The following is a 114,471-nucleotide window of genomic DNA, read 5'->3' as shown; positions in this document are numbered from 1 at the left end:
ACCAGGTGAGGTTGTGGTGCCAGTGCCAGTAGGATCAGTCGTTGTTGTGCCGCTGCCACCAGGTGTAGTTGTGGTGCCAGCGCTGCCAGGTGAAGTACCACCTGATTGAGCAGAAGCAGAGAATGCAAGGGGAAGCGTACCCAGGCTAAGGGTTACAGCACCGACCAAAGCGGCTTTAGTTAAGTCTGAAAGTTTCATGATTTCGATTCCTTGTTATGCGTTTATTCGTGTGGACGGTCGACTTATACGAGCGATCGCATTATGAGCAAAAAGCTCTGGAACGCACGATCGCTCAGCGAACTATCCTTTAAGAGAATAGTGTTGTGGAGTCGCGTCTACCTCTAGCAAAGTAGGCAGATTAAACAGGTTGAAGTGTAGACTTCTGAGCAAGGCAGACTGTAGTTAGAAACACCTATCATTTAATGTCCGACTACAAAAGCCATTGCAGCATCGCCTATTTAACTAGATGCAAAACGTTGCGGACGACGCTATAGCCAGCCCAGTCCCAAAGCAGGTAAGCAGTGAAGCCAATCATCGCCAACCGTCCATTCCATAGTTCTTGCTGTGCATTCCAGCCAAAGAACCAGGCGTTACGATCGACCCCGTTATATTCAGGCGACTCTAGGGGTAGAGTGCTGGGTTTGGTTGTATTAGGAGCTACCATTCTTTTTTCCTCAGTAAGTGGGCTTCAGTGATGAAATTCAGTTGTGGAAGTGGAATTGCGTGATGCAAGCGTTAGAAACGCAGTCAAACGAACTGGTGTTCAACTATGCGGTGGGTGTTCCTGCACTTTTGTTCATTGCCGCTGGCTTAACGAACCCAAAGTAAGCTGCTGCTGCCGCAGTCAGAGCATTCAACCAGACGTTGTTGCCATAGATCGGCATCGTGCCAAAGAGAGTATTTGCACCAGGGAAGAGACCCAAAAGCGCTTCTCCAAAATAAAGCACTGCAAAAATTTGGTTGAAAGTAATGGAGCCAACCAAGCTGGTAGAAGCAGCAATGCCCCAAAGACCAACCAAAATTCTGATAGCGTTATGGAGGTAGTTGGTGGGAAACAGCCCTAAGAGATAGCCGAAGCCCATTGTGGAGACCGCATCTTCAGGCACAGAAACAAAATTGGGTAGAAAGCCAATCACGCCCATGAGCAGAAACATAACGCCTAGGACGAGGGCAGTAGTACGGATTGGTCCTTCAGTAGAGGGGGTTTGCATAGCGTCTTTAACTCCTGACAGTAGTTCTTTCTAAGTATTGGCAAACGTTTAACCAGCAGCCATCAAGCCTGGATTGAAGGCATAGAACGAATGGTGCAGACGGGTTAAAGCGTTAATGGATTTCAATGGGCAAGCGATCGAGCGTTGTCTAAACATTCGCCTTGCTTCCATGCTCCTATTCAAGTGCAGGTTTAGTTTCTTAACGTCTTCCCTATAGTGAAGATCTGTTAAAAATAATTATGTCCTTGGTCGTAATTTGGTATAGAGCTTGGTGGTAAGCAAGATTACAACGCCCGCAGTAGTCAGATTGGTAATAACAGAGTACGAGGGCTTCAGCACAAGCGTTTAACCGAAGAAGGGAACGTTTCAATCCAACGTCCTTATGCTTGTAGCAACTGTAATACAAGCGATTGGTTACGGTTTAGGGCTGGAAACGCCTAGTTTGCTCTGCGACTGGATCAACCGTGACCAAGCTTGATGGCAACTGTGCTTCGTCTTACGCCATATTTAAGCTTAATCACTCTTCAAAACTATTAAGCTGTAAATACAGTGTATTTCTGTCAACACAACTGAGCTTTTCGTCGTTAGTCTTTTTAGCCTACAGAGCAATAATTTAAGAGGCAACGATCGTCATTAAATTCCTTTCCTACTATTTTTACTAAGAGATGTGCTTTTCGCTACTTTTACTCTTGATAAACGTTCTGTCGCAAAACAGATGAAAGCGGCAGACACCTTTTTACACACTAAAAGATTGCTTCCTGTATAAATGTTACACAGAGATTTTTTATAGCTACTAATTCCTGATCTCTCAGGTAAGGAGTACGTTTGGTAGAGTAATGAATAGAGAAAGCTGTTTTTTTGTAGATAAGTGAAAAAAATTCAGGGTAAAGCTGCTAAATTAAGCACGTTTTCTTTAACTGTCATTCAACTGCTAACTATTCGACTACATCAGGGAGACTTCCCTTCTTTATTAAGGGAGTGGAAGTAGAAACATGAGTGATGAAGGTATTTCTCTAAGCGATGTTTTGCTGACAGAGGCGTTGTCCTCACGATCGCCCCACGAACTAAACTTACAGGCTGAGATTCAAATACTGCGATCGCTGGGGCAACATCTTACACAGCCACCTCATATACTCCTGAATCACTTTGCTGAGATTGCAAAAGATCTGTGTCAAGCAGGAACAGCCGGAGTGAGCCTGCTAGAAGCAACCCTAGAGGGACAAGTTGTCCGCTGGGCTGCCCTTGCTGGAGCCTACGATCGGTTTGAAGGATCTACCTTTCCCCTTGATGACAGCACTTGCGGTATTTGTCTAGAGCTAAGGAGCGCCCAACTATTTTCCCATCCAGAACGCTATTTCACTGCCAGACAAGCGATTACACCGTGGGCAGTTGAAGAGTTAGTAGTGCCACTTCTACTAGAAGAGAAACCAGTTGGCACGATCTGGATTGTGACCCACGATGGGCAGCGACAGTTCGATCATGAAGATGCGCAGGTTTTAACCAATCTGGCGGCGTTTCTTGCCGTGGCGTTGTCCAGCGCTCAGACCCGACAAATTGCTGAAGAGCGACAAAGAGCTTTACATGAAAGTGAATCTCGGGTGCAAACGCTAGTTAGAAATATGCCTGGAATGGTGTATCGCTATCACGGTGATACTGGCATCTTTAGCTACATTAGTTCTGCATCCCGTGAGCTTTTTGAATTAGAGCCAGAAGTGATCCTTCAAGATGCAAACGCTCTTTGGTCATTGTTTCACCCAGACGATGCACTGACTTTACGAACTTCTATTACTAGCGCCGTTCAAAATTCATTACCCTGGCAGTGGGAAGGACGGGTGACAACGCCATCAGGTCAGTTGAAGTGGATTCAGGGTAGTTCTCGCCCAGAAAGCAGCAATGAGGGGCTAGTTTGGGATGGCTTTTTGATTGATATTAGCGATCGCAAACGGGGTGAAGCCCATCGTCAACAGTCAGAAAACGCGCTGCGTGAGCAAAAGGCGCGTCTGCGTTTGATCATTGAGAGTGCTAAAGACTATGCCATCTTTACTCTCGATCTCCAAGGAAACATAACCAGTTGGAACTCAGGCGCACAACGCATACTGGGCTACGAAGAAGCCGAGATTGTAGGACAAACTGGACGCATTATCTTTACGCCTGAAGATGCCGCGCTAGGAGAGCATGAAAGAGAACTGCATATTGCCCTGACTCAAGGGCGAAAAGAAAACGAGCGGTGGCATCTGCGACGCGATCGAAGCCGTTTTTGGGGTAGTGGGATTGTCATGCCCTTGAATGATGAAGACGGTGAAGTTCGAGGCTTCGTCAAAATTTTGCAGGACAAAACAACTCAGCGACAGGCGGCAGAAGACCTGCGCCGAAGTGAAGCTCGGCTCCAGCTTGCTCTTAGCGTTGGGCGCATGGGCAGTTGGGATTGGAATCTGCAAACCAACGTTGTTAGATGGTCAGAAGGGCACTTTACCCTACTAGGCTTACAGCCAGGTGAGGTTGAACCTAGCTACACCGCCTGGCAGAACAGTATTCACCCAGAGGACTTAGCGGTAACCGAAGCAGCCTTGCACCAGACATTGGAGGCAAAGGTAGAGTATCACCACCAGTACCGCTGTAGGTGGCGCGATGGCTCAGTGCACTGGCTAGAAGCGAGAGGGCAATATTCCTACGCTAGTGATGGGCAGCCGACTCGTATGATCGGCATCATTATCGACATTTCCGATCGCAAGCAGGTAGAGCACGAACGAGAGCAATTACTTGCCAATGAGCAGGCAGCACGGGAGGCAGCCGAAACCGCTAATCGGATTAAGGATGAGTTTTTGGCAGTGTTATCGCATGAGCTACGATCGCCCCTCAATCCCATCTTGGGCTGGGTTGGCTTACTTCGTAATGGTAGGCTCGACGCAGTGCAGTCGTCTCAGGCACTAGAAACGATCGAGCGTAACGCCAGATTACAGGTGCAGCTTATTGAAGATTTGTTAGACATCTCTCGAATTCTGCGCGGCAAACTCACCTTAAATCAGGTTCCCATCAATCTAATCACCACTATTGAAGCGGCTATGGAAACCGTGCGGCTGGCAGCAGAGGCTAAAGGCGTTGCCTTGAACTTTGTACTTGCGACTGAGAGCGAAAGGAACCATGAGTCGCAACCTGCTAGAGCGCAAACGTCTTTCTCTTCTCGCTCCTCTAACCGTCCGTCCATCAAGGTTTTAGGAGATTCTGTACGCCTTCAGCAAGTAATGTGGAATTTGCTGTCTAACGGCGTTAAGTTCACGCCTGAGGGCGGTCAAGTAGAAATCCGGTTGGAGCAAGTTGGGGGTCAGAAAGCAGAAGCGCTAAGCGGCGATCGCTCGTCTCAAGCATCACTCTCTTCTGCATACTCCCCCGCCTTTGCTCAAATCACTGTCAGCGATACTGGTAGGGGGATTCCAACCGCTTTCCTGCCGTATGTGTTTGAGTCGTTTCGGCAAGCCGACAGCACGACAACCCGTTCGTTTGGCGGGTTAGGGTTAGGGTTAGCGATCGTCCGTCAATTGGTCGAACTGCATGGCGGCTCAGTGTATGCAGATAGCTCCGGTGAAGAGCAGGGAGCCGTGTTTACTGTCAGGCTACCACTGCTAAGAGAGAATGACAGGACGAAAGTTGAAGACAATCCTGTGTGCTTTATGCCTCATGCCTCATGCCTGACCGGTATGCAAGTGCTGGTGGTTGACGATGAGCCAGACGCAAGAGACTTTATCACCTTCATGCTGGAGCAAAATGGTGCCATTGTGACCTCGGTGCCATCTGCAAGCGATGCACTGCAAGCGATCGCCCAAACAAAACCAGACGTGCTAATCAGCGATATCGGTATGCCTGAAATGGATGGTTACGACCTCATCAGGCAAATTCGGTCAATGGTGGAAGGCAAGCAAGTGCTGGCGATCGCGCTGACTGCCTACGCTGGAGAAGTCGATCGACAGCAGGCGATCGCGGCAGGGTTTCAGGAACACGTGACCAAGCCAGTCGAACCAGAAACCTTGATTCAGATTATTCAACAACAGTTAAATCAACCACTTGATGGCGACTAAAAAACACCCTTATACCACTTCTGCCAAGGAATGAGAACTAAATGCCCTAAACAGGACATAGACGATACAGAAGTTCCATCAACTGGTCACCATGTTCGAGGTAGGTGATGTATTCATAGGCACCAAGTTGAACATCTTGACCTTCCAGATCTTCCCCATACTTTTCTGCCAGCACCACAATAAAGGCATTGATAGAATGTTCTGCACTCTGCTGACGAATTGCTCGACCGCCATCAAGTAGCTGGTCGACCGACTGCCCTACCTGGTTAATCAAAATAAGCTCAATCTTTAGTGCCCCTTCTCTAACCCGCTCGATTGCATCTTTAACATCCAGTGACACGATGACACGGTAACCCCATCGCTGCACATTATGCACTAGGGCTGGTCGTACCTCGTCATCTGATTCAACAATCAGGATAACTGGAGGCTGTTGATCGGTACTCATCTTGTACTAGCTCATCCTAAAGAATCATCAGCCAAGGATCTATAGCAGTCGAAGAAAACTTTAGGACAGATATCCACCTTGAATCTCCTTTAAGCAAGGGTTTCCATTCATCATGTTGCTATAGAGCCTGCTCTCAATACGACTTTGTACTGTAGCAATTTAACACCAGATGTATGGACTCATATTCATATGTGCTTTCCCAAAGAGAAAAGGTTTGAGCTTTATTCTGGTTTAACTTTTACGATTAATCGATCGCTAGAGTAGAAGCAGCTAAAGAGCGTTTTACGAAGCTTACGCATCATCTACATTAAACACTGAGCGTCATTTGCATATATATATAAATAATTGGGGTATTGGGTAAGAAGGCTTTGAGCAGCAGGCAGCAGTCTTATCCTTATGCAGAAAGGCTTGGTATTTCCCCAAGTAAGCGATCGTATTCGTCTTTAACCATCCTGAAACACTCACAGGCAGAAGCTTCTAACCCTGGCAAATCAAGGATTTCAACAGTACCACGATGGTAACGAATAAGACCAGCCTCCTGAAATCTTTGGGCTGTTTGGGTAACACCTGCACGACGTACACCAATCATTTCTGCGATAAATTCCTGGGTTAGCCTGAGAGTAGGCTGTTCCATACGGTCTTGAACCTCTAGCAACCAACGTGCAAAACGTTGCTCCATACTGTGGAGAGTGTTACAGGCAGTTGTCTGCGAAATCTGGGCAATGAATGCTTGAGTATAGAGCAGCATTACATCGCGCATTTCCTTATTGGTATCAAATTCATCTAGCAGCACCTTTGCATCTAGTCTTAGAGCACTACCTGCAACCTGCACAATATAAGTAGTCTGCGTCGTCTCTCTACCACCCATAAAGGCATTGATGCCGAGTACTTCTCGCTTGCCGATAATACCCGTTTCAGCCGTATCCCCATTCAGCATACTCAGGGTGATCGAGAGCGCACAATCCAGAGGAAAATAAAGGTCAACGATCGGCGCACCCGGTTCGTGGATACGCTGCCCCCGTTCCAGACGCACCAGCTTCAAATGAGGATCAAGCTTCTCATATAGCGTACGGGGCAAGGCATTAAGTAAGTGGTTTTGAGGTGCCATATACAACCTTTCGATAAAGAGAGAAAATTACGGTAAGTTTTAGATAAGTAAGCTACAGCTTTGTGAATCAATCAAGATGTAGTTTACGCAAATAAAAGTGACTGCAATCCAAGAAATGACTATTAGTGCGGTCACTACATATAAATGGCTAAGTAGCTAGGTGCAACTGTCTATAGGACGCATCTCGATTTCGCGATCGACTGAGCGCTTATGCCGAGGTCTCAATGCTCCTAGTTCTGTGTGCCAATAGGTTGAGCGCAGCCGAAACTCAGTTTCTCAGGAATGCTTAATTTAGCCCTCCTACCTAAGTATATAAAAGCTACCCTTGTACCTCTCTTATTTTTAGCGCAGCGACATAGTAGCGTGAGAACAGCAACCAGAACTACGCACTATGACTTTTAAGGTTCAGAACTTAGATCGAGATTGAGCAATCGCCTGAAGTGAAGCGCTCGCTTTCAGAAACAGATCACTGAATCGGCTGAACCAGCAACATCGGTTCAGATCATGCAATAACAATTAAATTCTGAGTAATGAATCCTAAATAGCTGCGAAAATAGTATATGTGGGTGCCTAACAGGGCATCCTTAGCAGATGCAGTTTGGTTGAGTCCCTCATGAAAACCTTCGGTAAATGTCTCGAAGAACAATATCCGTGCGATCTGGCGAGCACAACCAGATTGCAGACCGATTTAGCGTATCCCCGCCCCCAACTTCAACGCTCTCAGTGGACTTCCCTTAACGGTACATGGAAGTTCACTTACGATGATGAAGGGCAGTATACGCGCCCCAGTAACATTCCGCTTTGGGATCAGTCTATAGAAGTTCCCTTCGCTCCCGAATCTATCCGTAGTGGTATTCACAACACTGGGTTTCATACTAATTGCTGGTATGAGCGCGAATTTGATGTAATGCCTGGGGACGATCGCGTTTTGCTGCACTTTGGTGCCGTCGATTACCGGGCGCGGGTTTGGGTCAATGGGCAGTTTATGGCTGACCACGAAGGCGGGCATACTCCTTTTTCAATGGATATTACGGCGGTTTTGCACCCAGAAGGACGCCAAACGGTGACGGTCTGGGCAGAAGACGACCCGCATGACCTGGCAAAACCCAGAGGCAAGCAAGACTGGCAGCGAGAACCGCATAGCATTTGGTATCCCCGCACCAGTGGCATTTGGCAAACAGTATGGCTAGAGCAAGTACCACAGACCTACATCGATCGCCTCAAGTGGACACCCCACTTTGACCGTTGGGAGATTGGCTTTGAGGCATTTGTGGCGGGCAAAACTCAGAAAGAAATGCAGCTAAAGGTGCGGCTAACCGTGGGCAACCAACTGCTGGTTAACGATACCTATGAAGTGCTAAACGGTGAAATTCATCGCCGCATTGCCTTGTCTGACCCAGGCATTGACGACTACCGCAACGAGTTGCTGTGGAGTCCAGAAAAGCCAACCCTTATTGATGCTGACATTCAGCTTTGGTGTCAGGGGCAGCTCGTTGACGTAGTGCAATCCTACACGGCAATGCGGACGGTTAGCATCCAGCGCGATCGCTTCATGCTGAACGGGCACCCATACTATCTACGTCTGGTGCTAGATCAGGGCTACTGGGAAGAGACGCTGATGACGGCTCCCTCAGATGAGGCACTGCGGCGTGATGTCGAGCTTGCCAAGCAGATGGGCTTTAATGGCGTGCGGAAGCACCAGAAGATTGAAGATCCTCGCTTTCTCTATTGGGCAGATGTGCTAGGGCTGATGGTTTGGGAAGAAATGCCCAGTGCCTATCGCTTTACGCCTAAAGCGGTCGAACGGCTGATGAAAGAATGGACAGAGACGATCGAGCGAGATGCCAGCCATCCTTGTATTGTTGTCTGGGTGCCGTTTAATGAATCCTGGGGTGTGCCCGATCTAACGGCAACTCCGGCACACCAACACTGTGTGCAGGCGCTCTACCATCTCACCAAAACGCTCGATCCCACTCGACCTGTCATTGGCAACGATGGTTGGGAAAGTACAGCTACCGATATCCTGGCAATTCACGACTACGACACCAAGCCGTTGCGCTTAGCTAAACGCTATGGTCCTGAAGTGAAGCTATCAGATTTGTTCGATCGCCAGCGTCCGGGTGGTCGCGTGCTCACGCTGGATGGCTACCCACATCAGGGGCAGCCGATTATGCTGACGGAGTTTGGTGGCATTGCCTTCACAAAGCCCGAAGAAAATCCTCACACTTGGGGTTACACTCGCTCCCACAATGCTCCGGAGCTGCAACTGCAATACACTGCGCTGTTACAAACGGTGAACAAAGTGGAAATGTTTAGTGGCTTCTGTTACACCCAGTTGACCGACACATTCCAGGAGGCAAATGGACTGCTTTATATCGATCGCACCCCTAAGTTTCCGTTAGAGGCGATCGCATCTGCCACTTTGGGAAGGGGCATTAACAACGAGGACGATACTATCCTTCTGGAATCTGTCAAAGTGGCATGGTCACAAATGGAAGATGTATTTTCAGACGCTCTTAAAGCCAGACGGACGCAACCTCATCCTGTACAGTCGCCAACCCATTGCGGCGGGGATTATTGCCCCTAGTCCAAGCAACGACCCCGTTCAAGCGAATCCTCACCTGCGCTGGCATCCCCTGCGCGGTGAGTGGGTTGCCTATGCTAGCCATCGACAGGGGCGGACGTTTATGCCGCCCCCTGAATATAATCCGCTGGCTCCAACTAAAGACCCTCAGTTCCCGACCGAACTGCCACAGGGAAACTATGACATTGCCGTTTTCCCTAATCGCTTTCCCTCGCTAACGCCCTCAGCAGCAGATGCGCCCTCAACCATTGTGGAGACGCTGCCTGCCAATGGCGCTTGTGAAGTCGTTGTGTTTACCCAAGACCCAGAGGCATCATTGAGTTCGTTGCCGCTAGATCATTTGGAACTACTGTTTCAAGTGTGGAGCGATCGTACTCGTGCCATTAGCGAGCACCCCCAAATTCAGTACGTCCTGCCGTTTGAAAACAAAGGCGTTGAAGTCGGTGTAACGCTACATCATCCTCACGGACAAATCTACGCTTATCCCTTTGTGCCACCAGTTCCGGCGCGGTTGGGCGAGTGCCAACTTGACTATTACCAGCAGCATCAACAGGGCTTATTGCAAGGCTTAATTCAAAACGAAATTTCTGATCAGCAACGGGTGCTGTATCAAGATGAGTGGGCGATCGCTTTCGTCCCCGTGTGCGCCCGTTATCCATACGAAGTCTGGATTGCGCCGATTAAACCCGTTGCTACGTTTATGGATTTGACCGCAGAGCAGCGATCGAGCCTTGCCAAAGCCCTCAAAACCGTGACGCTGAAATATGACGGCTTGTGGAATCGTCCCTTCCCTTATTTGATGGCATGGTTTCAGGCTCCACTCGATGGACAACCTCATCCCGAATGGCATCTACACGCGGAGTTTTACCCACCCTACCGCACGTCAGACAGACTCAAGTACCTGGCAGGAACAGAACTTGCTGCCGGAATGTTTGCGAATGATGCGTTGCCCGAGGCAAAAGCAAAAGAGCTACAAGCAGTAACTGTTGAGCTAGAACAGGTCGTGCCGGTTTGAAGGGGACGATCGCAAAAATATGCTCTCATCAGTTGTGTACCTGAGCACAATTCTATGTAACGCCGGATACCCATTTTGCTTGAGCAGAGTCAGCGTTAAGAATGAAGTGCAATGGCTAAAGGTGTTTTCTAATAAGGAAGTAACTCATACCAACTTCGGATGAAGCTACTTAGAATAAAAGCGGAGTGAAGCTGAATGGAACCCAGCAGAGCAAAGACTATTGTTGGTTTTCATGTGCTTAACCCAATTAATCAACAATTCTATGTCTCTTCAAAAAGAACTGGTATGTACTAGAACAAAAATGGAGCAACCCTTATGAGCAGTGGTCATGCCAGTCATAAAGGTGGTGGAATCAAACAAAGTCACGACAATGGACAACTTGATTCTGCTGCTACTACGCCAGTCGCCAATCCAGAAGATCTACTGGGCGAAGGGGAAGGCTATCCTTTCAACGCGCAGGGCACAGAGGTTAACCCTGCTGCTACAGAACGTCCTCAAGAATCCTCGGCAGAGTCTCAGCAGAGCGGGCAATCCAACGCGTGATTATGGGCGTAAACAGGTTGATTGGGTCTTCTTCATGCCGTCTGCTTTCACAATGTCAATAACAACATAAGACGGTAGTGAAGCAAGAAAGCAGTGAAGTAAGGAAATGATGGAAACAACCAACCCAGCAAGCGTCAGCAGCCAGGCTCAAGCACGGGAAAATCCTCTCAGTTACCGCCCCTTAATCCTAGCCGGACTTGTTCTGGGGCTAGGACAGGGCGGTTTTTTTGATGGCATTGTTTTTCATCAATTGCTGCAATGGCACCATATGTTTTCCAGCATTGAAACCGATATGACGATCGCTGGCATGGAACTAAACACCTTTGGCGATGGTTTATTCCACCTCTTTGATTGGTTGCTTACGTTGGTTGGCATTTTTCTACTTTGGCGTGCTGGACAGCAAGCAAAGGATGCCTGGTCGGGTCGGGTGTTTCTGGGAGCGTTACTGCTAGGTGCAGGGCTCTTTAACCTGGTTGAGGGCATTCTCGATCACCACCTTCTAGGCATTCATCACCTGAAACCAGGTGCCCATGAACTTTTATGGGATCTTGGCTTTCTTGGCTCTGGCGTTCTACTGATAAGCATTGGAGTACTCTTAATCCAGGCAACGATGAAAGAATCTGGTACTTTAACGCCATGAGCGCCAACACTATGAATGTATCTGAAGAAATCGCCCGCAAGCTAGAGTTAATGCGGGACGCACTGCACGAAACTGGAGCCGCTGGCATCCGTCTGCGTGGAACAGATTGGTTTGCTTGGGCAACGGCGGGTGGTTCTAATACAGTGCTACTGGCGGCAGAAACAGGAGTCGCTGAAGTGCTGGTGACGGACGAAGCTGCCTGGATACTCACTGATGAAATTGAAGCGCAACGGTTAAAAGATGAACAGGTTCCAGCGGATGCTGGCTATCAGTGTCACGTTAGCCCGTGGGCACAGAGTCGCGATCGCGAAGCCTTTGTGCGTGAGACTACCAGTAATGGCAAGGTTTTAAGCGATCGTCCCACTCAAGCAGAAGCAGCGTTACCTCGATCGTTGCTGCACCATAGGCGCATCATGTTACCCGGAGAACTGGAACGCTATCGGCAGGTCGGGCGACTTGCTAGCGAAGCAATGACAGAGGTGCTAACGCAGGCTCAGCCAACCTGGACAGAATATCAGCTTGCTGGAGCGGGGGCAGAAGCGCTATGGGCACGTGGTCTACACCCTGCCTTGACACTGGCAGCAGGCGATCAACGTTTACCGCTTTACCGCCATCCCTTACCCAGTGGAGAGACGATCGGACGGCAGGCAATGCTGGTCTTTTGCGCTCGCGGTAGCGGGTTGATCGTGAGCTTAACTCGCTTCGTTTGTTTTGGTGGCTTCACGGCAGAAGACAAGCAGTTGCATCGTACCATTGCGGAAATTGAGGCAGTGGCGCTCAAGCATTCTCAAGTAGAAGCGCCCTTAAATGAGGTGTATAACGCACTAGCGACAGCCTATGAACAGCAGGGCTACCCACACGCTATTCAAGAGCATCATCAGGGTGGTACAGCAGGCTATGGGGCACGCGAAATTGTGGCAACGCCGGAAACCAGCGATCGTCTGGCTGCAAACATGATCCTTGCCTGGAACCCCAGCATTCCGGGTGCAAAGATTGAAGATACATTTGTCTTAAATGCGGATCACAGCCTGGAGAATTTAAGTTTTGACACTCACTTTCCCCATGTTGAAATTGAAGGTTGGCTGCGTCCTGTACCCCTTGAACGATGATGGACTTTCAACAAATCTTTCAGACAAAACCTGATATTGAAGCAAGTGCGCCGGGTCGCGTGAATTTGTTAGGCGAACACACTGACTACAACGATGGTTTTGTGCTGCCAACGGCAATTCCACAACAAACAAACGTTTCAATTGGATACAGCCCCGACGATCACCATCATTTCTATTCTGCTGAATTAGAGGAACGGATTGATGTTGAGCCAACGGCAACAACCCTCGAAGGCTTTGCCAGCTATGTCAACGGCTGCATTCAAGTATTGAAACAAGCAGGCTATGAAAGCCCTCCTGTTAATGTTTTTGTCACCTCATCAGTGCCGATCGGTTCAGGCTTGTCTAGCAGCGCGGCATTAGAAGTGGCAACGCTGCGGGCGTTGCGATCGCTCCTCAAGCTTGACCTTGATGATGTACAGATTGCTCAATTGGGGCAACAGGCAGAAATTCAATATGCAGGCGTAAGCTGTGGCATTCTTGATCAAATGGCATCCAGCCTTGCCGATACAGAACATATGCTGTTTCTGGATACCCGCACACTTGATCGCCAAATTCTACCGTTTCCTGCTGGGGCAGAGATTGTAGTGATTGATAGTGGTGTAGCGCGATCGCTGGCGAGCAGCGGTTATAACCAACGTCGATCGGAGTGTGAAGCAGCCGCCCGTCAATTGGGCGTGAAGGCATTACGAGACATTAGCGATCCTCAGGCAGTAGAAGCCTTACCTGAACCTATCCGTAAACGTGCCCGTCATGTAGTCACTGAAGACAACCGGGTTTTGAAGGCTTTAGATGGTGTTTCGGCTCCAGTGTTTGGTGAATTAATGAATGCATCCCACGTTAGCCTGCGAGATGATTATGAAGTCTCTGTACCCGCGTTAGACACGCTAGTAGAGCTTTTGCAGGGCACTCCTGGCGTCTTTGGCGCACGTCTGACAGGAGCAGGCTTTGGAGGCGCATGTGTTGCATTAGTCACCCTGGGAGAGGCACACACAATCGCTCAAACGGTGCTCGATCGCTATAACGCCGCTGGGTACAACGGTCAAATTTTGGTTGACTGAGGGCTGTTTACCTTGGTTCGTGTATGGAACATCACAGGTAAACATCGCTGCATTCATTCCCAAGCCAGAGGCGATTGCACAAGTAAGTTTATATGCTGAAACCATAACAAGGTTTTAGTTTTGCAAAAGTGGTTCTGCTGAATTTAGGTAAGGGGGCAGATCATGCAACATGATTTGCAATCCTGAACCGTCTGTAAGGCTGCCTTAACTCTAGCCCCCTCCTAATGGAAAAGGGGGTAAGAAATGTTCTACCTTTCTCCTTAAAGAAAAAGGTATGGCTCAAAGGGTAGACCCTGCGGGAAGCAAGCTACGCGACAGGGATAAGGATGCACTAATTGCGTCTTTGCCATACAGGTAATTAGCCAGCTAACCAGTGATGCCCTAAAACCATTTTTTTAACAGCTATAAATGTGAGGGGTTATGAAACTTCAAATTGAATGCAACAACAGTCTGCTCCAGCAGCAAACTTGTTGGCTTTGTAAGCAATCGTTTGAGGTTGCACCCGCAAAAGTTATTGCTTGCGATGACCAAGGCAATTGCTATGGAGAGGTTTGTTCTCAGTGTTTAAGCAAAGGGTTTGACTGGCTGAGCGATCGCTTTGATCATCTAAACCGACCGAAAAAACCAGTCTTGCTACGGCGCTCTCAGAAAGTGGCTGTCCCTATTAGCGCTTAAGGCTGCAATTATCAGGCAAACAACGTATGAACAGTAATTTAGACGACCAACAGAGTAACGTCGCAATGGTTCACCAGTCATTAAATGAACTTCGTGAGCTATTTTCTACTTTAGAAGCACAGAGCAAGTTAGGGCTTTTAATTGAGCCACTAAAGCTGGAGCCAATCGACATGATCTGTTCAGCAGCTCAGTTGCCCTTTTTAGACGATGGCTACTTCCAAGCTGATGAGTTGAGTGGCTTTAGAGAAGTGTGATTAGTGAGTGCAGATTCAGTTAGATAAGGTTCGATTTTTCCATCATCTACTTTTAATAGGAGAACACGCATGGTTGCAACGTTAGACGATACAAAGCGAACAGCGATCGGTGAACGGCTAGCAGATTTGAAAGCGGTTCAAAATTTGATTATCGCCAATGATCAAAAGCTTCTGGCGGCTTGTCATGATGCCGATATTCGCGATCGTCTTCAGAATATGCTTCAGGATGACCAAAAGAACTTGGGCATTATTGAAACAGTGATTGTCCAGTATGGCATTCCATCCGAGCCAAGTGCCGCAACCAAAACCTTTACGCAGCAGTCTGAGCAGACGATGGCAGGCGATGAGTTTACGCTCTACCAAAAACTGCTCCACCACGAATTGATGAAGCATGGTCAAACCATGAGTGGCATCATGATCCATAAGGCTGCTCAGGTGGTAGGGGCTGATATTGAAGTAGCAATTACTCCTTTAAACACCGTTAACTTCGAGAGCCGTGCCCACCAAGAGCAGCTTAAAGGGATGCTGGAGCAGGTAGGCGTTCGGGAAATGACGGGCAAAGAGGCTAAACAAGGGTTGTGGGCACGCGTACAAGATGCAACTGCGGCTTTGTCGGGTATTGCTGGGAGCATACTTACCCAAAACTCTAATAAGGAGGATATGAACATCCAGACGTTGATTCGGCTGGATCACAACAAGACAAACACCATTTTCACTGAAATTGGAGCCACAAAAGATCCCCAAAAGCTGCAAGAGTATTTTGGGCAGCTCTACAAAGACCTTTTGACCCATGCACAAGCTGAAGAAGAAGTAGTTTACCCTAACGTGCGATCGTTCTACGGCGATGGCGACACGCAGGAACTATACGATGAACAGGCTGAAATGAAGCGTATGCTGGATGAAATCAAAGCGAGTGATCCTCATGCAGCCGACGAGTTCCGCTCAAAGATTAAAACGTTAATGGATGCTGTCGGTGATCATATTCGCCAAGAAGAAAGCACTCTGTTTGCTGCCATTGATAAAAATTGCAGTAGTGAACAAAAAGAACAAATGGCAACTGAATTTAAGGCTGCCAAGAGCAAAATTCAGCAGCAAATGGTAGCTATGTAATTGCTTTCAGCACATTACGTTCAGCAGATTTCTTGAATTAAAGAACTTGTGGGGTGTAGCATTGCTGCGCCCCTTTCTGCTGCGCCATGTATTGTATGTACATTGTGAAGTTAGTTTAAGCTCTCCCTTGAGAAATGCAGTGTCCCTGATCTTTTTATAGAGGGTGGATTAAAGCGCAACGAATATGTTAGTAGAAGGACTTGCTTAAGCACAAGTTGAGACTTCTACGAGCGTGCTTCGTTCGCCTCACAGAACTCAGTAAGGAAAACGTATGATTCAGCATTTTGCAACAACGCTGCTAGCAGCTTAATACCGGCCTGAAGTAATGCATTAGCTGCATTATCTGCCGTTGGTTCAAGTAGCTAGCAGCAATTAATTAGCACTGACATTTCTTGCAGGATTACTTTTTTTACTGCTTTGATTGCAGGTATTGCTATGGCATTTGCCTTCCAGTTTTTACTTGGCAACCGTTCGATCGCAGTTGGCATCTCTGTTGGCATCAATCTAACAGGTACGAATGACAAAAGTGGAGTATTCAAAGAACACAAATTTTTAGGAGCTTAATCATGAAAGCAGGACAATACTTTGCTTTGACTATTGGCATCATTTTCGTGTTGATCGGTGTGGCAGGATTTATTCCAGACTTGGTTAAACCTCCGATCGCTGACCCAGATGCAGTGAACCTTAGCTATGTAGAGGGGTACGGTTACTTGATGGGGCTATTCCCGATTAATGTGTTGCACAACATTGTTCACCTTACAGTGGGGCTGCTAGGTATTTTTGCTTCTCTTTCGTTGGGTAGTGCCCGCCTTTTTAGTGGAGTATTAGCGCTCTTCTACGGGCTGCTCACCATCTTAGGACTGTTTCCACCAACTCAGTCTATGTTAGGTTTAGTCCCTCTCTTTGGTAATGATCTCTGGCTACATGCAGGTACCGCTGCGATCGCAACTTACTTTGGCTTTCTCGCTAAACCCGACTTGCTGGAACTTCGCGAGCAGGGTCATGACGAGCAAGCTAACCCTTCGAGCTAAGGTAAAAGCTTAAGAGCGGCTGAAAGCAATGCTCCAATTCTATTGACTTAAAGAAATTGAGTTTCTTGAAGAATTGCTGGTGCGATCGCCATTCTGCTTTTGCAATTGGGGACAATAAGGAATGTATAGAGGGTTACGTTTTCTCTGCCAAAGAGATGAATTTAACCCTCGCACTCCCGATTGGAGCGGATAGTAAGTTGGTACAAAGTGTAGAGACTGTATTTACCGAGAGTGAGCTAGATCGGTTTGCAGAAGAGCTGAATCGAGATGGTATTTGTGTCATTCGTGGCTTATTCGATCGCGACCTGATTGATCGCTGGAAAGTTGCGTTTGACGCTTTGTTTCAAGAGCGGCAACAGCGACCTGGTGGTTTGGCTCCCCGTGGTCAGGCGCGTTGTTATGCAACATTGCCTTGGGTAGCACCGTTTGCGGACCCGGCTGTGTATTCCAATCCAATCATCCGGGGAGTACTCAATCGCGTCTTTTTTCAAGAGTACAAGCTGGTGCAGCTAGCGGCTGACATCCCCTTGCAAGGTTCACAGTATCAGGAGATTCATCGCGATTTCCGTCCACTGTTTTCCGATCAAATTGTGACCCCACTGTATGCGCTGGCAGTGAATTTTTCGCTAGTTGAAGTAACAGAGGCAAATGGTCCGTTTGAGATGGCGCGTGGTACTCATGTAATGTCGCGTGAGGAAGGCTTAGTTAAGATCCATGCCGGTGAAATTCCGATGGAACAATTTTATATGCAGCCAGGTGATGTCATGATTCGATCGCCCCTGGCACTGCATCGGGGTACGCCTAACTTAACGCCACAGCCCCGACCTATGATTGTGATGGGTTATGTCATGCACTGGCTTCATACTCAAAAAGTAGATCTCACACTGCCACGGGCTTATTACGAAAGCCTATCGCCAGAAATACAAGAGCTACTTCGATGCAGAGTTGTAGATCAGTTAGCAGACAGTGAAGTCGAAACTTATATCAACTTCGCGTATTAAGCAGATTCATGCAGCCACTAAGCATCTGAAAGGTGCTCTACAGTAGAACACCTTTCACAGATTTGTTTGGTAACGATAGAAATGTTGGCAAACCTGCTGTCACGATCGTTACACTATGACAGAGAGCACTAGCATACTTCACATCAGCCTCTACCCAGTGGTGAGAGAAGACAGGCTGAAGGGCTGAAGTTGTTATCTCAGGCATTAATCATACTTAGCGTTATGTAGCCTCGTACCATTTTTTTGAAAGCCTGAGTGAAGCTTAGGTTGAGTTTAATAAGACTCAAACAAGTTAAGGATGGTGTTGAATTTAACGCTATTCAACCTAACTTGTAATTAATATTCATAGCAGCCTTAAATCAGTTATGAGATTGAGAGGCTTCGTGAGAAGGGGTTCTAGTGGGATCCTTTCTCACAATCTAGATAGAAGCGCTATATGTCTCTTCAAAAAGAGCTGATCTACCCAGAAAAACTCGTCAATTAACTGCTTAGAAAGCATAAGCATTATGTTTGAAATTGGCGAGTATGTACTGCATCAAAAAACAGGAAACATTGGCAAAGTAATTGGCTATGGGCGCCGAATGCTAAACGATAGCTATGCAACGACCCTAAAAGTATTAGTAGATCATGCGCTTGCTTCTAACAAGCGAGGGGTTATCCAAGAAGATTTGCATTCAGCCTGGGTGAAGTGGTGAGGCTTTTATACTTTTACTCTTTAAAGTGAATAGGAAAGGCTGGTTCAGGTAGTCTTTTCTTAAATGTGCCGTTATACGTCATTATGAACACCTATACCAATCCGGTTTATCAAGACTATTTCGCTGACCCCTTTGTTTGGAAGCATCAGGGTGTCTACTATGCGATCGGCACTGGTCCCGCAGAAGCAGCAGGGCAGGTGGAGGAGAAGGCTCAGCAGCGGGTCTTTCCACTGCTTCAGTCTGATGATTTGGTGAACTGGCGCTCTGCCGGGAAAGCGTTGCTGCGACCCGATCCTACTTTGGGCAATAACTTCTGGGCACCCGAAGTTGCTTACTGTGATGGCACTTTTTACCTCTACTACTCCATTGGGCATGAGGATAAACACCATCAATTGCGAGTTGCCACCAGTACTGACCCATTGGGACCGTATGAGGATACAGGTGAGCCGTTACTAGACCCCAAAACCTGCCCGTTTGCGATCGATCCCAGTCCCTTTCAAGATAATGATGGGCAATGGTATCTCTTTTACGCCCAAGACTTTCTGGATACCGATGATGGTGTCCGGGCAGGCACGGCTCTGATGGTCGATCGCCTCACCACGATGACGAAGCTAGAGGGCAAAGCAAACATGGTTCTCCGCGCTCGTCACGATTGGCAGCGGTTTTTGGCAGATCGCCCTATGTATGATGGCATCTACGATTGGCATACGTTAGAAGGCCCTTGTGTTCGTAAACATGGTGATCGCTACTATTGCTTTTACAGTGGTGGACGGTGGGAAACTGCAAGCTATGGCGTTGATTATGGTGTTGCCGATCAGGTGATGGGTCCCTATACCGATGCTGGTAATGAAGCGGGTGCCCGGGTGCTGCGATCGGTGCCAGATTATGTGTTGGGTCCCGGTCATAACTCGATCGTGGCTAGTCCCGATGATCAAACCGAGTATCTGGTTTACCACGCTTGGGATACAGGAATGCAAGCCCGCCGCATGTGTATTGATCCGCTTTTTTGGACACCCGATGGTCCTCGTTCTAAGGGACCAACCTGGACACCACAAACTCTCTAAGCGACTGGATTAGCTGCCGCTACAAATTGCTTAGTATCTATTTTGACATTGGCATAAAAAAGGAAAGAGAAGAAGTGTAGCGATCGCAGTAAAGATTTGCTTGACAGGAAGCAACTTTCTCTATGCAAAGGATTAGCGCTTCTTCTCTTTGTTTGTTTCTGCCTATACTAACTTTTAGTTAATAGATTAATCGCTTGAGAGACTGTTAGCAAAGGATTTAAGCTGTTTCACAGTTTTATAGCTTCAAATCTAGACTGGAGCCAAAACCTATGCCCAGAGCCATTTTTGAGGTTTGGATATCAATTCAGCTGCTTTATCTCAAAATTATTTTCATTCGTCTCTCTGTTGCTGGATAAACCTGAGAATATTTAAGTGTTTTGCCTTATAAAAGGCAATTAATTTCTCTTCTTCTCATGCAACCGTAGACTGATTAATTCAAACTTTAAGGACGTTAAAACGGTTATTAGTTAGAGCCATTTCGTTGCCATTTTCTTTTTGCCAGTGCTCTCTGAGATAGTAATTCTAAAGAGCAGGTTTTGGCTTTTCAAAAAGTTGAATGAAAATTTGATTCAGGAGAATTAGAATGTTTTATCACGACAAGCGTTTGCAATATTACACAGCGCCCGAGCGACCTGATCCGCTTTACGCTAAAAAAGTTCAAGAACTGATTGGCGGCACCTTTGGCGAGATGACGGTAATGATGCAGTACCTCTTTCAGGGCTGGAATTGCCGGGGTCCGGCGAAGTATCGAGATATGCTGCTCGATATTGGGACTGAGGAAATTGGGCACATCGAGATGCTGGCAACCATGATTGCTCACTTGCTTGATGGTGCTCCCCTCAAAACCCAGGAGGAAGGTGCTAAAGATTCAGTTATCGGTGCTGTGATGGGTGGTTCAAATCCTCGGGATACGATCACCAATATCATCGCTAGTAGCATGAATCCACAGCATTCAATTGTGTCAGGTTTAGGGGCTACAGCATCTGACAGTGTTGGCTTCCCCTGGAACGGGCGATTCATTGTAGCAAGCGGTAATCTCTTAGCCGACTTCCGCTCTAACCTCCATGCAGAGTCGCAGGGTCGCTTGCAAGCAGTGCGTCTGTATGAAATGACAGATGATCCTGGGGTACGAGACACGCTTAGTTTCATGATTGCCCGCGACACCATGCACCAAAACCAATGGCTGGCTGCGATCGAAGATCTGGAATCTTCTGGGCTTGAAACAACGCCTGTTCCGAGTTCATTCCCTCAAGACTTAGAGAAGTCGCAGCATGCTTATCAGTTCTGGAATCACTCTAAGGGTGAAGAAAGCGCCGAAGGTCGCTGGGCAAAAGGACCTTCAATGGATGGCAAAGGAGAATTTGAATACGTTGCAAACCCCGAACCCTTAGGTGAAGCGCCTGTCCCTCCATTAGGTGAGCCAAGGCTGTACACCACAAATGAGGCATCTAAACCGCCTATGTCAATCAAGAAAGATAGTTAGATGCTAGTGCTTTAGAGAGGTTGTTTTTGTTTCAAGAGACAGTATGTGTAACGTCCTGCAATGTGCAACCTTTCTTAAGTATCTGCTTAGGCTACCTATCCTTCGGGAAGCAAGCTATAAGCCTAGCCCTCTCTTGGTGGACAAGTGAACTGGAATGGTCTCAAAGCCCTTCTCCTTGCGGAGGAGGGTTTACCGCTAGCAAGCTACTTGCAGGAAGCAAGCACCAGAGAGGAGAAGGGTAGGTTAGTCACACCTCGCATAACCTACTGTTGAGTAGGGTTAGCAACTAACAGGGAATCTTTTTTAGCTACAGCTATCCCATAGATTCTCCTTTCTTTTCTAATTGCAAGTAGTAAATCACCAGCAGCTTTTGTATCAAGAGATACTGGTTTCTTTAACACAAGCTCTGTCTTACATAAAGATTGCGATCGTCCAGTGACAGAGGTTTGTGAGAACAGCGAGATTTATATTTTAAGTTTATAAGCACCAAAGAGTAGTAAAACCCCTGCCGAACCCAAAGAAGCAATTCCGGCTACTTTTTTTAGGCAAGTAGAGCAACTCTTTACCTCGGCTCATATCCAAGCAGCAGGGCAGTTTAATCAGCAAGCGATAAAACTACAGGTGCATTCTGGAATGGAACTGGGAAATGAACATCTTTCTACTGCGGCTGCCATCCAAACGTTGCTGGATTAAGAAATGGTTTATGCAGTAGAACCAGCAAAAGTGCCTGCGGCAGAGCTATTAATAGCTGTGCTTTGTTATCGACAAGTGAAAAGTAAACAGGAGAAAAATGGTGAATACTCAGCAGAAACGTGCACTTGGAATCCTTTCGGGTCACGAAAATACAGAAGGATCGCTCAAGGCATTGCATAGCTCTGGCTTTCCAATGGACAAAATCTCTGTCGTTGGTCGAGACTTAAACCCAGAAGCTGAAACACCAGGTAATGTTGAGATCAGCAATCAAGTTGGCGATACCAAAGTTGATGCGACCCAAAGCGCTGTTAGCAATACTGCAACGATAAGTGCAACTGGCTTTACGATGTTAGGGCTAACAAGTTTGGCGTTACCTGGTCTTGGCGTTGTGCTTGCTGCGGGAAGCTTTGCAGCAGCATTAGCAGCAACGGTTGCCAGTACTGGGGTTGCAGCAGTAGCCGCAAATAACTTGGTTAAAGCATTATCTCAAATGGGTATTCCTGATGCTCAAGCTAGCTTATATAGCGATCGACTCCATCAAGGAAACTACCTTGTAATGATTGAAGGATCAGAGGAAGAAATTCATCAGGCTGAGTCCATTCTCCGCGATTACAAAGTCGCAGATTGGAACGTTTACTAGATCATTATGTTCACTATCAATTTCTTTCTTGACTAAAGGCTACCCTTTTGCTGATAGGGCTATACCACCACTTGAAAGACGTATTTCTGAATGCAGCGCAGATGTTGAAATGACAGGTGCTAGTAAAGCAAGCTAACTTCTGCAGCTAGCTCGACTGCAATAACTGGGGTTGCTGAAATGTGAGGAGACGATCGCTAAAAGGTTTGAAGCTTTTTTCAAAACTAGCGGGACGAACCCATTACGCAGCAACACCCAGTTTTTTAAAACCCTTACCAATAGAGCTTTTGAGCCTTTACCTCTAAAGAGATATAGTGAAAGCCGTATATATCATTGTATCGTTGAGTACACCTATTTTTTACAATTTCAGCAAAATAGCCTTACTTAGGAATGAGCTAAGTTCTTCTCGCAGGAGGGACTTAAACTGAGCCAAAACTGTTATTTTTTAAGCAGTCAATACTTCAGTGAAAAACAATCTAGCAATTTAGCGCTTCTGCAACATAAACGAAATCTCTGGTTTCAGTTTATTGAGCATGGAACTTAGATTGCGGGATCTACAGGTTAACTTTTAAACCTGGCTCCTGGTTGAAAACTGCATAACTTTTTTGAAAGGTTTAGTTTCTGTGTGAGTCTCATCCGCTCACTAAGTTCGTGATTTATGAGGTAATCAATGTCCACATATCCCGCTTCGGATCAGCGCTTTAAAGAAAAGGACGCATCAGAAAAGCAGTCTTCAGATGTTCCTTTTCAACCCAAACAAAACCTTATTTATCTGAAGTGGTCTGAAAAGACGGATTTAGAATCTTTAGAATCTAATACCAACGTATTTGATCTAGTTTGTTTCTCCCATCTACGATGGGACTTTGTGTATCAACGCCCCCAACATTTACTTAGCCGTTGTGCACAAGCTCGCAGAGTATTTGTTGTGGAGGAGCCGCTCGATAGCCCAGATGATTCTTACTATTTAGACATCAGCAGGCGTGAGTGTGGTGTTTGGGTTGTAGTGCCACACTTGCCTCAAGGTTTGAGTGAAGACCAGGCGATCGCACTGCAACGGCTATTAGTTGATGCCTTGATTGCAGAGGCTCAAATCCAAACCCCAATTCTCTGGTACTACAACCCAATGGCAGTGCCGTTCACTCATCACTTAGATGCTTCAGCCATTGTTTATGACTGCATGGATGAGTTATCTGCCTTTCAAGGAGCGCATCCAGAGTTGCAAACCCGCGAAGCGCATCTCTTTGAGCTAGCTAATTTAGTCTTTACAGGCGGGCTTAGCCTCTACGAAGCTAAACAGCATCAGCATTCCAGCGTTCATGCGTTTCCTAGCAGCATTGATGCAGCCCACTTTGCTCAGGCAAGGGCAATTGGTGAAGAGCCATCAGACCAAGCAGCGATTCCCCATCCCCGTTTAGGGTTTTATGGTGTGGTTGATGAACGGATGGATCTTGCTCTGCTAGAGGGTATTGCTCAAGCACGACCCGATTGGCACTTGGTCATCATTGGTCCCGTTGTCAAAATTGATCCGGCGCTGTTACCCAAACATCCCAATATTCATTATTTAGGCGGCAAATCTTATCAAGAATTACCTAGCTATTTGGCAGGGTGGGATGTAGCGCTGTTGCCCTTTGCCCGTAATGAATCAACCCGTTTTATTAGCCCAACTAAAACACCAGAATATCTTGCAGCCGGTAAACCCGTTGTCTCTACGTCTATCCGGGATGTAGTACGACCTTATGGAGACGAGGAACTGGTTTATATAGCTGATACCGTGCCAGAGTTTGTGACAGCGATCGAAAAAGCGTTAGCTCAAAGCCAAACCAATGATGATTGGTTAAACCGAGTGGATGCTTTCTTATCACAAATCTCTTGGGATTTGACCTGGCAAGCGATGAACGAGTTGATTGAAGCTGCAATCGTCACCTCCAAGCAAGGAAGAAAAAGCAGCGTACGGCAAGAAGAAACGTCTACGGCTACTGAACTTGTTTCATCACGCAAGTAGCCCACTGCGATCACTAACGTTAACCGATCGCCGATTTAAATTATTTACTACAAGGATATAGACCCATGTTCGACTATCTCATCGTCGGTGCAGGCTTTGCTGGCAGCATTTTAGCAGAGCGTCTGGCAAGCCAGAGCGACAAAAAAATCTTGATTGTCGATACTCGCAATCATATTGGTGGCAATGCATACGACCATTACAACGAAGACGGCATTTTGGTGCATAAGTATGGTCCCCATATTTTCCACACCAATTCGCGTGATGTGTTTGAATATCTCTCTCGCTTTACCGAATGGCGACAGTATGAACATCGGGTGCTTGCCAGTGTAGATGGTCAACTGGTGCCAATGCCGATTAATTTGGACACGATTAATAAGCTCTATGGCTTGAATCTGACCGCTTTTGAGCTGACAGAATTTTTTGCCTCTGTTGCTGAACCAAAAGAGCAGATTCGCACCTCTGAAGATGTAGTAGTTAACAAGGTGGGACGCGAACTCTATGAAAAGTTCTTCCGCAACTACACGATCAAACAGTGGGGTATTGATCCATCTGATCTGGATAAGTCGGTGACCGCTCGCGTGCCTACTCGCACCAACCGGGACGATCGCTATTTCACCGATACCTATCAAGCGATGCCGCTACACGGTTATACGCGAATGTTTGAGAAACTGTTAGCGCATCCCAATATTAAAATCATGCTCAACACGGATTACCGTGAGATTCAAGACGTCATTCCTTATAAGGAGATGATTTATACGGGACCTGTGGACGGCTATTTTGATTATCGGTATGGCAAACTACCCTATCGGTCGCTTGAGTTCAAACACGAGACGTTGAACGAACAAGTGCATCAGCCCCAAGCAGTGATCAACTATCCCAATGAACATCTCTATACTCGTGTCACAGAGTTTAAATATTTGACTGGGCAAGAGCATCAAAAGACCAGCCTTGTGTACGAATATCCTAGAGCAGAGGGCGACCCTTACTATCCCGTGCCTCGTCCTGAAAATGCTGAACTGTACAAGCAGTACAAAGCCTTGGCTGATGCCACACCCAACGTTCACTTTGTCGGACGGCTTGCCACTTATAAGTACTACAACATGGATCAAGTAGTGGCTCAGGCACTGTCTCTTTATGCTCAATTGGCTGAACGCCCAAGCTGGCATCCCGAAGAAGAGAGCGTACCTGCTAAGAAAGCGATCGCGCCTGATACTGCTAGCAATCGATCATTCCAGCCCTCTCCAAGCAAGCTACCGCTGACAAACTTTCCTACCTCTAGCTCAGGCAAGTCAGAAAAGTTGAATGGTAATGGCAAGGCGCTTTCACCCACTCAAAATGGTTCAGCCTGACCGCGATTGATCAGTTTTTAACAAGGATATAAGGACGCTATGAGTTCAAAACAAGTGCCGCCACTGGAACTGTGGGGCGGCATTGAATGTACTGTGAATCGCGTTGGTGAGCAGTACTTTGACCAACTCGATCGCAACGGACATAATACTCGGATTGAAGACCTCGATCAATTTTCAGCTCTGGGTATAACAACGATCCGCTATCCCATTTTGTGGGAGCGTATTGCCCCCAATGGGCTAGCGCAGGCAGATTGGAGTTGGGCAGATGAACGCCTGAGTTATCTAGATACGATCGGACTTCGCCCGATCGTCGGTTTAGTGCATCACGGTAGCGGTCCTCGTCACACGAGCTTGATTGATCCTGCTTTCCCAGAAAAGCTCGCTGAATATGCAGGTGCAGTCGCTCAACGTTATCCCTGGGTCAGCCATTACACCCCTGTCAACGAACCTTTGACAACAGCCCGGTTTAGCGGGCTGTATGGTCACTGGTATCCGCATGGTCAAGATGATGCCACGTTCGTGCGTACGCTGCTTAATCAGTGCCGTGCGACAGTGCTATCAATGCAAGCCATTCGGCAAATTAATCCTCAGGCTCAACTGGTGCAGACAGAGGATTTGGGTAAAACCTTTAGTACACCGTTGCTGGCATACCAGGCAGAATTTGAGAACGATCGCCATTGGCTTTCACTCGATTTACTGTGTGGTCATGTCGATCCCTCGCACCCTTTATGGCGTTATCTGCGTCAATCAGGGGCTGAGGAATCCGAGTTGCTGTGGTTTCAAGCCAATCCTTGCCCACCAGACATTGTTGGTATTAATCGCTATGTTTGTGGCGATCGGTTTATTGATGAGCGCATCGATCGCTATCCTGAGCGCACACGCGGCGGCAATGGGAAACACCAGTATGCTGATGTGGAAGCAGTCTGGGTCTGTGCCGATGGCATCTATGACCATGCCACGCTGCTAAAGGAAGCATGGGAACGTTACCAGCGTCCTCTTGCTATCACGGAGGCACATCTAGGCTGTACCCGTGAAGAACAGTTGCGCTGGCTCAAAGAAATTTGGCAGGTCGCTCAAGGCTTGCAAGCTGAGGGTGTAGCGATGCGAGCCGTAACGGTTTGGTCGCTGCTGGGGACGTATGACTGGAATAGTTTGGTGACTCGCGCCGACGATTTTTATGAGCCGGGTGTGTTTGATGTGCGGTCTCCCGTGCCGCGTTCCACTGCTATTGCCACGATGCTGAAATCCCTTGCTCAAGGGCAGGAATACACCCATCCATTGCTTGATCTGCCAGGGTGGTGGCAGCGATCGCAACGGCTCCTCTACCCACCTGTAAGTTATGCCAAGAACCTAGGGGGCTGGGCTGATACTGCTCCGGCAGAGACGCTTGCTACCCCCATGATGCGGCGCACAAAAGGTGCAAAGACCACGATCGCATCCACTCCGCCCCTGGTGATTACGGGTGCAACGGGCACTCTGGGTCAAGCCTTTGCTCGCATCTGCGAGATCCGTGGGATTCCCTACTACCTCCTGTCGCGTCAGGAGATGGATATCACGAAGCCAGCTACCGTTACCAGTGTCTTGGATGAGTTGCAGCCCTGGGCAGTTGTCAATGCCTCTGGCTATGTACGAGTGGATGATGCCGAGCGAGAACCTTATCTTTGCCGCCGCATCAATGCTGACGGAGCGGCTATTCTGGCGGATGCCTGCGCCCAACGCAGTCTTGGCTTAATCAACTTCTCGTCTGATTTAGTCTTTGATGGCGCTCATAAGCAACCGTATTTAGAAAGCGATGGAGTCTCACCGCTGAATGTGTATGGTCATAGCAAAGCAGCAGCAGAGCGGTGGGTGTTGCATCACCATCCCTGTGCGTTAGTCATTCGCACAAGCGCCTTTTTTGGTCCCTGGGATGAACATAATTTTCTAACGATCGCCCTTCGCACCCTAAGGGCAGGCAATGTGTTTATGGCAGCAGAAGATGCGATCGTGTCACCAACGTATGTGCCCGATCTAGTTAATGCCAGCCTCGATTTATTGATTGATGGTGAGTGCGGTCTGTGGCACCTGGCAAATCCTGGGGCAATTGCCTGGTCAGAGTTAGCCCGATGGACGGCACAGCTTGCCGGACTCGATGTCTCCTCAGTTCAATCCTGCTCTACCAAAACCCTTGCTCTTGCTGCACCTCGCCCAGCTTACAGCGTGCTGGGGAGCGAACGCGGCATCTTATTGCCTGATCTCAGTCAGGCGATCGAGCGTTACCTGGAAGAGTGCCACCAACTCTAGCAACGGTGAAACGTTATGCATATCCATCATCTCAATTGCGGCTGTATGTGTCCCCTTGGCGGAGCATTGTGGGATGGTTTTAGCCGTGGTTTAACAGCACAGCTTGTCTGCCACTGCCTGCTTATTGAAACCGAGCAAGGTCTTGTTCTGGTCGATACAGGCTTTGGGCAGCAAGATGTTCAAGCGCCTTATGCACGGCTCAGTCCATTTTTTGTTCACGTCAACAATGTTCAGTTCAATTACAAGAACACCGCGATTGAACAGGTTAAAAGCCTCGGCTTTGCTGCCAGCGATGTTCGCCATATTGTGTTAACGCATCTTGATTTTGACCATGCAGGTGGTCTAGAAGATTTCCCCAATGCAACAGTGCATGTGATGCAGGCTGAACGTGATGCTGCCCGCGAGCGACACGGGTTTATCAACCGTCGGCGCTATCGTCCCAAGCTATGGGATGAAGTCAAACAGTGGCGTTACTATGCTGCCGGAGGCGAACCCTGGTTTGGCTTTGAGGCAGTCCGCGACCTAGATGGGTTACCGCCAGAAATTCTCCTGATTCCCCTAACTGGTCACACCCGTGGTCATGCAGGCGTAGCGATCAACACTCCCGATGGATGGCTGCTCAACGCGGGTGATGCCTACTTTTATCGACATGAAATGGATGCGAATAACCGTCACTGCACGCCAGGATTACTTGCCTATCAGCGAGTTATGGAAGTAGACCGTCAAGCACGGCTCCATAATCAAGACCGACTGTATGAACTGGCGTGCGATCGCGCTAGCAATGTACGCCTCTTTTGTAGCCACGATGCGATCGAGTTCAAAACATTTTCTGAACAAGCGGCTCCAGCCTCTCAAGTCCAAGCTTAAAAGCCTTGCAATGTGTGAAAAGCCAGTGATTTATGACTTTTGCTTAGGCTTTTAATTCCTGATTAAACGTCTGGTGAAGTAGGAGCCTTTTTAGGCGATCAGCAGTTGGCAGAAAAGGATTCCGTCCAGCTACGATACCGACCCGATAGTCTTGCTTAATAACCCTGAAACCAACCTTCTAGATTAGGTCCATTTTTAATATCACCTTGGACGGGTGCAGCAAAAGAGCTTTTGAGCGCTCTGTATCACAGCGCGATCGCGTTAATGACAACATCACAAAATTTCCAAAATTTCGTTTAACAAGTTATCCATTGGTAAAAGATTATGACTATCGCAATTGTTGTACATGGTGGAGCAAAAACTGTCTCCCCAGATAAGGAGCAACCCAATAAAGAGGGGTGCTTAGCTGCTGTTCAAGCCGGTTGGCAAATTTTGGAACAGGGAGGCGATGCTAGAGCTGCGGTTGAAGCTGCCATTCGTGTGCTTGAATCTGACCAGACCTTTAATGCAGGATTCGGCTCGACCCTTAACAGTGAAGGGGAAGTTGAAGTTGATGCCGCAATGATGGAGAGCAAAACATTGCGGTGGGGAGCCGTGGCAGCGGTGCAGGGACTGCGTCATCCAATCTCCGCTGCCCGCAAAGTTATGGAAGAGAAACCACGACTACTAGTTGCACGTAGTGGAGAACGCTTTGCCCGTGAACATGGACTGGAGTTGTGCCCTAAAGAAGACCTCGTCAGCCAGGAACAACGACAAGAGTGGGAAGAAGAGGCAGAGGTGATCGATCGTCCCAATACAGTTGGCTGCGTGGCATTGGATGTCAATGGCATTCTGGTTGCTGGCACCTCAACAGGAGGCACAACGGGTCAACCTCAAGGTCGAGTGGGTGATACAGCATTAGTTGGCAGTGGCTTGTATGCCGATCACCGGGGGGCTTGCTCCACCACAGGCGACGGCGAATCGATTATCCCAGTAGTGCTGGCAAAGACAGCGGTTGACTTTTTATCGGGTGACGCTGCCAGTATGGACGGTGTTCTTGCGGTTCATCCTGAACAAGCTGCTGAGAAGGCAATTGAAGTACTAAAGCAGCGAGTTTCTGGAGAGGCGGGCTGTATTTTGCTCGATCAAAATGGGCGCATCGGCTGGGCATACAACTCTCAAGACATGGCAGTTGCTTACATGCATGACGAGTTGCAACAGCCTGCGGTCTTTATCTCTAAGGAGGATGAAGCACCTGTAAATATGTAGGTACGGCTTCAATCCATTTATTTTTGGTGGGGGCACTGCTTTGTCTAAGGAGATTTCCGAGAAGGAATGTACCGCTTGTAGCGGGCAGGTTTTGCCAGAATCTTTGCTAACAGCCGAGCACGTTGGTATCAAACCTACCCCTACGGGTATTTTGTTTGCTAGAAATCTCCTAAGCGTAGCCATGCTAGAGGCTCTCGCCCCTACAGATTAAGAGGTTTAGACCGACTCCCTCTTCATAAGCTACCAAGCAAGATCCTCCTAATTGGCTTCCACTTAATTTCCACTTGATTAAGGGGACTAGAGGGGGATTAACTAGAGGAATTTGTTAGCTAGCATTGTTTGGATTGGTATTACGGGTTATTTAAGGCTCGCTCCTTAACTAGAATTTCTCATGATTCCGCAACGCAACTTTCAATTCTTTCAGGGCAATTCGCTTTCAGATTTATTCGCGCAGGATATTGGCGATCGACGCTGTGCGCTGCTTTTGAATTATCCTGCAACTGCCAGTTGGGCAGCCTACCCCAATACCCAACAATACTTTCTGCAAGATGGCAGCGGCGAAGCAACAAAAGTGTCTTTTGATAAGATCTGCCAGAAAGAACCTTGGAAAAACCTGGCAGTGTTGGGTAATACGCTGGCAGGAGTGGTCATTACTCAGCCACCAAACCTGTTGCTACAATACTGGCGCGAACACTTTGGTCACGATACCCATTTAGAAAGAATGCATTGTGCTACCTATCTGGATGACCTGAACAAGAGCGATCGCGTTGAGCAAGTTGTTACTCTTTTTCCCTTCGATCACTTACTGCCCGAAAAGCATGCAGTACATCCAGATGTGCATTACCGCTTGCTAAGTAAAGCAACGCTTGCCGAATTGGGGGTGTCTTGTCCTAACTACAAAACGTATCAACTGGATCAGGTTAAACTCGATCAGATTCAGCTTCCCCAACAGTTTCCTTACTTAATCAAAACATCGCATGGTCTCTCTGGCGAAGGTACCTATATTATTCGCAATCAAAGCGATCTCAACTACTGTCAGGAAGAACTGAATAAATATCTCAAGATCAACCTGCTGAAAACCATAATTGTTTCAGAGTTTGTCAAAGATGAAACCCACAATTACTGTGTCCAGTTTTATGTCAACAAACGAGGAGATATTACTCTCATTGGCGTGACTCAGCAGCTTGTTAGCTCTGCTGGCAGCTATCTAGGTGGGTTAATTGATTACACGGACGATTTAAGCCCGTTCTCGGAAATGATTGCAGCGGTTGGTCAATACGCGCATCAACAAGGCTATTTCGGTGTCATTGGTTTTGATGTGCTGGAAGATAAAAACGGGCAATTTTACGCGATCGACGCCAATTTTCGTATTAATGGTTCAACACCTCTTTGCCTACAGCGCCACCAACTATTGAGCCAAAATAAGGCGATCGCAAAATACTCCAGCGATTACCGCATGAATGGCACCCTTGATTCTATTCTTGCTGCCCTCAAAACACACCTGGAGCGCAAAGACTTGTTGATCCTCTCGGCGTTAGAAAAAGTGAAATACGGCAAAATCTATACCGAAATCTACGGCATTGTTGCTGGAGAAACGCTGCAAGAAATGCAGCAGATTGAACAGACCTTGCACACCAAAGGTTTGCAGCTAACAAATTAAATCAGCTTGTCTTAGGATTAAATAAGTTCGGTCTTTGGTAGGGGCGGGTTTTGCTGTCAAATTATTGCAGGATGCAGTTTGGTCTGCTAAAACCGCCCGTACAGTTTGCGGCTTGATTAAATCCACGATCCTTAGGAAATTTCTAGCAAACAAAATACCCGTAGGGGTAGGTTTGATGCCAGCGTGATCAGCGATTAGCAAAGATTCTGACAAAACCCGCCCCCTACAAGCGGTACATTCTTTCTCAGCAATCTCCTTAAGGCCTACTAAATTTTTCTAGAAGTTGAAGCACATGGACTAGAAAGAAGTCTGTGGTCGTCTAACGGGTTCCCAAAGTGTTCACACCCCTGCACCCATGCGCTCAACGAATGCACCTTAGAGTACCCTGCCCCTTACCAACCACCAGGGATGCCACCGCCCCCTTGTTGAGCAAGGTACTGTTGATAACCGCTATTGTAGCCATTGGCATAAGCTCGTTGTTCTGCCGCCGTTACCAGACCCCGAAGGTTAATGCCTCTGTTAGCATCCTGGGAAGCGTTTAACCGAGCATCCGCATAACCGTCGTTATAGCCGTCTTGTCGTAGTTGAGCCAGCAAACCTGGAGAAACTGTTGGCGATGGGGAGGGGGAAGGAGATGGCTGTCGTTGATAGCCAGAGTTGTAGGCAGTGGTGTAAATCTGTCTCTCAGTGGGATTGGTTAACCCTAGAGCAGTAATCCCACTACCAGGATTGGCAGCAAAACCAGACTCAGCATCGTTTCTGCCATCTTGATAGCCCTGTCGCTGTAATTCGGCTCTTCGCTGAGGTAAAACAGTGCTGGTAGGGGAAGGGGAAACAGTGGTAGTGGGTGAGGGTGACGATTGCTGTCCTTTGCCATCAGCATAGCCACGGTTATAAGCGTCTGTATAAATTTTCTGTTCAGTGGGATCGGTAAGGTTCTGATTTGCAACACCGACGTTGGGGCTAGCTGGAAAACCGCCTGCTCCATCTTCGTAACCATCGTTGTAGCCCTGAGTCGCAATCTGGTTTTGGCGATCGGAGTTGTAACGCTGCACCGGGGGCGATGACCGAGCCGAGGGTGACGTGTTTAGAGGTGCAACTTGTTGTTTAGAGGTTTGGGTTGACGGGGCTGAGCGTGAGGGCAAGAGTGTGCCGCAACCAGTAACCAGAAGCAGTGCCAGCGTCAAGATGGATGCTTTCATCCCCGATCGCCCCTGCAAGAGAAAAAACAAGCGATGTAGCAACGTTTCTCCATGGAAAGAAGGGTCTAGATTATCCTTCGATCGCAGGTTACGGTCTTCAAGCAAGGGATGACGACCCATGAGCAGCACATTACAATAAATTCCTAATGCTTTAATATGCCATCAAGCCAGCCCCTTTTGAACGTGGCCAGGGGAACTCTACAAAAATCTGGCAGACGGCATAGACTAAGACGTTAGCCGATGCGTGCCATGAGCACGACGGACGATCGCGCCTCAACAGCATATTTTTTCCGCCGGACTTGTGGAGCGGTTGTTGGTTCTGTAATGTCTTTGGGTGACGGCAGCGCTGTGTCAATAATTCTGTACCACCGTTCGCCTTTACCTAATGGCGGCAACTCAAACGTAAGCGTGTCCCAATAGGCATTCAGCATGACATGAAAGTGCTCCGCCGCTTCTGGGTGGCGCAAGGTGAAGGCAAGACAGTGGGAATGTTCGCTCCAGTTCGGTTGACCAAGTTCAGTGCTATGCCAGACAACGTGCGGTTTTTGGCTAGCGTAGGAAACCTCTAAAAGCCGCTCGTGCCGAAAACTTTCGAGCGATTGCGTGAAACGAATCAGCGTTTGCACAAAGCGCAATAGCCCTGCTTCTCGTTTAACGCTGCTCCAGTCAAACCAGCTCAGTTCATTATCCTGGCAGTAAGCATTGTTGTTACCCTGCTGTGATCGCCGTACCTCGTCACCCATCCAGAGCATCGGCGTACCCTGCGAAAAGAAGAGAATGGTAAGGCAGTTTTTGATTTGCTTCAGGCGCAGTGCGTCGATCGCTGGATCATCTGTTGGACCTTCAACACCACAGTTCCAGCTATGGTTATCATTCGAGCCATCACGACTATCTTCCTTATTGGCAGCGTTGTGCTTTTCGTTGTACGACACCAGGTCATTCAGCGTAAAGCCATCATGACAGGTAACAAAGTTAATGCTGCGGCTCGGTTCGCGATCGGGATGGGGATAGATATCGGGGCTGCCTAGCAGTCGGTCTGCCAACGTAGAGACCATATTGCTGTCACCTTTAATAAAGCGCCGCACATCATCGCGAAAGGGTCCATTCCATTCGGCAAAGCGATCGCCAATAAACGACCCCACTTGATATAGTCCTGCGGCATCCCACGCTTCGGCAATAATTTTGGTGCCTGCCAGAATGGGATGCGATTCGATTGTCCACAGAATCGGCGGATCTTCGAGGGGCTGACCCGATCGACTGCGCGACAGCACGGATGCCAGATCAAAGCGAAAGCCATCAATGTGCATTTCTGCTACCCAGTACAGAAGGCTTTCCAAAATCATCCGTCCAACGATATCGTGGTTTGCCTTCAGCGTGTTGCCGCAACCGCTGTAGTTGCTGTAGTATTCCTGGTCTGGTTCCAGAATGTAGTACGCCGAGTTTTCCAAGCCTTTGAAGGAGAGCGTAGGTCCATCCTCATTGCCTTCTGCGGTGTGGTTAAACACTACGTCAAGAATGACCTCAATCCCTTCTCGGTGCAGTGCTTTCACCATGTCACGAAACTCGTCTACGGGTCCCATTGGGTCACGTCGAGAGCTATACCCCGTGTGTGGGGCAAAGAAGGCGATCGTGCTGTAGCCCCAATAGTTCGTCAATCCGGGCTGCACATCTTGTTCGTCAAACTGATGCACAGGCAGCAATTCCACTGCCGTTACCCCTAGTTGCTTCAGATAGGGAATTTTCTCAATCAGCCCAGCATACGTGCCGCGCTTTTCTGGTGCCACGCCTGAGTTAGGGTTGCGCGTAAACCCGCCCACGTGCATTTCGTAAATCACACTGTCTTCGTGAGGAATACTCAGTGGCGCGTCGCCTTCCCAATCGTAGGCACTGGGATCAACCACTACGCCTCGTAATGCCTGGGCGCAGTTGTCGCCAGGATGCATTGCGGCTTCGCGGCTGTAATGCTCCCAACCAACGACGGCTTTAGCGTAGGGGTCTAACAAGACTTTGTTGAAATCAAACCGATGTCCCAGTTCTGGAGCAAACGGACCGTCGGCACGGTAGGCGTAAATTTGCCCAGCACCAATCCCTGAAACAAAAACGTGCCAATAGTAAAAGGTTTTATTTTGCTTGCGATCGAGTTTAATCACGCGGGCAGGCAGGGGATCGTCAGCACGATCAAACAACAGCAATTCCAACGCCTTTGCACTTTTAGAAAAAATCGAAAAATTCACGCCATTTGGATAGACAGTCGCACCAATGGGAAAACTACGACCGGGCAAAACTTCAGACTGCATAACGTTGAGACGGTAGAAGAGGCTTAAGACGAAACAAACAGTCAGGTGAGCCTTTAGAAACCAGGAGCAGGGGCACACCAAGCACTCTACCCCTCTCCCTTCATGCCTCACCATCCAATTGGGCTAAATGCTAACCACTAACTACGTTGACTAGGCTCTCTGACAGGGAGCGGTTCTGGTTTCACCGCCACTGTTTGCGTTTGTCCATTACGGTTAACGGTGATTTGAAGTGTACCGCCGATCGTGGCTGCTTCTACCTGTTGCTGCACTTGCTGCGCCGTTTGAATGGGCGTGCCGTTGATACTGGCAACAACATCACCGGGGCGTATACCTCCACGCGCTGCGGGAGAATTGGAGGCTACACCAATAATCAACACACCCTGATCCTGATTAATCTTGAAGCCTGCATTGCTCTGATTAATCTCGTTACGAATTTCAGGGGTCAGCTCTGCCATCTTGACACCCAGGTAAGGATGCTCTGCCTTACCTGTAGTCACAATTTGCTGGGCAACCCGCGAAGCAGTCGCAATGGGAATCGCAAACCCCAACCCAGCCGCTCCCTGGATAATGGCAGAATTAATGCCAATCACTTCGCCTTCGCCATTAATCAGCGGTCCACCTGAGTTACCTGGATTGATAGCGGCATCGGTCTGAATGAAGTCTACTCGCTCTGCTGATACACCCACATCAGCCGCCGATCGCCCCGTCGCGCTAATGATGCCTTGTGTGACAGTGAAACTTAGACCAAGCGGATTGCCAATAGCGATCGCAGCTTGTCCCGGCAGCAAATTATCGGAATTGCCCATTTTAACGGTCGGTAGATTTTGGGCATCAATTTTGATCACTGCCACATCAGTAGTCGGATCAGCACCAACCACAGTGCCCTTAAACCGTCGTCCATCCTTAAGCACGACTGTCACACTATCAGCACCCTGTACGACATGGGCGTTAGTCAATACGCGCCCATCAGCCGTTGTGATAAAGCCAGAACCAGTACCTCGCTGCACCCGTTGCGCGGGTGGCACCTGAGCGCCAAAAAACCGCTCAAAGCCAGTATCACCAAACGATTGCCCCACCGTGCGAGTCGAATCAATGCGTACAACAGCCGGTCCAACCCTCTGCACGATTTGCGCCACATAATCCAGGCTTGTTAGCTTGGGCGGTGGCAACGGGGAAACAGCTATGGGGCTTTGCAATGGCGCAGCCGATTCTTGTGGAAGCGATCCGCCAATCTCGCCAATCTCACTACGAAGAACATTACAGCCAGCGCTACTGCCAAGCAGCAACAGCAACAGATAAAAGGATGGCTGTTGAAAGCGATGAAAGTATGGTGGCAGTATTTTCATGAAACCAATCTTATATAGCAACGATCTTACCCTTTAAGGTCGTCTGTGCGCGTGGATCATACTGCATCGCCCATACTGATGTCTCGCGAGATCGCCCTTGAAGCGAACCCACGATGATCGTTGTCATACGCCTCACCGCGATCGTCGTGTAGGGGCATGGAGAGGAATGTATATGTATGGGCGATACTGGATTCGAACCAGTGACCCCTTCCGTGTGAAGGAAGTGCGCTACCACTGTGCTAATCGCCCAAGGATTCTCAATCTATCATAGGCTGTGTAGGGCTACAACAAATCTTACTCATCTTGAGGACACTCGTTCCAGAGGCTAGTAGTCTGACGCAAGCTCAAGAAATTGCCGTTGCCTAAGATAAGGTGATCGAGCAAAGGAATACCTAGAAAATCGGCACCCGAAAGTAATTGGCGTGTGAGGACAATATCTTCGTTGCTGGGTTCCACGTTGCCAGAGGGATGATTATGCGCCACGATGACTCGTGTTGCGCCCTGTTTGAGAACAGCGCGAAAAATGTCGCGCGGGTGGGCAAGGGTTTCTGTGGCAGTGCCGATCGTGATGACCTGCGTTCCCAGTAAGCGATGTTTAACATCCAGCATTAAGATGGCAAAGCGTTCTTGAGGCTGCCACATGAGATCTTGGCTTAGGGCAGCAGCGGCAATGGAAGGATCATCGACGATCGTGTATTCGGCGGGACGTGATTGAAACACACGCTTGCCCAACTCGATTGCTGCCAGGATGGTCGCTGCCTTAGCTTCACCAACGCCTGAAATGGCAGTTAATTCTGGAATGCTGACCTCTCGTAAAGCACAGAGTGGGTCGTGCTGATGCTTGCCAACAAATTGCAGGATGTATTGTCCTAAGCCAACCGCAGAGAGTTTGCCGGGTCCCTGCCCCGTAGCAAGAAGAATAGCCAACAGTTCAGCCGTAGCAAGATGTTTTGCTCCGTAGGCAACCAGGCGTTCGCGTGGACGCTCGCTCGCAGGCATATCTGCGACCTTCAAACAGTAAGTCATGCACCCAGCATTCATTGCAAAGAGACGATTGTTTAGTTATGCCCACCCAACGGTCTGTATTTGACAAGGGCAGAGGAAAGAATAGTCATGAAAAAATCGCCTCAGAGGTTAAACTCTAAGGCGATCGCCGAATAATTCAGTTAATTAATCCGGTTAAGAAACTAAGTACAACACACTAAGCTTCGTAGGTCGGTGTGCCGCTAAACTTCAGCTTGGCAGGTTCAGGATTGCTGCCAATGTTGCGTGCATTGCTGTTAACCTGTGGGCGACCGGGGTTAACCTTCTCTGGGAAAACACCGTCTTTGGGATGCAGATACTCAAGGTCACCGTTGGGGTAAACCCGATAGATTTTGTAGTCTGAAATCTTAAACTTTGCGCGCAGTTGCTGACCGCCAAGAGCCATGCACTGCTCTTTGCGAGCCATATAAAGTAGGTTTTCACCTTGCTTCATTACGGCTGCACCGCCCGTTGGCATTTCAAAGACTTGCTCTTTAGGGCTTGTCCAGGTAATCGCGTATTTTTCTTCAACAAGGGCTTTTGTTAGCAGTCCGCCTGTGCTACCGCCAAAGATAGGGGCTTGTCCAGAAAGAGTTTCTGCCATTTGGATGTCTCTCTCGATATTTTACAAAATCGTATCACTGAGTTTGTCATGCTCTGAAACGTCTGGCGGTAACTGTAACAGTTGTTAGCATTTGGGGAGGAGTTGAGGTATCGCTGAAGCAAGGAATCGTTAGCCTCATTCTGTCAGTTACTTCTCACACGGGAGATTTTGCTTCTCCCCGTTTTAGTTTGAGTGCGCTTTTCGTCTGGTTCACTACGGACGATCGGAAGGGTGAAATGAAACTGGCTGCCCCGGTCTTTGCCTGCGGATTCTGCCCAGATGCGTCCGCCAAGCCCCGTTATGATTTGCCGACAGATAGCAAGCCCCAAGCCAGTGCCGCCTGTGGTACGACGTAAAGCGCCTTCTTCTTGATAGAAGCGATCGAACACAGTTTCGAGGCGGTTGGGTTCGATGCCACGTCCGGTATCAGCAACCGTCACTTCGAGCATTTGCCTGCCATTAGCATGGGCTTGAATCATAATGCGCCCCTGCGGTCCTGTGAATTTACAGGCGTTGTCTAGCAGTTTGGAGAAAACTTCGACCAGCCATTCGCCATCAGTTTTCAAAAGCGGAAGGTCGGGTGGCACCTGCGCGGTAATTTCAGGCAGATCGCTTTGGCGTTGACGAGTGCGGATGCTGCTTAGAGCAAGGTCTACACATTCTTGTAGCGGTAGGGCTTCGAGATGCCACTGCACGCGCCCGCTTTCAAGCTGCGACAAGGTAAGAAAGTCTTGCACTAGCTTTCGCATCCGTTCTGTATCAGTTAGGGCAGACTGAAGCATTACCTGGCGCAGTTCTGGAGGCATATCCGGTTCGGTAGAGAGGCTCTCCAGGCAAATCTGAATAGTGGATAGAGGGGTGCGAAGTTCGTGCCCAGTAATGGCAATGAGGTTGCTACGAGTCAGGTCGAGTGCTTCAAGCTGTTGGTTCAGGTCTTCCAGGTTCGCATACGCTTCTGCCTGAATGAGGGCAACGCCAATTTGAGCCGCGATCGCGTCTACTAACCCCAGTTCTGCGTCTGTCCATTCATGGAGTGTGCCACCACAGGTATGCAGTTCGACCATGCCCAGCAGTCGATTTTGATGCATTACGGGCACCATCAACCAGGATTCAATTGTCCAGCGCTGCACGACTGATTCAGACTGAGAGCCTGTAGCGAGCGATCGGGTTGGCAGCACGACACGCTCATCTTCTAAGACCCAGGGATTTGCCTGAGCATCGGCAACGTACACTCGCTCCTTTCGCTGTACGACTTCTTGAAACAAAGGATTATCTTGCAAAGCCCAGCGTTGACCCAAAAGTGAACCAGACGCTGCACCTAAGTACTCGTGCTGGATCACAACATGAGTATCAGTCTCTTTGCAGCGGTAGATGAGGCAGCGACAGATTCGCAAAGCCTGCCCTAGTTCTCGCACAGCGACAGTGAAAATTTCTTCGGGATCAAGTGATCGTCGGATGGCAGTAGTGATGGAATTAACTAGACGCTCTTTACGTTCTTTGGCAGCGATCGAGCGATAAGCCTTCAGTAGCTTGTACTGTCCGGCTTGCAGGTACGTGACCAGACGCTCGGCAAACGGTTCCGGATCGGCATCATTAGAACCAGTCTGTTGCTCAATCTGGAGCTGTGCTTTCGCCTGAGCAAGCTTTGCCCCTAATTCTGGGCGATAGGGCAATATCCGATCAAGTAGCAAATTTGCGGCGATACAAACGGTCTGGCGATCAAACGTCCAGATGCCTTCAAACCGTCTCGCTTGATCAGTGGCAACCGGCATCGTTGCATCGGCAGTGGCAACGGGAACCTGCTTTTCGCGACAAATTAGACAGGCAGCATAGCGAGGACCAACGACAACCAGATGCCATTCTTGCGCCAGGGCATCCGTAGGGACAAAGGCGATCGTTTCGTACTGGTCGGAACGGCTGGTAAAATCAGTTTCGGGTGCTGCCAGCACATAGACTTGCTCTGCCCGCTCTGAAATGCGTAAGTAGCGGTGCGCCTCTTGGCGGTAAAAGCGTTCGCGCTGGAAGCTAGCAATCACCAGTGAACAATCAACACCCGCCAGCACCTGATCTTCCATTGCATGAGAAAGGGCGGTCAGGGATGACTTGAAGTAAAGCTGGGGTCTGAGGTCAGGTAGGGCTTGCAGCAGATCTTCCAGGACGGAAGTAGGGTTGCTCATCGAGGTTAACTCTACTCGTTGATGCGGAGAACAGTCCCCAGCAATTGGAGGTCTTAACACTGATAGTACATTGCTTCAGGCTGACCAGGGTTGTTTCAACGCACCGATTGATCAGGTTTTAGCTAGATGCCTTTAGCTTATCAAGTAACTACGCTCACTATATCGTCTCATTACCTGCCAGCGATCGCCCAATTTTGACCAGATGGTTCCGTCTGTTTATCTCAGTTATTTCACAACCCTGTACTGGCTTTAATCGCCATAGGTCAAACCAGAAGCCTAAAACGCTATTCTAGCTAGGACGGAGAAAGGCTAAAACAGTGCGTCATCCTATTGATATTTTGATCTTGTCGAATGGACCGGGAGAGTTAGCAACCTGGGTCAAGCCGATGGTGCAGGCATTACGCCAGCAATTAGGTGACGATCGCGGCCAGGTCCGGCTTTCGGTTGTCCTCTCGCCCTGCGCGAATGCCAGTGGGCAAGAAGCCGCGATCGCCCGTCGCTATCCCGAAGTCGATCGGGTGCAGGAGGCAGAGCATTTCTTTCCTTTTCTGCTGTGGGGCAAAACGGCTGAAGCTTGGGACTGGCGCTCGCACGGTGTTGTCCTCTTTCTTGGCGGCGACCAGTTTTTTCCCGTTGTCATTAGCAGACGGCTGGGCTACCGTAGCGTTATTTATGCTGAGTGGGAAGCCCGCTGGTATCGCTGGATCGATCGTTTCGGTGTCATGCGCGAAGACATTCGCAGCCGCGTACCGCAGAAGTACGCCCATAAATTCACTGTGGTCGGTGATTTGATGGCAGAAGCGGGGCGATCAGAGGACGGGGAGAACAGAGCAGGAGAAGGTAGGGAGGCAGAGGAAGTGGGGGCGAAGAGCGAAGAGACTGCCTCACCCCACTGCCAAGCGGAAGCAAACTACATCCCTCATCCCTCCGCCTTGATCGGTCTTCTTCCTGGCTCCAAACCGACAAAGCTTGCGCTGGGAGTACCGCTTTGTCTGGCGGTTGCAGAACAGGTTGCTGCCGTTCGACCAGGTACGCGGTTTGTGATTCCCGTTGCGCCCAGCCTGACGCTAACCACTCTCGCAATGTATGCTAACTCTAAGGAGAATGCTGCAATCAATGAACTGGGCTGGGCTGCGGCTGAGTTAGTGTTGCCGACACTTCCTGACGAGCGTCCGTTTCTCAAAACTGCTGCTGGGCTGCGGGTCGAGCTATGGACAGAAGCTCCCGCTTATAAGTTGCTTTCGCAATGTAGCCTGTGCCTGACAACGGTCGGCGCAAACACCGCTGAATTAGGCGCGTTGGCAGTGCCAATGCTGGTGCTGATACCACTTCAGCAGATTGATCGCATTCGCACCTGGGACGGGATACCGGGTCTACTAGCAAACTTACCGGGCATAGGGGGACGAGTTGCTGCCATGATGACGCGTCTGGCGTTAAGACGGTTAGGGCGGTTGGCATGGCCTAACATTTGGGCAAACGCCGAAATTGTGCCAGAACTGGCTGGCGACTTACAAACAGACGCAATTACCGCGATCGTCCTGGACTTGCTTGATCACCCAGAAAAGCTGAAGGAGATGCAAACTAACCTCCGTCATGTTCGTGGTCAAGGAGGCGCAGCCGCAAAGTTGGCACGAGTCGTAGTAGAAACGTTAGCAAACGATGAGGCAATTGAAGCTTGACGCTTTTGGCTGGTGCTGTTTGAAGAAATCAAGCTTTACTTGAAACTTGAAAAACGTCTAAGCTTCGACTGCTCAAACCCCACTACTGCCGTACATACAACGTATAGTCTCGTCGTACGCCTGGTGTCCCAGAGCCAATCCAAACTTTGTACGTGCCCGCCTGCCAGTCAGTATCCGCAAGGCTGGCATCCTTCCCAGCTTTGGAATCATCACTGCAACGCACGCTCCCCTGCGGACCCTGAACGACCAGCGTAGTGTCGCTGCCGCCACTATTGACACGCAACCTCAAACTGGAGACGTTTTGTTGCAGAGTCAGAATGTGGTCTGGGGTTGGGTCGCCAAAGCCACGGCATCTGTTGTTGTTGCGATCGCGATTGCTAATAATTGCAGGCAGCGAAGTCGTTCCTCCCGTAGTACCCGTTAATGACCCTGACTGCTTCTCAGCGCTCAAGGTGAGACTGCCAAAATTGGCTTGTCCAAAGGCTGGTAATGCACTCAAAACTGCCAGTGAGACTAGCCAAACACTCCATTGCAAGCGACGTGCCATATCCTCTTCCCCTTTTCGTAATGGATGTTGTGTGTGACCTGATGCAGCACTTTCAATCTGCGATCGCTCATGCGACCCTATTACCATCATCGCTCGCGTATCGTGACGACGACGAATTGCTTTCACATCAGCATTCATGACAGCCGCCTCAACGCTGAGGTAAATGGTCGGCTCAATTAGATAGGGGGTTTAATCTAGACCAAAACTCACATTAGCTCAGACACGGCTGCTTGTTTCAATTGACTCTGCTTGGAGAGCGAAGTTCCCTCAGTTTTACATGGCGAGACTGGTAGCTAGTGCGGAATGAAAGTTTGCAGGAAGGAATGAGAGCAGGCGTTTTGGTAAAGGTATAGCAGTATAAATGCGATCGGCTTCATCCCGTCTTGTTGCATTTTTTAGAGTAGGCTCACTGGCGCTTCATCACTGCTTCAAAAGAAACGGAAAAGCCACAACATTACTTTAAGGTTTCCTCACTTTTATGGCTGTGTTGCGCTTGAAGGATGCCATAGAATGTAATTAACAAGCGTAAGCTGCTCTACTCTCAAAACGTCACGTTACCAGGTAATTAGTTGAAGGGTTGCTCCATTAAGGTCAACACCCCTATCTCTACCAGAGCGTGTTCAGCATCTATCATTGGTTCCGGCATACGCCACAAGCAATTACTTTGTGGCATAGGATTGAATTAAGAGAAAGGTCAATGATGGTAATGCCTGCGTTTTTTACGAGTGCGCCGTTGCTGGCTGCATTGATGCCAGTGCTTTCAGGGCTTCAGCAGTATGAGAGATGAAATCTTAGACCGACAGCCAGAACTCGTGGAGTATGTTGGCAGTCGTGATATTCTGACTCAACTGAACAGTGGTCAATTGTTAATGGTCAATAGCCGCAGACGTAACGGTTTGATCATTTACAAGCGGTTTCATGCTGAGTTTGCCGGACCGGGAGCAGCGATTGGCAGTTTCTTCGATATTGATTGCCAGCGTGCGGTTGCAGTCGGTGATCTCTCCCTTGTCTATCCAGAGACGCAGGAAGAACGTCAAAATGCTTATAAGATTCGACGGCAGTGGATTCGCTTAACTCAGCAATTGACTGATAACCCGGTGCCGTTGCAACGGGCGCAAATGATTTTGAACCAATTTGAGAACTACTTTGGTGCTGAGATGGTGGCGGAGTTGCCTGATGAGGCATTTGCCTTGCTAGTTGGTGTGCTGCCACAAACCATCAGGATGATGCGACGAAGCACTGACAATCTTGAGCTTAGAGTCAAGCTTTAACAAACATTGCTGCTTTTGATCTAAATATCAACTACAGTGAGCCGCTACCCAAGTAATAGAGCGAGCAGTCGAAGGTATCGTTTTTTTCGCTAACGCAAAATTAATTTTTCGGGCTAGTTAACTTGCAATTACAGTTAGCTAGCCCTTATTGCCCTTCTGTCTCAAGTAAAGCGATCGCTCATGCCTAGGCTGGATAAATTCGCAGACGGCGATTGGGTTCATCACCAAAACTGCGAGACTTCAGGTGGTAGTGTTCAACTAACTCATGCTGCATTTTGCGAACAATCGCAGAGCGGGGTAAAAGCTCCACAGGCTGCCCTTTAGGAATAACGATTTGTTCAACAGCAAGTCTTGCTTCTTCCAGTGCTTCGATTTCGTCGTCACTGCCACTGCTGGAGAATAGGCTAAGGTCTGCAATCTCAGGCGTACCAGAGTCATCAATATCCAGCATTCGTCGCAAACCGTGAGCAATTTGAGGAATGGTGCTGGCTTTGATGGTATGGATTGGCACCTGACGCGCCTTGGCAATATGACGCAGCTTGGAATGATTTTTGACATGCGATCGTAACGCCAAAACAGCATCTGCATGGTCAATATCTTTGGTCAATACCACAGGTAGACTCAGCGTACGAATTACCTGGTCAAGCTGATGGCGGCTGACTGCGTACGGGTAGACGTGCAGCATATCCTCACCATTCGGACCCACGCGCTGCCCCAGCCCTGTCTCACCAAAAGTTGCAGCAGCTTCGGTATCCAGCACCTCATGCAGAAAGGTAGCGTTGCTGCCAAAGTGATCTTGCAGCGATTCGTCCAGCATCTGTTCAAATTGCTGCTCATCTGGCGACAATTCTGACAGTGCCCTAGACGGCGGGCGCATCTGCCCAGACGATCGCCAGCCACGGCTTTGCACTCCACCCAGCCGCCCAGAGCTACTCATGAAAGCAGAGCGATCGCTAACATCACTTTGGCTACCCAGTGGATTAAGGGTAGTGCGAGCGGGTGTCAGACCACTACGGGTTGATCGCCGTCCCGGAGCATCTGACTCTGCACTCGACAGCTCATGGGTAATAATCACTTTTCCAGTTTCGCTTAGTGCACGTACCTGTGGATTAGGCTGGCGACCCCGCAGCAGGCTATCCACAGTTTCAGCTACCTGTTCATGCACAACCCAGCGCTGCCGCTCCAGCATTTCCACCGCGATGTCAAAGGTCGGTGGGGCTTTGCGCTCCAACACACTTTTTTGACTACCACGGCGGCGGGCTTCTTCATCACCTAACGTCACCGACTGGATGCCACCAACCAGATCTGAAAGCGTCGGGTTTTTGATCAAGTTCTCCAACCGATTACCGTGGGCAGTACCAACCAGTTGCACGCCACGTTCGGCAATCGTACGGGCTGCTAGTGCTTCCAACTCAGTACCGATTTCATCAATCACAATCACTTCCGGCATATGGTTTTCCACTGCCTCAATCATGACCTGATGTTGTAGTTCGGGACGCGCAACCTGCATCCGACGCGCTCGACCGATCGCAGGGTGGGGCACATCACCATCGCCAGCAATTTCGTTTGAGGTGTCAATAATGACAACGCGCTTCTCTAGATCATCTGCTAGTACACGGGCTATTTCTCTCAGCGCAGTAGTTTTACCCACACCTGGACGACCCAGCATGAGAATCGATCGCCCACTTTCAACCAGATCACGAATCATGCCGATCGTACCAAAGATGGCACGCCCTACCCGGCAAGTCAGACCAATAACTTCACCTCGACGGTTGCGAATAGCGCTAATGCGATGCAATGTTCGTTCGATACCTGCCCGATTATCGCCACCAAAGTCACCCACTTTAGTGATGCACTCATTCAGGTCTGCCTGCGAAACCAATGTTTCAGATAAGTATTCTGCTAGACCAGGAAAGCGTGCTTCTGGACGGCGACCAATATCTAAAACGACTTCAACTAACGTCTCTTTCTGAGGATGCTGCTCCAGGGAAAGGCGAATCGCATCGGGCAAGATTTCTAGCAGCTTTGTTAAGTCATCTGTAATTTGCATACCAACACGGTTAGAAGCATCGGCAGAAGCGGATGTATCGGCAACGTTGTGCTGGTCCAATGAAGGTAGTGACGGTTGTAGCTTACTACCAGAACCGTCAGAAGACCCATCAGAAGAATGAATGCCGTTAGGGTTTACCATTTGCTTACTAAAGGGAAAGAACAAGCGCAGCGGACAGAAGAGGTGGATAGTGGCTAACTCAAACGCGCTGTCAAAGGTTTAAGCGCATAAGCTGGCTGTCGTTAAAAGTTTTTAGTTGAGAGACAAGTGAGTGTGCCAATGTCACTGCCTGCCAGAGCAAAGCAGGCGCTTCCTCTAAATGCATCGGCAGTGTTCGTCCTTGATGCTTTATCAAAACGTTGTGGGACTCAGGAGAGTCTAACAACGGGGTGCCAACCATCGCAGCGCATTCTGAGTCATCCGCCTCTAGCCCGATCGCATCAAGCTGATTGAGGATCGGCGTGAGTAACGTACGAGCATAGCTACCATACGCAACTCCTGAAATATAGGAAGACCGCTGCCTGCTGGAGTGAGTCTCCAGTGGCTCCCTAGCAACAACTGCTGCCATTGCTGAAAGGCTCGGCGATGGTTGCAGCAATCCCAGCGCTTTAAGTTTCGGTACTGTATAGTGGTTAGTGCCCCCTGCTAACTGAATGGAACCTGGCAAGTTAGCCGCCAGAACTTTTTGACCCAGTTTGACTGCTGCCCTAGTAGTACCTATACCAATATCGCCACTCATGGGACGACCATCCAACTGCCAAACCAACGGGCAGGGTAGGGGCGAAATCAAGTTGTACAGTGCTCGTAAATAGTCAATTAGACCGTCACCATCAGGACAACTGATGGCAATCAGCTTTAGATCACTGACCCAAGGCACGATCGCCTCCCACAGCCGTCGAAACGCATCCAGCCGTCCGATTTGTGTATGAATCTCGATCGCATCTACACCTGCTTGCAAGACAAGCGGCACGATTACCGCTGGCGTAGAGCCATATGAATGCGTTGAAATATGCTGTATGGGGCAGACTGGCAAACAGCGGCCACACCCGTAGCAGCGATCGCTCACCACGCCAGCGATCGGTTCAAGCACAGCAACACTTCCCTCAAAAGTATTGCCTTGTGCAAGAATTTCGCCTAGTGGGCTAGCACCTGTTGGTGCAGTATGGAACACGATCGCTTGCGCTGGGCAGATCGACTCACAGGGTCGTTTGCAGTCTGGTGGACAGGTAGCAGCATCAAAGTCAGCCTTGCGAAAATGAGGATCTTCGCCGTCATTCAGGCTCACCATAAGCCAAGGCAAACTACGCATAGGGAAGCGCTTATCACCCTTAGTAGCGGCGAGGTCAGCAGCAAGCTTTAATGCCGTCTTTGCAGTCAAAATTACAGCCGGGTCAGCGGCGACATCAATACAATCCGCTCCGGCTAGCGTATACGCCAGTACCAGGCTTCGGATGGCTGGAAGGTGTTGAAAACTGGCTCCGCAAATGAGTTTAAACCAGTGTCCTTCTCTTAAAGATTGCAGAGGGTAGTACAGATCAGTCACCCCTACATCCTAGTACCCTGTACTAAAAAATACGAGGTATCTATAGAACTCTTTTCATCAACCGAGGTGATTCTACGCCGAAAGTAACGCCTTTGTCAGTGGTGCCCAACGGAATGCGCGATCACCGCCCAGTTCTACTACCACTTTCAAACGCGGTTCAACCTTAGGCAAGGCTACCAAGTATTCCAGCTCTTGGTTGGTCAAAATAGAACCCTCAATAATCCACAGCACTAAGCCTTTAGCAGTTGCTGGCAGTTGCTCAATTTGATAGCTGACGAGCGGTGGAACGTAGTGCGTTTCGCCAACCGCTGGACCTGTACTAGTAGTTTTCTTGCCCAAGTGCGGCGGACGCACACCATGTACGCTTGTTAGATAAGCAGCCAGATCGCCCAAGCCACGAGCTGTAATGCTAAGCGACACATAGCCTGTCGCCCGAATACGTCGTCGATATCGTCCCTCGAAGCCGCCTTCTAAAGGAACATACACACCTAAAGCGCCCTCTGTCTCTAAATCACGAATAAGCTGCTTGCCAGTTGTCAGTAGCGCCATCGATCTTCACTCCACCTAACTGATACGTGCTGAGACGTTGCCCTAACGTTATTTGATCGCCCAAGACCGTCCCTATCAAGAACTGTACCGGAACAGGAACTACTTTGAGCAAGCAAGATACTCACAATCTACAGCCTTAACTATAAAACTGAATGCCACTCTCGACTGCATACCAGTAAGAATATTGAAAAATGGCAGCACAGTTATATAGTTGTAAGGCTATTGGGTGTTACTGAGAGATTCAGTTGAGCGCGCTAGCGCGATCGCTGCCTCAGCAAAGAAGTTTCCAAGAGCACTAGACAATCAGGGAAGAATTGCCTTATAGTTGATAACTGCTGCCGAGTTATGCAAAAAGCATTCCAGGCTAGAGTCTGAAACTGCGATAAGCAGCACTTTAGCACTAACTGGAAAATGACTTCCGCCTTATAGGGATACTGAGTAGCTTGCTACGCAAGTCCTGGTGGAACTAGCTAATAAATGTAGCGCTTGTTAGATGTCATCAGCTTTATCGGCTGATGAAGCGATTGGTGAGGTTCGATTCATCCTGGTGCTATCCAGTCTTTTGGGTTGCATAGTTGATGACGTGACTGAGCTTTAAGAGCAGTTCAAACAAGGAAAGCAGCTTTGAGATTCTAAGCTGTAGAGCCTAAGTTTTAACGTGTAGAAATGGAGTCTAGTCACCGTGTCTGTTGGTATCCTTGGCACAAAACTCGGCATGACCCAAGTGTTTGACGAAGCAGGAAAAGCGATTCCTGTGACGGTCATTCAAGCGGGACCATGCACTATCACGCAAGTGAAAACAGTCCAAACAGATGGCTATTTTGCCGTTCAGGTTGGATACGGTGACGTGTCTCAAAAAGCGCTGACGAAGCCAGAGCTGGGGCATCTTGCAAAATCGGGTGCTTCTCCCGTACGACACCTTCATGAGTATCGTCTTAAGAGTGCAGGCGAATTTGAGTTGGGTCAGCAGTTAAAGGCAGATGCCTTTGAGGTTGGGCAAGTTGTTGATGTCATTGGCACCAGCATCGGTCGTGGGTTTGCAGGCTATCAGAAGCGTCACAACTTTAAGCGCGGACCAATGGCACACGGTTCTAAGAACCATCGTGCTCCAGGTTCTACCGGAGCCGGTACAACACCTGGTCGTGTCTATCCCGGTAAGCGGATGGCTGGACGATTGGGCGGTGGGCAAGTAACCGTTCGCAAGTTGACGGTGGTGCGGGTTGACGTTGAGCGCAATCTCCTGCTGATCAAAGGTGCGCTTCCTGGCAAGCCCGGTGCCTTGCTTAATATCGTCCCAGCGACGATCGTCGGTCGACAGTAGAGCGTTTCGGTTGGAATGCACCTCTACGCTGAATGAGAGACAAGGGTAAAACTATGGTTGATTGTGTCATTAAGAATTGGCAGGGCGAAGAAGCGGGTACTGCTTCTTTGGACTTGAAGGTAGCAGACGAAGCGAATGCTGCTCACGTTGTCCATCGTGCTCTGACCCGACAGTTGGCAAATGTACGTCAAGGTACTGCCTCCACAAAGACCCGTGCTGAAGTACGCGGGGGTGGACGCAAACCTTGGCGACAAAAAGGGACAGGGCGTGCTCGTGCAGGTTCTAACCGTTCACCGCTATGGCGGGGTGGTGGCGTTATCTTTGGTCCAAAACCAAGAGACTACACTCTTAAGATGAATCGCAAAGAGCGGCGTTTAGCGCTACGCACCGCGCTTCATAGCCGACTTGAAGATCTGGTAGTTGTACAAGATTTTGCTGATCAGTTGACTCGTCCCAAGACTAAAGAAGTGGTAAAGGCTTTAGCCGGTTGGGGCATCGAGCCTAGATCAAAAGTGCTGTTGATTGTTGGAGAGCGAGATGAAAACGTCTATCTATCTGCTCGCAATATTGACAATCTACGACTGATCTCAGCAGGAAACCTGAACGTGTTCGATCTGCTTGCAGCCGAGCGCATTGTGGCAACGGCATCAGCTCTTACGAAAATTCAGGAGGTTTATGGTGACTGAGTATAACGCTGGGGCACTAGCTGATTTAGTACGTCGTCCGATCGTGACTGAGAAAGCTACTCTTTTGCTAGAGAACAATCAGTACACGTTTGAGGTTGATCCAAGAGCGAAGAAGCCAGAAATTAAAGCGGCGATTGAGACGCTCTTTGAAGTCAAGGTGGTTAACGTCAGCACCCAGAATCCTCCCCGTAAAGCACGTCGTGTCGGTAAGTTCGCTGGGCATCGACCACAGTACAAACGAGCTGTTGTCACTTTGGCGGCTGGAGACTCTATCACACTCTTCCCAGAAGTTTGACCCATCGCAAAGGTTAGAGGCTCCGTCTCTAGCGGGCAACGTCTAACCTTCAACATTGCAAAAATCCCCAAGAGCTTAACGTTATGGGCATCCGTTTTTATCGACCGACTACTCCTGGTACACGCACCCGCTCAGTTTCTGCTTTTTCAGAAGTAACAAAGAGCGAACCAGAGAAGTCTCTAACGCACTCAAAGCACCGACCCAAGGGGCGTAACAATCGTGGGGTTATTACGTGCCGTCACCGTGGTGGTGGACATAAGCGTCTTTATCGCATCATTGATTTCAAGCGCGACAAGCACAATATTCCTGCCAAGGTTGTCGCGATCGAGTACGACCCCAACCGGAATGCACGAATTGCACTGCTCTTCTACCAGGATGGCGAGAAGCGATATATTATCCATCCAGCTAATCTAGCAGTTGGCACTATTATCCGCTCCGGTCCCGATTCTCCGTTTGAAATTGGCAATGCGTTGCCGCTTGGAAATGTTCCGCTTGGTACCACTGTCCATAATGTTGAGCTAGTACCTGGAAAAGGTGGACAGATTGTACGTGCTGCTGGTGCAGGCGCTCAGGTCGCAGCGAAAGAAGGAAACTTCGTCACACTGAAACTTCCGTCTGGAGAAGTACGTTTGATTCGTCGTGAGTGTTACGCCACGATCGGCTCGGTTGGCAATGGTGACATCCGCAACACCAGCTTCGGCAAGGCTGGTCGCAAGCGGTGGAAAGGTCGTCGCCCAGAAGTTCGAGGCAGTGTCATGAACCCAGTGGATCACCCCCATGGTGGTGGTGAAGGTCGAGCACCGATCGGTCGCTCGGGTCCTGTCACACCTTGGGGTAAACCAACATTGGGATACAAAACTCGCAAGAAGAAGAAACTCAGCAACGCCTTAATTGTGCGTCGTCGCCGGAAGTCTTCTAAGCGAGGCAGAGGCGGTCGGGATTCATAAATGATGGGTAAATGACGGAGGGGAGATAGACTATGGCTCGCTCACTAAAGAAAGGTCCGTTTGTTGCAGATCATCTGCTTAGTAAGATTGAAGCGCTGAATGTTAAGGGCGATAAGCAGGTAATTAAAACTTGGTCACGTGCGTCCACCATCCTGCCCCAGATGATTGGTCATACGATCGCAGTGCATAACGGTCGGCAACACGTTCCAGTTTATGTCACAGAACAAATGGTTGGGCACAAACTGGGGGAGTTTGCCCCTACCCGGACGTTTCGCAGTCACGCTGGTGGCGACAAGAAAGCACGTCGATAACGAATTGAGCGGATGCCGCTGACAGCTAAAGGAAAAATGTATGGCTATTGATACCACCACTGAAACTAAAGCGATCGCTCGGTACATTCGAATGTCACCGCACAAAGTTCGGCGAGTGCTTGACCAGATTCGGGGGCGCTCTTACCGAGAAGCGCTCATTATTCTAGAGTTCATGCCCTATCGTGCGTGTGAGCCTGTATTAAAAGTACTGCGCTCGGCTGCTGCCAACGCTGAACATAATGGGGGACTAAGCCGGGCTGAGTTACTGGTCAGCCAAGCCTTTGCTGATCAAGGACCATCTCTTAAGCGGTTCCGACCTAGAGCGCAAGGGCGAGCCTACCAAATTCGGAAGCCAACTTGCCATATCACGATCGCGGTAGCTCCTGGTGCCGCAGCCGAGTAGATAAACAAACTCCTACTCAACATTTGATAGGCGGTTACAACCGTCATTAAGATTTAACTGCTTACTAGAGGACGCATTCGTGGGACAAAAAATTCATCCAACCGGGTTCCGTCTCGGCATTACCCAAGAGCACCGCTCTCGCTGGTTCGGTGACCATAAGCGGTATCCTGAACTCCTGCAAGAGGACTATAAAATTCGGCGCTTCGTTGAGAAAAATCTCAGCAGCGCTGGGATTTCAGAGGTTCGGATTGAACGCAAAGCGGATCAGATTGATCTAGAAGTTCGCACTGCGCGACCGGGTGTGGTAGTTGGTCGTGGTGGCACTGGTATTGAGTCCTTACGAGTGAGCTTGCAAGCAGTGTTAGGCGGTGGTGATCGCCAGATTCGCATCAACGTTGTGGAAGTAGCAAGAGTTGATGCTGATGCTGCGCTTATTGGCGAGTATATTGCCCAGCAGCTTGAGCGACGGGTTTCCTTCCGCCGAGTCGTACGTCAAGCAATTCAGCGTGCCCAACGCGCTGGTATTGAAGGTATCAAGGTTCAGGTTAGTGGTCGGCTCAATGGGGCAGAAATCGCTCGCCCAGAGTGGACTCGCGAGGGTAGAGTTCCCTTGCATACCCTTAGAGCTGACATTGATTACGCCTACTGTACTGCCCAAACAATCTTTGGCACATTAGGCATTAAAGTCTGGATCTTTAAGGGCGAAATCATCCCAGGGCAAGAGCAGGAACCTGCTCCAACTAATAATCAACCTCGCCGCCGTCAGCAACGTCGCCGCCAACAGTTTGAAGATCGATCGAACGAAGGGTAAGGGATAAAGGGTGAAGGGATGATTCAATCTCTCTAGCTCCTGACTCCTAACTCCTGGCTCCTGAATTCTCAAGGTATGAGTCATGTTAAGTCCAAGAAGAACAAAATTTCGGAAACAGCAGCGCGGACGGATGAGCGGTCTGGCAACTCGTGGCAACGAACTTGACTTCGGTGAGTTTGGTTTGCAGGCGCAGGAGCCATCCTGGATTACGGCTCGACAAATTGAAGCTAGCCGTCGTGCGATGACTCGCTACATCCGTCGGGGTGGCAAGATCTGGATTCGGATTTTTCCCGATAAGCCTGTAACAATGCGTCCGGCTGAAACTCGGATGGGTTCTGGTAAGGGTGCCCCTGAGTTTTGGGTTGCTGTTGTTAAGCCTGGTCGGATTATGTTTGAGATCTCTGGCGTTACTGAAGAGATAGCAAGAGAAGCGATGCGCCTTGCCTCGTTCAAACTACCGATCAAAACCAAGTTTATTAGCCGCGCAGCGGAGGAGTCCTAAGCTATGCCTCTTCCTAAAATTGATGAAGTCCGTGATTTGAGTGATCAAGAGCTTGACGAACAAATTGTTGCCACAAAACGACAGCTCTTTGAATTGCGTTTTCAAAAAGGCACTCGTCAGCTGGATAAATCTCATCGCTTTAAGCACACCCGTCATCGTCTTGCCCAATTACTAACGATCGAACGAGAGCGGCAGTTAGCTTCAAAGGTCGAGGACTAAGGGCTAAGGAATAAAAGCAGTTAGGGATTGTTAAGTAACCCGCTGTTGCTTCGCTCCCCTCAGTCTTTATCCTCCACCTTTTATCCTTTATCCTTCCTTTTACCCGGACACCTTCCATGGCAGCAAAAGAAAGAGTTGGCTTAGTTGTCAGCGACAAAATGGAGAAAACGATCGTCGTAGCAGTAGAAAGCCGTTCTGCTCACCCTAAGTACGGCAAGATCGTAGCTCGCACCAAGCGTTACAAAGCGCATGACGAAGAAAACAAATGCAAAGTGGGCGATCGCGTTCGCATTCAAGAGACGAGACCGCTAAGTGCTACAAAGCGCTGGACCGTAACTGACATTCTTACCACAGCGGCTCAAGCATAGTCGGAGGAACCAATGATCCAACAAGAGTCTTACCTGAATGTTGCAGATAATAGCGGCGCTCGCAAGCTGATGTGTATTCGTGTCATCGGTGGCGGCAACCGCCGCTATGGTGGTGTGGGTGACATCATTATTGCAGTCGTTAAAGATGCCATTCCCAACATGGCAGTCAAGAAGTCTGATGTTGTGCGTGCCGTAATCGTCCGCACTCGCAAAAGTCTTCGTCGTGATAGTGGTATGAGTATTCGCTTTGATGATAATGCGGCTGTACTGATTAACAATGATGGTAACCCCAGAGGTACCCGTGTTTTTGGTCCGGTTGCCCGTGAACTACGCGACAAAAATTTTACTAAAATTGTCTCCCTCGCTCCGGAGGTTCTGTAATGACAAAGGTTAAACCAGCTCCAGTTCGACACAAGCTGCACGTCAAAAAAGGGGATACCGTTCAGGTTATCGCTGGTAGTGATAAAGGCAAAGTAGGTGAGGTACTGCAAACCCTGCCAAAAACAAACAAGGTTGTTGTCAAAGGCGTTAACATTCGCACCAAGCACGTTAAGCCTCAGCAAGAAGGCGAGACGGGGCAGATTGTAACCAACGAAGCGCCGATTCATAGCTCTAATGTAATGCTTTATTCTGAAAAGCAAAAAGTTGCGAGCCGTGTTTGCTACACCTTTGATGCAGAAGGTCGCAAAGTGAGAATGCTTAAAAAGACAGGTGAAACGCTGGATTAGCACAAAGTTCTTAGAACTTTTCGTTAAGTCAGTGTAGGGGGAATAACAAAGCCTCTCAGACTAGCGATTTCTACAGAAACTTCCATGCATAGCCAAGGCATTAGTTAACAACTACTTCCCTGACCAAGCCCAGGGGTGATTAAGGAACGAAGACAATGGCAGAACGACTCAAGACTTACTATCAAGAAAAAATTGTTCCTAAACTTATGGAGCAATTTAGCTACACCAATATCCATCAGGTGCCAAAAGTCATTAAGGTGACAGTGAACCGAGGGATGGGTGAAGCCGCTCAAAACGCAAAGGCATTAGAGGCTTCTCTGGCTGAGATTAGTCTTATTACTGGACAAAAGCCAGTTGTGACGCGCGCTAAAAAGGCGATCGCGGGCTTCAAGATTCGTCAAGGAATGCCTGTAGGTATTATGGTGACTCTGCGATCTGGGCGTATGTATGCGTTTCTTGATCGCCTCGTCAATCTTACGCTTCCACGCATCCGAGATTTTCGTGGGATCAGCCCCAAGAGCTTTGATGGGCGAGGAAACTACACATTGGGCTTGCGCGAACAGCTGATCTTCCCTGAAGTGGAATATGACAGCGTTGACCAGGTACGTGGTATGGACATCTCGATCATTACTACGGCACACACCGATGAGGAGGGTCGCGCCTTGCTGAAAGAACTGGGCATGCCCTTCCGGGATAACTAAGGCAGCTTTATCAAGGGAAAACTATGGCGGCACACGACACTATTTCAGATATGCTGACGCGCATTCGGAATGCCAACTTGGCGCGTCACCAAACAACCGAAGTTCCATCCACAAAGATGACCCGTAGTATCGCTAAGGTTCTGAAAGAAGAAGGCTTCATTGCCGACTTTGCAGAAGCTGGTGAGGGTATTAAGCGGAATTTGGTCATTGCGCTGAAATATAAGGGCAAAACGAAGCGACCCATTATTACAACACTGCGGCGCGTTAGCAAGCCCGGTTACCGCGTCTACTCAAATCGGCGAGAGCTTCCTCGTGTCTTAGGTGGCATTGGCGTTGCCATTATTTCCACTTCTAGTGGAATTATGACTGATCGTGAGGCACGGCGCACTGGGTTGGGTGGAGAAGTGCTGTGCTACATCTGGTAAGCCAGTTCTTAGTTTTTGGCAATTAGTTTTTAGATCACTTGTTTACGATCGCTAAGTAACCAGCAACTAATAACTAATAACTATTTATGTAGGAGTAGTCAGTTATGTCTCGCATTGGTAAACGCCCTATTGATATTCCTGGCAAGGTGACCATAACGATTGACGGGCAATTTGTTACGGTTAAAGGTCCAAAGGGTGAGTTATCTAGAGTCTTGCCTGGAGAAGTTGCCGTTGCTCAAGATGGAGAAACCTTGCTGGTCACTCGTCAGGATGAGTCTCGTGCTGCACGACAACGCCACGGGCTTTGTCGCACTTTGGTTGCAAACATGGTTGAAGGGGTTTCGCAAGGATTCCAGCGTCGGTTAGAAATCCAAGGTGTGGGCTACCGTGCTCAAATCCAGGGTCGAAATCTGATACTTAATGTGGGTTACAGCAAGCCAGTTGAGCTAGAGCCTCCAGAGGGGATTCAGGTTGCTGTCGAAAATAACACGAATGTCGTAGTTAGTGGTATCGACAAAGAAATTGTCGGCAACACAGCTGCTCGCATTCGTGCTGTTCGTCCGCCAGAACCTTACAAGGGTAAAGGGATTCGCTATGCCGGTGAAGCGGTCAGACGCAAAGTTGGTAAGGCAGGGAAGAAGTAAGCATGAAATTAACTCGTAAAGAATCAACACGTCGTCGTCATAGCCGGGTGCGTCGTCGCATCACTGGGACTTCAGAACGTCCTCGTTTAGCTGTGTTTCGCTCAAATCAGCATATCTACGCTCAGGTGATTGATGACGTCGCGCAGCATACTTTAGTAGCTGCCTCCACACTTGACCCTGATTTGAAAGTTTCTTTAAGTTCGGGATCAAATTGTGATGCGTCGATCGAAGTTGGTCGGCTAGTAGCAGAGCGCTTACTGGCAAAGGGTATTAAACAGGTTGTCTTTGATCGCGGTGGTAGCCTTTATCACGGTCGCGTGAAAGCATTGGCAGATGCCGCTCGTGAAGCTGGACTCGTTTTCTAATGGCTGTTAGCTGCTAGCGACTAGCTGTCAGCGCAAATGAACAAACACTAGCAACTAACAACTAGCAACTAACAACTTGGAGCAGATATGGCAAAGGGTCGTAAAAGTCCTAAAAGTAAGGAAAAAGAGACAGATTGGCAAGAGCGGGTAGTGCAAATCCGCCGAGTCACTAAAGTTGTGAAGGGCGGTAAAAAGCTCAGCTTTCGAGCGATCGTTGTCATTGGTAACGAGAAAGGTCAGGTTGGTGTTGGCGTTGGCAAAGCAAGTGATGTTATTGGGGCTGTCAAAAAAGGCGTTGCCGATGGTAAGAAGCATTTAGTTGATGTGCCGCTTACCAAGTCCAACTCGATTCCCCACCCTGCCAACGGTACTGGTGGAGGTGCCAAAATTATGATGCGTCCAGCAGCACCAGGGACTGGTGTTATCGCTGGGGGCGCTGTTCGTACTGTGCTAGAGCTTGCAGGTGTCCGTAACGTACTAGCGAAACAGCTTGGTTCTGGTAACCCGTTGAACAATGCTAGAGCAACAGTAAATGCGCTCGAAACGTTACGTACGTTTGCTGACGTTGCTGAAGAGCGTGGTATTCCAATCGAAAATCTCTACGCTTGAGCAGCGATTCGTTTTTAGTTGTTGGCTTTTAGTGGTCAAGGCTAAAACTAATCACTAACTACTGGCGACTAACAACAATCAACCAGGAAAAACTATGAGACTTGATGACGTTACGCCACAAGATGGCTCTAAAAAGCGCTCTCGGCGAGTGGGTCGCGGTATTGCGGCTGGTCAGGGGGCGAGCTGCGGTTTCGGAATGCGGGGGCAAAAATCACGCTCAGGTCGTCCGACCCGTCCTGGCTTTGAAGGTGGACAAATCCCTCTTTATCGTCGCTTGCCGAAGTTAAAGCGCTTTCCAATCATAAATCGTACAGACTACACCATTATTAATATTGGTGCCCTGTCTACACTGCCTGCCAATACAGATGTCACTCTCACATCGCTGCTTGAGGCTGGCATTGTCACTCATGATGATGGTCCGCTTAAACTGCTAGGTGATGGTGAGGTAACAGTACCCTTGACAGTTCGTGCTGCTGCTTTTAGTGTTTCTGCTCGCGCTAAGATTGAGGCAGCGGGCGGCACATGGGAACTGCTTGGTGCTGACTAAGCCGTGCCACGTTGTGTCTATATTCCCTTGCTGATGTTTTGGTCAACGGTACTAAGCTCAAGCAAGTGAATGAGAGGCAGCCGTGAAACCCCTTTCCCAAAGGACATAAACGTAGAGGAACTGCTTCATGGATAGTAGTCGAGATAGAACACCAAGTGCTCAAGAAACGTTTGCCCAGATGGCTCAGGCGGCGGGACTACGCGGTCGCATACTCCTTACCATCGGTATGCTCATCCTGATCCGGTTAGGTATGTTTTTACCTTTACCGGGAATTGATAGGGCTGCTTTTTCTCAAAGCATTCAAAATAGCCCATTAATTGGCTTCCTAGATGTGTTTTCTGGTGGCGGCATTGCTGCTTTGGGGATTTTTGCACTTGGCATTCTGCCTTACATTAATGCGTCTATTATTTTGCAGCTTTTAACCTCAGCGTTGCCAGCGCTCGAAAATTTGCAGAAAAATGAGGGTGAAGCAGGTCGCCGCAAGATTTCGCAGATTACACGCTATGTCTCACTAGGCTGGGCGATCGTTCAGAGTGCTGGTATTGCTGTTTGGGTTCGTCCTTATGCCGATAGCTGGGGACCGATTTTTGTTGTGCAGACAGTACTAGCACTGACGGCTGGCTCAATGTTTGTCATGTGGGTGGGTGAATTAATCACCGAGCGAGGAATTGGTAATGGCGCCTCATTGCTGATCTTTGTCAACATTGTTTCCAGTTTGCCACGCTCAGTGGGTCAAACATTAGAGCTAGCACAGAGCGGCGATCGCAATGTAGTGGGTGGCGTTATCATGCTGCTCGTCGTTTTCCTCGTCATGATTGTGGGTATTGTCTTCGTTCAAGAAGGTAGCCGTCGTATTCCCATCATCTCAGCACGTCGTCAGGTTGGGCGGCGAACCTATATGGAGCGCAACAGCTATTTGCCACTGCGGCTCAATCAAGGTGGGGTTATGCCCATCATTTTTGCCTCTGCTGTGCTGGTTCTTCCTGTGACGCTAGCTCAATTTACAAAGAACGATGTAGCGATCCAGATTGCTAACTACCTCAGCCCTAATGGAAGTATGCCGTGGGTTCATGCAGCCCTCTATCTGCTTTTGATTCTTTTCTTTAGCTACTTTTATGCTTCACTGGTCGTCAACCCTGTCGATATGTCCCAAAACTTGAAGAAGATGGGGGCTAGTATCCCAGGCATTCGCCCGGGCAAAGCAACTAGTGACTACATTGAGCGTGTTTTGAACCGCCTTACGTTTTTAGGTGCTATTTTCCTTGGCTTAGTGGCGATCGTACCAACAGCTGTAGAGGGAGCAACTAACGTGAGAACCTTTCAGGGCATTGGTGCAACCTCTCTACTTATCCTAGTAGGCGTGGCGATCGATACTGCAAAGCAAGTGCAGACTTACGTAATTTCCCAGCGCTATGAAGGAATGGTGAAGCAATAGTGGCTCGTCTCATTTTTCTCGGTGCTCCAGGGGCAGGTAAGGGAACGCAGGCGAAAGCTTTAGCAGCGTTTAGTCATATTCCACACATTTCTACTGGGGATATTTTGCGAACGGCAGTTGCTTCACAGACTCCACTAGGTTTAAAGGCACAGTCCTACATGGATCAGGGCAACCTTGTCCCTGATCCGCTTGTAATCGATCTAATCCGTGATCGATTAAGTCAGTCAGATGCTCATAACGGCTGGATTTTAGACGGTTTTCCTCGCAATGTTGTTCAGGCTGTGTTTCTGGATGAATTGCTGGTAGATATTTCCCATGCATACGACTACGCAATCAATCTGGATGTCCCAGACGATGTGCTTGTGCAGCGATTGCTTGGGCGTGGACGACAAGATGACACTGAAGAGGTTATTCGGCGACGCTTACAGGTCTATCACGACCAGACTGCTCCGTTGATTAACTTTTATCAGAGTCAAGATAAGTTTCTGTCCATTAACGGCAATATTCCTCCAGAGGCTGTAACTGAGGAACTTAGAGGGCTGGTTCAGAAAGCGGTGGTTGACTCTTAACGGGTACTTAAAAGGCAGCATCCTCTTTACGCAGTTGCTATGACACTGGTTACATCCTGCTTGCGCGTACGCTATCGCTACCATACTTAAAGTTAATGACTTAAACTCAAAGAAGAAACGTTATCCAAAAATGATAAGAAACCAAGTTTGATCATTACTTAGTAGAGGAGAGCACATTGTCAAAGCAAGATCTAATTGAAATGGAAGGCACGGTCACCGAATCGCTGCCTAACGCTATGTTCCGAGTCAACCTTGACAACGGGTTTAATGTCCTGGCTCATATTTCTGGCAAGATTCGCCGCAACTACATCAAAATCCTTCCGGGCGATCGAGTCAAGGTCGAGTTGACACCTTACGACCTAACCAAAGGTCGTATCACGTATCGCTTACGTAATAAAAAGTAGTTTGTTAATGGGTTGCGTTTTATGGCTGAAGGTACTAAAGATTCAGAATCCTAGAACAAATATTTGACAATTATCCTTTGGTTTTGGTACTATATAACGTTTGTAATACTGGCGAAAACGAGTCATGAAAGTCCGGGCATCTGTTCGTAAGATCTGTGAGAAATGCCGCGTTATTCGTCGTCGCGGCAGAGTGATGGTGATCTGTCCAAACCCGAAGCATAAGCAACGTCAAGGCTAAGGCATATACCAAGACAGGGATTGCCAGAGACGTTCTAGACGAATGTAGGAACTTAGCAGGCAAGAGTCGAAAGTTTAGTAGTAGAAGACTGGGAGAGAATAGCGTGGCACGGATCGCTGGAGTAGACTTACCTCGCGACAAGCGGATTGAGATTGGTCTCACATATATATACGGAATCGGGCTGACCCGTTCCCAAGACATTTTGAAAGCAACAGGTGTTAACCCAGATACTCGCGTCAAAGATCTGAGTGACGCTGATGTTTCTTTATTGCGTGAAGAAGTTGAAGAGAACTACCAAATTGAAGGTGATCTAAGACGCTTGGAGTCGATGAACATCAAGCGATTGATGGATATCGGCACCTATCGCGGTCGTCGTCATCGTCTTGGTCTTCCTGTTCGTGGTCAACGTACTCGTACAAATGCTCGTACCCGGCGAGGCGGTCGTCGCACAGTGGCTGGTAAGAAAAAGGCACCTAGTAAGAAATAGGTAAGTAGTAGTTGGCGCAAGCTTGTTGAAGTAATCGCTTCGCTTACTAGCAATAGGCTTGTGCTTTTAGTTGACGCTACAGCTACTTGTACATTTTTAGTCAAACACGTTACACACAAAATTAGAGAACTGACATGGCGCGACAACCAGCTCGAAAAACCGGAGCACGTAAGCAGAAGAAGAATGTACCGAGTGGCGTAGCTTACATTCAATCCACGTTTAACAACACGATCGTGACGATCTCAGATACCAACGGAGAGGTTATCTCCTGGGCGTCTGCTGGTTCTAGTGGCTTTAAGGGTGCAAAAAAAGGTACTCCCTTTGCTGCACAAACAGCGGCGGAAAGTGCCGCTCGGCGTGCTGCCGATCAAGGTATGCGTCAACTTGAAGTAATGGTTAGTGGTCCTGGCGCAGGTAGGGAGACAGCAATCCGTGCACTTCAAGGCTCTGGATTAGAGATTACCCTCATTCGAGATGTAACACCAATTCCACATAATGGTTGCCGCCCTCCAAAACGCCGCCGAGTCTAGATAGACTTGCTTTCGTCATGTTGGTTTAGATATGTGTGAGGTTGTGAGCTTAGAGCATTACTCTCCATAGCGACTTCGTTATTCACTATCACATTGTTCGTACGTTCAGAGTTGAGTCAGTAAGGCGTTTGCCTTTCACTAAGAAGCGGGGAGGTTGCTACATGGCACAGTTTCAGGTCGAATGCGTTGAATCCAAAACAGAACGGGATCAAAGCCAGAATAGCCGCTTTGTCATTGAGCCGTTGGAGCGCGGACAGGGTATCACGTTAGGCAATGCTCTCAGGCGTGTTTTGCTATCAAATCTAGAGGGCGCAGCTGTCACTGCTGTACGCATTGCCGGTGTAAATCACGAGTTTGCTACTATTCCGGGAGTGCGCGAAGACGTTCTCGATATTCTGCTGAACATGAAGAAGGTTGTGCTTAAGAGCCATTCTTCTCAGCCACAAATTGGGCGTTTGCTAGCGCAGGGTCCCGCAACTGTCACAGTAGATCAGTTTGACTTGCCGTCTGAAGTAGAACTCGTTGACCCGAATCAGTATGTCGCTACATTGTCGGCAGGTTCCACTCTAGAGATGGAGTTTCGGATCGAGCGAGGGAAGGGCTACCGTACGGTTGAAAGAGGTCGAGATGAGACAGCCGCTTTAGACTTTCTGCAAATTGATTCACTCTTTATGCCAGTTCGCAAAGTGAATTACATTGTCGAAGATGCAAGAGCTGGCGGTTTGATCGAGCGCGATCGCCTAATCATGGAAATTTGGACGAACGGTAGCCTGACACCACAGGAAGCGTTAAGCCAAGCAGCAAACATCTTGGTTGATTTGTTTAACCCTCTTAAAGAAATTACTTTTGAGCCATCAGACGAAGAAGATGGGGATGAAGAAAATCCGGCTAATCAAATCCCGATTGAAGAACTTCAGCTTTCGGTACGTGCTTATAACTGTCTGAAGCGCGCTCAGATTAACTCAGTGGCAGACTTACTGGACTACAGTCAAGAAGATCTGCTAGAAATCAAAAACTTTGGTCAGAAGTCTGCCGAAGAAGTAGTTGAAGCCTTACAGCAACGCCTAGGCATCACCCTACCGCAGGAAAAGTCTTCTAAATCTAGCTAGCAATTCAGATTTTGCTTGCTAACGACTACTTGTTACTGACAAGCAATAGATTAACAACTACTCAACTTAACGTGAAGTCTTATGCGTCACCGTTGTCGTGTTCCTCTACTTAGTAAACCTGCTGATCAACGTCGTGCTTTGCTACGCTCGTTGACGACAGAATTAATTCGCAATGGTCGCATTAAAACGACCAAAACCCGCGCTCGTGCTGTGCGTTCTGAGGCAGACCGTATGATTACGTTAGCTAAGGACGGTTCTCTGGCAGCACGTCGGCAAGCGATAGGTTACCTGTTTGATAAGCAGTTAGTCCATGCCTTGTTTGAGCAAGCAGCGTCTCGCTATGGCGATCGTCAAGGCGGCTACACTCGTATTATCCGTACTGTTCACCGTCGCGGCGATAATGCCGAGATGGCAATCATTGAGTTGACCTGATTTCATGCTGTCTTCTGCTTCTCCACTGACACAACGAGTTGCCCTGGTAATCCAATACCTGGGTACTCGTTTTCATGGATGGCAGCGGCAACCCAAGCATCGAACGGTGCAGGAAGAAATCGAAACAACCTTAGAAGCAGTACTGGGATTCCCTGTTCGCATTTATGCGGCTGGCAGAACTGATTCTGGCGTTCATGCTGCGGCACAGGTTGCCCATTTCGATGCACCTGCACATATTCCAGCTCACCGTTGGGCAGCTATTCTTAATGCTCGGCTGCCAGATGACATTTTAATTCGTGCCTCGGCGATCGTAGATTCTACTTGGCATGCCAGATTTTCAGCGATTTGGCGACGTTATCGCTACACGCTCTATACTGATCCTCGCCCTAACTTATTTGTTCGTCCTTTTGCGTGGCACTATTACTACGAACCGTTGGATGAGTCGCTCATTCGGGCTGCATTATTGCCACTTATTGGACGACATCATCTGGCAGCTTTTCATCGTGCTGGGTCAGATCGTCCTCATTCTTGGGTTGATGTTCAGGCAGCAGAGTGTAAGCGTGATGGGGCACTGGTTTATATTGAAGTGCAGGCAAGCGGCTTTCTCTACGGCATGATGCGTCTGTTAGTAGGAATGTTAGTACAGGTTGGGCGTGGCGTACGATCGCCTGGCAACTTTACTGAGGTCTGGAAACAGGAGCACCGAGACCAGGTAAAATATGCCGCGCCAGCACAAGGACTTTGCTTACTGCGGGTTGGCTATGCAGAGTTTCCCTTCCCCCCTGAGGTCTGGTATGACACTCAGCCAGCGCTATCTTTAGCGGCATTTCCTGAGCGATCGCTGGTCATCTAAGACCTTAACCTTGTCTACCGCCCGTAATGCCCATTCACATTTCAAGCACACGAGACTATTATGACTAAGACTTACCTTCCACCCATCGATTCCATTGAGCGCAACTGGTACATTGTTGACGCAGCGGATCAGCGACTTGGTCGCCTGGCTAGCGAAATTGCGACTGTATTACGCGGCAAAAACAAGCCAACATTTACGCCTCATATGGATACAGGCGATTTTGTCATTGTGATCAACGCTGAGAAAGTTGATGTGACTGGCAGAAAACGCAGCCAGAAACTGTATCGTCGTCACTCTGGTCGTCCTGGTGGGATGAAGACTGAAACCTTCGCCAAACTTCAAGCACGGATACCGGAGCGCATTATTGAGCAAGCCGTTAAAGGAATGCTGCCTAAGACTACTTTGGGACGGCAGCTTTTCACAAAGCTCAAAGTCTACGCAGGTGCCGACCATCCGCATCAGGCTCAAATGCCTCAAGTTCTAGCAATTCAGACTATTCCAGGAGAACAACACTAATGCAAGCTATTGACCAAGGACGAGTCGTTTATTTAGGAACGGGTCGCCGTAAAACAGCAGTAGCTCGGGTACGTTTAGTGCCTGGGACTGGTCAGTTAACTATCAATGGCAAGCCTGGTGATTTGTATCTCCAGTTCAATGCCGATTACTTAGCGGCTACCAAGGCACCCTTGGAAACGTTGGGGCTAGAAGGGGAATACGATATTTTGGTCAACGCTCATGGGGGCGGTTTGACAGGGCAAGCTGATGCAATGCGTCTGGGTGTTGCGAGAGCACTCTGTCAACTCGACCCAGACAATCGTAAGCCATTGAAAATTGAAGGCTATCTGACCCGTGATCCCCGTGCTAAAGAGCGCAAGAAGTATGGGTTACGCAAAGCGCGTAAAGCACCTCAATTCTCGAAGCGGTAGAAAACTGCTGGCATTCAGGTATCAACTACTGCTTTTAATAAGGTTAGAGGTTGAGCGCTAAGATTGATTAATGAGATGGAGACGTTGGAGAGTTAATAATGCCTAAGCCTGATATTCATCCCAAGTGGTATCCCGATGCAAAGGTTTTTTGCAATGGTGAAGTGGTTATGACCATTGGTTCCACCAAGCCTGAACTGCACGTTGATGTGTGGTCTGGCAATCACCCCTTCTACACGGGTACGCAAAAGATTATTGATACCGAAGGTCGGGTTGATCGCTTCTTACGTAAGTACGGCATGTTAGAGAGCGAAGAGGGAGCAGACGTACAGCCTCAGAAGAAGAAGAGACGGTAGAGCGGCTGGTTTTTAGATGAGACATACACGCTTGAGCGTTAAAACGTTCAGGCGTGTATCTGTGATCTCAAAATTTAAGTCGATATTTTACTCTATTGTTTTCGAGAGTTTTGTCCTATGGCTGAAGCATATCTACTAGATAAGCTGCGATCGGTTGAGCAAACATTTGATGAGTTGACTCGTCGCTTGGCAGACCCAGATGTAGCAAAAGATCCTGGTGAATTTCAGCGGGTGGCAAAGAGTCGCTCGTCACTCGAAGAAGTCGTCAATACGTTTGCTGATTGGAAAACAACTCAACAATCGCTTGCCGAAGCAAAGCAAATAGTGAAGGAGTCAGGTGGCGACTTAGAACTGCATGAAATGGCAGCCGCAGAAGCTGACGAACTTGAAGCCAAAACTGCTGAACTAGAAAAACGCCTGAAGATTTTGCTGCTGCCAAGCGATCCAAATGATGACAAGAACATCATGTTGGAAATTCGTGCTGGAACAGGTGGCGACGAGGCAAGTATCTGGGCGGGAGATCTGGTGCGGATGTATTCGCGCTATGCCGAAACTCAAAACTGGCGAGTGAAACTGGTTAGTGAGTCGTTGGCTGATATGGGGGGCTGCAAGGAAGCCATTCTAGAGATTCAGGGCGATCGTGTTTATAGCAAGCTTAAGTTTGAGGCAGGCGTTCATCGGGTGCAGCGCGTACCTCTGACAGAAGCCTCTGGTCGTGTGCATACGTCTACGGCAACGGTGGCAATTATGCCAGAGGTGGATGAGGTAGAGATTCACATCGACCCTAAAGACATTGAACTAACCACAGCGCGATCGGGCGGTGCTGGTGGACAAAACGTTAACAAGGTGGAGACTGCTGTTGACTTGATGCACAAGCCGACCGGGATTCGCATTTTTTGCACAGAAGAACGCTCGCAGCTCCAAAACCGCGAGCGAGCCATGCAAATTCTGCGGGCAAAACTCTACGAATTAAAACTGCGTGAACAGCAAGAAGCGGTAACATCCATGCGGCGATCGCAGGTGGGTACTGGTTCTCGTTCCGAAAAGATTCGCACCTACAACTACAAAGACAATCGCATCACCGATCACCGCTTGGGGCAAAACTTTTCGTTAGCACCCATTTTGCAAGGTGATATTGAGGAAGTGATTCAAACTTGCATTTCCCAGGATCAACAAGAGCGGCTGGAGGCTTTGGCTGCTGAAACAAACGGACAACCATCACTGGTTTAACTAGCAACGGGTTAATGCTTATGATCGCCGTACCAGTGAATCGCCTGATTGCACGTCAAACCAGTGGGTTTCGTTGGGTGGAATGGTGAAAGCGAGTTCTCGGTTAGACCAATGCTCTGGTGGCAGCAGCGTTCGCAGGATAATGGGATCACTCTGAGCGTTGGCTACTTTAATGCTGACCAGATTGTGCATCCCCAAGTTTTCGACGAGAAAGACTCCTCCTTTAACCGTGGCGGCAGCCTCGGTTTCAGCAAGCTGAAGGTGTTCCGGGCGAAGACCCAGCACGATCTGGGGTGGCACCGTTGGCAAATCGGGCAGTCGAATTTTAAAGTCTCCTAGCAAGGCGTAGTTGCCCTGGCAGGGAAGCGTAAGCAGGTTCATTTGCGGGCTGCCGACAAAACCAGCGACAAACTGATTGGCTGGACGATCGTAAATCCGCTCTGGTGCATCTAACTGTTGCAGATAGCCATTGTTAAGTACGGCAACCCGCGTTGAGAGCGTCATGGCTTCTGTTTGGTCATGGGTGACATAAACCACAGGCGCTTTCTGCACCGAGAAAATCTGCTTCAGGTCAGCGCGGACATGTTCTCGTAGCAAGGCATCCAGGTTGCTAAGGGGTTCATCTAGCAAAAAGACATCCGATCGCCGCACTAAAGCACGTCCCACAGCGACTCGTTGCCGTTGACCACCCGAAAGCTGCCCCGGTTTGCGCTGCATCAGGTCATCCAATCCCAGAATCCCAGATACTTCTGTAATCCGCTTTTCGATTTCATCCGTCGGCACTTTCTTGAGTTTCAACCCAGCACGAAGGTTTTCGCGCACGTTCAGATGCGGGTAAAGCGCGTAGCTCTGAAACACCATTGCGATGTTGCGATCGCCCGGTCGTTTAAAGGTGACATCGCGATCGCCAATCAGCACTTGTCCTCGCGTCGGCTGCTCTAGACCCGCAATCATGCGTAAGATCGTTGATTTGCCACAGCCGGAGGGTCCCAGTAGACTCAGTACCTCTCCGTCTTCAACAGCCAGACTAATGTCTTTAACTGGAATCACTTTAGGGGTGAATGTTTTATTGAGATTTTTAAGTTCGAGTCGAGACATGGGAGGGAAGTATAAAGGATAAAAAATGTAGCTTGCTTCTACGAAGTAGTAGGCTAAAAAGCTTTTAGCCTTTTACGGCCCCAGCGGTTAAGCCCTGCACAATCTGGCGTTGGAAGAAGAGGACGAGGATGACAAGGGGAATGGTGCCGATAACAGTCGCTGCTGCGATCGGGCCGTAAGGAATTTCAAAGACGGATGAGCCACCAATTTGGGCGGAGGCAACTGGAATGGTTTTCATGCTTTCTTCAGTGAGGAAGGTAAGAGCAAAAATGTATTCGTTCCAGGCAAAGATGAAGGTGAGAATGCCCGTTGTGACGAGGGCTGGCAAGGTCAGCGGCATGACGATTTGAATTAACATTTGCCAGATGGAATAGCCATCTACTTTGGCAGCGTCTTCTAGATCTTTGGGTAACTGCTCAAAAAAGCTCTGCATGACCAGAATGGTCAGAGGTAGGTTAATTGCTGTGTATGGAATGATTAGCGCCAGGTAGTTGTTACCTAGATGGAAAAACTGCACGATTTCGAGTAACCCTTGAAGCAGCAAAATGCCAGGAAACAGGGTGATGAGCAAAACGGCTGCTTGAACGACTTTTCTACCTAAAGGACGCAAACGGGCAAGTGCATAAGCGGCTGGAGAACCAATCGCCAAACACGCAATGGTCGAAATTAAAGACACGATCGCGCTGTTTAAGATGTAGCGCATAAACGGGCGACGGCTAAACAATTCAATGTAGTGATTGAGCGTCAGCCGAGTGGGGAAATAGACATTAGGCACTGCCGAAATATCTTCATTGACCTTAAAAGACGTTAGCACCTGCCAAAGCATAGGAGCCAAACAAAAGATGGCGATCGCAACCACTGCTAGCCAGAACAAGATTTTGCCTAGAGAAACTGACTGCCGTTTAGGAGGAGCGGGCGTATTGATTGATCGGTTGGAATCCAGTGCCGTTGCCATTTTTAAGAGTTGTTAGTGGTTAGTTTTTGGTTGTTAGACAAAGAGAGAGATGGTTGTAGTTATTAGTTGTTGGTTGTAAGACTGGAGAAAGCTAATAGTTTTAGTGGTTAAGCGGGAAAAAGTAGTTAGGTTTAATTTTTTAACTTCACATTCACTTCCTCTTGCTCTAACAACCAAAAACTAACAACCAAAAACTTTCTACGCCACCGTCCTCGATCGCGATCGTCGGATTAAGATACTGCCAATAATCACTGCAATTACAAGCAGCAAAAACGTGATGACGATGAGAGCGGATGCGTAACCAAAATCGAGATACCGCATCGCATTGGAGTAAATATAGAGCGATACTACTTCTGTTGAACCACCGGGACCGCCGCCCGTCATCACTTGAATGAGGTCGAAAATGCCAAACGCCTGGGCGAAACGAAACAGCATGGCGATGATAATTTGCGGCAACAGCAGCGGCACTGTAATCTGCCAAAAACTCTGCCACGGTGTTGCTCCCTCCAACGAGTAGGCTTCATACAAATCGCCGGGAATGGATTGTAGTCCCGCCAGCAGCAGCAGACTGATAAAGGGTGTTGTCTTCCAAACGTCTGCGAAGATGACGGCGATCGTCGCCGTGAGCGGCTCACCCAACCAGTTAATACCCGTGGTAATCAGCCCTAAATTCCGCAAAATGTCATTGGCAATGCCGTACTGATCGTTAAAAATCCACGTCCAGCCTAGACCAATGAGCGCTGTAGGCAACGCCCAGGGAATGATTGCTACTGTACGAAGAATGTTACGACCACGAAACGGCTGATTCAGCACCAGCGCAATGCCCATGCCTAAGATTAGTTCCAGCAGAACCGAGATGACGGTAAACCGTGTGGTCACGCCCAACGTTTGCCAAAAATGCCCATCGCCGATAATGCGTGCATAATTACTAAAACCCGCAAAGACTGGCTTTAGCTCGGTTCCCAAGTTTTGAGCAAACAGCCCCAACCAGATCGATCGCGCGATGGGGTAGGCAAACACTAACAAAAGCACCGCGATCGACGGCAGGAGTAAGTACAATCCCACCAACTGTTCTCGTGACCGAATTGTTTTGCCGTTTGTCGCTTGCATGAGGGAGGAAAAGGCTAAAGGATGAAAGGCGGAGAGAAGGCAGGGGGCAGAGGCGGCGGGGGAAGCAGGGGAAGAAACTTCAAACTAACAACTAACAACTAACAACTAACAACCTTTCTGGTATGCCCGTAGGGCTTTACAGCTAACAACTGTTTCAACTCTTTTTCCCAGCTTCTAACAAGCGTCGTGTTTCACCAGCGGCGGCTTTCATGGCTTGTTCTGGCGATTGTTGATTGGTCAGAGCGGCGCTGAGGTAGCGTTGGAGAATGTCGGATGCTTGCGCGTATTGGGCGATCGACGGACGCAGAACCGCTTGATCCACGACTTTGAGCAGTTGGGGATAGTGACTGTATTTAGCAACAATCTCTGGATCGTTAAACAGGACGCGGCGGCTAGGGACGTAGCCTGACTCTAGAATGTATGCTTTTTGAGGCGCTTGGCTGGTAAGAAATTTCACTGCCTTCAAAGCTTCTTTGGGATGTCGAGTGGTTTTGGCAATGCCAACCCCCCAGCCACCCAGGCAAGACCCGCCAACTGGTTGACCAGACGCTGGCACCATCGGCATAATACCTACCTTGCCTTTGATGCGCGAGTCCTCTTTGTTGACTAACTCCCACGCGTAGGGCCAGTTACGCAGAAAAACAGCATCGCCCGCTTGAAAGATCCGTCGCGTATCTTCTTCAACGTAGGTTGTCACACCAGGAGGTGAAACGCCTTGGGCGATCGTCTGCCGCAAAAATTCAGCCGCGCGTACAGCTTCGGGGCGATCAAGACCTACATCCAACGATTGCGGATCGATCCAGAAGCCACCATAGCCTTTCAGCACTTCCACAAACATAGTGATCAGCCCCTCATACTGGCGACCCTGCCAAAGGTAACCCCAACGGGCTGCTTTCTTATCTTGCAGCGTCTTCGAGATGCTCATGAGATCATCGAGCGTTTTGGGAGGCTGTAACCCGGCATTCTCAATCAGGTCTTTGCGGTAGTAGAGGACACCGGCATCCGATCGCACCGGCATGCGGTAAAGCCGCTTTTCGTAGCGTCCACTTTCTACAGCTTGCGGTGAGAAACCAGCGAGATCCTGTTGCGAAACTTGATCAGTCAGATCTAGCAACCAGCCTGCTGCTGCAAATTTAGGTGTCCAGACCACATCCATATTGATGAGATCGTAGGGAGAGTTGCCCAACAGAAACGAGGTGGTGTACAGATCTTCATTGATGTTCGCCGAGTTGGGACCTTCATCCAGTTGAATGCGAATGCCCGGATTCTCTGCTTCAAAGGCTTTAACCAACACTCTGTAGGGCGGAATGTCGGGAGCCAACATTAGCAGCCGCAGCGTGACTGGCTGCTGTGACAACACAACCGGAACGGCAACCAGCAAGGCACTCAGCACCGTTAAGGCAATCCAGCCACCGATGCGAAAGCGTCGCGATTGGTGCCAACGTTGAGTGAAAAACTGTCTGAGCGATCGTACAAGGTTCATTGGAAAAGCCCAAGCTAAGACTGTAATACCATCAAAATCGTTTCAGTTTTGCAGTTATTTAATCATTTAGGAGCTTGAACCCAGTTACAAAGTTTTTTTGCAAAAAGTTTTAACAAATACCCATCTTTGAATCTTAGGAACCCAGTAGTTAAACTATGCCTAGGCTCGAATTTATCAAGCGCTTAGTCTTAAAACTCACATCTTAATGAGCTTATGAAGTTCTTTGTCTCAGGTTACAAATGATCGCGGATTATAGGGTCTATCCAAAGAATTATTTAAGTGAGTACTTAAATAATTTTGTTAAAGATACCTGCAAATAGATTAAAGGATAGCTCTTGACGTATGTTTAGGCTTACCAAAAAACAAATTTTTTGCAGGTTTCGGCAATTACTTACTGATAGATAGCAGTGCCTGAATAAGCAAAGTATAAGCAATTTAGAAAGCATGCAGGCGCTAATAGATAACGTTTTCAAGTAAGAACCACTATATGTCATCCCCTGAAGCTATCGCGATCGTGTCCGTCGAAGAACCTTAACCTCAGGCTTATTTCAATAAAGTTACAAACCGTATTGAAATAAGCCTGAGAGCTGCAAATAAACCAAAGCTAATTGAAGCAACAAACGCTTTAGAAATAGAAAACAGTTCGCAACACGCCAATAAAGATATCGTCATTGCGAATGTCATGATTGGGTGCTGTTAGCCAGATTACACCGGGGGTGATGGCAATATTGTCGCTGATACGGAAGCGATAAAAGCCTTCCACATGAAGCGATGTATTGCGATCGACTTGTCCACCATTCACGTTATTAGTCAGGCTAGTTAACTTTGGCTCCATCCCCACCAAAATGCCGCCCAAGTCACCTTTTCTACCCAAATCTGGAAACGCAAGCCCAATCATCCAGTTCCAGACATCACCATCGCCCTTGCCAACGTAGCGCTGTTGAGAGTAACCGACCCAACCAGCGAGAGCTAAGTTGGGGCTAAAGTTGATGTTGCCTGACAAGCCAAAAGCGTTAGTGCTTACAGCGGTACCAAAGTTACTGTTTGCCAAATTACTACCAGTCGCGCCCAAGCTAGAGGAGATATCCGGTTGCACCTTGCTAGGGAACGGACTGTAGGCATTGACGTAGGTAAGCCCAATCCTGCTAGATGGACTTAAGTTAACAATAAGCTGTGCCAGGGCACCATATTGACCATTGAATAAGCCATTTGTAGCACTGGGATCGTTCGCATTCGGCACCAGATAGCCTAGATTTAATTCCAATGTGTCGTTAAAGAAGTGGCGGAAACCAAAGCCCGTACCGCCAGAGTAGTTGTAAATCGAGTTACGCAGCCCAAACAGCGAAACGGCACCCCCATCAAAGTAGGGATTCAACTGCTGTGAGGCATCGATATCAACAAAGCCATTACCTGCGCCTGCAAGGTAGATATTGGTGCGAGGACCGATCGGAAAGCGGTAGCGCAACAACCCAATGCCCACTGAGCCACGACTATCGCCGTCAAATTCGACCCGTCCTTCATTAGTACGCAAGGCACCGAGACCAATACCTGTAACTGTAGTGCCACCGAGAGGAGTAACATTGTTTGCTTGAAACCGAGTCGTGAGCTGATCCCTACCGCTAAAGCTCGTTTCTAGATTCAGCCGCACTCTGTAACCGAAAGTAGGAATGCGATCGGCTTCTGTGCCATCGGCACGATCGCCACCTAAAACACTGACGATGCCAAAGACGTTTTCACCCGTCAGCTTAGTAGTGGTAGAAAACTGCTGCCGTTCTAGTGTGGCAGTCTGCGCCTCTAGTGCCCCTACCTGCCCCCGAAGTGTGGCTAGTTCGGCAGCAAATTCTTCTTGCAAGCGTTGAAGCACTATTAAATCTTCTTCTTTCACCAGATCAGCAGTGCCAGCAGCAATCAATTCATTGATGCGATCCATGCAAGCATTTAATCCAGCAGCAAATTCGTAGCGAGTTAGCGCCCGGTTGCCACGAAACGTGCGATCCGGATAACCCACAATACAGCCGTAGCGCTCTACTAGCGACTGTAAGGCTTGAAAAGCCCATTCCGTTGGTTGAACATCCGACAATTGTGAAACCGAGGTCACTTGTAACATAGGTTCGTCATCGGTACTGTCTTGTATAGCAACGCTATTTGCCATTTGCTGACTTAACAGGCGAGGAGATGGGTCTGCTGCTTGACGATCCATCGTCCGAGTGGGAACCGCGATCGCCGACTGGAATCCAAAATGGGAAACTATTAAAACGGCTGAACTTAGTAATAAGTTATGAAGCAAATAATTCATTGTTTCAACTCCTCAAACAACAACTTTGATGCATGAATCAAAACTTCATGCACCACCTTTAAAGTCAGTAAATTATGTTGATTTAGCCCTTACTTCCATTAGCAAGGCAAAGCTTGCACTAAATGAAAGCATTTAGTAACGGGAACAGGCACAACAGCTTGCCTATTCAAAGATAGCGATCGCGGTAAAGTCCTTAAATTAACAATCTCCACGCAGACATGAAGCTATTCGAGCCAGAAATGCATGTCACAAAGAACAACCAATGCAGATTTGTTTCTTTACAATTCAAGCTTTGATTGCATCTGGATAAATCTGACTCAAACCTTGACAAATCAAGGTTTTTCGCGGGATTAACTCTAACTTACTGCGGTAGAAAGATAGCTCACATCTTTCTCGAGAAGGACATTAAAGTTTTAGTTAGAAAGCTTTACACGTTTAAACCGTTGATAGTAATACTGTAAATTGATTTAAGTCTCAGCGTATTAACTGAGATTGTATTTCCAAACACGTTGCTTAGATTTCAAGAGAAATTTTTAGAGGTAAATAGCAGTGAAGAGTGCTAACAAAAAACATAATTCTGTGTAAAAAGATGTTGTTTGAGGACACTGGTATCTTGACGATCGTTTCCAATGTGCAACAGCGATTCGCAGCGTTGAATTATTTCCGTTGTGCCTTTCAATCTGCCAGTTCCATACCTTTATTGATTTTGATGAGGCAGCAGAGCCATCAGGTGTAGCCAGCTGAGGCTCTCCAGCTACACTTTGGCTGAGACCACCACCATAATTGTCGAGCTAGTGCTAATTGAGTACCGCTATCTAAGCAAAGCCAGAAGCCTCACCGGGATACAAGTTTTAAGTTTGGCAGCCTGCTCCCTTGCTTCCCCAGCCTCCCTTGTTAAAAATGCCTTTATGACAGCGGAAAGAACACCCGGACATAAGTGGATAAAATGGCGTCGCCCAGGAACACCACGATCGCTGCACCCAGTGCTAGATAGGGACCAAAGGGTACGGCTTGGCGACGATCGATCCAACCTAGTGCGATCGCGCCCCCACCTGCGAAGGCACCGATCGCACAGGCAAGAAAGCCTGCCAGCAGGAGATATTTCCAACCTAACCATGCGCCCATCATGGCAGCGAGTTTGGCATCGCCCGCGCCCATGGCGGCTTGTCCTAAAGCGATGGAGCCAGCGATCGCAATTAGCTCTAGCAACCACAGACCAACAACAGCACCCAGAATGCCGTGCATTAGTTGTGTAAGGGCATCGGACAGACTGGCACTGATGGAAAAACCAAGGAGTGCTTGAAAGACTAACCCGAGCGCCAAGCCCGATTGTGTCAACGGGTTTGGCAGGGTCATTGTATCCAGGTCGATGAGCGACAGTGATAGCAGCCAGCTTAAAAATGCCCAGTAGCCGATCGTTTGCCACGACCAGCTAAACGTCCAGAAGGTAATGACAAACAAAAATCCCGCCATCCCCTCGACCAGAGGATAACGGGCAGAAATTGCATTTTTGCAGTGCCGACAGCGCCCCCTCAGCAACAGCCAGCCAAATACTGGAACATTCTCACGCTTGCCTAGCCGATGCAAACACTTAGGGCAGCGCGACGGCGGATAAGCTAGGGATATCCCCGCAGGCAACCGATACACCACTACATTCAAGAAGCTACCAACAGAGGCTCCCAGAATGAAAACGACGATCGTCGTAAACAAATCAAAGAAGAAATCCATGCAAAACAAGGGCTAGGGAACGCATCGCAACAAGCGACTTACAACACTTAAGTTACCCTGTTAGCACAGAAAAAGTGTGGTTGAGCCATACGAAGCAGCAACTCAAATCCCCGACTTCTAGCCCAGGTTGTCAGTGCCTCCACCAGTAAAGAAGTCAGGGATTTAGCACCACCTGATCGTCCCTCTTTAACCCGAATCCCGACTCCCTATTCCCCACTCCCCCTAATACATCTCCGACTCAATCTGACTAAACGGTACAAAGCATTCTTGAGGCAGCAAGACGGGCTTACCAGAAAAAATTAGCTTGCCCCGATGCGTAAAACGATTGATAGCAACCCCAAGTGGACGCTGAATCAAGCCGGGATGCACTTCGTAGTAGGTCGTGTAAATGAGCCGCGCTGACCGAATCAGAGCGGGGTCCAGTAACGCCGTAAAGTCCGAGTCATCCACCCTGCTTTGAGTCTGTCTTTGCGAAGCGTATACCACCGTTTTGCCCCTTTGTTTTTGCTGACTTTAGTATATCTGTACGTTCTCGACAAGGGTAGCGCTCAACACTTCGCTTGAAAGTGCGCTTGCTGGTCTGATGCCTGAAGCTGCCGAAACCTCGTAAAAGTATACTCAGGTTCAACGGTTTGGAGTTGCTCGCGCTAATTCTTGATAAAACTACATAAAAACAAAACTACATAGCATGAAGTGCCTGGATAAGCGCGTCGCCCATTGCCCGACAGCCAAGCAACGTCATACCGTCCGACATAATATCGCCTGTGCGCTTGCCCTGATCCAGTACTGTTAGCACTGCCTGCTCAAGGCGATCGGCGGCTGTCGGTTGATGCAAGCCATAGCGCAACATCATTGCTGCGCTCAAAATCTGTGCCAGCGGATTCGCCTTATCCTGCCCAGCAATATCGGGGGCAGAACCATGGACTGGCTCAAAGACACCAGGACCCGATGCACCTAAACTGGCAGACGGCAGCATCCCGATGCTGCCAGTCAGCATTGCCGCTGCGTCAGAGAGAATATCGCCAAAGAGATTGCTAGTGACGATCGTGTCGAACTGCTTGGGATAACGCACAAGTTGCATGGCGGCATTATCCACGTACATATGTGAAAGCTCGACATCAGGGTATTCTGCGGCAAGGGCAGTGATGCGATCGCGCCATAGTTGCGACACTTCCAGCACATTTGCCTTATCCACTGAGCAAAGCTTCTTACCGCGCTTCTGGGCTGTCTCAAAGCCAACGCGACCAATGCGATCGATTTCCGACTCGGTGTACGCCATCGTATTGACGCCGCGCTTCTCGCCGGTTTCGGTAGCAAAAATGCCTTTGGGTTGCCCAAAGTAAACGCCACCCGTTAGTTCCCGCACGACCAGGATATCCACCCCTTCTACGATTTCGCGCTTCAAGCTAGAGGCATCAACCAACTGAGGCAGAATTTTGGCAGGACGCAAATTGGCGAAGAGTCCTAACCCAGCACGTAACCCCAACAAACCTGTTTCAGGACGTAGATGACGGGGCAGTGAATCCCATTTATAGCCACCGATCGCCGCTAGCAAAACTGCGTCACTGCTTTTGCACAGCTCTAGTGTCTCGGCGGGAAGTGGTTCACCTTTGGCATCGATCGCCGCTCCACCCATCAGCGCTTCTTGAAAGGCAAACGTTAGGTCCAGTTGCTTACCAATCACCTGCAACACGTCAACGGCAACTGCCATAATTTCGGGACCAATGCCATCGCCAGAAAGAAGCGTGATGCGGTAATGCTGAGTCATAGTGCGCTGTGAATTCAAATGCTAGTTTTTGTTGCTGCCGCGTTGCCGTGCCGCAACAAAGCGGCTGCAACAGGCGTGTTACAGGGTCACTATCATACCGCGAGAGGGGCTACCAGAAGGCAGACATCTGGTGAGCGGGGGCTAAGTTTTAAGGGTTTTTGCCTGACTCTTGCTGATCGATTGCCCGTTCGGTACGAGCATTTGGATTCGTCTTGGGCTTCCAAACAGTGAATGAATTCGTCATCCAGTTGTCAAGCGCAACACGAGTGTTAAAGCTGGCGCTACGCATCGGTTGAGGCAGAAATTGATCACCAAAACCAATGAAGACGAGAGCCAAAATCAGAAAAAGGGGAATTGCCGCTTTAGAGTTAAACATGACTGGGATAGGCAAGCGCTTTGTGAAGTGAGTAAGGTCATTATTCCCATCGTGTGATGAGGCGATCACACCCTAAATGAAGCTGATGCATACAGGGCTGGCTTTGTTGCAAAGCAGAGGCGATTGCAAATTGCAAAGTAGATGCTGTTGCAAAGAAAACTGTTGTGAACCAGCGATCGTGCGAGGCGGAAACGTGAAGCGATTGACCAATTGCACCCAGCAGTAAACCTTACTGCTTTGCCAAGTCTATCGTTCATTCAGCAGAACTGACAGTATGATGGGGCGCAATGGTGGGCTGGATCTGCGGTGATCGTGCCTCAGCTTCCAGACTGACTCGGTTCCTTGTTGGCGGAGAGTGCGTTATGGCGTGTTATGCAGGATGGTTAGGACGATCGATCGGTGTTGCTCTCATGCTTTTAACACTGCAAGAGGGTGGAGGGCGATCGACCACGGCTGCAAAGGCAGCAGACGTATCTAACAGCGATACTGCGCTGTCACAGCCATCACCGCAAACCCTCGCGCAGACAACGGGTGATCCAAATGCTGCCCCCCTTTACCCCCCTGCTGCACCGCCGCCCACAGTAGCACCCTTACCCGAGCAGAGGCAGCAGCTAGAAGAGTCAATCAATGCTGATTACCGAGTCAGCGCTTTGCAGCCAGGTAGTAAAGGCGCACTGTGGGTTGGTTCGTGGCAGGGGTTAGCGCAGATTAATCCTGAAAGTGGCAAAGTTCGGGCAAAGATCAGCCTGCCGAATCGAACAGTCGGTGCTTTAGCGCTCGATCGCGTGGGCCGGCTCTGGGTTGGCACGTATGAGGGTTTAGCTCGAATTGATCCCCGTACGGGTGCAGTCACAGCACAAAATTTCGCGCTCCCGTCTAATCGTGTGCTGTCGTTACTGATTGATAAACGCGGCTATCTTTGGGTCGGCACTGATAACGGCTTGGCCCTGATCAGCCCTGATCAAGGCTTACTGATGACAACAGTAAAAGATTTGCCTGGAGTAAGCGCGAATGCTCTGAGTCTGGATATAGACGGCAACCTGTGGGTAGGGACATTAGATGGCTTAGTGCAGATCAATACCGCCAGCGCCGAAGTTATCAAGCGAGTCAGCAATCTACCCGGTACAACGGTGCAAACGCTGGCGCTTAGTAAATGGGGAACCCTCTGGATTGGTACACCTAACGGCTTACTAGAACTTGATAAAGCTGGGCAGCAAGTGCGATCGGTTACCCCGCTCCGTGGACGTAACGTCACAGCGCTTCAGTTCGATAAGGTCAATAGTTTGTGGGTTGGCACAACAACCGGGTTACTGCGAATTAACCCGTTTAACGGTGCATCTGCGGGCGCGATCGCAAGACTGCCGTCCAGCCGTATCCTTTCGCTTTCCCCCGATACTGGCAACAAGCTTTGGGTTGGCACCAGCGAAGGGCTTGCTTGGGTCAGCATGACAACGTTCCGCACGGGGGCACACAATACGTTCAGTCGAAGCGGGCAATGAAGATACGGGTATGGGTTGCAGGGTGTAGGGTGGAGGAAGACGAGATGTTGTACCTTGCTCCCTAGCAAAGAGAATGTGAGGACAACCAGTTAGCAGCAGGGCATTCAGTTACCTGTATCGCTCTTACTGCTTCCCTCCTCTGTAACCTCTTTCCTACACCTTCTCCATCGCCTCCCCATGCCAGTGACAACCCATCAACTGATCCAATGGAAACAGCAGGAACGCTCGATCGTGGCGTTGACCGCCTGGGATTATGCGATCGCTCATGTGTTAGACGCAGCAGGCGTTGATCTGATTTTGGTGGGCGATTCACTGGCAATGGTGGCATTAGGGTATGACACGACGTTACCAGTAACGTTGGATGAAATTCTCCATCATGCTAAAGCAGTACGGCGCGGCGTAAAACGGGCGCTGCTAGTAGCTGACTTACCCTTCATGAGCTATCAAGAAAGCGTGCAGCAGGCGCTACATTCAGCCGGACGTGCGTTGAAAGAGACGGGCGTGCAGGCAGTCAAGCTGGAAGGTGGCAACCCGGCGATCGTTGCAACAGTAGCTCAACTGGTGCAGGCTGGCATTCCCGTGATGGGTCATGTCGGGTTAACGCCGCAAGCAGTGCATCATCTGGGCTATCGACAGCAAGGGCAATCGCCTGAAACCGCAGACCATATTTTGGCAGAGGCGATCGCGCTAGAGCAGGCTGGAGCGTTTTCAATTATTTTGGAGCATATTCCCAGTGACCTTGCTCAACAAATCACGCAAAAACTGACGATCCCCACGATTGGCATTGGTGCAGGTCCACATTGCGATGGGCAAGTTTTAGTGACGGCTGATTTACTAGGTCTTTCGGTGCGTCAGCCACCCTTTGCTAAGTCCTACGTCAATCTGAGGGAAGTAATTACTCAGGCAGTACAAGACTATGACGCTGAAGTTCGAGAGGGAAAGTTTCCCGCGAAATAAGGGATAAAAATCTAGAGACTGTGTTCTACCGCAGCCCCAAGTCGAATTAGTCTAGGATAAACAGCGACAGAGAGAGGAAAGCGATCGTGACGCTTGCTAAAGTACGCCTGTGGACCGTCGATGAATATCACCACATGACTGCTGTTGGTGTCCTTGCCCCTGAAGAGCAGGTTGAATTGATTGAGGGACAAATTATCCCGATGGCAGCTAAAAATCCTCCTTATGCAGCAACTAACCTCTGTGCGGCTGATCACTTCAGACAAGTCCTCATAGGGCAAGCTTTGGTAAGGATTCAAGATCCCATTCGACTGAGTGAGTATTCTGAACCCGAACCAGATATTGCGATTGTCCGGCTAGATTCTCGAAAATATATTGATCACCACCCCGCTCCAACAGAAATCTTCTTGCTGATCGAAGTTGCAGACACAACGCTAGCATTTGATCGCGGACAGAAAGCGAACCTCTATGCGAAAGCGGGGATCGCCGATTACTGGATTCTGGACGTGAACGATCGTCAGGTCTATGTCTTGCGTGCACCAACGCCTGAAGGTTATCAGCAGGAAACGGTGTTTGGCTCGGATGCAGTACTGGCTCCACTTGCCTTTCCAGGGGTAGACGTTTCGCTCCAGCAGCTCTTTCCTTAGCGATCGCTTCTCTTAGCGATCGGTCTTCTTGTATGTGACAAACCCATCACAGCAAAACACATTATCAGCGTTTGAATCGGTTAGCCAGTCAGTAATAATCTGCGTCATGATGAAGAGACGAATGCTTTTAGAAGCCAGTGCCACGATCGTCGGCGTAACCTGGTTATCACACTATCTATCTGGACGCTATCTATTGGGGAAATCGCAGAGCATGACAGCTACAAATCACGACTTTGAAATTAAAAAAACAGATGACGAGTGGCGGGAAATCCTTACACCAGAGCAATTTCGAGTTTTGCGTCAGCACGGTACCGAACGCGCCCGCACCAGCCCCCTCGATAAACAATACGACAAAGGCACCTATGCTTGTGCAGGCTGTGGTTTGCCCCTATTTGTCTCAGACACAAAGTTCGATAGTGGTACGGGTTGGCCCAGTTTCTTTAAGCCGATTGATGGCGCGATCGAAACAACCGTTGATAAATCACTGTTTATGACCCGCGTTGAAACTCATTGCAGTCGCTGTGGTGGGCATTTGGGTCATGTGTTTAACGATGGACCGGCACCCACTGGTCAACGCTACTGCATGAATGGCGTTTCACTTAAATTCATTCCAGGCTAGCGTGCTATTAATTTTTGAGAAGTTAAAACCCCTCTCAAATAACTGCTTATACCTTTGATGCGCCCTACCGTTTGGCAGGGCGCATCAGTTTGTTTCAGTAAATATGTTGTCAATTCGCGAGCGCGTTTGGACACATCAGAAGCACAGAGGCTTGCCAAACTAGTGTACTCGTGCAGTCAGCATCTCTTTGAACTTAGCGCCTTTTGAGAGTAGGAAAAGGTACTGCGTTCGTCACTGAGATGCCGACCCAGCAAGCCCTTTCCAGCCGTGACCATCCTACCCCTTCAGAGTTATAGCAGTCGAAGAGAACGGCAGGATAGGCGTAAACCTTGAAACGACCTTTGAGCAAGGGCTTCTATTTATCCCTCATCCTTCATCCTTTTGCTATAAACCAAATCAAGTTGAGCCACAGTCCTCCTACCGTCCTCCTACACCTGTAGTGCCACCAGTACCTGTAGCGCCACCAGTAGGCGTAACAGATGGAGCCGTTGATGCTCCTGGTATTAATGCTCCTGGTGTAGTTGTTGGACGCGTATTAGTCGGTGTCGTGGTTGAGCCAGGTCGTAAGCTACCTGGAGTGACACCTGGCGTGTTTAACGTGCTGCCCGGTGCATTCAAGGTGCCATTGGTCGAATTGTTCGGTGTGATGATCACGGTTGAGGGCGTTGTTGCACCACCAGTTGCTGCACCGCCAGTTGAAAGACCAGAAGGAACTGTCCCTGCTGGCGTTGTTACAGACGTGCCATAAGATGGCGTTACAATCCCATAGGAGCCAGTTGGAGCCGTGACGTTACCACCCGATGTACCCGTGGGAGACACAGTTCCTGAGGGTGCAGAGATTATGCCATTGTTAGTGCCATTGATGCCGCCCGATGGAGAGGCATTGCGATCGGGAACTACGTCAGATGGCGTTCTTGTATTACCCGGAGGTACGGTAGGAGTTACTCCCGTTGTAGGAGCCGCTGGCGTGACTCCCGTTGTAGGGCTTGCTGGAGTTACGCCTGTTGTAGGGCTTGCTGGAGTGACTGCCGTCTGAGCCAACACTTGTGAAGCAGGCAGTGCAGCCAAAGAAACTGCACCCACTGCACCTGCTAGATAAATCAAAGACGTTAATCGTTGCATCTGGGTTAGTCCTGCGTATGCTCTACACCTTTTAGACTAAAAGCGATCGCATTTAAAACCACCCATCTTTGGTCGTACCAAACCTGTAATCGTGCTCTATCTATGCATAGATGTCCGTGAAGCAATGTAGTCCTCAAGCTGTATTGACTTTCTTACTGCTAGTACTAAAAGCGCCACGTTAGATAGAGGTTCTGCACTACGATTATGCGTATCGTCAAAGTTATGAAGCAATTGCAGCAGGAGAATCTTAATGGCTGATTCGTTCAAAAAAGGTGATCGAGTTGAATGGAAAAGCGCTCAGGGAACCGTTAAAGGAGTTGTGAAGCGCAAGCTAACAGAGCCAACGGACATTAAAGGGCATCATGTCGCTGCCTCAGATGACAACCCTGAATATCTAGTTGAGAGCGATCACACTGGAAAAGAAGCTGCCCATAAGCCCGAAGCGCTTAAGCTGATCGAATAACGCTGCTTTCGCTGCCATCAACGATTCCGTTCTCAGCATGAACTACAATTTATTATTGACGACAACTCTCAGGTGAAACTCTCTGACTGAGGTCTCAATGGAAATTGGAGCGCAGCTAAAACGGCAGCGAATTAAGCACATTGTTAGCAGTTACCAGCTAGATGGCGACGAAACAGAGGCGTTTGATCGCGCCTTAGAGCTGTTGCTTAATTACTATCCCCTACCTCTAATCGAGCTGGCTCTCGTCGAAACTTTAGTCGATAGCTGGCTCCAGATACCGCTACTACGCGGCTGCAAATTTCTTGACAAGGCGCATGAGCAGCTTCAAGCCTGGGAAAACCAGACCTTGCAACAAGACTCAGTGGCACCACCCTGCACTAGCGCCATCTCACCCGAGCAATTTCAGCAGATTACCGGGCTTGACCCTGCGCCTATCTATGGTGCTGACCAGCCAGTATCCCCGCCACCCATCCACTCCTGAGGCAGCAACTTTGGCGTGTATGTAGCGCCATGTGATAGAAGTCACTCAAAGCACTTAAATTGATCACCAAACGCAGCAAGATTTATCACATTTAACCCGCCTGTCTGTCACCAGAGCGCGAAGAAAAATGCTTGATACTAAGAACATCGCGTTCTGTAGAGCCATCATGGTTAAGATTCTTCCACTGCCCTGCGCTATTTCTGAACTGTTTGCCCAAGTCAGTGCCTCTGGCAAAATCACGATCGCTGATCGCTATGGCATTTTGGCAGTGTTGCTGTATGAACCTACCTGCGAAGAAGACCTCTACTGTATTGATCGCATCCTGTATGCCCTACGCAAAGGACGGGTGCAGTTGACTCATGAGCTTTCAGCCCTTCCCTAGGTGGTAGCCGTAGTAATGACTATGCAGAAAGTGCTTACCAGGGGAAACGATCCATAACGGTTGAGCGCTAGAGGTATAGCTTTTTGACGATCTTCTAACGATAATGAAATTGCTGCGAATCGCTTAGTAGCTAGCTACAATCCATCAGGGTGAATGTCACTCAGTGGCTAATAAGCAATGCAACGATGCTGATCATGTAGGGAGCAGACAAAATTTTCAGCACACAACAGCGCGAAGGGGTGCGATCGCGGTTTACTGGAAGAGTAACGACACCGCTTGCGCTCAGTTGTAGTCGACTCCCACTCATTCAACAGTTTGCAATGAAAGCAATTCCTTCAGTTCTTTTTGCCTCTCTTGCCGTCTTCGGTGTTACTACGTCTTCAGCCGTCAAACCTGATGACATGGCTAAACTAATTAACGATCGAGCCTGCGTAGGCTGTGATTTAGCGGGAGCCAATCTGTACAGCTACGACTTGCAGGGCGCAGATCTTAGCAATGCCAATCTTGCAGAAACCGCTTTCCAGGGTTCTAATTTGGGCTTCGCCACATTGACCAACGCTAATCTGGAGCAAGCAAACCTGGCATTGGTGAAGCTGAACGGGGCTGATTTAAGGGGAGCAAAGCTTGCTAAGGCAAGTTTGTACAGCGCTGATTTGGCAGGAGCCGATTTGACAGGAGCCGATCTGAGCAACGCTAACCTAGAAGGAGCTAATCTGCGTGGTGCGATTTTAGAAGGCGCAAATTTGCAAAAGGCAAACTTACTGCGGGCAAGAATGGCAGGAGCAACGTTGACAGATGCAAAATTTGACGGTGCCAGAATGCCCGATGGTCAGGAATTCAAAGTTGGTGGCAACGCAAGTACATTACAGCAGCCAGCGCAAAGACCGTTATCAAGGTAATTTCGGCGCGTTGAGCCTATGCTGTGGCACGTTGAGATGAATACTGTCAGTGCGATTTTAGCCATGCTCCTAAGCTAAAGCCTGGATGGGCTGGTTGTTGGAAAGCCCAAAAGCAGCATGGACAAGCCGCAACGCTGTCACGCCATCTTCTTTCGCCACGACACAGCTAATCTTAATTTCAGACGTGGCAATCATTTGAATATTAATCTGGTGCTGGGCTAACGCTTCAAACATCCGGGCGGCTGTCCCAGGATGATGCACCATACCAGAACCGACGACGCTGACCTTAGCAATTTCACGATCGACCACAATTTCACCGCAGCCCAATTGAGAAGCCGCTTTCTCCAATACGGTACACGCAGTCTCTGCATCCAACTTGCTAACCGTGAAAGCAATATCACGAGTCGTAATACCATTGATGACTCGACAGCGCTGCGATTGAATAATCATATCGACACTGACGTTTTGCTGTGCCAAAAGCTGAAACAGTTCGGCTGCCATGCCTGGACGATCGGGAATATGACGAATCGCCAAACGTGCTTGGTCAAGGTCAAGAGCAACGCCGCGAACTGGGGGAGTGGCAGTGACGGTAGTGCACTCTTCTACAGGCTGATAGCTGATAGCTGACTGCTGACTGCTAACAGATGATTGGCTCACGCTAAATGCCTCACAAAGTGCTGCGATCGCCCTATCACAGTCCACTTCATCCACAACGCAACTGACCTTCACTTCAGAAGTTGAAATCATGCGGATGTTTACGCCTGCACTTGCGAGAGTGGCAAACATTTGTGCCGCTACACCAGGACGACCAATCATGCCTGCGCCCGCGATCGAGACTTTGGCAATCTGCTGTTCGACTAACACTTCGGCATCACCATCCGGGTGCGTCACGCCTGCACTCAAAGCAGGAAGAATGGCATTGGCAACCGCTTCCGCTTGTTTCAGGGAGCTTTTGGTCACCGTAAAGGCAATGTCGTTGGTGTTGCTTTCGTGAATGGATTGGATGATCAAATCAACATCCAGGTTTTGGGCAGCAATGTTACCAAAGAGACGGGCAGCAACACCAGGACGATCGGGCACGCGCAACAGCGACACCTTTGCCTGATCGGTATCAAACTCGACACCATCAACGGGATGCACCAGTTCTAACCCTTCTAGCGATCGCGCCTGCGGGAGCGGAGACACAACCCAGGTGCCTGGTTCTGCCGTCCAGCTCGATCGCACAACGAGTGGCATGCCATAGTTACGGGCAATTTCGACGGCGCGCGGGTGTAGCACCTTTGCGCCCAGGCTAGCCAGCTCTAGCATTTCGTCGCACGTGATCTGTGCCATCAGTTGGGCATCGGGCACCAGACGCGGATCGGTGGTCAAGATACCTGGCACATCAGTATAAATTTCGCAGAAACTCGCGTGCAAAGCTGCTGCCAATGCCACCGCAGACGTATCGGAGCCGCCTCGTCCCAGCGTTGTGATTTCCAAATCGTCGCTATCAGAAACGCCTTGAAAGCCTGCAACAACGACAACCTTGCCTTCTTTAAGATGGCGTTCTAGCCGCTCGGTCTTAATTTGCAAAATGCGGGCACGGCTATGTTCTGCTTCGGTAACAATGCCAACCTGTGCGCCAGTCAGAGAAATTGCAGGCTGTCCCAGTGCTTGCAACGCCATGCTAAGAAGGGCGATCGACACCTGTTCGCCAGTCGATAGCAGCATATCCATTTCTCGCCGACTAGGGTTGGGGGCGATCTCGTTGGCAAGCTTCACCAAGCCATCTGTTGTCTTGCCCATCGCTGAGACAACCACCACAAGCGAATTTCCTGCCTTAACCGACTGTACAACCCGTTGAGCCACTGCCTGAATACGCTCGACAGATCCAACCGACGTGCCACCATACTTCTGAACAATTAATGCCATAACCTGATTCCACCTTGCCGCGAGAGGAGAGTCCCACAGCCCTTACATCGATCGCGCCAGCAATGAGAGCCTGATCAGAGTATATAGGTGAGGCGCGAGGAGTGAGGCGGAAAGGCTAAGGGATAAAGGATGAAGTATAAAAAATTAGCCTTTGTCTTCTGCCCTTTGTCTTCTGCCCTTTGTCTTCTGCCCTTTGTCTTCTGCCCTTTGCCTTCTGCCCTTTGCCTTTTACCTTTTACCTTCTGCCTGATACGCTGCTATTAGGTCTGTAGAAGGAATGCCATTGTGAACCAACCACGTGTGCTTTGCCTCGGTGAGGTGTTGTACGACTTTTTAGCAGACCAGCCAGGGCTGCCACTAGAAGCAGTGGAATCCTGGACGCCCTATCCTGGTGGCGCACCAGCTAACGTTGCTTGCGGTCTGGCGAAGCTGGGTACACCCACTGGGTTCATCGGCTGTGTTGGGCAAGATGACTTGGGTACCGCGTTGGTAGAACTGATGCAAACGATCGGTGTCGATGGCACCGGCATCCAGCGGCATCCCACAGCACCCACTCGCGCTGTCTATGTGGTGCGATCGCTCACAGGTGATCGGACGTTTGCAGGCTTTGGCAAGTACGATACAGCCGCGTTTGCCGATACCCATCTTCAAGCTGACCAGCTACCGATCGCTCAGTTTGAAACAGCAGATTTTCTCGTCTTAGGCACGTTAGAGCTAGCCTATCCTGACAGTCGAGCGGCGATCGAGCGCGCCTTACAATTTGCCAACCAGCACTTTGTCAAAATTTTGGTCGATGTCAACTGGCGACCCGTCTTCTGGAGCGATGAAGCCACAGCTCTGCCGCTTATTCACGAGCTAATCCGCCAAGCCGATTTTCTCAAGCTTTCTGAAGAAGAAGCGCTCTGGCTTTACGAGACGGATGATCCCGGTGTGATTGCTCATCGCCTCGGCAGCGTTGAAGGCGTTCTGGTAACCGCAGGCGAAAAGGGCTGTGCTTACTGTTTAGGTGGCAACGAGGGTAGAATCCCTGCCTTTGACATTGAAGTAGAAGATACGACTGGCGCGGGTGATAGCTTTGTTGCAGGGCTATTACATCAACTCTGTCAGCACGATCTTCAAACCCTAGCTGATCCCACTGTGGTGAAACGCATTGTCAGCTATGCCAGCGCGATGGGTGCCCTAACGACTACCCGACCGGGCGCGATCGCTGCTCAACCCACCGCCGCCGAAATCGAAGCGTTTCTTTATCTACAACAGCAACCGGGTTAGAAGGTAAAAGGCAAAAGGTAAAAGGCAAAAGGTAAAAGGCAAAAGAGGTAAGCTGTTACGCAGTTAAATTTTTAGGGCGATCTAAGCCAGAGAAGTGTTTCAGCTTCCTAAATACCCAGTTTGAATGATGAACAGCTCAGTCCTATTCGTCACCTATTTTCTTTGCTTTTTTCAAAGACCTTTATCGTAAAAGATCAGGATTCGTTTTTACTTTTACCTTTTGCCTTTTACCTTTCTTCCTATGCCAGCCGAAATTGAGCGCAAATTCCTCGTTAAGGGCGACGCATGGCGATCGCTGGCAACAGGCGTTGCCTACCGTCAAGGCTATATTGCCTCAACTGCAGAACGTACGGTGCGGGTACGAGTCGTCGGAGAGCAAGGTTACTTAACGATCAAAGGGGCAACAATCGGCATCTCACGTGCAGAGTTTGAGTATCCGATCCCATTAGACGATGCACTCGAACTACTAAAGACGCTGTGCGATCCACCGTTGATCCAAAAGCAACGGTACAAAATTGAGTATGCAGGCTTGCTTTGGGAAGTGGATGAATTTGAAGGCGACAATCAAGGGCTGATTATTGCAGAGGTAGAACTGACAGACGCAAAGCAGACGATCGCGCTGCCGGATTGGATCGATTGCGAAGTCTCCGACGATCCTCGCTACTTCAATGCCAACCTAGCAAAGCATCCGTTTAGCCTGTGGAAGGAGTTTTGAGCCTTTCTCCCCCTGTTCCTTCTGCCTCCTGCCTTCTGCCTCTTTCAAACCTTTAGTGCCTTCCTAATTTCTGCCACGATCGCAGCTGGAGATTGGTCAATGTCAATCACAAGTGCATCGTCAGGTTCTTCCAGCGTATCGAACTGACTTTGCAGCAGGTCTGCTTTCATGTAATGCCCCTGCCGCTGCTGCAAGCGCTGTTGCACCAATGCAAAGGAACCTTTGAGGTAGACCTGCTTTATTGGCGCTGCCTGACAAAGACGTTGGCGATACTCGGCCTTAAGCGCCGAACACGCAAGAATGGTGTGGATGCCTGCTTTTTGCCACTCTGCGATCGCCTGCTGCATTGCCAACAACCACGGCAGTCGATCGGCATCGCTTAACGGCATACCATGACGCATCTTTGCGATATTGGCGGCTGGATGAAAACTGTCAGCATCTTGGAACTGCCAGTGCAAAGTAGCGGCTAGCAATGCACCGATCGTCGTTTTACCAGAACCAGACACGCCCATGACCAGAATAATCATTGCTGGAGCAATATTACACCAAGAACCATTATTCCATGTATGATAAGAACGGTATTCCTAGTTGCTTAGTGTAGATTTGCGACTGTGACTATGCTAGTCTTTGCAAATCTCGTTCACACCTACCTAAATTTTAGCTGCACGGCTGCTGCTTACCCCTCATGACTGCAACGTCTTCGTATCACACTCCAAACTGGCGCAAGTGGCTCGGCATAGTTGGACGACTTCCTTGGATCTGGATTCTGCCAACAGCCTATCTTTTCTTCATGCTGTTTCTGCCGACGATCGCCCTTTTTATCAAGGCGGGCACTGAAGGACCAGAACGCTTTTGGAACATTGCCACCAGTGATATCGCCCTGGATGCTTATAGGGTAACTTTTGGCATCGCGCTGATCACAGCGTTCATCAATGGAGTCTTTGGGCTGCTGATCGCCTGGGTGCTAGTGCGCTATCAGTTTCCTTTCAAGCGCATCATTGATGCAGCAGTTGACCTACCGTTTGCCCTGCCAACATCAGTAGCAGGTGTAACCTTAGCAACGGTATACAGCGAAAACGGCTGGATTGGTTCCTTGTTCGCACCATTAGGCATCAAACTAGCCTTTACCCAATGGGGCGTAGCGCTTGCTATGTTGCTCATTTCCCTGCCCTTCGTTGTACGGACGGTGCAGCCAGTCCTCACCGATTTAGAGAAAGAAGTTGAAGAAGCTGCCTGGTGTTTAGGGGCAAGTAAATTTCAAACCTTTTGGCGAGTCATCCTGCCAAGCATCCTGCCTGCAACGTTAACTGGGATCGCACTCGGCTTTTCGCGCGCGGTTGGGGAGTATGGCTCAGTTGTGGTTGTCTCATCCAACACACCCTATAAAGACTTGATCGCGCCTGTGTTAATCTTTCAGCGATTAGAGCAGTATGACTATTCGGGTGCTACCGTCATTGGCGCTGTGCTGTTAAGCCTTTCACTGTTATTGCTCGTTCTAATTAATCTTTTGCAAGCATGGGGGCGTAGATATGGCTAGTCTTGGACCATCACTAGGAGCTACGTCGACATCGACGCCAGTTGAGATCAAGAAGCGTGACTGGACGAAAATTGGGTTAATTACAGTCGTGGTACTGTACCTCGCTCTCATTCTTTTCATTCCTGCGCTGAATGTGTTTGTGCAAGCCTTTAGCAGAGGTGTTGGACCCTTCCTTAAGAATCTGACTGAGCCAACATTTTTGAATGCAGTCAAGCTGACATTTATCATTGCCGCGATCGCAGTGCCAGTTAACACAGTCTTTGGGCTATGTGTTGCCTGGGTCATTGCCCGCAAGCGTTTTCCGGGTCGTGCCCTTGTTATCAGCATTCTCGACGTGCCCTTCTCTGTTTCTCCAGTGGTCGCTGGGTTAATGATCGTGCTGCTTTATGGGCGCAACGGTTGGTTCGGTCCCTTGTTAGAAGCTAATAACATTAGGATCATCTTCGCACTACCGGGCATGATCCTTGCTACTGCATTCGTCACCTTGCCCTTTGTGGCACGTGAAGTCATTCCAGTACTTGAAGAACTCGGGAGTGATCAAGAAGAAGCAGCTAAGACTCTCGGTGCTAATAGCTGGCAGATTTTTTGGCGTGTCATTCTACCAAGCATTCGCTGGGGCTTACTATACGGCGTGCTGCTCACTAACGCTAGAGCAATGGGCGAATTTGGTGCCGTCTCGGTTGTCTCTGGCAACATTGGTAGCAAGACCCAAACCCTACCATTGTTTGTAGAAGAGGCATACAAGCAATACCAGACCGAATCCTCTTATTCTGCGGCTGTTTTACTAGCATTGTTAGCGGTTGTTACCCTCGTCTTAAAAGAAATTTTAGAACGCAAAACGCGCATTGAAGACGTCGATAAGGAGGCTTAAATGGCTAACGGCAGTCTCTCTGAAGAGTCACTGGCAACACCACAACAGACTGTTGCCTCAGTTGGTGGTGACGAGGATGACCCTCGTCCAACGCATACCCGCATTCGACTTCGGATTCCCAAAAACTATCATGATGAGCCTGTCATTTCGCGGTTGATCTCTCACTATGGGCTGACCGTCAATATTACGGCAGCATTGCTAGGAGCAAATGCCAGAGATGATGGTTGGTTTGATCTAGATCTTCATGGTACAAATCAGCAAATTCGCAGTGCCCTTCTCTACTTCAACGAGCTTGACTTAGAAACGTGGCACGACGACACCGAAGACCAAAGCGATGGTTGGTAGTTGATTTAAGGTTGCAATCTCAGCAGAGGTTGAATGATCAGCTCAGTACTTCCAGGGCACTCATTACTTCTAAGTTGATGTGCTCAGTAGCAAAAAGCCTAAGCAGTTTCTGTATGGCTTACACTCTGTTACCGCTTCAACCTGTCAAGCCGTAGGACAGTTTAAAGAATGTCCAATACTGAGATGCAAGAGTGCTTAGTTTTACACTTTAATAACAGAAGACATTGAAGCATGATGCCTCTACTAAGGCATTGGCAGCATTTTATACGAGTCGAATTTAACATTATTAGTGGATTCAATTGCTAAGGGCGACGAGTTCGCCTTAACAGCCTTTGATGTCTCCCCCAGCTTTCTGCAACTGGTATCAGAATGGGTTATCTACTTAGCACGACAATCGAGGTATGCGCAGCACAATGAAGCTTACACTTGACACGACACAAGCGAATGCTAGTCAAATGAAGCGGCTTAAAACGTTAATGGCGCTGCTAAAGAAAGCACAAGCCTTTCAAAACACGACTGTTCGAGTTGTTCATCATTACACGCGGCAAGAATGGGAGCGTGATTTTACGTTTGAATCACTCGACGGTAGTAAGCAATGTTACCTGCGCGGTCATGGAGGCATGATCCAACAGGGCGACTATATGGTGGTACAAAGTGGCTCTGACATCGTTCGTTATCAGATAGATGAGATTGACTATGACACTCATGCATCCAATGGTTGGTTAGCGCTCTTGCATCCTTGCTACCAGCAGGTCGCTGATTACCGCTTTCGGATGCAATCCGCTGACCTATCCTTCACTACCTCAGTCTAGTAGGGGCAAACGTTCACTGAAAATTGTGATCTTCATCGGTTCAGAACCTAGCGTTCACGTTGCGGTGGCATTTTAATGAAAAAGGGGCGTCTAGGCGCCCCTTTTTCATTCGTATCCATCCATTAATGGCTTATGCCATGCTGTTTTCGATCGCCCAACGAGCCAGTTCAGTACGGTTGTGCAACCCCGTTTTACCAAGCATATTGCTGACGTGGCTTTCAATTGTGCGCTGGCTAACGTTTAGCTCATCAGCAATTTCACGATTTGCCATCCCTCGCGCCACAAACTGCACTACCCGAAGTTCTGTAGGAGTCAGCTCAACATCAAACGGCACCTGAATTTTTGGTCCGCTATCGTTCCCTTTACCGGGGCGATCGGCAATGCGTGCAGCCTGCTTGAGAGACGATTCCACCTGGGCAACCAGTTCTTCAGGTTCAAACGGTTTGACCATGTAAACATCTGCTCCCGTATTAAGCCCTTTGACCCGATCCTGGCTCTGACCTTTTGCAGACAGAAACAGCACGGGAACCCAACTGGTACGGGGATCTTCTCGAACGTGTTTGACGAGTGAATAACCATCCATCTCAGGCATCATCACGTCGCAGATGATCATGTCTGGGATTTCGCGCTCTAGTACTTCTAGCGCTTCACGCCCATTCTCGGCAGTGACGACTTCATAGCCCCGAAACTCCAGGTAGTCCTTGACGAGCAGGATTAGATTAGGGTCATCGTCAATCAGCAGCAGTCGCCTATGATTGCCCACGCTGGTTTCCTTCATGCTGTGCTACTCACTATTCCTGGGTCACTATCGTTGCTATTGACAAGCTTTACAGACTATACAGACAGATTCCCTGAACATGCTACAAAATGTTGAAACAATGATGAATGCTTAACAAACCACCATGTTTTCCAGCCTTTCCTTTAGAAAACATTATTGTAAACAGCATTAGAGAATTCACTGAAATCTCAATAAATCTAAATACTGAACGGATTTGGGAACAGACGGTCTTCTAAACCAATCTTTCCCTGTGTCATTATATAGCCTCACTGAAAAGAAAGCCTTTCATCATAATGAGAGCCGGAGACTACAGTAAACGTTGTAGCACCGGGACCTTACCAGGACGATCGCGGTTAAGCCTCTGCTAACTCTAATTATGACCGATGCTTAGATTACAAAGGTAAAGTTCTTGAGTCAGTTGGGAGTGCTGGAGACAGAACGATCGTATGACCCTCAGTTTACTTGAAGCGCTTCAGGTTAATAGGGTTCTCATGCACACACTAATTGTTTACGATTCACGGGTCACTTTGCGACTTGCTTGCCCCTGCTTGTTTTTCTGGCGGATGTTCTATTGAGCGAACGTCTAGATCGTTCCTATCCAGACCATTAACATCTGGAGAGGGAGCATCCGACGAGCCAGGAATTGGTGAGCGCACTTTAGGCAGCGGATGCACTAGAAAGGCATAGTCTTGCACAATCTGGTTGCCCAGCAAATGTTCCTGGATGATGCGTTCAATGATGGGTGGTGTAGCGCTGTGATACCAGACTCCGTCGGGATACACCACCAGAATGGGACCTTGCACACAAACACGCAGACAGTTTGCTTTTGTCCGAAAAATACACTCGGGCGCACCTTCAGTCGGTCGATCGAGGTTTAAGGCTTTTAAACGGTTTTTGAGGTAGTCCCAAGCCTCGATACCAACATCTTTGGCGCAGCATTTTGGCTTTGTCTGGTCAGCGCAAAGAAAAACGTGGCGTTGAATGCGAGGTAGCCCTAAGGCTTGCACACAAGCCGCTAAAGTATCGGCGGTAGTGGCGGTAGTAGTCGTTGAGTCAGTCTCTGATGGCGAAAGTGGAGATTGAGCATTCATGGACAGCAGGGCAATTTTGGCAAAACGGTAAGCCGGACGTATTAGAGGGCAATATTGTGGTGTTAGGCTTCCAATCTAATCTAAAGCCCAATCGACTCTAACGCTTAGATGACCCACTCTGATTTTCCAGCACAACCTTCAAAGGAATCTGCAGGCACCAGTGCTAATAAGACGGCTCAAGGAAACCTGCTAGGTTTATTGACAGCCGCTTTTTACAGCCTTTTCACACTGCTGCCCAACAGCAATAGCCTCATGGTCGCCTGGCCGTGGGTGTTTATCTGGCAGGTAGGGCTGCTGTGTCCAGTGCTCTGGCTACTAGGGCTACTGTGGCAAAAACGACTGCGCTGGTTAGGTGCTGGTTTTGATTGGGTGGTAGGGCTGCTGCTTGTAGGCTTGATCATTTCAGCAGGGTTGGCACCCTTTCCGATGCAAGCGCGCTGGTATAGTTGGGCAGTATTTTGCTTTCTTGCGGCGCTGTATGCGCTGAGTACCTGGTTAAGTGTGCCAGAGCGCCGATCGCGCTTACTGGTTGCACAGGGGTACTTGAGCCTGGCGTTTATCGTCGTTAGTTTGGCGCTTTGGGTCAACACAACGCTGTTACCAGAACTGGCACACTTGCAAGCATGGCAGGCATATGGCGTGCGGCTGCCCTTTGATTTTGCGATCGTGGAGCTACGCAACTGGGCACCTGTCGGACACCAAAATTATGTGGCAGGCTACCTGGTGCTGGCGCTGCCGTTGTTATTGGGCTTAGGCATAGTACAGGCTGGATGGCGGCGATCTCTGTGGCTGGTTGGATTTGGGCTGGGCTTGCTTGACCTCTATACCACCAGTTCGCGAGGCGGCTGGCTAGGACTGTTAGCGATAGCCATTGTGACCTTCGGGGCTTTGTTGTGGCGTAAGCGGTTGTCTCGCCGTTGGCTGGGCGCGATCGGACTTGCAAGTGTAGTATTACTGGCGCTTCTGGCACTAACCAACAACCGCTTGCGGCTGCTATTTGCGGGTGTTTTGAGTGGGCAAGCGGGCGGTGAACTCGCGTATCGGCTCATTATGGTTGCAACAGGCTGGTCAATGGGCTGGAGCCGCCCCTTTACAGGGGTGGGACCCGGAGGAGTGCCGCTGCTGTTTCAACTACATCGTCCGGGGTGGGCAGGGCAGCAGGCAGAATGGGCGTATCAACTACACAGTACTCCGGTGCACCTGTGGGCAGAATTAGGACTGTGGGCAGTGGTAGTTGGTGTCGGTACGATCGCGTTACTGATCTGGTGCACCATTAAGTGGTTGCGTGCGATTGCGGTACCTACCGGCACAGCAGCGCAAACGCCATCAATACTCATTGGCTGCCTTTTTAGTAGTCTGCTGGGCTATGGCATTGTTAGCCTAACGGATTACCAGCTTGACAACATTTGCATCAGCGGCACGCTTGTAGTATTTTTAGCCGTCTTGACAGCAGAATTTCGCGATCGCCCTGATAGTGGGTTGAGAGCAGCCGACGATCGCCAGCTTATTGAGCTAACCGCCGCTACATCCAATCCTCTTACGCCGCTACGTCTGCATCCGGTGCCGTTTCTGCCCCTTATGGGGGTTGGCATTCTTATGGCAGCAATCATCTGGTTAATACCTGTCCATCGCGCTTGGTTGCTGTCCAGCCAAGGGTTTGCTGCACTCAGTCGAAATGATGTTGCCACGTTTGTTGATCGTTTAAAGCAGTCACATCAGCTAGCAAGCTGGGAACCGTACTATGCCTACGAACTAGGTTGGAATCTAGGCAACCTAGGGCTGCAAGCTAGTAACCCACCGCAGCAGCAAGCACTGATCCAGGACGGTATTGCGTGGCTGAAGCTGGGCAATCAAAGTGCACCAAACCAGGAATTTGGCACAACTAACCTGGCATGGCTGTTGCTAAACCGGGAGCCAAAAGCAGCTAGCCAAGCCTTTGCTCGATCAACGCAGTTGATTCCAGCCAAACGGGGCGTTTTTTACGGGTTAGGACTGAGCTTGCTGGCACAGAAAGAGGCAGAGCTGGCAATCGACGCTATTACCCTAGAAGCTGTGCGCGATCCCATTTTGCTGACCAGCCCGATCTGGAGACTACCAGGGCTACAGTCTTTGTACGAGCCAGTTGTCCGTCGCGTTGAGAGTACCTTGACCACACTGCTCGAAGCGTCTCCTAGCCCTGCACTAGCAGCGCAGTTACACCAGATCCGGGGCGGCTTACGCTGGTGGCAGGGAAACATTGTTGGAGCGCGTACCGATTTGACAACCTACGGTACGGCGCTGAGTCGCGTTGTCCTCGACCTGGCTAAGAAACAAACTATCGCGCCCTCCTTTCTGGCAGACAGTAGCACTGGATCAGCGACAAGTCGAAGTGGAGCGCTAGCGATCGCGGCATGGCTTGACCCAGCAAAACGGCAGACCTTGCTCCAGCAGGCATGGATTGTTGCCACTCATACTGATCCACCGCCCAAAATTATAGCTGAACTAACAGCGACAATGGCGCGTTCATCGACCTTTGACCAGTGGCTGAAACAAAATGCGCCCAGTCAAACGTATCGGCGTGAACGGGCAGGGTTTGGTGTCCTCAGCCGCCATATTGATGGTTCGATTCCAGTTGATTTCCTGACCGTTGTCGACAATGTGGCGATCGCCCAATTTTGCAAAGATTTGATCCCGTCTTTTGATTACGCGCCGGAACTAGATACTGCCTTGCAACCCCGTCGTGATGCATTGGTGCAAAAGGTTTTGAAATGAGTAAGGAATCACAGAAAAAGCAAAAGAGATAACGCCTTCTGCAAGCAGCAGACATTCAATCAAGGCACCAACGCTTTCTGCTTTCTGCTGCTAGCCGTCCTCGGAACTATTTACGGCGCTGCACGGTCACTGATGACGGGAACGGGGGCAAAACGCATACTACTTTGTTTCTAAAAATTTGTATGCGATCGCCCGGATTTAGCGCCAACAAAAAACGCCAATGTGCTGTGAGAGTACGGTCACTGTCAGTCGAATGACTGTTTAAGGTGACGGCTTGATCTCATGGGTGAATTAGATGTTTGCATCAAACGATAGCAGCGTTCAACGTCTATGTTTGAGTTCAAATATGGTCTTATAACAGTTGCGATCGGCTACATTTAGCGTACGTTTCCATGCCCCCTTTTTTGCGATGACTCCACGTTGTCGTAATTTTACAAATCGCGGCGGATGCATCAGAATGGGTAGGCAAACAAACGTCATAGAGTTTAGCCGCCTCATTCACCTGGGTTAAGCCCGCAATCCAGTTCCCTGTAAACCCTTTGCCGTTTTAGTGCTAGGAGCAATTTATGAAATCATTGGTTCGTTGGAGTGCAGCCGCTGGGCTAGTTGGAAGCGCTCTTGTTGGGTCGTTCTTGGCAGGCACCATGCAGGTGCTTGCGCTTCCTCAAGAGCAAATTATCCAGAAGCTTCGCCCCGTTCCTGTCTTTACAATTGCCGACTCGCAGGGTGCGCCCCTAGTTGCGTCTCCTCCTAGTGGTCAGAAAGGACGAGCCGTGGCAGGTGTCTTCATTAGCCAGAAAGATGCACAGGATTTTTTGAACAATCTAAAGAGCAAAAAACCCGATCTAGCAAAGAATGTACAGGTAGTGCCTATCTCTCTGGCAGAAGTTTATCAGCTCAACCAGACTAACAAAGGCAAGCCAGAGCAGCTTGACTTTGCTTATGTACCCTCGAAGCAGCAAGTTGACACTGCCGTTTCGCTGTTGAAGCAGCAAGGTGGGCAAACACCACAGCAGTTCAACGGCACACCACTTTTTGTGGCTCGTGGCGGCAAGGATAAGGGCTACTTAACGATTCAGCAGAACGGCAAGCCGATTATTCCCATGTTTTTTAACAAGGAAGAATTGCAGGGTTTACTTGATCGCTTTAAGCAGCAGCAGCCTACGCTAGCGTCCACCATCGATATTCAGGTGCTTAACCTGGAAGGACTGATGGAGGTCTTACAGACAAAGAATGACCCTCAACTAGACCAGATTGTGCTGGTGCCACCACAGCAGTCAATCGACTTTTTGAAGTCAATCACACCACAACGGGGTGCGCCTGCGAATAAGCCTGCTGCTGCACCCGCTCCTGCACCGAAAAAGTAGGCAAGGCAGAGTCATGAGTGAGCCATAGCAAACAGCCGGAAAGAGACGACTCAGAGCAAGTTTTGTCTCAGCTACTCTCATCTCAAGCACTCTCGTCTCAATCAGTGAGGCGAGAGTTTCTTGTGTCTGGGCAGACGCTCTCTGAATGGCGAATGCTGGCACGGCAGGAGGCGATCGCTGCCGATGTTGCGATCGAGGAAGTTGATTGGCTCTTGCAAGATTTGGCTGGACTAGACCGCCCCTCGCTTCAGCTACAGACCTTCAGGGACAAAACAGATCTGCGGCTCAAGCTACCGCTCTCTGAATTGACAGCTCTCTGGCAGCGTCGGCTGAGCGATCGTATTCCCATTCAATACCTTACTGGGATCGCTCCCTGGCGACAGTTTTTGCTTAACGTCTCGCCAGCAGTGCTGATTCCCCGTCCGGAGACGGAATATTTAATTGATTTGGCGATCGCGGCAATCAAAGCTCCGCCCAATTCTCAGTGCCCAACGTCCTTACTCTCCCACGGGCATTGGGCAGACTTAGGCACAGGTAGCGGGGCAATCGCCCTTGGACTGGCAACCGCGTTTCCTGAAGCAGTGATTCATGCCGTCGATTGCAGTGCGGCAGCATTGGCGATCGCCCAGTCCAATGCTCAGCAGTACAACCTGACAGACCGCATCCAGTTTTATGAAGGTTCCTGGCTGCAACCGTTAGAGCAACTTAAAGGCAAGTTAAGCGGTATCGTTGCCAATCCACCCTACATTCCCAGTGCAATGGTGCCAGCATTGCAGCCGGAGGTTGCCCAACACGAACCTCACCTGGCATTAGATGGCGGCAGGGACGGGCTAGACTGCCTGCGGCACCTGATTGCCACAGCACCAGATTATTTACAACCGGGTGGCATCTGGCTTGTAGAAATGATGGCAGGACAGGCGATCGCAGTTGCCGAGCTGTTGCATCAGCAAGGTAGCTACTGCGAGATTCAGATCTATCCCGATCTGGCAGGTATTGACCGTTTTGCCCTGGCGTATCGCGCCTCAGCAGCATAGGGGCGCTAGGAATTGTCTCGCTGCAAGGCGTTAGCGCGATCGGTGGCTGCTCTTTGCAGCGATTCCTTATTCTCTTGCTGGTAGAGACTAGCGGCGGTCTGCAAACTGCGAATAGCGGCACGGCGGTCGTTTAGCGCTTGCTGTGCCAGCCCCAGATTGTAGTAGGCATCGGCATAGTTTGAGTTCAACCGAATCGCTTGATTGTAATCACCAATCGCCTCACGGGTTCTGTTGAGCGCAAACTGCACATTGCCTCGATTGTTGTAAGCACCAGCCAGAATAGGAGCCTGTGGTCTCAGCGCGATCGCCTGGGCATAATCTTGCAATGCAGCGTCATTGTCTCCTTTTTTGGCACGTGCATTTGCCAGGTTGATATGTGCCTGTGCAAAGTTACCGTCCAGTGCTACAGCCTGATTCCCTGCTTCCAGCGCTTTATCGTAATTTTGGCGATCGTAATAGGCGTAGCTCAGGTTGCTATACAACACAGCAGAATTGGGGTCCAGTTTCAGTGCTTGCTCATAGTCTCTAATAGCAGCGCCCGCATCGCCCAGCTTGTGCCGCGCCACCCCACGATTGAGGTAAGCTGTTGCATCATTGGGATTTTTCTCAATCGCCTGGTTGTAATCCTCGATCGCTTCCTTGTTGTAACCTGCCTGTGCTTTTCGTAGACCATCGTTGTTAAAACGCTGTGCCGCCGCAGGATCAGCAGGCGTTTGCCCAAATTTGAACCAATTGGAGCGATTGGTAGACGACAACACTGCTGCTAGTAACCCAACAATGGCTGCTAGCAAAATCGCTGGAATAATCAACGCTTGATAGTTGGAAGCAGACCGTCGAATTCTATCCATGTTTGATTGAGCCTTAGACGGAACAACAGCCGATGCTTCTGACACAGACCGAACTTCTGACATAGACCTGGGAAAGGCTGGGGCAGCTTCTGGACCTAGCAAAGGCTCTGGATGAAGCGATCGCTCTGAGTCGGGCGATCGCTCTGGTTCAGTCAAGTTGAACAACCGTTGCAAGATCGCTTCTCTTGCTCGCGAATCATCGGGCGTTCCTCTGTTAGAAGCGTCTGACGGCAGCGATGGGTCTTCTCTTGGTCGCGAATCGTCTGGTGTTCCCATGTTAGGAGTGTCTGACAGGGACAATGGCTTTGGGCTAGAGGCTGGCGTTTCTGGCAATAGCTTTGTAAAGGATACTAAATCCTTTTCTAGATACTAAATCCTTTTCTAAAGGAAACATTAATTCTTGAGCGGTTATACCATCTTGCTGCTGCACAACTAGCACTCGCACTCCTACATAGTTAGCAGTGGCAAAGTGACGATCACTAACCTGTTTTTCGGTAAAGCGACGGAGTGAGCCATCAACATCAGACGTTAGACTCGCAATAGAACAACCTTATTTTCTCGTAGCCCTTCACTTAATCGCCCATCCTTTCTACCCGAACCTGGCGCGATCGTCACCATGCTCTTAGAGATCTTCGCTACATTGTTGCTCGGCGGTTTGATGTTTCGCTGGGGCATACGCTTAGGGAAGCTGTTGCTACGTAAAGGCGCAACCGCTAATGATTTGTTTAAGGGTAGAACTTCGCTTTCGTTACTCTTTTTAGGGCTTTACATCGCGCTACTTTTGCTGGCATTGAATGTGCCTCAAATGCAGTTTCTACCAATCGAATGGCGTGTCTATGGTATGCGTATTACCTGGACAATTATGCGGGTTGTTCTGCTAGGATTTTGTGGGCTGGCGTACATCGTAAGCTGGCAAACAGCACGTGTACAGGTGATTGCAGTAGCGCTCATCGGTATTCTGGGCGTGACCGGATTTAGCGCTGCGGAAGTCTACTTCCTGGCTCCAATTCACACCTGGCTGCACAACAACCTCCAGGCCAACGGCGTGTTTAAGCAAACATCCATGAGCAGTTGTGCTCCCGCTGCCCTTGCTACTGTGCTGCGGCGCTGGCAGGTTGAGGCAACGGAGTCAAGTGTGGCACAACTGGCAGGCACTAGCCGCTTGGGAACCTCCATGCCGCAGTTAATTGTCGCTGCCCATGAACTAGGGATGGACGGGCTGGAATTGTCACCAACGTGGGAGCAAATGCAGCGGGTTAATCGTCCAGGGGTGCTGGGCGTTTGGTTAATTAGTGGCGGACGGAAGCTGCCTCATGCAGTCGCCTTGCTAAAGATGAACAGTGAACTGGTAGTGATCGGCGATCCAGCCAGCGGCAAAGTCTATATGCTGAATCAGATGCAGTTTGCCAAAATTTGGCGGCAGCAATATGTACCAATTTTTCGGGCAAGCGATCGCAACCTTACGGCAGAACAAGCAGCCGACTACTTACAGCGCCTCGGCTATCTCAGCAAGCCCTCACGAGATCTCAGTCGAGCGCTCCGTCGTTTTCAGACTGCTGTTGGCATTGCAACTACTGGTAGCCTTGATCCGCAGACCGTGCTGCTGTTAACAGGTTCTTTTTTGCAGGGAGTACCAACGCTGGTACCAGGACAGGCATAGCAGTTAACAAAGGTATCATTTTACACAAAGCCTTAGACGGCTCGTTGCAACTAAGTCCCTCTTGGGGATGAGTATTAAGGCTTACTAATACAGCTATATGTTAAGTGTGCGAGAGCGTATTTAACATCTTTAGTGATTGATATAATCCTTTTCCTTAATGAAATTAGAGACTGAGACTTTCTCTCAACGAGAACTATACGTACAGACTGACTATATTCTCGTTGTTGACGATTTGGCAGATAATCGCTTTCTGCTCAAGGCAATCTTGGAAGCTGAAGGCTACAACGTTGAACTGGCTAGTAGCGGTGTGGCAGCGCTTGCACAGGCTGAGGCAGTGCTTCCAAAACTAATGCTGCTTGATGTCATGATGCCTGGAATGAGCGGGTACGAAGTTACACAGCGCGTTCGGCAAAGTACAAAACTTGCTAGCCTACCGGTTGTGCTAATTACAGCTCATGGGCAGGAGAGTGCAAAAGTTGGCAAGGCGGCTGGGGCGAATGACTTTATCTGTAAGCCGTTTGACTTTGACGAGTTGATCAAACGCATTCGGGCTTATGCTGTTTAAGCTTGCAGCTTCACTGAATCTTTAAGGTCATTGAGTTAGTTAAGGCATTAGACCGTTATCAACTTGAACCTTGCGAAGAATGCTGTGAGGTCTAAGTTATGGCTTTCTTGCCACAATCTTAGTTGTGACACCCATCACAGCTAGAGGTGATGCAAATTACGACTTTTGGTCTTATTTATCACGAATGCTACTAAGTAAGGGTGCCATAACTAGTAGTGACCCTACGTTCCAAAGTCGTCATGTCTGGTTCTCTACTAAATAAGGGTAACGCTGCACTCAACGCGATCGCCATCACTATCGCCCTAGCGATTATCTCGGGCTATCTACCGGTTCGACCTGTTTCGATCACGCAAATACAGTTGACGCTGCAAGCTCAGTTGCAGGACAGTCGGCAGTAATGAGGCTGAAAGCTAAAAGCTGAAAGCTAAATTTTTATACTTTATCTCTTTCCCTTTCCTCCTCTCCCCGAACGCTTCACTTCCCCTACTCCTCACTAAACTAAAGGGAAGGCGCTCAAAGGGTAGAAATGGTGCGATTAAAACTATGGCAATGGCTAGCGTTAGGATTGCCGATCGCCAGTATCGTCAGCTTTCTTGTGATCGCAGCAGGGTTTCAAATTCAGCAATGGGGCATTAGCTGGATTTGGGGCGTTGTCGTGTTCATGTTTGCCATCTGGCGATGGCTGCTCGTGCGATGGACCCAGCCGGCGCTGGCGCAAGTACAAGCAGTCGTGGCTGAGGTGACAGAAGAACTAGAGGCAGACACCACAGAAGCCTCAGCCGCACCAACAGGTAGCCCGGCGCGACAGGCAGAGATTGCTATTCAAACGATTCTGGACGAAGCACGCACTGATCCACCGCTTTGGGACGGCTGGACTGAGTTTTGGGCGCGCTGCAAGCAGGTGGTTGAAGCAGTCGCCCATGCTTATTACCCACAGGTGCAGCGTCCACTGCTGCAAATCTATGTACCACAGGCGTATGCGCTCATGCGGGGCACTGTTGACGATATGGATCAGTGGATGCAAAAGCTGTCGCCTGCATTGAACCAGGTGACGATCGGGCAGGCATATCAAGCGTATGAAATTTACCAAAAGCTAGAACCATCCGCACGTAAGCTGTTGGAGGTATGGAACTGGGCGCAGTGGCTTTTGAATCCGGTTGCAGCGCTGGCACGGACTGCAACGCAACGATCAAGCAATCGAGCCACCCAGGAATTACTGGTCAATCTGGGTCAGCTTTTGCGCGAAGCCGCGTTAACGAATCTGGGCAGACAGGCGATCGTCCTTTACGGTGGCATGCCTGCCGCCACCTTAACGCTCCCAAAGACAACCCCAGCCTTGCCCAAAGCAAAGACTCAGACCTTACGCGATATTTTGACTCAGGCAGAACCCGCCGAAGCGGTAGAGCAAAAACCGGTCAACATCTTGCTGGTCGGACGTACCGGAGCCGGGAAGAGCAGTTTGATCAATACCCTCTTTGTCGATCGCCGTGCTGAGGTAGACGTGCTCCCTAGCACCGATCGCGTGCAGGACTATCACTGGCAAGCTGAGGGAGGCGAGTCGCTGACGCTATGGGATACTCCGGGCTACGAGCAAACCAACCGTACCGATCTGCGAGAACAAGTACTGGACTACATCACACAAGCTGATTTGCTGCTGCTGGTTACGCCTGCCCTCGACCCAGCACTGCAAATGGATGTAGATTTCCTCAAAGACGCAAAAGCAGAAGTGGCAGATTTGCCTGTGATTGCAGTGGTGACTCAAGTCGATCGCCTGCGTCCGCTGCGTGAATGGGCACCGCCTTACGATTGGGAGTGGGGTGATCGTCCCAAAGAAGTCTCTATCAGAGACGCGACCGAATATCGTGCCAAGCTGCTGGGCGATCGTTGCAACTTGGTCGTGCCGATCGTGACAGGTGATTTGCAGAGCGGTCGGGCTGCCTGGAATATGGATCTGTTGTCAGTGGGGCTGATTCAGTCAATCTCCCCTGCCAAGCAACTGCGTCTCGCTCGCTTCTTGCGGAATCTGGATGCCCGCACAATTGCCGCTGCCAAAATCATCGACCACTACACCTTTCAGATGACCACCACGCAAGGACTAACCACCTTTATCAAAAGTCCTGTCCTGCGCTTTATTTCGACCTTAACTACTGGATCGCCCACGCTCGCATACCTGCTGGCGGAGCAAATTCCGGTTGAGCAACTGCCCATAGTGCTGGGCAAACTCCAGATGGCGTATGACCTGTTTACGCTCCTCAATGCCGATCTGCCCAACGCCCGTAATTTTGACCTGTTGGGTTTATGGCCGTTACTGCTGAACAACTCTACTTCACCTGATCGCAATGCCTGGGCGTTTGGTCATGCGGTCACGGAGTACTGGACACACTCCCGTGAAGCAAATGGTAGCCAAAAGCCGCTTACATCTGAGCAACTCGAAGCGCGGTTTGAAGCGTATCTTCAGCAGTATGGCGTGAAGTAGGGCGTTATCCAGTTGAAGTTGATCGCGCTACGTTAATCTAACCAAGCGTGAACAGGGACGTTCTAGTGGAAACCGTTGGTAGATCATCAGATGTTTTCGAGCCGTTGAGCGACTTCCAGCTTGGTAGAAGCCTCTTAAGCACGATCGCCTTACAGCACTAACTTGAACCTATGTTTCAAACTACTCGTCGTCGGCTTGCGCTCTGGTATACCACTGTTACAGCGGTGCTGCTGCTGCTGTTTGCCAGTGGCTTTTACCTGTATGTGCGCGAGACGTTGATTGAACGGATTGACGACACGCTGAATCATGTGGTGGAAGTAGTGGGACGATCGATCGTCATCGAACCAGTGAATCCACATTCTGAAGGTGGTACTTTGCGCGTGAATGTCGAAGCCAGCTTTCGAGACAATGCGACAACCGGCGAAGACGATCACATTGATTTGGAATGGTTTAGCCCCATTGGCACATTGCTCTGGTCTACCCTTACCGAACCGCTGCATATACCGCTCCATCTTGACAACAATGGCGAAACGGTTCGCGTAGTCAGAGGTAAAAACGGCACGTTAGGTGTGGTGGCGAGACGCGAAGAGGCAGGAGAGCGGGAAGGGGGCGAGACGAAAGCTGCACGATCGACGAGCCGAGCCGCAAAAAGCCAAAGCCGGCAAACTCAATCTAGCCCTGACTCACTCATCCTGCGGCAGGTAACGCAGCGGATTGAAGTGGGTCGGCAAGTGCTGGGTTATTTGCGGGTTAGCCATCCCTGGTTTGAGGTAACAAAGCCTGTCCGTCAGTTGGTGCGAGATTTGGTGCTGGGGACGGGGCTAATGGTAGCGGCAGTAGCCGCGATCGGCTGGTTTTTGTCGGGTTTAGCTATGGAGCCTGTGCGAGAGTCGTACCAACGGTTGAAGCAGTTCACAGCCGATGCCTCGCACGAATTACGCAGCCCGATCGCAATCATTCAAACTAATGTACAGGTGGCGCTAGCAGATCCTAATCCTGATCCACAGAGTCAGCAGCAGCACCTTAAAGTAGTAGAGCGCCTGACCCGACGGCTGGGGAGACTAGTGGATGATCTGCTGTTTCTAGCACGACAGGATAGTGGTATTGTGCAGGCTCGTTGCATGAGTGTAGCGCTGGATGGTTTGCTGCAAGATGTGCTTGAAGAACAACAGACGCTTGCTGAAGCAAAAGGCATTCAGCTTGGGTTTAGCGTGATTGAACCGATCGCTAAAAGTGCCTCTCACAGTCCGTTGACGAACCAAAGTAGCTCTCCGAGCATGTCACTATCGTCTAGTACAACGGTGATCGCAACATCACAGCCGTTAACTCACGACTGTTGGCAGACTCTACACGTCGATCGCGATCAATTAGCGCGCCTGTTTACAAATCTGGTTGGCAATGCGTTGCAGTACACGCCAATGGGGGGAACGGTGATGGTGAAGCTGCAACCGCTTCGGCGATCGAGCAATGCCTTACTTCAAGTCATGATTAGCGACACGGGTGTTGGCATTCCATCTGAAGCGTTACCACGGCTATTTGATCGCTTCTATCGTATTGATCAGGCTCGCACCCAGGCATCCACTGTCGGGTCGGGACTGGGATTAGCGATTGCTCAGGCGATCGTCGAAAATCATCAAGGCACGATCCAGATCGAGAGCACGCTCGGTCAGGGCACGACAGTAACAGTGACGTTGCCACAACAAGAATCGGCATTAAAAAGTTAGGAGTTTTGAGTCCTCGAACTTAACTCAGTCATCCGTATCCATTCAAAGCTGCTTTTCCTTTACCCCTCATACCCTGGAATCACGTGGTGCTGTACTTCTTCGTAAGCAGCAAGCTGGAGTTTGAGAAACTGGTTTTGGTCTTCGATCGCCCTTAGCTCTTCTAGCTTTTGCAGAATGGCGCGAGTGAAGTTGCTGGCATCAGGTAGCTGATCGGCAATCCAAGATGTTTCCACCTCAATTTCAATCATTTGCAGCGCACGACGATATTCCCGCACAAGGCGCTGGTTATTGGTAATTTGTTGCTTCAGGATTTTGACAGCGCCTGTTGTCCGAAAAATGCGAGGTGCGTAGAGTGCCTGATCAACATCAACCATTTTTTGCTTCAAGGCTTCGAGGCGCGCAATCAACCCCTGATTCGACTTGCACTCATGATTAATTTCATCAATGCGATGGTCAATTTTTAACTTTTGCGCCAGCAGCCGTTGATCTCCAATCAGGCGATTGGCTTCGCGTCCGTATGCTTCAAGTGGCGGGCTAGTCAACTGAGCGCTATTGGTCACTTTGAGATACGCCATCGTACCCAATGCAGTAACGATCGACGCTAGAAAAATATTTGACCCACTAAAAAACGAACCAACTAATAACGTGAGCACAGCCGTGCTGATAGTGATTCTGAGATGGGTTGAGCTGGGGACCGGGTTTGGCAACACGTAACGTTTGCCTGTTGTGTGGTTTGTCACAGCGACCAGCTTTTTCATCAGGTATCCCTGCATGGTGTAGAGCACAGACACCACATCGCCGTAATGCACCGGAATAGGGTCAGTTTGACCAGGAATAGAGAATTGAAGCTGTTTCAGGTTGCGATCGGGCGTCGTAATCTGAAACGTGTAATGACGCTTATGGATGCTAGGCAAACTTTTGCTTAAGAACAACAGCGTCTCATTCATCGAAGAATGCTTGGAAAGCTTGCCATGCAACACACCATAGCGATCCTGACAGGCAGCACAGGTCACTTGAGGAAGGGGATCATTAAGGTCGGCGATCAGTCGAGAACACTTGGGGCAATAAAGTGACAGTTTCATTGAGCAAAAATGCAGTGACAACTGATCTCAAGCGCCCTCAGATTTCCCTGAAACACGCAAGGTAGAACGCAATAGCAAGCAAACGCAGAAACTTTGTCTAGAGAAATAAGTAGCGAGCGTCTAGGAGAAGCGCAAAAATAATCTTTTTATCAAGCAGAAATAGAGCTTAATCAGGAATCTACTTCATCTTAAACCGTGATCCAATCACCTGGAAACTGATGTAATGCCGTCTTAACGTTTTGAAGCAATACTGATCTGCCTGACGAAATCTGTCCAATGACCAACTGCCATTTCTACAATTTAATTCCTCTAGATAGAGGTCATCTTGTAATCCTTCACAATAGTATGCAAATGTTGTTGCTTTGTACGGTAGCCCTGCTGTAGTTACCTATACTTCGGTTTGCTACGGACATCGGTTTGTCACAGGTGGCTCAAACACTTGTTTAGCAAGTGGCTTCTTTAGCGTTTTCTCACCGCAGAATTATTGCTATGTCAACAGCTATTTCTGTAAACCGCAGTCTCTAGCGGTCAATTAATTGATAAGGCGTTCGTACAACAGCCTAGTGATTTCGAGGAAAAAATACAATGCCAATTTCGATTCGGGATGATGTTGTTTATCTTATGTTGAAAAAAATTCAGGATAGAGATCGCAATCCTGGACCAGACCCAGTCAACTTTAATCAAGCTGATTTCACAGGTATTGAACTGACTCCAGCAGACTTTCTTGGTCATTTAGATTATTTAAACCAGGAAGCATACATCAACGCTGAATTTAGCGGTAATGCCTATGGCAATCAGGATGATGTGCCGAATGTCATTAACGCTAAAGAAGTTGATTTTCGTATTGCTAATACATACGGAGCGCCAGATGGTCCACTGCCTCATCTGATTGCCTTTAAGAAAGCAGAGTTAACAGAAAAAGGTCACCAAATGTTAGAAGACATGGAAAAGAATCCTCCTGAATCATTGAAAACTGGTACGACTGTTCCGATCGCGACTAAAGACACACCTTTCCTAGAAAAAGTGATGCTCAAAAGTGGTGTGTCAGATCTTTACGACGCACGCGATATTACAGAAGTTGTGTTTCGCACAATGCGGGATATGATGCCAAATCAAACCGTCGATCGCGTTGCTGACGAGCTTCACAAAGAAATGGAGCCGACCACAGAAAAAGCACTTCAAAACGAAATTGAAGACTTGTGGGAAGATACAAACCCTCTGGTGCGCTTTATTAGTCGCATTAGACAACCACTCATTATCAAAGACGACACGTTCTTATTCCGAGTCAGGCAAGAAGGCGGTCTGCAACCCACTGTCGATCCAGAAACCGTTGTTAAAGCAGTCTTCTCTGCAACTAAAGATGAGTTGTCTGACGATCGTATCCAGGAAATTCAAGGTTTTCTACCAGGTACAGTCAAAAAGCTTTGGCAGGAAGCATAAAGCAGTTGCAGGTGATTGGACAGAAGACTTTAGACATTCTTGTGCAGCCACCTGCAAGCACTTTTGCTTCGAGGTATTTTGGAACTCTCTAATCGATCAAATCGTCAACAGATACGTGTACTTGCCTATGGTGTTGTCCTAGTTACAACCTTGTAAGCAGCACTGATGTCTTGGTCTTTTACAAAGAGTTTATGATGAACCTGAAATCGCGTTGCACGAGACACTTTCTACAGTACGCAGGTGTATGTTGTAGCAGTTTGTTAATTTTTGCTGCGATCGCTACTCCACTTGCAGACAGGGCAATGGCTCAGGTTCGTCCCTCTGCTCCGGTGGTCAATCCACCCTTACCTAGTGAACAGCAGCCGCCTATTGCGACACTTACTCCAAATAATGGCACTGTTGGGGTAAAGCTAATCAACAAGACTGGTGCACAAATTGTGTATCAAGTAATTGGTGATACGCAGCTGCGCGTGCTGAGCGGACGATCGGAAATTATGCTCCAGTCATTACCGACTCCGGTTAATTTGTCGTTTTATCGCCGCGATCGTGGCTTTTTGCTTGTCAGTCCTCAGGTGCCTGCAGCAGCTACTAATACGATCGAGCTAACGCTGACAGAGACAACTGACTTTGCCACTGATAAAACGGCACTTACCATTGAGCCAGATGGCGAGGTTTATCTTAATTAAGCGTGAGGATGCTGTTAGTGTCTCTACAAGCTGACAGACATTAATCTGCGTTCACGATTTTGGGGACTTTGAAAAAATCACCATCGCGATCGGGGGCAGACTCTAGCATTGCTTCTCGTTCAGCGTAGGGCTGTAGCGTATCGGCGCGAACCACATTACTCACGTCGATCGCCCGTGTGGTTGGCTCAACCCCGCTCACGTCCAACTCATTCAACTGCTCAAAATAACCCAAAATAGCGCCCAACTGAGTAGTCATTTTCTCTTCTTCTTCTTCTGTCAGTTGAAGACGGGCAAGGTGAGCGACTTTATGAACTTGTGCGCGATCAAGCATGAGTAGTTGTTAACGATTGGTTAGTAAGTTTTAGGCGCGAATGACCCGCTATTGCATCTTCACAAGCTGACACTGACAACTAGGTAGCACCCTAGACCAGTACTGTTGTTGGCTCATCGCTTTTAACAGCTAAAAGCCAACAACTAAAAATGTCTTAAAAGTACGCGTCAATCTGCGATCGTCCCGTCGTCTTAAGCCAGTTCTGCGCCTCAATGTAGTTGTTGGGTGCAACACGAATAGCACGTTTCCAGTATTCTGCTGCTTGCTGAAAGCAGCTCTCAGCCTCTTCATCCTTGCCAGCTTCTTTTGCCTGCTCGCCCTTGTAATGGAAGATAACCGCTACGTTATTGAGCGCTTGGGGCAACCTGGGGTTTAAATCTAGTGCCTGGTGGTAATAGTCCATCGCTCGATCGTGATCGCCATTACTGGCATGAATCAGCCCGATGTTGTAGAGGATGTAGCTGCGATCGTAATCGTCGTCTTCCAGCTTCAATGCTTCGTAGTAGTTATCCAGCGCTTCGGCATACTCACCATCGCCTTGGGCAGACATACCATCGCGATAGTAAGCAAACGCTTCTTTCTCTTTTTTTGTGGCAGGCAGCATCTTCAAGATGATATCTGCCATGACCGTGAAGCTTTTATCAATGAAGTTGTCGTTGCGTTGAGATCTTGGCATAGCCCGCAAATGGTAGTGATGGGAGCAAGAACAAGTCGGGAAAGCAGGTTGCTTCGACTGTGTATTAGTTTAGCGCCCATTGGGAACTGACGTGTAGAAGATCTGTTACAGCACTGCGATCGCGCCATTGATAATGCTTTAGACCAACAAGAATTATGGCAACAGCAGTAACACGGGAATTTAGTGTGATACCAGTCACCCGATTGAGTGAGTTTGGTTAGCGTTAAAGACTAGGGCTGTCACACCCTGCTATGACAACATTCACAGGACCAAACGGCTTTAATCACCAGCGAAAGTAAAGAAGTCGCTCATAGTTGAGTCTCGGGGCATCCACTTAGAGCAAAGTTCTTAATGCTACAGACCTTAAACATAACGACCGTTTGACGGTGAAGTTACTGAAGCGGTAGTGCCTTGCAGCTTACGAGGTCTTACTGAATAACCTGACGCTAAAGACAACTTTCTCAGAGCATTTGTTCCGCTTCTTTTGTCAGTGCGTCTTACTTTCTTTTATCTGGCTACGCAAAAGCCAGGGGCTCAGTTACCACACTACACCCCTGGCTAACTCCACCGTTCAACCAAACTCGAGGAGCTAATATCTTATGGTAGACAAAAATAATCAGACAGCAGCTTATCAGGCACACTTTGTTGAACTACTATCGTCATCAACTAGCTTAAAGCCTCGTCAGCACTTAACGAGCCGTGAGTACGCTGATGCTGGCATTATTCAGTTAGCTGCTTTCTTGCGAGACAACCCAAATCCGATTCTGGTCTTTAATCCAGAGGGCGCAGTGATTAAGGTTAATCCGACTGCGGTAAAACTACTCAAACGACTGCAAGTAGAAGCACTGGCGATCTTGCCACCCGAGCATCTGCAAATTGTAAAAGCGTGTCTAGAACGTGAAGGGCATGAACATACAATTGAAGTCACCGTCAATGGTTCTATCTTCGCACTGACCTATCGTTCGCTGCTTGCGTTCAAGATTGTGTATCTCTACGCGATCGAGCTAACGGACTACCGCCGATCGGAGGCAGAACTGCTAAGAATTGCGGCAAAGACGATCGACCTGGCGAAACAAGCTGTTGTACAAGTTCAAGCCCTTCGCAAAACACTCCCCAAAGCAACAGTGAAACCTGCTGCAGCACATCAGGGAGACGTGACTAATATGTTTGTCTCTATGGACGGCTGTGTGTTTGAGTCTGTAAGTAGGGCTAAGGCGTGAGGCAGGGGAGAAGAAGTGCAGGGGAAGCAGGGGATGCAGAAGGGGAACTGGCAGCAATGGGTGCAGCCCAAATCCTCTACTGCTCACTCCCTACCCCCTACTTCCCACTCTCTACTCCCCACTCCCTGCACCCCTTTTCTTCTCAAGGGCAAAAATACAGATCCTATACTAGGAGTAGATAAGGCTTTGCAGGGAAACCGCTATGATTCCAAATCCCGAAATTATGCAGGCGGTTGAACGCCTGGATTATCGCGTAACCGTTGGCGACATTGCCAGCCAAGCAGGGTTGAATGTAACTGTGGCGCAACAAGGGCTTTTGGCGCTTGCCTCTGAGGCTGGTGGGCATTTGCAGGTTGCCGAGTCGGGCGAGGTTGTTTATCTATTCCCTCAAAATTTCCGCACCGTCTTACGCAATAAGTCGTTGCGGTTGCAGTTGCAAGAATGGTGGAGCAAGGTTTGGAAAGTCTTGTTCTACCTGATTCGGATCTCCTTTGGGATTGTGCTGTTGGCTTCGATCGCGCTGATCGCCATTACAATCTTCTTCATTGTGATGGCTGCTAACTCTAGCCGTGACGATAACGATCGTGACTCAGGTGGCGGCATCTTTCTACCCAACATCTGGTTCGGTCCAGACATCTTTTGGATTTTTTCGCCCAACTACAACGATCGCCCACAACGGTACGATCGTCGGTCTGCACGGTCTGGCGACAAGCCTAAGATGAACTTTCTGGAGGCGATGTTCTCCTTCTTGTTTGGCGATGGCAACCCGAATGCAAATCTGGAGGAGCGACGATGGCAGGCGATCGGCACAGTCATTCGCAATGAGCGAGGCGCTGTTGTTGCCGAGCAAATCGCGCCCTATCTCGATCAGGTCGGTCAAGAGTTTAGCCGCCCATACGCAGACCAAAACGAAGAGTATATGCTGCCCGTGCTGACTCGTTTTAACGGGCAACCTGAAGTGAGCCCTGAAGGTGAGATTGTCTATCACTTTCCAGAGTTGCAGGCGACAGCGGCACAAACCCGTCCTCAGCCTGTTTCAGCCTATTTGCAAGAACAACCGTGGCGCTTTAGTCAAGCCGGTTCGGGACAACTCATACTGGCAGTAGGGCTAGGTGGCGTTAACCTTATTGGGGCTTTAGTGCTGGGTAGCCTCCTTGCTGATGGTACTGCGGCTGCTCAACTCGGTGGGTTAGTTGCCTTTGCACAGTCCATTTACTGGGTGTTACTGGGCTATGGCACTGCGTTTCTGGCGCTACCCCTCCTTCGCTACTTTTGGGTGCAATGGCGCAATGGCAAGATCAATGCCCGCAATGAAGCACGCCAGCAGCAGGCTATGCAACTTAACCAGGCGGATGCCAAGCTGCAAGGTAAGCTTGCCTATGCTCAACAATTTGCTGCGGAAACAGTCATTGGCACAGGCGATTTAGCGTACACCACAGAGCGCGATCTGTTGGAACAAGATGTGGAGCAAACGTCCAAAATTGACGCTGAGTGGCAACGTCGCCTGGAACAGGGGCAAAACTAGGTACGGCGATCATGTTTTTGCTGCTTGTAAAGCGTTAGCTAGCCTCTATGCATTGAAGGCAAAACTTAACGCTTTGCAACATTTTCAACGGCTGCAAGGCCGAGTAGAAAGTCGTTACCTAGAATTTATGGAAGGCGTAAAAGTCTTCATAATAGCGATCGTCAATTAGATCTGTAACAGGCAATACTGATACTATTAATCACCTCGTCGTGAGCCAGCGTTAAGAGAATGAAAATTAAGCTTGGGGATATTCTAACTGGTGAAAATGGTGCCTTTTACAGAGTCGTTGAGTGCAAGGAGGATATCGTCTCGCTGAGACGGCTCAATGGCTATACAGACTTTTCATGCAACCCTGCGTTCGTTGAAGCTCGGTTTCAATCTGTATCGTGCCTGTTGGCAGCCTATAGTCCCTCAGTCTAAACTGTCCTTCACGATCATGACTCAGCTTGCACTATTGCGATAGAGCCGTCGTGATTCAGGTGGTATCCATGTAGCATCCCTGGTCAGGTGCATCGACCCAACCCCTCGATTGCACAGTTGCCAGTGCTTTAGCAAAACTTTTCACATTCTTTTGTAAAGAATGTCGTAATTACAGAGCAACCGTGCAAAATGTTAGGGGCTAATCTAGTAGCTTTTCTACTTTGCCAGCCACTGGTGATAGTAGCGGTTTGAACGCCTTATCGGTTTGCAATGTGACGTTAATGCACCTACAGACACTAGCAGCCTGCACACTCGCGGCGATCGCCGCATGCGAGGGCATTCACACTGCTAGTGCAACGGCTAGCCCACGCTCGTCGTTAAGCCATAACGTACCCAGCAACTTCTCTAACAGCAACGTAACAGTTAGCGCATTGCCGCCCAGCGCAATTACAGAACCAGGCGTAGGCGCGATCGCTCAGGCAACACCAGAAACCCTAAGCAGTCTACAAACCCAAAGTAATCAACAAGCATCAAGTAGTTTAGAGACAGCGGCAGCGGTTGATGCCCAGACAAGCAGTACAACTCAGTATTATCAGGACTATCAGCCGATCGTAGCACCAGCTACAGCCCCTTTAGCGGCTCCTACATCGCCACCATCTGACTTAACGCCAGCAGTAGGATCTGATCAACCAGCGATCAATTTTGGTGCGCCTCTGTCGTCTACCGTTGAGCGATCGCCCACGCAAGCGCTGCCTACTAAGACTTCACTGAGCGAGCCTCTACCGACCGAGATGCCTCCTGGAGCGTCACCTGCGTCAATCAATGCTCCCATCTGGGTCGTGCCATCGCAACAAGCTACGACACCAGAAACAGCACCGATACC

Annotated in this window: 116 protein-coding genes and 1 tRNA gene (2 of these 117 only partly in view); 83 read left to right on the top strand and 34 right to left on the bottom strand. The window is 49.2% G+C overall.

Features of this window, described 5'->3' with window-relative positions:
• The 3 genes from H6F86_RS32160 to H6F86_RS09395 form a co-directional block, all read right to left on the bottom strand.
• On the bottom strand, positions 1-198 hold the beginning of the coding sequence (locus H6F86_RS32160) for a WGxxGxxG family protein (protein ID WP_190448335.1). The gene continues 381 nt to the left of window position 1, outside the view; 198 of the gene's 579 nt are visible here — the first part of the coding sequence; the start codon lies at positions 196-198; the stop codon falls past the left edge of the window.
• Between the two features lie 256 nt (positions 199-454).
• Complete coding sequence (locus H6F86_RS09400; protein ID WP_190448334.1) at positions 455-664, bottom strand: chlorophyll a/b-binding protein; 210 nt, start codon at positions 662-664, stop codon at positions 455-457.
• A 103-nt stretch (positions 665-767) separates the two neighbouring features.
• On the bottom strand, positions 768-1,211 hold the full coding sequence (locus tag H6F86_RS09395) for a DUF4383 domain-containing protein (RefSeq protein WP_190448333.1): 444 nt from the start codon (positions 1,209-1,211) through the stop codon (positions 768-770).
• A 992-nt stretch (positions 1,212-2,203) separates the two neighbouring features.
• On the opposite strand from H6F86_RS09395, the gene H6F86_RS09390 reads away from it, so the two are divergent.
• The gene (locus H6F86_RS09390) at positions 2,204-5,284 is read left to right on the top strand and encodes a PAS domain S-box protein (protein WP_190448332.1); all 3,081 of its coding nucleotides are present in this window, start codon (positions 2,204-2,206) and stop codon (positions 5,282-5,284) included.
• Between the two features lie 46 nt (positions 5,285-5,330).
• On the opposite strand, the gene H6F86_RS09385 is transcribed toward H6F86_RS09390, so the two are convergent.
• Positions 5,331-5,729, bottom strand: a complete 399-nt coding sequence (locus H6F86_RS09385; RefSeq protein ID WP_190448331.1) for a hypothetical protein — start codon at positions 5,727-5,729, stop codon at positions 5,331-5,333.
• 394 nt (positions 5,730-6,123) lie between these two features.
• Positions 6,124-6,837, bottom strand: coding sequence for a Crp/Fnr family transcriptional regulator (locus tag H6F86_RS09380; protein ID WP_190448330.1), 714 nt, complete (start codon positions 6,835-6,837; stop codon positions 6,124-6,126).
• Between the two features lie 613 nt (positions 6,838-7,450).
• Here H6F86_RS09380 and H6F86_RS09375 point away from each other — a divergent pair.
• From H6F86_RS09375 to H6F86_RS09275, 22 genes are all read left to right on the top strand, one after another.
• Positions 7,451-9,424, top strand: a complete 1,974-nt coding sequence (locus tag H6F86_RS09375) for a glycoside hydrolase family 2 TIM barrel-domain containing protein (protein WP_190448329.1) — start codon at positions 7,451-7,453, stop codon at positions 9,422-9,424.
• Positions 9,336-10,436 (top strand): galactose-1-phosphate uridylyltransferase, encoded by a 1,101-nt coding sequence (galT, locus tag H6F86_RS09370; protein WP_190448328.1) that lies wholly within the window; start codon positions 9,336-9,338, stop codon positions 10,434-10,436. The genes H6F86_RS09375 and galT overlap by 89 nt, the downstream gene beginning before the upstream one ends.
• 315 nt (positions 10,437-10,751) lie before the next feature.
• Positions 10,752-10,979: a hypothetical protein gene (locus H6F86_RS09365; RefSeq protein WP_190448327.1), complete on the top strand. Its 228-nt coding sequence runs from the start codon at positions 10,752-10,754 to the stop codon at positions 10,977-10,979.
• A gap of 106 nt (positions 10,980-11,085) precedes the next feature.
• Positions 11,086-11,619 carry a DUF2243 domain-containing protein gene (locus H6F86_RS09360; protein ID WP_242033440.1) on the top strand — a complete coding sequence of 178 codons (534 nt, stop codon included), beginning with the start codon at positions 11,086-11,088 and terminating at the stop codon, positions 11,617-11,619.
• The gene (locus tag H6F86_RS09355; protein WP_242033439.1) at positions 11,616-12,728 is read left to right on the top strand and encodes a M24 family metallopeptidase; all 1,113 of its coding nucleotides are present in this window, start codon (positions 11,616-11,618) and stop codon (positions 12,726-12,728) included. The genes H6F86_RS09360 and H6F86_RS09355 overlap by 4 nt, the downstream gene beginning before the upstream one ends.
• Positions 12,725-13,786: a galactokinase gene (gene galK, locus H6F86_RS09350; protein WP_347240107.1), complete on the top strand. Its 1,062-nt coding sequence runs from the start codon at positions 12,725-12,727 to the stop codon at positions 13,784-13,786. The genes H6F86_RS09355 and galK overlap by 4 nt, the downstream gene beginning before the upstream one ends.
• A gap of 420 nt (positions 13,787-14,206) precedes the next feature.
• Entirely contained in the window at positions 14,207-14,461 is a 255-nt protein-coding gene (locus H6F86_RS09345; protein ID WP_190448325.1) for a hypothetical protein, read from the top strand.
• Positions 14,462-14,487: 26 nt separating this feature from the next.
• Positions 14,488-14,715 carry a hypothetical protein gene (locus H6F86_RS09340; protein ID WP_190448324.1) on the top strand — a complete coding sequence of 76 codons (228 nt, stop codon included), beginning with the start codon at positions 14,488-14,490 and terminating at the stop codon, positions 14,713-14,715.
• 69 nt (positions 14,716-14,784) lie between these two features.
• Positions 14,785-15,825 (top strand): hemerythrin domain-containing protein, encoded by a 1,041-nt coding sequence (locus tag H6F86_RS09335; RefSeq protein ID WP_190448323.1) that lies wholly within the window; start codon positions 14,785-14,787, stop codon positions 15,823-15,825.
• 435 nt (positions 15,826-16,260) lie between these two features.
• A complete protein-coding gene (locus H6F86_RS32760; RefSeq protein WP_277881649.1) occupies positions 16,261-16,389 on the top strand; it encodes a hypothetical protein in 129 nt (42 codons plus the stop codon).
• Positions 16,390-16,391: 2 nt separating this feature from the next.
• Positions 16,392-16,856, top strand: coding sequence for a DUF4383 domain-containing protein (locus H6F86_RS09330; protein WP_190448322.1), 465 nt, complete (start codon positions 16,392-16,394; stop codon positions 16,854-16,856).
• Positions 16,857-17,011: 155 nt separating this feature from the next.
• Positions 17,012-17,857: a phytanoyl-CoA dioxygenase family protein gene (locus tag H6F86_RS09325; protein ID WP_242033438.1), complete on the top strand. Its 846-nt coding sequence runs from the start codon at positions 17,012-17,014 to the stop codon at positions 17,855-17,857.
• A 506-nt stretch (positions 17,858-18,363) separates the two neighbouring features.
• Positions 18,364-18,552, top strand: coding sequence for a hypothetical protein (locus H6F86_RS09320; RefSeq protein WP_190448321.1), 189 nt, complete (start codon positions 18,364-18,366; stop codon positions 18,550-18,552).
• A 65-nt stretch (positions 18,553-18,617) separates the two neighbouring features.
• A complete protein-coding gene (locus H6F86_RS09315; protein WP_347240106.1) occupies positions 18,618-19,616 on the top strand; it encodes a glycoside hydrolase family 43 protein in 999 nt (332 codons plus the stop codon).
• Positions 19,617-20,199: 583 nt separating this feature from the next.
• Positions 20,200-21,099: a manganese catalase family protein gene (locus H6F86_RS09310; protein WP_190448319.1), complete on the top strand. Its 900-nt coding sequence runs from the start codon at positions 20,200-20,202 to the stop codon at positions 21,097-21,099.
• Between the two features lie 790 nt (positions 21,100-21,889).
• A complete protein-coding gene (locus tag H6F86_RS09305; RefSeq protein ID WP_190448318.1) occupies positions 21,890-22,432 on the top strand; it encodes a hypothetical protein in 543 nt (180 codons plus the stop codon).
• 922 nt (positions 22,433-23,354) lie between these two features.
• The gene (locus tag H6F86_RS33110) at positions 23,355-24,431 is read left to right on the top strand and encodes a glycosyltransferase family 1 protein (RefSeq protein WP_347240105.1); all 1,077 of its coding nucleotides are present in this window, start codon (positions 23,355-23,357) and stop codon (positions 24,429-24,431) included.
• 65 nt (positions 24,432-24,496) lie between these two features.
• Positions 24,497-25,780, top strand: coding sequence for a UDP-galactopyranose mutase (gene glf, locus H6F86_RS09295; RefSeq protein WP_190448316.1), 1,284 nt, complete (start codon positions 24,497-24,499; stop codon positions 25,778-25,780).
• A gap of 39 nt (positions 25,781-25,819) precedes the next feature.
• The gene (locus H6F86_RS09290; RefSeq protein WP_190448315.1) at positions 25,820-28,063 is read left to right on the top strand and encodes a family 1 glycosylhydrolase; all 2,244 of its coding nucleotides are present in this window, start codon (positions 25,820-25,822) and stop codon (positions 28,061-28,063) included.
• A 15-nt stretch (positions 28,064-28,078) separates the two neighbouring features.
• Positions 28,079-28,930, top strand: a complete 852-nt coding sequence (locus tag H6F86_RS09285; RefSeq protein ID WP_190448314.1) for an MBL fold metallo-hydrolase — start codon at positions 28,079-28,081, stop codon at positions 28,928-28,930.
• A 324-nt stretch (positions 28,931-29,254) separates the two neighbouring features.
• Positions 29,255-30,178 carry an isoaspartyl peptidase/L-asparaginase family protein gene (locus H6F86_RS09280; RefSeq protein ID WP_190448313.1) on the top strand — a complete coding sequence of 308 codons (924 nt, stop codon included), beginning with the start codon at positions 29,255-29,257 and terminating at the stop codon, positions 30,176-30,178.
• 391 nt (positions 30,179-30,569) lie between these two features.
• Positions 30,570-31,838 (top strand): ATP-grasp domain-containing protein, encoded by a 1,269-nt coding sequence (locus tag H6F86_RS09275; RefSeq protein WP_190448312.1) that lies wholly within the window; start codon positions 30,570-30,572, stop codon positions 31,836-31,838.
• Between the two features lie 392 nt (positions 31,839-32,230).
• On the opposite strand, the gene H6F86_RS09270 is transcribed toward H6F86_RS09275, so the two are convergent.
• The 7 genes from H6F86_RS09270 to H6F86_RS09240 all read right to left on the bottom strand — a co-directional run bounded on the left by H6F86_RS09270 (position 32,231) and on the right by H6F86_RS09240 (position 40,487).
• Positions 32,231-33,160: a hypothetical protein gene (locus tag H6F86_RS09270; protein ID WP_190448311.1), complete on the bottom strand. Its 930-nt coding sequence runs from the start codon at positions 33,158-33,160 to the stop codon at positions 32,231-32,233.
• A gap of 113 nt (positions 33,161-33,273) precedes the next feature.
• Positions 33,274-35,337: a glycogen debranching protein GlgX gene (gene glgX, locus H6F86_RS09265; protein WP_190448310.1), complete on the bottom strand. Its 2,064-nt coding sequence runs from the start codon at positions 35,335-35,337 to the stop codon at positions 33,274-33,276.
• A 137-nt stretch (positions 35,338-35,474) separates the two neighbouring features.
• Positions 35,475-36,683 (bottom strand): HhoA/HhoB/HtrA family serine endopeptidase, encoded by a 1,209-nt coding sequence (locus H6F86_RS09260; RefSeq protein WP_190448309.1) that lies wholly within the window; start codon positions 36,681-36,683, stop codon positions 35,475-35,477.
• Between the two features lie 177 nt (positions 36,684-36,860).
• A tRNA-Val gene (locus H6F86_RS09255) sits at positions 36,861-36,932 on the bottom strand.
• Positions 36,933-36,977: 45 nt separating this feature from the next.
• Positions 36,978-37,709, bottom strand: coding sequence for a DNA repair protein RadC (gene radC, locus H6F86_RS09250; RefSeq protein WP_190448308.1), 732 nt, complete (start codon positions 37,707-37,709; stop codon positions 36,978-36,980).
• Positions 37,710-37,884: 175 nt separating this feature from the next.
• Positions 37,885-38,310 (bottom strand): photosystem I reaction center subunit II PsaD, encoded by a 426-nt coding sequence (locus tag H6F86_RS09245; protein WP_190448307.1) that lies wholly within the window; start codon positions 38,308-38,310, stop codon positions 37,885-37,887.
• A gap of 143 nt (positions 38,311-38,453) precedes the next feature.
• A complete protein-coding gene (locus tag H6F86_RS09240) occupies positions 38,454-40,487 on the bottom strand; it encodes a DICT sensory domain-containing protein (RefSeq protein WP_190448305.1) in 2,034 nt (677 codons plus the stop codon).
• Between the two features lie 317 nt (positions 40,488-40,804).
• On the opposite strand from H6F86_RS09240, the gene H6F86_RS09235 reads away from it, so the two are divergent.
• A complete protein-coding gene (locus H6F86_RS09235; protein ID WP_190448304.1) occupies positions 40,805-42,166 on the top strand; it encodes a lipid-A-disaccharide synthase in 1,362 nt (453 codons plus the stop codon).
• A gap of 82 nt (positions 42,167-42,248) precedes the next feature.
• On the opposite strand, the gene H6F86_RS09230 is transcribed toward H6F86_RS09235, so the two are convergent.
• Complete coding sequence (locus H6F86_RS09230; RefSeq protein WP_199322215.1) at positions 42,249-42,851, bottom strand: hypothetical protein; 603 nt, start codon at positions 42,849-42,851, stop codon at positions 42,249-42,251.
• A 638-nt stretch (positions 42,852-43,489) separates the two neighbouring features.
• Here H6F86_RS09230 and H6F86_RS09225 point away from each other — a divergent pair.
• Complete coding sequence (locus H6F86_RS09225; protein ID WP_190448303.1) at positions 43,490-43,984, top strand: hypothetical protein; 495 nt, start codon at positions 43,490-43,492, stop codon at positions 43,982-43,984.
• Positions 43,985-44,168: 184 nt separating this feature from the next.
• Here the strand turns inward: H6F86_RS09225 and H6F86_RS09220 are convergent, their stop codons facing one another.
• The 3 genes from H6F86_RS09220 to H6F86_RS09210 all read right to left on the bottom strand — a co-directional run bounded on the left by H6F86_RS09220 (position 44,169) and on the right by H6F86_RS09210 (position 48,126).
• Positions 44,169-46,034 (bottom strand): R3H domain-containing nucleic acid-binding protein, encoded by a 1,866-nt coding sequence (locus H6F86_RS09220; protein WP_190448374.1) that lies wholly within the window; start codon positions 46,032-46,034, stop codon positions 44,169-44,171.
• Positions 46,035-46,245: 211 nt separating this feature from the next.
• Entirely contained in the window at positions 46,246-47,577 is a 1,332-nt protein-coding gene (locus H6F86_RS09215) for an LdpA C-terminal domain-containing domain (RefSeq protein ID WP_190448302.1), read from the bottom strand.
• A gap of 72 nt (positions 47,578-47,649) precedes the next feature.
• Entirely contained in the window at positions 47,650-48,126 is a 477-nt protein-coding gene (locus H6F86_RS09210) for an NAD(P)H-quinone oxidoreductase subunit N (RefSeq protein WP_190448301.1), read from the bottom strand.
• A 682-nt stretch (positions 48,127-48,808) separates the two neighbouring features.
• Here H6F86_RS09210 and rplC point away from each other — a divergent pair.
• The 31 genes from rplC (at position 48,809) to prfA (ending at position 66,574) form a co-directional block, all read left to right on the top strand.
• On the top strand, positions 48,809-49,447 hold the full coding sequence (rplC, locus tag H6F86_RS09205; protein WP_190448299.1) for a 50S ribosomal protein L3: 639 nt from the start codon (positions 48,809-48,811) through the stop codon (positions 49,445-49,447).
• A 53-nt stretch (positions 49,448-49,500) separates the two neighbouring features.
• Positions 49,501-50,133 carry a 50S ribosomal protein L4 gene (gene rplD / locus H6F86_RS09200; protein ID WP_190448298.1) on the top strand — a complete coding sequence of 211 codons (633 nt, stop codon included), beginning with the start codon at positions 49,501-49,503 and terminating at the stop codon, positions 50,131-50,133.
• Positions 50,123-50,428 (top strand): 50S ribosomal protein L23, encoded by a 306-nt coding sequence (locus H6F86_RS09195; protein WP_190448297.1) that lies wholly within the window; start codon positions 50,123-50,125, stop codon positions 50,426-50,428. Before rplD ends, H6F86_RS09195 begins: the two co-directional genes overlap by 11 nt.
• 83 nt (positions 50,429-50,511) lie before the next feature.
• Positions 50,512-51,375 carry a 50S ribosomal protein L2 gene (rplB, locus tag H6F86_RS09190; protein ID WP_190448295.1) on the top strand — a complete coding sequence of 288 codons (864 nt, stop codon included), beginning with the start codon at positions 50,512-50,514 and terminating at the stop codon, positions 51,373-51,375.
• A gap of 32 nt (positions 51,376-51,407) precedes the next feature.
• Positions 51,408-51,686 carry a 30S ribosomal protein S19 gene (rpsS, locus tag H6F86_RS09185; protein WP_106256534.1) on the top strand — a complete coding sequence of 93 codons (279 nt, stop codon included), beginning with the start codon at positions 51,408-51,410 and terminating at the stop codon, positions 51,684-51,686.
• 40 nt (positions 51,687-51,726) lie between these two features.
• Complete coding sequence (gene rplV / locus H6F86_RS09180) at positions 51,727-52,089, top strand: 50S ribosomal protein L22 (protein WP_190448293.1); 363 nt, start codon at positions 51,727-51,729, stop codon at positions 52,087-52,089.
• Between the two features lie 79 nt (positions 52,090-52,168).
• Positions 52,169-52,900: a 30S ribosomal protein S3 gene (rpsC, locus tag H6F86_RS09175; RefSeq protein ID WP_190448290.1), complete on the top strand. Its 732-nt coding sequence runs from the start codon at positions 52,169-52,171 to the stop codon at positions 52,898-52,900.
• Between the two features lie 82 nt (positions 52,901-52,982).
• Positions 52,983-53,402 (top strand): 50S ribosomal protein L16, encoded by a 420-nt coding sequence (gene rplP / locus H6F86_RS09170; RefSeq protein ID WP_190448288.1) that lies wholly within the window; start codon positions 52,983-52,985, stop codon positions 53,400-53,402.
• Positions 53,403-53,405: 3 nt separating this feature from the next.
• A complete protein-coding gene (gene rpmC, locus H6F86_RS09165) occupies positions 53,406-53,621 on the top strand; it encodes a 50S ribosomal protein L29 (RefSeq protein WP_190448285.1) in 216 nt (71 codons plus the stop codon).
• 116 nt (positions 53,622-53,737) lie between these two features.
• Positions 53,738-53,989 carry a 30S ribosomal protein S17 gene (rpsQ, locus tag H6F86_RS09160; protein ID WP_190448284.1) on the top strand — a complete coding sequence of 84 codons (252 nt, stop codon included), beginning with the start codon at positions 53,738-53,740 and terminating at the stop codon, positions 53,987-53,989.
• A 12-nt stretch (positions 53,990-54,001) separates the two neighbouring features.
• Complete coding sequence (gene rplN, locus H6F86_RS09155) at positions 54,002-54,370, top strand: 50S ribosomal protein L14 (RefSeq protein ID WP_190448281.1); 369 nt, start codon at positions 54,002-54,004, stop codon at positions 54,368-54,370.
• Positions 54,370-54,717, top strand: a complete 348-nt coding sequence (gene rplX, locus H6F86_RS09150) for a 50S ribosomal protein L24 (protein ID WP_199322216.1) — start codon at positions 54,370-54,372, stop codon at positions 54,715-54,717. The genes rplN and rplX overlap by 1 nt, the downstream gene beginning before the upstream one ends.
• A 155-nt stretch (positions 54,718-54,872) precedes the next feature.
• Positions 54,873-55,418: a 50S ribosomal protein L5 gene (rplE, locus tag H6F86_RS09145; protein ID WP_190448280.1), complete on the top strand. Its 546-nt coding sequence runs from the start codon at positions 54,873-54,875 to the stop codon at positions 55,416-55,418.
• Positions 55,419-55,441: 23 nt separating this feature from the next.
• Complete coding sequence (rpsH, locus tag H6F86_RS09140) at positions 55,442-55,843, top strand: 30S ribosomal protein S8 (protein ID WP_190448279.1); 402 nt, start codon at positions 55,442-55,444, stop codon at positions 55,841-55,843.
• A 104-nt stretch (positions 55,844-55,947) separates the two neighbouring features.
• On the top strand, positions 55,948-56,487 hold the full coding sequence (rplF, locus tag H6F86_RS09135) for a 50S ribosomal protein L6 (RefSeq protein ID WP_190448278.1): 540 nt from the start codon (positions 55,948-55,950) through the stop codon (positions 56,485-56,487).
• A 2-nt stretch (positions 56,488-56,489) separates the two neighbouring features.
• Positions 56,490-56,852: a 50S ribosomal protein L18 gene (rplR, locus tag H6F86_RS09130; RefSeq protein WP_190448277.1), complete on the top strand. Its 363-nt coding sequence runs from the start codon at positions 56,490-56,492 to the stop codon at positions 56,850-56,852.
• Positions 56,853-56,939: 87 nt separating this feature from the next.
• A complete protein-coding gene (gene rpsE, locus H6F86_RS09125; protein ID WP_190448275.1) occupies positions 56,940-57,461 on the top strand; it encodes a 30S ribosomal protein S5 in 522 nt (173 codons plus the stop codon).
• 94 nt (positions 57,462-57,555) lie between these two features.
• Positions 57,556-58,008 (top strand): 50S ribosomal protein L15, encoded by a 453-nt coding sequence (gene rplO, locus H6F86_RS09120; RefSeq protein WP_190448272.1) that lies wholly within the window; start codon positions 57,556-57,558, stop codon positions 58,006-58,008.
• Positions 58,009-58,135: 127 nt separating this feature from the next.
• Positions 58,136-59,443 carry a preprotein translocase subunit SecY gene (secY, locus tag H6F86_RS09115; protein WP_190448270.1) on the top strand — a complete coding sequence of 436 codons (1,308 nt, stop codon included), beginning with the start codon at positions 58,136-58,138 and terminating at the stop codon, positions 59,441-59,443.
• Positions 59,443-60,012, top strand: a complete 570-nt coding sequence (locus H6F86_RS09110; protein WP_190448268.1) for an adenylate kinase — start codon at positions 59,443-59,445, stop codon at positions 60,010-60,012. The genes secY and H6F86_RS09110 overlap by 1 nt, the downstream gene beginning before the upstream one ends.
• 176 nt (positions 60,013-60,188) lie before the next feature.
• Positions 60,189-60,416: a translation initiation factor IF-1 gene (gene infA / locus H6F86_RS09105; protein WP_106256564.1), complete on the top strand. Its 228-nt coding sequence runs from the start codon at positions 60,189-60,191 to the stop codon at positions 60,414-60,416.
• 124 nt (positions 60,417-60,540) lie between these two features.
• Positions 60,541-60,654: a 50S ribosomal protein L36 gene (gene rpmJ, locus H6F86_RS09100; RefSeq protein ID WP_071777214.1), complete on the top strand. Its 114-nt coding sequence runs from the start codon at positions 60,541-60,543 to the stop codon at positions 60,652-60,654.
• Between the two features lie 103 nt (positions 60,655-60,757).
• Entirely contained in the window at positions 60,758-61,141 is a 384-nt protein-coding gene (gene rpsM, locus H6F86_RS09095; protein WP_190448263.1) for a 30S ribosomal protein S13, read from the top strand.
• 134 nt (positions 61,142-61,275) lie between these two features.
• Positions 61,276-61,671: a 30S ribosomal protein S11 gene (rpsK, locus tag H6F86_RS09090; protein WP_106256517.1), complete on the top strand. Its 396-nt coding sequence runs from the start codon at positions 61,276-61,278 to the stop codon at positions 61,669-61,671.
• Between the two features lie 161 nt (positions 61,672-61,832).
• Positions 61,833-62,780 carry a DNA-directed RNA polymerase subunit alpha gene (locus H6F86_RS09085; RefSeq protein ID WP_190448261.1) on the top strand — a complete coding sequence of 316 codons (948 nt, stop codon included), beginning with the start codon at positions 61,833-61,835 and terminating at the stop codon, positions 62,778-62,780.
• A gap of 81 nt (positions 62,781-62,861) precedes the next feature.
• Positions 62,862-63,212, top strand: coding sequence for a 50S ribosomal protein L17 (gene rplQ, locus H6F86_RS09080; protein ID WP_190448259.1), 351 nt, complete (start codon positions 62,862-62,864; stop codon positions 63,210-63,212).
• Between the two features lie 4 nt (positions 63,213-63,216).
• On the top strand, positions 63,217-64,065 hold the full coding sequence (gene truA, locus H6F86_RS09075) for a tRNA pseudouridine(38-40) synthase TruA (protein ID WP_190448257.1): 849 nt from the start codon (positions 63,217-63,219) through the stop codon (positions 64,063-64,065).
• Between the two features lie 60 nt (positions 64,066-64,125).
• The gene (rplM, locus tag H6F86_RS09070; RefSeq protein ID WP_190448255.1) at positions 64,126-64,581 is read left to right on the top strand and encodes a 50S ribosomal protein L13; all 456 of its coding nucleotides are present in this window, start codon (positions 64,126-64,128) and stop codon (positions 64,579-64,581) included.
• The gene (gene rpsI, locus H6F86_RS09065; RefSeq protein ID WP_190448253.1) at positions 64,581-64,991 is read left to right on the top strand and encodes a 30S ribosomal protein S9; all 411 of its coding nucleotides are present in this window, start codon (positions 64,581-64,583) and stop codon (positions 64,989-64,991) included. Before rplM ends, rpsI begins: the two co-directional genes overlap by 1 nt.
• A gap of 98 nt (positions 64,992-65,089) precedes the next feature.
• Positions 65,090-65,344 (top strand): 50S ribosomal protein L31, encoded by a 255-nt coding sequence (rpmE, locus tag H6F86_RS09060; protein ID WP_190448251.1) that lies wholly within the window; start codon positions 65,090-65,092, stop codon positions 65,342-65,344.
• A gap of 117 nt (positions 65,345-65,461) precedes the next feature.
• Positions 65,462-66,574, top strand: coding sequence for a peptide chain release factor 1 (prfA, locus tag H6F86_RS09055; protein WP_190448249.1), 1,113 nt, complete (start codon positions 65,462-65,464; stop codon positions 66,572-66,574).
• A gap of 18 nt (positions 66,575-66,592) precedes the next feature.
• Here the strand turns inward: prfA and H6F86_RS09050 are convergent, their stop codons facing one another.
• The 9 genes from H6F86_RS09050 to H6F86_RS09010 all read right to left on the bottom strand — a co-directional run bounded on the left by H6F86_RS09050 (position 66,593) and on the right by H6F86_RS09010 (position 77,388).
• A complete protein-coding gene (locus H6F86_RS09050; RefSeq protein WP_190448247.1) occupies positions 66,593-67,672 on the bottom strand; it encodes an ABC transporter ATP-binding protein in 1,080 nt (359 codons plus the stop codon).
• 64 nt (positions 67,673-67,736) lie between these two features.
• Positions 67,737-68,627 carry a carbohydrate ABC transporter permease gene (locus tag H6F86_RS09045; RefSeq protein WP_190448245.1) on the bottom strand — a complete coding sequence of 297 codons (891 nt, stop codon included), beginning with the start codon at positions 68,625-68,627 and terminating at the stop codon, positions 67,737-67,739.
• Positions 68,628-68,825: 198 nt separating this feature from the next.
• A complete protein-coding gene (locus H6F86_RS09040) occupies positions 68,826-69,737 on the bottom strand; it encodes a sugar ABC transporter permease (RefSeq protein WP_190448242.1) in 912 nt (303 codons plus the stop codon).
• A 154-nt stretch (positions 69,738-69,891) separates the two neighbouring features.
• Positions 69,892-71,220 carry an ABC transporter substrate-binding protein gene (locus H6F86_RS09035; protein ID WP_190448240.1) on the bottom strand — a complete coding sequence of 443 codons (1,329 nt, stop codon included), beginning with the start codon at positions 71,218-71,220 and terminating at the stop codon, positions 69,892-69,894.
• Between the two features lie 625 nt (positions 71,221-71,845).
• A complete protein-coding gene (locus H6F86_RS09030; protein ID WP_190448238.1) occupies positions 71,846-73,516 on the bottom strand; it encodes an iron uptake porin in 1,671 nt (556 codons plus the stop codon).
• Positions 73,517-74,422: 906 nt separating this feature from the next.
• Entirely contained in the window at positions 74,423-75,244 is an 822-nt protein-coding gene (locus H6F86_RS09025; RefSeq protein WP_190448236.1) for an A24 family peptidase, read from the bottom strand.
• Between the two features lie 222 nt (positions 75,245-75,466).
• On the bottom strand, positions 75,467-75,730 hold the full coding sequence (locus H6F86_RS09020) for a hypothetical protein (protein ID WP_190448234.1): 264 nt from the start codon (positions 75,728-75,730) through the stop codon (positions 75,467-75,469).
• 193 nt (positions 75,731-75,923) lie between these two features.
• Positions 75,924-77,012 carry a 3-isopropylmalate dehydrogenase gene (gene leuB / locus H6F86_RS09015; RefSeq protein WP_190448232.1) on the bottom strand — a complete coding sequence of 363 codons (1,089 nt, stop codon included), beginning with the start codon at positions 77,010-77,012 and terminating at the stop codon, positions 75,924-75,926.
• Between the two features lie 148 nt (positions 77,013-77,160).
• Positions 77,161-77,388, bottom strand: coding sequence for a hypothetical protein (locus H6F86_RS09010; protein WP_190448231.1), 228 nt, complete (start codon positions 77,386-77,388; stop codon positions 77,161-77,163).
• A gap of 362 nt (positions 77,389-77,750) precedes the next feature.
• On the opposite strand from H6F86_RS09010, the gene H6F86_RS09005 reads away from it, so the two are divergent.
• The 4 genes from H6F86_RS09005 (at position 77,751) to msrB (ending at position 81,107) form a co-directional block, all read left to right on the top strand.
• The gene (locus tag H6F86_RS09005; protein ID WP_242033437.1) at positions 77,751-78,887 is read left to right on the top strand and encodes a two-component regulator propeller domain-containing protein; all 1,137 of its coding nucleotides are present in this window, start codon (positions 77,751-77,753) and stop codon (positions 78,885-78,887) included.
• 177 nt (positions 78,888-79,064) lie between these two features.
• A complete protein-coding gene (gene panB, locus H6F86_RS09000; RefSeq protein WP_190448229.1) occupies positions 79,065-79,844 on the top strand; it encodes a 3-methyl-2-oxobutanoate hydroxymethyltransferase in 780 nt (259 codons plus the stop codon).
• Positions 79,845-79,930: 86 nt separating this feature from the next.
• The gene (locus H6F86_RS08995) at positions 79,931-80,488 is read left to right on the top strand and encodes a Uma2 family endonuclease (protein WP_190448227.1); all 558 of its coding nucleotides are present in this window, start codon (positions 79,931-79,933) and stop codon (positions 80,486-80,488) included.
• Between the two features lie 106 nt (positions 80,489-80,594).
• On the top strand, positions 80,595-81,107 hold the full coding sequence (msrB, locus tag H6F86_RS08990; protein ID WP_347240104.1) for a peptide-methionine (R)-S-oxide reductase MsrB: 513 nt from the start codon (positions 80,595-80,597) through the stop codon (positions 81,105-81,107).
• A 417-nt stretch (positions 81,108-81,524) separates the two neighbouring features.
• Here the strand turns inward: msrB and H6F86_RS08985 are convergent, their stop codons facing one another.
• On the bottom strand, positions 81,525-82,229 hold the full coding sequence (locus H6F86_RS08985; RefSeq protein WP_190448225.1) for a hypothetical protein: 705 nt from the start codon (positions 82,227-82,229) through the stop codon (positions 81,525-81,527).
• 250 nt (positions 82,230-82,479) lie between these two features.
• On the opposite strand from H6F86_RS08985, the gene H6F86_RS08980 reads away from it, so the two are divergent.
• The 4 genes from H6F86_RS08980 to H6F86_RS08965 all read left to right on the top strand — a co-directional run bounded on the left by H6F86_RS08980 (position 82,480) and on the right by H6F86_RS08965 (position 84,454).
• Positions 82,480-82,692 (top strand): DUF2945 domain-containing protein, encoded by a 213-nt coding sequence (locus tag H6F86_RS08980; RefSeq protein ID WP_190448223.1) that lies wholly within the window; start codon positions 82,480-82,482, stop codon positions 82,690-82,692.
• A gap of 97 nt (positions 82,693-82,789) precedes the next feature.
• A complete protein-coding gene (locus tag H6F86_RS08975) occupies positions 82,790-83,173 on the top strand; it encodes a hypothetical protein (RefSeq protein ID WP_190448221.1) in 384 nt (127 codons plus the stop codon).
• A 166-nt stretch (positions 83,174-83,339) separates the two neighbouring features.
• Positions 83,340-83,555 (top strand): hypothetical protein, encoded by a 216-nt coding sequence (locus H6F86_RS08970; RefSeq protein ID WP_190448219.1) that lies wholly within the window; start codon positions 83,340-83,342, stop codon positions 83,553-83,555.
• A gap of 320 nt (positions 83,556-83,875) precedes the next feature.
• Positions 83,876-84,454, top strand: coding sequence for a pentapeptide repeat-containing protein (locus H6F86_RS08965; RefSeq protein ID WP_190448216.1), 579 nt, complete (start codon positions 83,876-83,878; stop codon positions 84,452-84,454).
• A gap of 69 nt (positions 84,455-84,523) precedes the next feature.
• Here H6F86_RS08965 and H6F86_RS08960 read toward each other — a convergent pair whose 3' ends face one another.
• Complete coding sequence (locus tag H6F86_RS08960) at positions 84,524-86,365, bottom strand: aspartate kinase (protein ID WP_190448215.1); 1,842 nt, start codon at positions 86,363-86,365, stop codon at positions 84,524-84,526.
• Between the two features lie 285 nt (positions 86,366-86,650).
• On the opposite strand from H6F86_RS08960, the gene H6F86_RS08955 reads away from it, so the two are divergent.
• Together H6F86_RS08955 and H6F86_RS08950 are read left to right on the top strand one after the other, a co-directional pair.
• Positions 86,651-87,634 (top strand): PfkB family carbohydrate kinase, encoded by a 984-nt coding sequence (locus H6F86_RS08955; RefSeq protein WP_190448212.1) that lies wholly within the window; start codon positions 86,651-86,653, stop codon positions 87,632-87,634.
• 241 nt (positions 87,635-87,875) lie between these two features.
• Positions 87,876-88,349 carry a CYTH domain-containing protein gene (locus H6F86_RS08950; RefSeq protein WP_190448210.1) on the top strand — a complete coding sequence of 158 codons (474 nt, stop codon included), beginning with the start codon at positions 87,876-87,878 and terminating at the stop codon, positions 88,347-88,349.
• Positions 88,350-88,393: 44 nt separating this feature from the next.
• Here H6F86_RS08950 and H6F86_RS08945 read toward each other — a convergent pair whose 3' ends face one another.
• Positions 88,394-88,876 carry a gluconokinase gene (locus H6F86_RS08945; RefSeq protein WP_190448208.1) on the bottom strand — a complete coding sequence of 161 codons (483 nt, stop codon included), beginning with the start codon at positions 88,874-88,876 and terminating at the stop codon, positions 88,394-88,396.
• A 158-nt stretch (positions 88,877-89,034) separates the two neighbouring features.
• On the opposite strand from H6F86_RS08945, the gene cysT reads away from it, so the two are divergent.
• From cysT to H6F86_RS08925, 4 genes are all read left to right on the top strand, one after another.
• A complete protein-coding gene (gene cysT / locus H6F86_RS08940; protein ID WP_190448205.1) occupies positions 89,035-89,886 on the top strand; it encodes a sulfate ABC transporter permease subunit CysT in 852 nt (283 codons plus the stop codon).
• Positions 89,879-90,757, top strand: a complete 879-nt coding sequence (cysW, locus tag H6F86_RS08935; protein ID WP_190448204.1) for a sulfate ABC transporter permease subunit CysW — start codon at positions 89,879-89,881, stop codon at positions 90,755-90,757. Before cysT ends, cysW begins: the two co-directional genes overlap by 8 nt.
• A complete protein-coding gene (locus H6F86_RS08930) occupies positions 90,758-91,102 on the top strand; it encodes an NIL domain-containing protein (protein WP_190448202.1) in 345 nt (114 codons plus the stop codon).
• Between the two features lie 413 nt (positions 91,103-91,515).
• On the top strand, positions 91,516-91,914 hold the full coding sequence (locus tag H6F86_RS08925) for a hypothetical protein (protein ID WP_190448199.1): 399 nt from the start codon (positions 91,516-91,518) through the stop codon (positions 91,912-91,914).
• A gap of 130 nt (positions 91,915-92,044) precedes the next feature.
• Here the strand turns inward: H6F86_RS08925 and H6F86_RS08920 are convergent, their stop codons facing one another.
• Together H6F86_RS08920 and H6F86_RS32150 are read right to left on the bottom strand one after the other, a co-directional pair.
• Positions 92,045-92,692 carry a response regulator transcription factor gene (locus H6F86_RS08920; RefSeq protein WP_190448197.1) on the bottom strand — a complete coding sequence of 216 codons (648 nt, stop codon included), beginning with the start codon at positions 92,690-92,692 and terminating at the stop codon, positions 92,045-92,047.
• A 515-nt stretch (positions 92,693-93,207) separates the two neighbouring features.
• Positions 93,208-93,783, bottom strand: a complete 576-nt coding sequence (locus tag H6F86_RS32150) for a ferredoxin (protein WP_242033436.1) — start codon at positions 93,781-93,783, stop codon at positions 93,208-93,210.
• Positions 93,784-93,891: 108 nt separating this feature from the next.
• Here H6F86_RS32150 and H6F86_RS08910 point away from each other — a divergent pair, with 108 nt between their 5' ends.
• From H6F86_RS08910 to prmC, 3 genes are all read left to right on the top strand, one after another.
• Positions 93,892-96,534 (top strand): O-antigen ligase family protein, encoded by a 2,643-nt coding sequence (locus H6F86_RS08910; RefSeq protein ID WP_190448196.1) that lies wholly within the window; start codon positions 93,892-93,894, stop codon positions 96,532-96,534.
• 566 nt (positions 96,535-97,100) lie between these two features.
• Positions 97,101-97,901, top strand: coding sequence for a Tic22 family protein (locus tag H6F86_RS08905; protein ID WP_190448194.1), 801 nt, complete (start codon positions 97,101-97,103; stop codon positions 97,899-97,901).
• Positions 97,902-98,053: 152 nt separating this feature from the next.
• Entirely contained in the window at positions 98,054-98,935 is an 882-nt protein-coding gene (prmC, locus tag H6F86_RS08900) for a peptide chain release factor N(5)-glutamine methyltransferase (RefSeq protein ID WP_190448370.1), read from the top strand.
• A gap of 5 nt (positions 98,936-98,940) precedes the next feature.
• On the opposite strand, the gene H6F86_RS08895 is transcribed toward prmC, so the two are convergent.
• Positions 98,941-100,059, bottom strand: a complete 1,119-nt coding sequence (locus H6F86_RS08895) for a tetratricopeptide repeat protein (protein WP_206756023.1) — start codon at positions 100,057-100,059, stop codon at positions 98,941-98,943.
• A 340-nt stretch (positions 100,060-100,399) separates the two neighbouring features.
• Here H6F86_RS08895 and H6F86_RS08890 point away from each other — a divergent pair, with 340 nt between their 5' ends.
• From H6F86_RS08890 to H6F86_RS08870, 5 genes are all read left to right on the top strand, one after another.
• Complete coding sequence (locus H6F86_RS08890; protein WP_190448189.1) at positions 100,400-101,443, top strand: cysteine peptidase family C39 domain-containing protein; 1,044 nt, start codon at positions 100,400-100,402, stop codon at positions 101,441-101,443.
• 157 nt (positions 101,444-101,600) lie between these two features.
• A complete protein-coding gene (locus H6F86_RS08885; protein ID WP_190448187.1) occupies positions 101,601-102,008 on the top strand; it encodes a response regulator in 408 nt (135 codons plus the stop codon).
• A gap of 215 nt (positions 102,009-102,223) precedes the next feature.
• Positions 102,224-102,406 carry a hypothetical protein gene (locus tag H6F86_RS08880; protein WP_190448184.1) on the top strand — a complete coding sequence of 61 codons (183 nt, stop codon included), beginning with the start codon at positions 102,224-102,226 and terminating at the stop codon, positions 102,404-102,406.
• 128 nt (positions 102,407-102,534) lie between these two features.
• A complete protein-coding gene (locus H6F86_RS08875) occupies positions 102,535-104,484 on the top strand; it encodes a GTPase family protein (protein ID WP_190448181.1) in 1,950 nt (649 codons plus the stop codon).
• A gap of 170 nt (positions 104,485-104,654) precedes the next feature.
• Positions 104,655-106,208 (top strand): ATP-binding protein, encoded by a 1,554-nt coding sequence (locus H6F86_RS08870; protein WP_190448179.1) that lies wholly within the window; start codon positions 104,655-104,657, stop codon positions 106,206-106,208.
• A 59-nt stretch (positions 106,209-106,267) separates the two neighbouring features.
• Here the strand turns inward: H6F86_RS08870 and H6F86_RS08865 are convergent, their stop codons facing one another.
• The gene (locus H6F86_RS08865) at positions 106,268-107,290 is read right to left on the bottom strand and encodes a hypothetical protein (RefSeq protein WP_190448177.1); all 1,023 of its coding nucleotides are present in this window, start codon (positions 107,288-107,290) and stop codon (positions 106,268-106,270) included.
• Positions 107,291-107,875: 585 nt separating this feature from the next.
• Here H6F86_RS08865 and H6F86_RS08860 point away from each other — a divergent pair.
• Positions 107,876-108,730: a DUF2267 domain-containing protein gene (locus H6F86_RS08860; RefSeq protein ID WP_190448175.1), complete on the top strand. Its 855-nt coding sequence runs from the start codon at positions 107,876-107,878 to the stop codon at positions 108,728-108,730.
• A gap of 257 nt (positions 108,731-108,987) precedes the next feature.
• Complete coding sequence (locus tag H6F86_RS08855) at positions 108,988-109,416, top strand: hypothetical protein (RefSeq protein WP_190448174.1); 429 nt, start codon at positions 108,988-108,990, stop codon at positions 109,414-109,416.
• Positions 109,417-109,456: 40 nt separating this feature from the next.
• Here the strand turns inward: H6F86_RS08855 and gatC are convergent, their stop codons facing one another.
• Both gatC and H6F86_RS08845 read right to left on the bottom strand, forming a co-directional pair.
• Positions 109,457-109,747 (bottom strand): Asp-tRNA(Asn)/Glu-tRNA(Gln) amidotransferase subunit GatC, encoded by a 291-nt coding sequence (gatC, locus tag H6F86_RS08850; protein WP_190448173.1) that lies wholly within the window; start codon positions 109,745-109,747, stop codon positions 109,457-109,459.
• 154 nt (positions 109,748-109,901) lie between these two features.
• Positions 109,902-110,423, bottom strand: a complete 522-nt coding sequence (locus tag H6F86_RS08845; protein ID WP_190448172.1) for a photosystem I assembly protein Ycf3 — start codon at positions 110,421-110,423, stop codon at positions 109,902-109,904.
• 599 nt (positions 110,424-111,022) lie between these two features.
• Between H6F86_RS08845 and H6F86_RS08840 the strand changes: the two genes are divergently transcribed.
• The 3 genes from H6F86_RS08840 to H6F86_RS08830 form a co-directional block, all read left to right on the top strand.
• Positions 111,023-111,643: a PAS domain-containing protein gene (locus H6F86_RS08840; protein ID WP_190448169.1), complete on the top strand. Its 621-nt coding sequence runs from the start codon at positions 111,023-111,025 to the stop codon at positions 111,641-111,643.
• Positions 111,644-111,845: 202 nt separating this feature from the next.
• Entirely contained in the window at positions 111,846-113,168 is a 1,323-nt protein-coding gene (locus H6F86_RS08835) for a hypothetical protein (RefSeq protein ID WP_190448166.1), read from the top strand.
• 701 nt (positions 113,169-113,869) lie between these two features.
• On the top strand, positions 113,870-114,471 hold the 5' portion of the coding sequence (locus H6F86_RS08830; protein ID WP_190448163.1) for a BamA/TamA family outer membrane protein. It continues 1,873 nt past the right edge of the window; only the first 602 of its 2,475 coding nucleotides appear in the window; its start codon is at positions 113,870-113,872; its stop codon lies beyond the right edge, outside the window.

It is taken from the genome of Phormidium sp. FACHB-592, assembly GCF_014695795.1.
In the GTDB taxonomy this organism is placed as follows: domain Bacteria; phylum Cyanobacteriota; class Cyanobacteriia; order Leptolyngbyales; family Leptolyngbyaceae; genus Stenomitos.
This window is presented reverse-complemented; position numbering and strand designations above follow the sequence as displayed.

What these genes read in the sequence shown, in the direction of transcription:
- glgX (WP_190448310.1), bottom strand. Translation starts at nt 35,337, where the DNA reads ATGCAGTCTGAAGTTTTGCCCGGTCGTAGTTTTCCCATTGGTGCGACT.
- H6F86_RS08925 (WP_190448199.1), top strand. Translation starts at nt 91,516, where the DNA reads ATGAAGCTTACACTTGACACGACACAAGCGAATGCTAGTCAAATGAAG.
- H6F86_RS08895 (WP_206756023.1), bottom strand. Translation starts at nt 100,059, where the DNA reads ATGGGAACACCAGACGATTCGCGACCAAGAGAAGACCCATCGCTGCCG.
- H6F86_RS09400 (WP_190448334.1), bottom strand. Translation starts at nt 664, where the DNA reads ATGGTAGCTCCTAATACAACCAAACCCAGCACTCTACCCCTAGAGTCG.
- H6F86_RS09240 (WP_190448305.1), bottom strand. Translation starts at nt 40,487, where the DNA reads ATGAGCAACCCTACTTCCGTCCTGGAAGATCTGCTGCAAGCCCTACCT.
- H6F86_RS09225 (WP_190448303.1), top strand. Translation starts at nt 43,490, where the DNA reads ATGAGAGATGAAATCTTAGACCGACAGCCAGAACTCGTGGAGTATGTT.
- H6F86_RS09390 (WP_190448332.1), top strand. Translation starts at nt 2,204, where the DNA reads ATGAGTGATGAAGGTATTTCTCTAAGCGATGTTTTGCTGACAGAGGCG.
- H6F86_RS09210 (WP_190448301.1), bottom strand. Translation starts at nt 48,126, where the DNA reads ATGGCGCTACTGACAACTGGCAAGCAGCTTATTCGTGATTTAGAGACA.
- rplX (WP_199322216.1), top strand. Translation starts at nt 54,370, where the DNA reads ATGACAAAGGTTAAACCAGCTCCAGTTCGACACAAGCTGCACGTCAAA.
- rplN (WP_190448281.1), top strand. Translation starts at nt 54,002, where the DNA reads ATGATCCAACAAGAGTCTTACCTGAATGTTGCAGATAATAGCGGCGCT.
- H6F86_RS09195 (WP_190448297.1), top strand. Translation starts at nt 50,123, where the DNA reads ATGGTGACTGAGTATAACGCTGGGGCACTAGCTGATTTAGTACGTCGT.
- rplB (WP_190448295.1), top strand. Translation starts at nt 50,512, where the DNA reads ATGGGCATCCGTTTTTATCGACCGACTACTCCTGGTACACGCACCCGC.
- H6F86_RS09385 (WP_190448331.1), bottom strand. Translation starts at nt 5,729, where the DNA reads ATGAGTACCGATCAACAGCCTCCAGTTATCCTGATTGTTGAATCAGAT.
- H6F86_RS08970 (WP_190448219.1), top strand. Translation starts at nt 83,340, where the DNA reads ATGGTTAAGATTCTTCCACTGCCCTGCGCTATTTCTGAACTGTTTGCC.
- rpsK (WP_106256517.1), top strand. Translation starts at nt 61,276, where the DNA reads ATGGCGCGACAACCAGCTCGAAAAACCGGAGCACGTAAGCAGAAGAAG.
- gatC (WP_190448173.1), bottom strand. Translation starts at nt 109,747, where the DNA reads ATGCTTGATCGCGCACAAGTTCATAAAGTCGCTCACCTTGCCCGTCTT.
- H6F86_RS09280 (WP_190448313.1), top strand. Translation starts at nt 29,255, where the DNA reads ATGACTATCGCAATTGTTGTACATGGTGGAGCAAAAACTGTCTCCCCA.
- rpsI (WP_190448253.1), top strand. Translation starts at nt 64,581, where the DNA reads ATGCAAGCTATTGACCAAGGACGAGTCGTTTATTTAGGAACGGGTCGC.
- prmC (WP_190448370.1), top strand. Translation starts at nt 98,054, where the DNA reads ATGCTGGCACGGCAGGAGGCGATCGCTGCCGATGTTGCGATCGAGGAA.
- rplF (WP_190448278.1), top strand. Translation starts at nt 55,948, where the DNA reads ATGTCTCGCATTGGTAAACGCCCTATTGATATTCCTGGCAAGGTGACC.
- H6F86_RS09275 (WP_190448312.1), top strand. Translation starts at nt 30,570, where the DNA reads ATGATTCCGCAACGCAACTTTCAATTCTTTCAGGGCAATTCGCTTTCA.
- H6F86_RS09085 (WP_190448261.1), top strand. Translation starts at nt 61,833, where the DNA reads ATGGCACAGTTTCAGGTCGAATGCGTTGAATCCAAAACAGAACGGGAT.
- rplR (WP_190448277.1), top strand. Translation starts at nt 56,490, where the DNA reads ATGAAATTAACTCGTAAAGAATCAACACGTCGTCGTCATAGCCGGGTG.
- H6F86_RS09345 (WP_190448325.1), top strand. Translation starts at nt 14,207, where the DNA reads ATGAAACTTCAAATTGAATGCAACAACAGTCTGCTCCAGCAGCAAACT.
- H6F86_RS09035 (WP_190448240.1), bottom strand. Translation starts at nt 71,220, where the DNA reads ATGAACCTTGTACGATCGCTCAGACAGTTTTTCACTCAACGTTGGCAC.
- H6F86_RS08845 (WP_190448172.1), bottom strand. Translation starts at nt 110,423, where the DNA reads ATGCCAAGATCTCAACGCAACGACAACTTCATTGATAAAAGCTTCACG.
- cysT (WP_190448205.1), top strand. Translation starts at nt 89,035, where the DNA reads ATGACTGCAACGTCTTCGTATCACACTCCAAACTGGCGCAAGTGGCTC.
- cysW (WP_190448204.1), top strand. Translation starts at nt 89,879, where the DNA reads ATGGCTAGTCTTGGACCATCACTAGGAGCTACGTCGACATCGACGCCA.
- galT (WP_190448328.1), top strand. Translation starts at nt 9,336, where the DNA reads ATGTATTTTCAGACGCTCTTAAAGCCAGACGGACGCAACCTCATCCTG.
- H6F86_RS09380 (WP_190448330.1), bottom strand. Translation starts at nt 6,837, where the DNA reads ATGGCACCTCAAAACCACTTACTTAATGCCTTGCCCCGTACGCTATAT.
- H6F86_RS08835 (WP_190448166.1), top strand. Translation starts at nt 111,846, where the DNA reads ATGATTCCAAATCCCGAAATTATGCAGGCGGTTGAACGCCTGGATTAT.
- H6F86_RS09285 (WP_190448314.1), top strand. Translation starts at nt 28,079, where the DNA reads ATGCATATCCATCATCTCAATTGCGGCTGTATGTGTCCCCTTGGCGGA.
- rpmE (WP_190448251.1), top strand. Translation starts at nt 65,090, where the DNA reads ATGCCTAAGCCTGATATTCATCCCAAGTGGTATCCCGATGCAAAGGTT.
- prfA (WP_190448249.1), top strand. Translation starts at nt 65,462, where the DNA reads ATGGCTGAAGCATATCTACTAGATAAGCTGCGATCGGTTGAGCAAACA.
- H6F86_RS09270 (WP_190448311.1), bottom strand. Translation starts at nt 33,160, where the DNA reads ATGGGTCGTCATCCCTTGCTTGAAGACCGTAACCTGCGATCGAAGGAT.
- H6F86_RS09360 (WP_242033440.1), top strand. Translation starts at nt 11,086, where the DNA reads ATGATGGAAACAACCAACCCAGCAAGCGTCAGCAGCCAGGCTCAAGCA.
- H6F86_RS08950 (WP_190448210.1), top strand. Translation starts at nt 87,876, where the DNA reads ATGCCAGCCGAAATTGAGCGCAAATTCCTCGTTAAGGGCGACGCATGG.
- rplP (WP_190448288.1), top strand. Translation starts at nt 52,983, where the DNA reads ATGTTAAGTCCAAGAAGAACAAAATTTCGGAAACAGCAGCGCGGACGG.
- H6F86_RS08840 (WP_190448169.1), top strand. Translation starts at nt 111,023, where the DNA reads ATGGTAGACAAAAATAATCAGACAGCAGCTTATCAGGCACACTTTGTT.
- H6F86_RS32760 (WP_277881649.1), top strand. Translation starts at nt 16,261, where the DNA reads ATGGCATTTGCCTTCCAGTTTTTACTTGGCAACCGTTCGATCGCAGTT.
- rplE (WP_190448280.1), top strand. Translation starts at nt 54,873, where the DNA reads ATGGCAGAACGACTCAAGACTTACTATCAAGAAAAAATTGTTCCTAAA.
- H6F86_RS09220 (WP_190448374.1), bottom strand. Translation starts at nt 46,034, where the DNA reads ATGCAAATTACAGATGACTTAACAAAGCTGCTAGAAATCTTGCCCGAT.
- H6F86_RS32150 (WP_242033436.1), bottom strand. Translation starts at nt 93,783, where the DNA reads ATGAATGCTCAATCTCCACTTTCGCCATCAGAGACTGACTCAACGACT.
- H6F86_RS09040 (WP_190448242.1), bottom strand. Translation starts at nt 69,737, where the DNA reads ATGCAAGCGACAAACGGCAAAACAATTCGGTCACGAGAACAGTTGGTG.
- rpmC (WP_190448285.1), top strand. Translation starts at nt 53,406, where the DNA reads ATGCCTCTTCCTAAAATTGATGAAGTCCGTGATTTGAGTGATCAAGAG.
- H6F86_RS09320 (WP_190448321.1), top strand. Translation starts at nt 18,364, where the DNA reads ATGTTTGAAATTGGCGAGTATGTACTGCATCAAAAAACAGGAAACATT.
- H6F86_RS09305 (WP_190448318.1), top strand. Translation starts at nt 21,890, where the DNA reads ATGGTGAATACTCAGCAGAAACGTGCACTTGGAATCCTTTCGGGTCAC.
- rpmJ (WP_071777214.1), top strand. Translation starts at nt 60,541, where the DNA reads ATGAAAGTCCGGGCATCTGTTCGTAAGATCTGTGAGAAATGCCGCGTT.
- H6F86_RS09005 (WP_242033437.1), top strand. Translation starts at nt 77,751, where the DNA reads ATGGCGTGTTATGCAGGATGGTTAGGACGATCGATCGGTGTTGCTCTC.
- H6F86_RS09290 (WP_190448315.1), top strand. Translation starts at nt 25,820, where the DNA reads ATGAGTTCAAAACAAGTGCCGCCACTGGAACTGTGGGGCGGCATTGAA.
- H6F86_RS09325 (WP_242033438.1), top strand. Translation starts at nt 17,012, where the DNA reads ATGAATTTAACCCTCGCACTCCCGATTGGAGCGGATAGTAAGTTGGTA.
- H6F86_RS09340 (WP_190448324.1), top strand. Translation starts at nt 14,488, where the DNA reads ATGAACAGTAATTTAGACGACCAACAGAGTAACGTCGCAATGGTTCAC.
- H6F86_RS09355 (WP_242033439.1), top strand. Translation starts at nt 11,616, where the DNA reads ATGAGCGCCAACACTATGAATGTATCTGAAGAAATCGCCCGCAAGCTA.
- leuB (WP_190448232.1), bottom strand. Translation starts at nt 77,012, where the DNA reads ATGACTCAGCATTACCGCATCACGCTTCTTTCTGGCGATGGCATTGGT.
- rpsE (WP_190448275.1), top strand. Translation starts at nt 56,940, where the DNA reads ATGGCAAAGGGTCGTAAAAGTCCTAAAAGTAAGGAAAAAGAGACAGAT.
- H6F86_RS09310 (WP_190448319.1), top strand. Translation starts at nt 20,200, where the DNA reads ATGTTTTATCACGACAAGCGTTTGCAATATTACACAGCGCCCGAGCGA.
- H6F86_RS08930 (WP_190448202.1), top strand. Translation starts at nt 90,758, where the DNA reads ATGGCTAACGGCAGTCTCTCTGAAGAGTCACTGGCAACACCACAACAG.
- rplO (WP_190448272.1), top strand. Translation starts at nt 57,556, where the DNA reads ATGAGACTTGATGACGTTACGCCACAAGATGGCTCTAAAAAGCGCTCT.
- H6F86_RS09330 (WP_190448322.1), top strand. Translation starts at nt 16,392, where the DNA reads ATGAAAGCAGGACAATACTTTGCTTTGACTATTGGCATCATTTTCGTG.
- H6F86_RS08985 (WP_190448225.1), bottom strand. Translation starts at nt 82,229, where the DNA reads ATGCAACGATTAACGTCTTTGATTTATCTAGCAGGTGCAGTGGGTGCA.
- H6F86_RS08905 (WP_190448194.1), top strand. Translation starts at nt 97,101, where the DNA reads ATGAAATCATTGGTTCGTTGGAGTGCAGCCGCTGGGCTAGTTGGAAGC.
- H6F86_RS08980 (WP_190448223.1), top strand. Translation starts at nt 82,480, where the DNA reads ATGGCTGATTCGTTCAAAAAAGGTGATCGAGTTGAATGGAAAAGCGCT.
- H6F86_RS09030 (WP_190448238.1), bottom strand. Translation starts at nt 73,516, where the DNA reads ATGAATTATTTGCTTCATAACTTATTACTAAGTTCAGCCGTTTTAATA.
- radC (WP_190448308.1), bottom strand. Translation starts at nt 37,709, where the DNA reads ATGACTTACTGTTTGAAGGTCGCAGATATGCCTGCGAGCGAGCGTCCA.
- galK (WP_347240107.1), top strand. Translation starts at nt 12,725, where the DNA reads ATGATGGACTTTCAACAAATCTTTCAGACAAAACCTGATATTGAAGCA.
- H6F86_RS09050 (WP_190448247.1), bottom strand. Translation starts at nt 67,672, where the DNA reads ATGTCTCGACTCGAACTTAAAAATCTCAATAAAACATTCACCCCTAAA.
- H6F86_RS09025 (WP_190448236.1), bottom strand. Translation starts at nt 75,244, where the DNA reads ATGGATTTCTTCTTTGATTTGTTTACGACGATCGTCGTTTTCATTCTG.
- panB (WP_190448229.1), top strand. Translation starts at nt 79,065, where the DNA reads ATGCCAGTGACAACCCATCAACTGATCCAATGGAAACAGCAGGAACGC.
- H6F86_RS08920 (WP_190448197.1), bottom strand. Translation starts at nt 92,692, where the DNA reads ATGAAGGAAACCAGCGTGGGCAATCATAGGCGACTGCTGCTGATTGAC.
- H6F86_RS08870 (WP_190448179.1), top strand. Translation starts at nt 104,655, where the DNA reads ATGTTTCAAACTACTCGTCGTCGGCTTGCGCTCTGGTATACCACTGTT.
- H6F86_RS09245 (WP_190448307.1), bottom strand. Translation starts at nt 38,310, where the DNA reads ATGGCAGAAACTCTTTCTGGACAAGCCCCTATCTTTGGCGGTAGCACA.
- rplQ (WP_190448259.1), top strand. Translation starts at nt 62,862, where the DNA reads ATGCGTCACCGTTGTCGTGTTCCTCTACTTAGTAAACCTGCTGATCAA.
- rplV (WP_190448293.1), top strand. Translation starts at nt 51,727, where the DNA reads ATGGCTATTGATACCACCACTGAAACTAAAGCGATCGCTCGGTACATT.
- H6F86_RS08865 (WP_190448177.1), bottom strand. Translation starts at nt 107,290, where the DNA reads ATGAAACTGTCACTTTATTGCCCCAAGTGTTCTCGACTGATCGCCGAC.
- glf (WP_190448316.1), top strand. Translation starts at nt 24,497, where the DNA reads ATGTTCGACTATCTCATCGTCGGTGCAGGCTTTGCTGGCAGCATTTTA.
- H6F86_RS09010 (WP_190448231.1), bottom strand. Translation starts at nt 77,388, where the DNA reads ATGTTTAACTCTAAAGCGGCAATTCCCCTTTTTCTGATTTTGGCTCTC.
- rplM (WP_190448255.1), top strand. Translation starts at nt 64,126, where the DNA reads ATGACTAAGACTTACCTTCCACCCATCGATTCCATTGAGCGCAACTGG.
- rpsS (WP_106256534.1), top strand. Translation starts at nt 51,408, where the DNA reads ATGGCTCGCTCACTAAAGAAAGGTCCGTTTGTTGCAGATCATCTGCTT.
- rpsQ (WP_190448284.1), top strand. Translation starts at nt 53,738, where the DNA reads ATGGCAGCAAAAGAAAGAGTTGGCTTAGTTGTCAGCGACAAAATGGAG.
- H6F86_RS08945 (WP_190448208.1), bottom strand. Translation starts at nt 88,876, where the DNA reads ATGATTATTCTGGTCATGGGCGTGTCTGGTTCTGGTAAAACGACGATC.
- H6F86_RS08975 (WP_190448221.1), top strand. Translation starts at nt 82,790, where the DNA reads ATGGAAATTGGAGCGCAGCTAAAACGGCAGCGAATTAAGCACATTGTT.
- H6F86_RS08890 (WP_190448189.1), top strand. Translation starts at nt 100,400, where the DNA reads ATGCTCTTAGAGATCTTCGCTACATTGTTGCTCGGCGGTTTGATGTTT.
- H6F86_RS09260 (WP_190448309.1), bottom strand. Translation starts at nt 36,683, where the DNA reads ATGAAAATACTGCCACCATACTTTCATCGCTTTCAACAGCCATCCTTT.
- H6F86_RS08875 (WP_190448181.1), top strand. Translation starts at nt 102,535, where the DNA reads ATGGTGCGATTAAAACTATGGCAATGGCTAGCGTTAGGATTGCCGATC.
- H6F86_RS09045 (WP_190448245.1), bottom strand. Translation starts at nt 68,627, where the DNA reads ATGGCAACGGCACTGGATTCCAACCGATCAATCAATACGCCCGCTCCT.
- secY (WP_190448270.1), top strand. Translation starts at nt 58,136, where the DNA reads ATGGATAGTAGTCGAGATAGAACACCAAGTGCTCAAGAAACGTTTGCC.
- H6F86_RS09375 (WP_190448329.1), top strand. Translation starts at nt 7,451, where the DNA reads ATGAAAACCTTCGGTAAATGTCTCGAAGAACAATATCCGTGCGATCTG.
- truA (WP_190448257.1), top strand. Translation starts at nt 63,217, where the DNA reads ATGCTGTCTTCTGCTTCTCCACTGACACAACGAGTTGCCCTGGTAATC.
- H6F86_RS08965 (WP_190448216.1), top strand. Translation starts at nt 83,876, where the DNA reads ATGAAAGCAATTCCTTCAGTTCTTTTTGCCTCTCTTGCCGTCTTCGGT.
- rpsH (WP_190448279.1), top strand. Translation starts at nt 55,442, where the DNA reads ATGGCGGCACACGACACTATTTCAGATATGCTGACGCGCATTCGGAAT.
- H6F86_RS09230 (WP_199322215.1), bottom strand. Translation starts at nt 42,851, where the DNA reads ATGAATGCTGATGTGAAAGCAATTCGTCGTCGTCACGATACGCGAGCG.
- H6F86_RS09365 (WP_190448327.1), top strand. Translation starts at nt 10,752, where the DNA reads ATGAGCAGTGGTCATGCCAGTCATAAAGGTGGTGGAATCAAACAAAGT.
- H6F86_RS08885 (WP_190448187.1), top strand. Translation starts at nt 101,601, where the DNA reads ATGAAATTAGAGACTGAGACTTTCTCTCAACGAGAACTATACGTACAG.
- H6F86_RS09395 (WP_190448333.1), bottom strand. Translation starts at nt 1,211, where the DNA reads ATGCAAACCCCCTCTACTGAAGGACCAATCCGTACTACTGCCCTCGTC.
- rplD (WP_190448298.1), top strand. Translation starts at nt 49,501, where the DNA reads ATGGTTGATTGTGTCATTAAGAATTGGCAGGGCGAAGAAGCGGGTACT.
- H6F86_RS08910 (WP_190448196.1), top strand. Translation starts at nt 93,892, where the DNA reads ATGACCCACTCTGATTTTCCAGCACAACCTTCAAAGGAATCTGCAGGC.
- H6F86_RS08960 (WP_190448215.1), bottom strand. Translation starts at nt 86,365, where the DNA reads ATGGCATTAATTGTTCAGAAGTATGGTGGCACGTCGGTTGGATCTGTC.
- H6F86_RS08860 (WP_190448175.1), top strand. Translation starts at nt 107,876, where the DNA reads ATGCCAATTTCGATTCGGGATGATGTTGTTTATCTTATGTTGAAAAAA.
- H6F86_RS09335 (WP_190448323.1), top strand. Translation starts at nt 14,785, where the DNA reads ATGGTTGCAACGTTAGACGATACAAAGCGAACAGCGATCGGTGAACGG.
- msrB (WP_347240104.1), top strand. Translation starts at nt 80,595, where the DNA reads ATGATGAAGAGACGAATGCTTTTAGAAGCCAGTGCCACGATCGTCGGC.